The following is a 108,698-nucleotide window of genomic DNA, read 5'->3' as shown; positions in this document are numbered from 1 at the left end:
CGACATACCGCGACGTCACGCGGCGCGACAAAAGTAGTGACGGCGGTCGCCCACGACGGGGCGCGGTGTGACGAGTTAGGGCGACTCGTCTTCGTTTTTCAGTTCTTCGAGTTCGGCTTCGACCTCTTCGTCGGCAACGTCGATATCGGCGTCAACGTCGGATTCGAGGTCGGCGTCAGCGTCCGACTCGTCGGCCGGTGCGGAGGACTTCCCCATCTCGGCTTTCAGCGTCTCTAGCTCGGTGTCTACCTCGGCGCCGGAGCGACCGGCTTCGAGTTCGCGCTCGATGGCGTCTTTGTCCGACAGTTGGTCCTCAAACGCGCCCGAATCCATGAGTTCGTCCATCGCGGCGGAGCGCGCTTCCATATCGTCAGTCTGTTCTTCGGCGCGTTCGAGCGCGCGACCCACGTCGGCCATCTCGTCGCCGACGCCGGACATGGCCTCGGAGACGCGACTCGACGCTTCGGCGGCCTCGTACCGAGCCTTCATCGTCTCCTTTTTCGTGCGGAACTCTTCGATGCGGTTCTGCAGGTCGTTTTTCTTCTCGACGAGCGAGTCTTGTGTGTCCTGCAGGCCCGCAATCTGCGCGTCGAGTTCCTCGATTTGGTTCATCTTGGCCTGCTTTTTTTCGAGGGCCTGCCGGGCGAGGTCTTCGCGGTCCTGTCGGACGGCCTCGCGGGCCTGGTCGTTGTGTTTTTCGACGTTCTCTTCGAGGCGGCGTTTCTGTATCTCCAGTCGCTTCTTTTGGGTCGTCAGGTCGGCGATACCCTGTTTGACTTGCTGGAGTTCGTCACGCATCTTCTCGTACGAGTAGTCGAGTGTCTCGGTCGGGTCCTCCGCACGGTTGAGGAGGGAGTTTATCTTCGACCGAATGACGTACGACGTGCGAGAGAGGATTCCCATATCCATTACCTACGTGACGTTCGGCTTAAAACCTCACCAGTGTAATCGGCCGGTATGACCGACGCGATTCTGGTACCCGGCGGCCGCGACGTGCGCGCGACGCTCGATACCGCCGCTGGCGTCTCGGGTGACGAGTCGGACGCCGACGACATGCGCGCGGCGCACGTGGTCGTCGCCTGCCCCCCGCATCCACAACACACCGGCCACCGCGGCGACTCCCGACTCGTCGCCGTCAGCGACGAGCTAACCGCTCGCGGCATCGACTGCCTGCGATTCGACTACGGCGCGTGGGACGACGGCTACGGTGAGCGCGCCGACACTCTCCGGGCGGTCGAGTGGGCCGGAGAGCGCTACGACCGCGTTGCACTCTTCGGATTCAGTTTTGGCGGCGCGATGGCGCTTCTCGCGGCCGCGGAGGGTGCGGACGTCGAAGCCGTTTCGACGCTCGGTCCCGCCGGGCGACTCGCAGACGACCTGGACGTGACGGCCGTCTTCGACCGAATTCCGGTGCCCGTGCAGGTCGTCTACGGGACCCGCGACGACATTGCCGACTGGGAACCCGTCGTCGAGTGCGCGCGCGAGTATCACCAATCGGTCGTCGAGTTTGCGGCGGACCACTTCTTCGTCGGCCAGCACGGCAAAGTCGCGGCCGCGGTCGCCGACTTCCTCGTCCCGTGGCTTCAGTCCTGAGGCGAACGATAGCCGGCGTAGAACTGGGTTACGACGGCGACCAGACCTGCGGCGATAGCGAACGCCCAGAACGCGCCCCACGCCGCGACGGCGAGTTCGGCGGTGAGTGTCGTGTATACGACCGCACCGACAGCAACGGCGACGGCGAACGGTGTGAGGAGAGGTGTGTCGGTCCACCGACCTCCTGCGTTGTGATATTCGACGACGTAGCCCCAAATACTTCCGACGGTGAACTGGAAGACGATAGCACCGAGTAGGCCACTGGCGACGGCCATGAGTACCGAAAGTGATTCGATCGGCTCCCCACGCAGAGACCACACCGTTCCAACTACGAACACGGTGAAAATCACGGCGTGCCACGGACGAATACGCTCTCGAAGTCGATTTTGGAGGGACATCGGTCGATAATCACGGCCGACTGATAAGTGAGTTCGGGGACGACCAGATTCGGTGACGGCTGTCTCCCAAAAACTACTTAACCGAATGTCATATTTGCACCTGAACAGAACGAGACTGCATGGTCCCACTGAAACGACTCGCCGCCGTCGTCGCTCTCCTCCTCGTTGGCGTGTTGATAACCCAGTCAATCTCGGTCGCTGGTGAACTACAGACGACGTACGTCTCCGAGGAAGTGTCAGCCGAAACCTCGCCCGAACTCGTCGCAGCACACGACTCCGATATCGTCAGTCTCTCCAGATACGTCAACGGAACATCGAAACTCGAAGCGCCAGTCGAGACCGCCGCCGAGACCGGAATATTTGACGGTCAGATTGAATCCGAGGCCTACATGGCTCTCGATGATATAGACGAAGGCGCCGAATTCGCTGTCTACGACGGGCAATACTACCGTCTGTCGCTGAACGTCTCTGGTGACCCTGTTAGCGCGACGATTCGACTCTCGCCGACCGACTGGGAAACTGTCTCCCAAGCCGCCGCAGAACCCGCCGCGAACGCGAGTACCGACGTACAAGAGACAATCGACGAGGATTCGGTTGATGTCGGGTCGTTCGTGGACCAAGGATTGTTCAGTCGTGGCGGGACCTACTATCTCGTGTATCCGGAGAACATCGGTGCGGCCTACGGGAAGCTCTTCTCAGCTATCGGCGCGTTCCTCTTTAACCCGGTTGGATGGGCGTACGTTATCACTGGACTCGGCCTTCTCATCGCATTCCGAAACCGCAGTACTGTCCGCCCTCTCGATAGAAAAATGGCACTTGCAGTAATTCCGGGAACGCTCCTCGCTCTGTGGTTGGAAACGACCTTCGCCGGAAGCGGATCGCTTTCGATGCGATACGTGCTTACGCCCGCTTCCGGCGTGGTTGCCGCCTTCGGACTGTTTGCAGGCTTTTGTCTTCGTAGACGAGCGTGGAAGCCGCTGGTTGCGGGAAGCGTCATCCTTCCAATTGTCGTCATCGGGGTGAACACGCTCCTCCTCGGTGTCTTCGGCGCGATATTTTCGGTCCTGTTCGGTCTCTTCATCGGTTGGTTCGGGAGCCTCCCGCTCGTGCTCTACGGGTACGTATTCGCTACCGAGCCGGACGAGACACCTGTCTGAGACTCGGCCGCCTCCGAGCCGACCCCCCAGCCACGAATATATTCCCTGCCGACGTACTGAGAGCATGAAACTCGCCGTTTTCGGTGCAACCGGTCGAACCGGCCGTCCGCTGATCGAACAGGCGCTCGAACGCGGACACGAAGTCGTCGCATTCGCTCGCAACGCCGACGACATCCCGGCGACGCTCCGCACGCACGACGCGGTAACCGTCGTCGAGGGAGATGCGTACTCCGGCGACGGCGTAGCAGTTGCCGTCTCCGGCGGCGACACCGGTGACGCGGTCGGTGCCGTCGTCAGCGTTCTCGGGCAGACATCAGACGGGCCTGACGATTTGTTGACCGTCGCCGGGCGGCATATCCTCGATTCGATGGACGACGCTGGCGTCACCCGAATCGTGACGCTCGTCGGTGCTGGCGTCCGCGAAGACGGTGAGTCGGTGAGTCTCGGCGGGAAGGTGATGGGGTCGCTGTTGAAGGTTCTTGCCGGGTCAGTCCTCGACGACGCGAAGCGGCACGTCGATGACGTTCGAGCGAGTGATACTCGGTGGACTGTCGTCCGCGCCCCCAGACTGACAGACGGCGACGACCCACGCCAGTTCAGCCACGGGACGGAACTCAAACTTGGAGTCCGCGACTCGGCCAGTCGCGGCACTGTTGCTCAGTTCATCATCGAGTGTCTCGAAGACGACCTGTACGTCGAAGCGATGCCGAAAGTCACAGACAGATGAGACGCGTGCTCGTCACCGGCGCTACGGGGACTGTTGGGAATCACGTCGTCAGTCAGCTCCACGAGGAAGCCGTACACGTTCGGGCGGGCGTCCGAGATGTCAGTCGCGCCCGCGACCGGTTCGAACACGACATCGAATGCGTTCACTTCGATTTCTACAAACCTGAGACGTGGGGGCGAGCGTTCGAGGACGTTGACGCCCTCTTTCTCGTTCGGCCGCCGTCGATGAGCCGAGTCGGTCGCCATCTCGCTCCAGCTATCGACGCCGCGGCGCGGGTCGGCGTCGCCCACGTGGTCTACCTGTCGGTCCTCGGAGCGGAGAAAAACCCACTTCTCCCACACCACCGCGTCGAAGACCACCTTCGGACCGCGGACGTGGCGTACACGTTCCTGCGGGCATCGTTTTTCATGCAGAACCTCGCCGGCGTCCACCGCGCGGACATCGTCGAGCGCGACGAACTATTCGTCCCTGCGGGCGACGGACAGACGAGCTTCGTCGATGCCAGAGACATCGCCGCCGTCGGCGTGGCGGCGCTCGTCGAGTCGGGGCACGAAAACCGCGCGTACGACGTCACCGGCCCGGAAGCGCTCTCGTATCACGAGGTGGCGAACATCTTTTCGGCGGCGCTCGACCGCGACATCGAATACGTTCGACCGGGGGCTATCGAATTCGCCATCCGGATGCGACGACGAGTTCCGATGCCACTCGTCGTCGTGATGCTCGGTATCTATACCACGGCACGGCTTGGGCTGGCGAAGCGAGTCACCACCGACGCCGAACGCGTACTCGGCCGTCCCCCGAGAACGATGCGAGAGTTCGTCGAAGACAACGTAGACGTGTTTAGACGCGATTGAAATATCCTTGTGTTCTCATACGTTCATCAGAATACTGGTGTTGGTCTTCTGGTGACAGACCGTTCTTGATTCCTTGGGCACGGGTTGCGGATGTTCCAGAATCTACCTTATTCCTCTTCCGAAAGTATCTCAAGCAATTCACGACCTTTCTCGGTGATGTGATATTCCGTCCGATTGCGAGTATCGCCTTCGACTGGATTGGATTGAACCATACCCGCTTCTTCAAGTTCGTCAAGATGCTGATAAATGGTTGAGGTAGTAACACCAATCTCTTTGTGCATCTTGTATCCGTGAGATGCAGACTCGTCAAGAAGACGGAGAACCTGCATCTTAGTTTCACCAATGAGAGACACGCTATCTACACGGTTCAGGCGTATCCCATATTTGCATTATATCGGCTAAAGCCGACATATGCTCACTTGATAGATTCAACCATCTCTGTGAACGCGTTCTTATTCGACTGATTAGCCCGCATATCGTTCAGGAACTCGCCTACGGCTTCGAGGAAGAAGACTCGCTCAACGTCGTCAACGAGTTTCAGGGTGCTAATGAGTTCATCGGGAGTGATGAATATGAGTTCGATAGGTGCATCTTCCGCTTCTTGACGTGCATCACCTTCCTCTCCCGGTTTGAATCCCGAACCAAGGACATACAGATATTCTCCGAGTTTGTTTCTACGACCTTTCTCGATAGAGTGTTGAACTGAACTCTGTGTAGCTGGTTTGTCCTTAATTTCCATCGCCTTGTGCAGCTCGCCATCGCAGAAGATTTCAACGTCACCTGCCGCCTTCGAGAACTCGTCAGAGACATTAGCGTGTTCGCAGTCTACTCGCCAATCACCTTCGCCAGCGTGTTCGTAGTAGGTCTGCATAATGCCTGCAACGACGGCAGGTAAACGCTCACCGTTCCCCGAGTCCCTCAGATACTCCCTGATGTTGAGAGCGATGACGTCGTATGGCGCGGCAGAAGGCGACTCAAACTCAACCGTCTTCGATTCCAATTCCGAGACTGCTTGCAGGGTCTGCCGAAGAATGTCGGTTGGGTCAAGTTCCCTCTTTTCGACTTGCTCTTGCATTCGTTGTAACAAATTGTAGAGCCGTTCCTGCTTCTGACTTGAGCGGGCGCGATTGCTGGTATCAACCTCGGGATGACGAGCAGGATTGTTCACGAAGGGTTCAGGGCTTCCCCCAAGACGTTCACCGTGCCCCTTTTCCCAAGGAACCAGAGCACCGTGTGCGACAGAACGTGCATCGTATGCCCCACCGAGTGAAGAGCCTGCCTGCAAAGCCCGATAGTGGATGTTAGGATTCACCGCCTTCGAGAGCGCGGCATTCACCAAGATGTAGCGATACGTCTTGTTCGAGTCGGTGAGAACTTCCTTGGTTTTTGTCCGAACAAGATTATCATCTATATATTCGGTTTGGCCATCCGATTGAACGTGTTTCCATTCCCGATTCAGAACCTTCGAAGCTTCCTCAGAACTGACATTCTCTTCTGCCAAATTAGACACCGAGACGTACTTCTAATATGGCTCATAAATGTCATATATCGCAAAAATGCGATATGAAGGCTAAAACCGATACGTCAACCGTCTGAGGCCTCGAAGAGAGTCTGTTGATTCGCGTCTTTGTCGATGCCGGGATTCACGTCACGGTTCGGAGGCTCGTAATTCAACCAAAGACTCTCCTGCCGCTTGTCTTTCGTTGTGTGCATCGTCTTTTCCTCGGCGTCAACACGGTTCCAACCATAATCCTCGAAGATTTCTTCATACAGGTCACACTTGTAGCCAGAGACAGCAACTTTCCCCTCTGCACTCCGAAGAACCTCGGCTAATTCACGATGTTCCTCGTCGCTCATCTCGTGACCATATGAGTTAGTGTCCCCTCTTGTTCCGTGCGGATATGGTGGGTCGCAGTAGAACAAGGCGTCTTCATCATCGTGACGCTCGATAACCTCGGTGGCAGGTTTGTTCTCGATTTGAACTCGACGGAGTCGGTCTGCAACGTCGTATAGTTGTTCGAGTCTCCCGTGCCACCGTGAAACTGCACCGGACATATCTCGACGCGAAGTTGATTTGCAGTACGCCCACCGTCCGGGTGTGGCTTCTTGGGCCAACCCAGAGCGCGTCTGACCAGCCCTGACGAAGAACAATCGGGCCTGCTCCATATCGCTCAGTTCATCGTTGTTCTTCTGCTCAACAGCGTGAGCGAGTTCTTCACGGCTAAACGGTGTTAGTGCTATCTTTTCGAGAAGTTCATCCCTATTCTCGCGGAGAACCTTGAAGAACGTCACCACGTCCCCATCCAAATCGTTGTACGTCTCAACGGGGCTTGGTTCTCGGTTGATTAGAACTGCGGCACTTCCCCCAAATGGCTCTATGTATCGGTGAGTCTTCGGGAGCTGTGCGAGAATGAAATCAAGATGGCTGTATTTGCCACCGTACCATCGAAATGGAAGCGCCTTACCCATACGTGGTGTAAAGTGGTTCGCTATCGCTTATAAGGATTCACTTCCCCCTGAAAACGGGGACTACGACAAGGGGTTGAGTCTACTCAACCCGGTTTCCGGTTGTCGAACCTCAATCTCGCCTGATTCGAGAGGAACAACTTCGGTATCATTGCAGTATTCGAGATAATTAAGGCCCATATCTACGTTTTAGGAGTTGTATAGTTCACCGATGCAATCCTGCCAGCAAATCCACGGATTCCGACAACCAGATTCCGGCGATAACAGCCTTTTCAGGGGCTGTATCAGTTGTATTCGCGCCACCGATACCCACATTCCTTACATTTAAAGAACCGCGTCGGTGGCTCGTCGGCCGACGCCGTCTGCTTGATGGTGTACCACGCTTCCGTATGGCCGCATTCGTCGCAGTGAACGTCTTTCGCGGTGGGTTTGCCCTCGAACTCTGCTCCTTCTTCGGTCTCGATGAGTTCGTCATCGGACTGGGCTTCCGTCGAGACGAATTCTTTCGCGCGCTCCTCGTCGCGCGCGGCAGTCGTGCCGCACTCGTCGTTCGTGCAGGTCATCACCCCGTCCTGTGACACCATCATCGAACCGCACTCGTCGCAGAACTGCATACTCGTGGCTAGCGGTACGTGGCACCATGAAACTGTCACTCTGTCCCGCCGGCGGGCGGTCGCGTTCGCGGTCCGCGATTCTCGCCGTTAGTCCATGTCTTCGACAACCGGGCAGTTCCGCACTCTGAAGTGATCTTTGTCTGTCACTTCGACGATGGTCGTTCCTTCGTGGGTGCACGCGAGCACCGGCGGTTCACCGAAGAACTCACAGCGCTGGCAGAACTCGGTTTTGGGGACGACGTGGTCCGGAGCACCCGAGACGTCCTCGACGGGTTCCGCTTCGGCACCGAGACCGACAGTCTCGGTCTCGTCTCCGTCCTCGATGAGCGCCGTCCACACGTCTTTGTCGTCGAGTTCGCCGACTTCGATAGACTCGAAGAGGTCGTCTTCGTCCGCCTCGCTGGTGACGTTCGATTGGGAGCGCCGTTCTGCGACGCGTCCGGCGAGGTCCGAAAGGGGGGCGGACTTCGACTCCTCGCCGTCCCGTTCGGGTCCGTCGCGGTCGGAGTCGGTGGCGTCGGCTTCGTCGGCGCTGTCGGACGCGGCCCAGTCGCTCGCGTCGTAGGACGCAGGTTCGCGTTCGGGCTGTCGTCCGTCCATCGCGTCGGGGTCGTCTGGTGTATCGTTTTTGCCTGTATCGTCGGTCATCGTCGGTAGAGTCGTCAGTCGTCGCCGCGGTCACCGCTGGCGGTGGCCTCTTGTTGGGGCGATTCGCGTCTCGGAGTTGGTCGGTCTTCGTCGCTATTCGTCGCGCCCGTCACCGCCTCGTCTAAGCGGTCGGCCACGTCTCCGTCGTCGCCATCGGTCGTTTCGGCGGCTTCGAGCGCGGGCGGTCGGCCGGTGTGAAGCGTCGCCGACCCGAAGAAGCCGGGAGACGGCGAAAGTTCGCGGAACGCCGTCCGACACGCGGGACACCGGGGTTCCGCGAGCAGGTCGAGATGAACCGTCTCGCCGCACTCTTCGCACTTCGCTTTTCGTTCGTTCGCGCCGTTTGCAACCCGGAGCAGGTCAGAAAGCGTCTTGCGTTCGAGTTCCGCGGACTCGATGTCGGTCGCTCTGGACCGGAGGTCTAAGAGCACCTGTGCGACCGTCCGGAGGTTCTTGTCGAGCGAGTGCGTCGTCTCGTCGAGGTACGAGAGTATCTCTTCGAAGTTTTCGAAGCCCGCGCCCATCCGGTCGTCCAACTCCCTGACGTACTCTCGAACCGTCTCTAGCTCTTCGATTCCCCGGTCGATTTGCGCCGCTAAATCCGGGTGCGCGTGGTCCTTGAACGCCTTCTCGTCGGTCTCGCGTTTGACCTGTATGACCCGCGTTCGGACGTCGGAAATCTTCTCGTCGAGGTCGTCTTCGAGGTCGTCAACGCGACCTTCGACGGTGTCGATACGATTCGGAACCGACGCCGCGTCGTCGAGTGATTCGCCCGCGTCGGTCACCGCGAGCCTGTAGGTCCCGACCGCCCGTGCGAGTACCGTCTCGGAATCGACACCCTCCTCTTCGGCGTGGTTGTCGATCCACTCGCGGAGACCCTCCGGGAGCGTCCCTGCGTCATCCCCTTCCATCTCATTTGTCGTTCGTCTACTGTGCCTTAAGAACTATCGCCGCCGTAGACGCTCTGGACGATGGTTGAATCCCTCCGGTTGACACGAAAATGCGGGTGCCGGCGAAGCTGAAGGCACAAGTAAAGACTGCAGATACCAGTGAAATTGAACGCATAGGTAAAGTCAGCAGGGACCCACGAAACTGAACGCGAAGACGAGCGTCGGCTACCGAATCTTCCGAACGTCGCTCACGTCGAGTCCGCTCTCGTTGATATCCGTCTCGAACTGGACGATATTCTCGCTTTCGAGCCGCGAGAGAACGCCGCGGAACTCTTGGACGACCATCGTTCGCGCCCGCTTCGACCCGCCGGACTCCCACTGGAAGAGGAGCGTACCGCCGGTTGCACCCTTGAGAACGCCGAGTTCGGTCTCGGTGAGCGCTTCGGTGCTCACGAGCAGGAGAATCAAGCCCCCCCACTGGTACGACGCCTTTTCGAGTCCCTTGATGACCATCGCGATGTCGGCCCACGTCATCTCGTCGGACTGACTCGCCACGAGGTCGGTCAGCGAGTCGATGACGACGAGGTTCCCCGGTGCGTGCTCGCTCAGCGTACTCCCCAACGCGCCCAAGACGGACTCGCGGTTGTGGCGGTGTCCGAGGTCTTCTAGTTGCGTCGGCTGGCCGAGGTACCACTCGCGCGGAATCGGGCTGAGTTGGAAGTATTCGGGTGAGAGGTCGTGAAACTCGATGTGGGTGCCAGCGGCATCGATGACCTCGTTGTCCATCGTGTACCCCATCTCCCGGCGAAGGTACTCCTCGCCGCCGGTAAAGGAGATGTAGTGTATCTCCGGCGGCGGGGTGGCGTCGTCGTCGAGCGACCCGTAGTGGAGGTTAAATAGCTCTTCGTCGGCGTGCGAGAGGGCGTTCATCGTCGCACTCGTGTAGAGGAACTCCCGAGCGCCCGCCCCGGACTCTCCCGCGAGGAGAACGACGTTTCCCGGCGGTGCACCGCCGCCGATGATGCCGTCGAGGCGGGGAACCCCGAAGGGGATGTAGTCCATGTCAGATTCGACTCGACCGTGGCGGTTAGGCGTTTCGGGGGGTCGTCGGGCCGAGCCGCCTCAATCCAATTGCGAACCGTGGTTCCGACCGCGAGCGACCGTGACGCTCCCGCCGATGTCGGCCTCGGAGAGCGCTGTGCGACCCGCTTCGACCGCCGCATCGACGTGGTCGGCGTCGGTCACGCCGTACACGGTCGGCCCCCACGACGACTGCCCGGCACCGTAGACGGCCGGCGATTCCGCGAGGACCGACACGAGCGCGCCGACCGGCGGCCGGTAGACGCCGCCTTGTGCGTCCGCGTACCACGTCCCGTTGAGGCGACCGACGGACTCGACCGCCTCGCCGAAGCGCTCCGCCGAGCCTTCTGCGAGCGCCGGAAGCAGTCGGCGAGTGACGATGCCCGCGATGCGGTCGCTCGTCTGTGGGTCGGCGCGTTCGACGACAGCGCGCATACTTGATTCTTCCGCCGCGCCGTTTCGACCGGGGTCCGCGTCGGGGACGACCAAGAGAAACCGCCAGTGGTCCGGGACGGAGTGTCGTGCGGCGACCGCCGGAACGGTCCACGACCCGTCTTCGGGACGGTCGATGGTGAACCGGGCGGTCGGATGGCCCGCATCGACGACGGCTCCGCCGTCTTCGAACGTGGCGACACCGATGCCCGAGCGGCCGCCGCGACCCATCTCCGGCGCGAGTTTTCGAACGTCGGCCTCGCGTCCGTTCGCGGTGGCGACCGCGCGCAACACTGCGAGTGCGAGTTGCGTTCCGCTTCCGAGTCCGGCGTGTCGTGGGAGGGTGCGTTCGACCACAACGTCGGCCCCAGGGACGCCGAGTAGTTCGACCGCTCGCTCGGCGTACTCGCGGGCGTCGGGGTGTCGGCACCGGACTTCGCTGTCGGACTCGGCGGTAACGACTACTCGGGGCTCGTCGAGACCGACGCCCAAGCCGCCGTAGAGGCGACTCCGAGCGAGGCTCAGGTTGAGAAACCCAAAGTGAATGCGAGCGCCGGTCGAGACCCGTACCATGCTACCGGACCTCAGTCGGCGCTGATAAAGGCAGTTGCGACCATGGCAACGAAGGCCGCCATTCCCCGACGCTGTCGTGCGATATGGGTTGCCGGAAAAGTGAGCGGGGAGTGGCGAACAGGTCGGTGCGAGGACGTCGTGCGCAGTGTCCCCCCTTTCGGTAGCGGATGCCTCTGAGTCGAGCAGACGGAATCCCCCGCACCGACTGCGTGGCCACGTCGTTGGCCACACTCAGTCAGTGGTGTCCGGTGTATATCAAAATCCAGTAACGTGTGGATAACCCGGGGCGGTTACGACGAGGTAACCGCCGGACGGATACGGCTTACTGGTGAGAAACCGTGAGTTCGATTCGGCCCCGAGCGTCTCAGACGAGTTCTTCGGCGACCACGTCGGCCGCGAGCAGGTCGGGGTCAACCGCGAGGTCGGCCTGACCCTTTGCGAATTCGGGGAGCGAGTCGTGCGCGTAGGTCACGATGCGCACGTCTGGGTTCAGTTCCTTCGCCACCGAGATGGCCGTCGCGTCGTCCATATCGGTGAGGACGAACAGGTCGGCACCGTCGATGCCGGCCTCGTCGAGCGAGTCGGCGGAGGCGACGCCGACGATACGAGCGACGGTCACGCCTTCGGATTCGAGGGCTTCACCGAGTCCGTCGGGGTCGGTCCCCGCGACGATTGCTGTCGTCATTCGTACTCGATGGTCGCCGGCGGTTTGTGGGTCACGTCGTAGACGACGCGGGCGACGTTGTCGTTCGTTCCGGTGATGCGAGATTGGATGCGCTGGAGGGTGTCCCACGGGAGTTCCTGTGCGCGTGCGGTCATGCCGTCGCGCGACTCCACGGAGCGGACAGAGACAATCCAGCCGTGGACGCGGTTGTCACCTTTGACGCCGGTCCCCTTGCCGATGACGGCGGCGAACGCCTGCCACGGGTCGTGCTTTTCGGTCTCGTCTTCGACGATATGGCACGCTTCGCGGGCTACTTCGACCTTCTCGGGCGTCACTTCGCCGAGCACGCGGACTGCGAGTCCCGGGCCGGGGAACGGCATGCGCTCTGCGATGATGGATTCGAGACCGAGCGCGCGGGCGACTTCGCGGACCTCGTCTTTGTAGAGGTCGCGGACGGGTTCGACGATGCCGTCGAAGTCAACGACGTCCGGCAGGCCGCCGACGTTGTGGTGGGATTTGATGTTCCCTTCGGACTCGATGCGGTCGGGGTAGATGGTCCCCTGTACGAGGTACTTCGCGTCGGTGTCTTTCGCCTCGCGTTCGAACTCTCGAATGAACTGCTCGCCGATGACCTTGCGCTTTTCTTCGGGGTCGATAACGCCTTCGAGGGCGTCGAAAAAGCGCGCTTCGGCATCGACGACGCGGAGACTCTCCATGAAAGAGAAGGTGTCCGCAATCTGTTCGGTCTCGCCTTTGCGCATCAAGCCGGTATCGACATAGACCGGGGTGAGTTGCTCACCGACGGCCTCGTAGGCGAGTGTCGCGGCGACAGAAGAGTCAACACCGCCCGAGAGGGCGATGATGGCGTGCTCGTCGCCGATTTGGTCACGAATCGATGCTTTCGCGTCTTCGATGAATTCGTCTACGTCTACCATTATGCGGTTACCTCTTCGTTGTCCAGTTCGCGTGCGTCGAGTTCACCGAGGACGCCGCGGAGGAAGCCGAGGAACGGCGGACTCGCGCGGTCGGGTCGAGAGCGGAACTCGGGGTGGAACTGCGTTCCGAGGAAGAACGGGTGGTCTGTTAGTTCGAGAATTTCCATGCGGTTGTCGGCGCGGCCGGAGAAACAAAGCCCCTCAGATTCGAGTTCGTCGATGAGTTCAGGGTTCACCTCGTAGCGGTGACGGTGGCGCTCCGTACAGGACGTGTCGCCGTAGACGGTCTCGGCGAGCGTCCCGGCCGTGATGTCGGTCTCGTGCGCGCCGAGACGCATCGTCCCGCCCATCGCTTCGACGTCGTACTGCTCTGGGAGCAGGTCGATAGCGCGGTACGACGTGTCCGCGTCGAGCTCGGTCGAGTGAGCGTCTTCGTAGCCGAGGACGTTTCGGGCCTGCTCGACGACGGCCATCTGGAAGCCGAGACAGAGTCCGAGGAACGGAACGTCGTTCTCGCGGGCGTAACGAATTGCCTCGATTTTCCCGTCGGTGCCGCGGGAGCCGAAGCCGCCGGGAACGACGATACCGTCGGCGTTCTTCAAGCGCGCCTCGTGTTTGTCGCACATCTCGTCGGCATCGACCCAGAGGGTGTTCACATCGACGCCGCACTCGATGCCCGCATGCTTGAGCGCCTCGTGGATGGACATGTACGCGTCTTCGAGGGCGTACTTGCCCACGAGCGCGATATCGACCGAGCCGGTCCGCTCGGCGGTGACGAGTTCGCGCCAGCGGTTGTCGCGGTCGGCCTTCGGAAGCGACTCGTCGTCGATTTCGAGCCGTTCCATCACGTACTCGTCCAGTCCCTCTTCTTCGACCATCAGCGGGACGTGGTAGATGTCCGGCACGTCGGGGTTCGAGAACACGGCGGCGTCCGGCACGTCACAGAACTGCGCAATCTTGGTCTTGGTCTCCGGGTCGAGTTTGTTGTCGGCGCGGCCGACGAGAATATCCGGCTGGAGACCGATGCTTCGAAGCTCCTTGACGGAGTGCTGTGTGGGCTTCGTCTTCTGTTCGCCGTTTTTCGAGTACGGGACGAGCGTGACGTGGGTAAAGAGCACGTCCTCGTCGTCTTCTTCGGAGGCGAACTGACGGAGGGCTTCGAGGAACGGCATGGACTCGATGTCCCCGACCGTGCCGCCGACTTCGACGATACACACGTCGGTTCCCTCGGCCGCCTCGCGGATGCGACGCTTGATGTCTTCTGTGACGTGCGGGATGATTTGGACCGTCTTCCCGAGGTAGTCGCCGTCGCGTTCCTTCTGGATGACGTGCTGGTAGGTCTTCCCCGTCGTGATGTTGTGGTCGGCGGTCATGTCGATACCCAGGAACCGCTCGTAGTTCCCGAGGTCCAAATCGACTTCCGCGCCGTCTTTCAGCACGTACACTTCACCGTGCTCGTAGGGGTTCATCGTCCCGGCATCGACGTTCAGATACGGGTCGATTTTGACCGCGGTGACGTCGAACCCGGCGTTCTTCAGGAGCCGGCCGGTGCTCGCGGCCGTGATACCCTTCCCGAGGCCGGACATGACACCCCCGGTTACGAAAATGAACTTGCGCCCCATCTCTGGGTCGTATTCGTCCGTCGGCATACTGACCGTGTGCGAGCGTACTTCAAAACCATTTCGGAGGGAACACTGTGTGCCAGATGACCGCACACGCCTGAATTCCCGAGAATCGACGGACGCGACGCTGGTGCGCTCACCACCGAGACGAGCTACTCGTTCACTACTCGTTCGGTTCACTCCGATTCAACTCCGCGGTCGCGCCGCCACCAGTCACGCCCCACTCAACCGATATCGACTCACGTCGCTCCGATTTCAGTTTGCACTCTGATTACAATCGACAGTCTACGCTCCGGGTTCAATCTAATCGCTTAATGACGCGCGCCGGATTCCCACCGACGACCACCGAGTCAGGCACGTCCTCCGTCACGACGGCCCCGGAGGCAACCACCACGTCGTCGCCGAGCGTGACGCCGGGATTGATGACTGCACGACCGCCGAGCCACGCGTTGTCGCCAATCGCCACCGGTTCGCCCGACTCGGGGCCTTTGATGCGCTCTGCGGCGTCAAGTGGATGCGTCGCGGTGTAGATGTGGACGCCGGGACCGAGTTGAGCGTTGTCGCCGATGGTGATGGGACACACGTCGAGGAAGACGCAATCGAAGTTGGCGAAGAACTCCTCGCCAGCGCGGATGTTGGAGCCGTAATCACACCGAAACGGCGGTTCGATTTCGAACGAATCACCGACTTCACCAAAGAGGTCGCGGACGAGTTCTTCGCGCCGCTCGGTCTCGGTTTCGTCCGTCTCGTTGAACCGGCGCGTGAGTCCGCGCGCACGCTTCCGCTCGGCGACGAGTTTCGGGTCGTTCGCGTCGTACAACTCGCCCGCGAGCATCTTTTCTTTCTCGGAGGGCATCGGTGAGAAGTTCACGTGGCTGTACCATGTATGTTTTCGCGTGAAGGTGGCTGTTCGGCGTGACCCCGTGTGCCACCAGCACAATGATTAATATATTTACGTGATTGACCAACGAATATGTTTCAGAAGCGACGAAACGCCGTCGGCATGTTCGTGCTTCTCTTCTGTGTGACGGTGCTCACGCCGGAGGTCTTCGGAAGTGGCTACTGGTACGGACTCGCCACGTTTCCGGGAGTATTCGTTCTGCCCATCGTCGTCCGTCGGTTCGAACGGCGGTTCGACGCTCCGCTGTTGATGCGGCGGGACCAACCCAACTACTGGGCCGGTGCGGCGAGTGCCTTACTCACGGTTTTCGGGACGTTCCTCGGGATATTTTTCCTCCGGACGGCTCCGCTCTCTCAGCTTCCATCGTTCGTCTTCTGTATCACCGTCTACGGTACTACCCTCGCGTTTTTATTTTACGGGGCGCTCCTGAAAGATGTCGAAGACGGCTACCTCACCGTCGAACCGAGTACGTAGTCGAGACTGTCGTTCTGCCCACGACGATGCATCAGACAGAGACGGGTCATTCGAACAGTATTCGCTCCCCAACTGAATTGGACCCGCGTAGTCTCTGACAAGCCTTCGACGAGAGCACGGAGACGAACCCCACACCGGGTTCCGCAATCGCAGGCTTTGAACCAGTCCCACGAATTTACTCGTCTATGCAGGAGTTCCCGCAACTCGGCTTCGGGACGTACAAACTCGAAGACAGAGACGAGTGCGTCGAGGCCGTCACGACGACGCTCGATGTCGGGTACCGCCACATCGACACGGCCCAGATGTACGACAACGAGGAGTTCATCGGCGACGCGCTCGCCGAATCCGACGTTGACAGAGACGACATCTTCGTGGCGACGAAACTCGACACCGACAACCTCGGTTACGACGACGTGCTGGAGACGGCCCACGAGTCGGCCGACAAACTCGGCGTCGAGATCATCGACCTCTTGTACGTTCACTGGCCGCTCGAAACCTACGACGAAGACGAGACGCTTCGCGCGCTCGACGAAGTATACGAGGACGGACTCGTCGCCAACATCGGCCTGAGCAACTTCCGGCCCGACCAACTCGAAGCGGCTATCGACGGTCTCGCCGCGCCGGTGTTCGCCCACCAAGTCGAGATGCACCCGTTCCTCCAGCAAGACGACCTCCTCGCGGTCGCCGACGAACACGACCACCACCTCGTCGCGTACTCGCCAATCGCGCGCAACGAGGTCGCCGACAACGACACCATCGCCGACATCGCGTCCGAACACGACGTGTCGCCCGCACAGGTCGCGCTCGCGTGGCTGATGGCGAAGGGCGCAACGCCGATTCCCAAGGCCGCCTCGCCCGAACACATCCGCGACAACTTCGCCGCCCAAGACCTCGAACTAACCGACGACGACGTGGCGGCTATCGACGCCATCGACGAATCCCATCGTATCGTCGATTTCGACGAGGCCCCGTGGAACCACGGCTGAGCGGGACGGACGACGAGACGAGAGACCACGCTGAACGAAGACCGATGTAACACGTCGTCTTTCGACCCGTGGGTGGGCCGATTTTTGACCCTCCGGCCTTCGATACCGATTCGACGCTATTTTCGACGCTCCGAACTACGGCGTTGCGTCCGGCCACCCCGAGGCGTCCGACCGCACCCCGAGTGAACATATATGCGCGATACACCCGTAGTTCTGCGTATGGTAACGGTGGTGGTAGTGTGCCCACACTGTGGACAGCGGGTGGAATCGGGGTACGAAGGGAACGCCGAGTTCGACGGTGTTCGCCATCGACTCAAAAGCGAATATCGCGTGGCGCGGGAGACCTGTCCGGTCTGTTCGAACGCGTACGACCTCCGGCGGGCCTGACAGACGGTGTGCGCCGGTCTCGGCGGGTGGCCGAGAGCGTCGCGTTATCCCGTATTTTTCATCCCGGCGGCGATTCCTTTGACGGTGAGCCGCAGGGTTCGTTCTTCTTCATCGGTTCGGTGGGTCTGCGAGAGTAGGTGCGTCTGAAGCAGGTTCAGCGGGTCAACGTAGGGGTTCCGGCGACGTAGACTCTCTTCGAGCCAGTCGCGCTTGAGCAGGCTACTGCGCTCGCTGATGTCGAGCATGAGGTTCGCGGCGTCTTCGTACTCGTCGGTGAGCCGCGTGAAGAACTCCTCGCGGAGGTCTTCGTCCGCGAGACCCGCGTACTCGGACGCGATTTCGAGGTCCGTACGCGCCAGCGCCATCGCGGCGTTGTCGAAAGTGCTCCGGAAGAACGCCCACTCGTCGTACATCTCTCGGAGGTCGTCCATGTCGCCGCCGTCTTCGAGGAAGGCGTTGACGCCGGCGGCCAGCGAGTACCAGCCGGGGAGGATACACCGCGACTGCGTCCACGAGAACACCCACGGGATTGCTCGCAGGTCTTCGACACTGCGCTCGTCCGACCGCGAGGCCGGACGAGAGCCGAGGTTGAGTTCCTCGATGACCGTGATTGGCGTCGCCTGCTCGAAGTAGGAGACGAAGCCGTCGGATTCGAGGAGGTTGCGGTACTCCGAGCGGGCGGCCGCCGCCATCGTGTCCATGGCGTCAACCCAGCGGTCGGGAACCTCCTCTTCGGGCTGTCGAATCGCCTGCAACCGGGCGCGAATCTGGGCGTTGAGCATCTGTTCGAGGTTCCGCTCCGCGACGCGCGGGTTGGCGTACTTCTCGGCGATTGCTTCGCCCTGTTCCGTGAACTTGATTTGACCGGTGATGGTCTCGTTCGGGAGCGCCAGCATCGCCTCGTTCATCGGGCCGCCACCGCGGGAAATCGACCCGCCGCGACCGTGGAACAACCGCATCGTCACGTCGAAGTCGTCGCAGATGTCGGCGAGGCGGCGCTGGTTCTTGTAGAGGTCCCAGTTGGCCGCGAGGAAGCCGTTTTCCTTGTTCGAATCGGAGTAGCCCAGCATAATCTCCTGGACGTTGTTCCGGGCGGTAAGAGCATTCCCGTACGCCTCGTTTTCGAACAGCGTGCCCATGATTCGGCGCGCGCCGTTCAGCGCCGACTCGGTTTCGAGAAGCGGCACCACGTCGAGACCGCAGTGATCCGGAAGCGAGACGACGCCCGCTTGGTCTGCGAGAAAGAGTACTTCGAGAACGTGCGACGGCTCTTCGGTCATCGAGATACAGTAGGTGTCGATGGCGCTGACGCCGTACTCGCGTTGCCATTCACCGAGTTTGCGGAAGCGTCTGAGGACGCGCTCGGCCGTCTCGGACACGCCACCGGGGTCTTCGAGGTCAACGACCGGCTCTTCTTGCAGAATTGCGTCGGTAAGGAGTTCGACGCGCTCGTCCTCGGAACTCCCGTAGTAGTCGAGTCCCTCGTGTGCGAGGGCCTCGTGGACGGCCTCGGTGTGGTTCTCCTGGTGGTCGCGCAGGTCGAGGCTGGCGAGCGTGAACCCGAAAGTATCGACCTGTCGCATCAGGGGTTCGACGTAGACGTCCGCGACCTGTTGTGCGCCGATGCCGCGGAGGCTGGTGTCGATGACCTCCAAGTCCGCCATGAGTTCGTCCGCTTCGGCGTAGCCGTTGGGACGAACGTCCTCGATGCGGCGCAGACGCTCGCGCATCAGTTTCAACTTCTGGCGGTACGGCTCGTCGGGGTACCGCTCGTCCGCCTCCTCGGCTACGACGGGGAGGAGTTCGCGGTCGGCCTTCAGCGACCGTTCGAGTTCGTGACCGGGGTCGGTTCGTGTCGCGTCCTGACTCAGCACACCGGAGAGACGTTTGAGGGCGCTACTGTACTGTTCGAGGGCGACACTGCGCTGGCGGGCAAGCGTGTCTTCTGTGACTTCGGGCGTAACGAAGGGGTTGCCGTCGCGGTCCGAACCGGCCCACGACCGGAATTCGAACAGTTTCGGCACGTCGAGGTCGGGGTACTCCTTATGCAGTTCTTCTTCGAGTTCCTCGTACACTTCTCCGACCACGTCGAAGAGGATGTTTTCGAGGTACCACTGGACGTTTCGGGCTTCGTCGGTCGGTTCCGGACGACGGTTTCTGACCTGCGAAGTCTGCCAGAGGCTCGTCACCTCGGCGACGATGTGTCGCCACTCTTGGTCGTGTTCGAGGTCCGTGAGGCGGCGCTCGTCGAGCGTTTCGAGCCGATTTGCGATGGAGCGAAGCTTCGCTTTCACCGTCTTGCGGCGCGCCTCGGTCGGGTGTGCGGTAAACGTCGGCTCGATGAGCACGTCTTCGAGCACCTGTCCGAGCAAGGCCTCGTCAACGTCCTCGTCTCGGAGCGCGTCGAGCGTGTCGAGGATGCCGTCTTCGAGTGTCCCCTCCTGTGACGCCTCGCGGATGACGCGAACCCGCTCGCGCTCTTCGGCGAGGTTGATGAGTTCGAAGTACGTGGTGAACGCCCGCGCGACGACGCTCTCGCGTTCCGGTTCGAGGTCACCGAGGACCTCGTAGAGCGCCTCGCGGGACCCCGATTCGCCCTTCCGGTAGGCGATAGCGGCCTGTCGAAGCTCTTCGACCGTCTCGAACGACGCCGTGGAGGTCTGTGCCTCCAGGACGTCCCCGAGCAACGTCCCGAGCTCGCGGACGTCCTGTCTGACGTCTCTGGTGTGCAGTTGCATCATACTCGATTACGAGTACCATGTTGTAAAAGTGCACGAGTAGCGCCGAAAAATTGCCCATAATTCAGTTCTGAACGAACGTTATTGACATCTACTTCGTCTTTGTACACCCGACTGGTCGATTTCTCGACGCAGACCGAGAACCGCGTCGTTCGACCCCCCACAGTATCGAGGGCTGGCGTTTCGTGAAGTGGACTACTGTGGGGGATTCGTCACGCTTTTACTGGCTGGGTCGAAGTTCAGGGTATGAGCGATAGCGACAAGTACCCCGCCGACTCGGGTCGCCGTCGGTTCGTCAAAGGCGTCGTCGGGGGCGCGACGCTTGCGGGCGTGGGAACGACAGGTGCGGCCGCAGTCAACACCGCGACTTTCTCCTCCGGGAAGGGTGGCGGTTCGACGCAGGCGTACGCAATCGAAAACACCGCAGGTCCCGCCCCGCGTGGCATGCCCATCATCCCGATAGAAATCGACGGTGACGGGTTCATCAAAGGCATCTGGCCCGAAACCCAGACCCTCTCGCAGGGCGGTGTCGAGGTCCAACTCGCACAGGTCGATGACTTCAAAGGAACTGGAATCACCTACTCCCAAGACTGGTTCCAGTACTGCGGTGTCCAGTCCTACGAGGGTCTACAGCCGGACTTCGACTCTGACAACTACTTCCGTTCCGACGCCGGGAAGTACGATTGGCAACAGGAAACCTACAGCTCTGGAGACAAACTGAACATCGCCGACTTCGACGACTACGCCGAATGGGGCAACGACATCGGGCAAGCGGGTCTCGGTAAGCCTGCAACCGGTACGTGGCGCTCGCAGGACGTCGAAAACGTGATTCCGATTCAGGTGCTCCGGTCGAAGCGCATCGAGAAAGCCGCACAGGACAACGACTTCCTCGCGGCCGCGACCGACCAAGGCGTCCTCGCATGGCTCAACAAGTGTACGCACTTCTGTTGTGTCCCCGGCTACAAGCAGTCGTCTGACGCCGCCAAGTTCAACGCCGAAGACGGCGTTTACTGTCAGTGCCACCAGTCCGTCTACGACCCGTTCTCTATCGTGCAGACGCTCTTTACGGCACTTCCGCGCCCCGAGTAATCGTCTCACTGCGGACCTTTTTCCACGCGACACCGAGTTACTCGCGTTCACTCTCTTCGCTATTCCACGGCAGTTAGTAGCCCCGCGTGTGAGGTGGGTGTATGACCGACGCCCCTGCCCCTCCAGTGACGTTCGCGCAACTGGAATCACTCACGGACCACGTCTCGTCGGCCGGGTCCAGACCGCACCGTCAGATTCGCGCCCCCTACGACGACAGCGTCGTTGGAACCGTCCCGCTGTGTACGCCCGAAGACGTTCGCTCGACGCTCGACGAGGCCCGAGCGGCAAGCGACGAATGGGCCTCGTGGCCCGTCTCGGACCGCGCCGCCGTCTTTCGCCGGTTTCACGATGCGATTCTCGACCGGCGTGAGTCCATCCTCGACGTGATTCAGACTGAGACCGGGAAATCACGACCCGACGCGCTCGAAGAAGTGCTCGACGCCGCGACGACAGCCAGATACTACGCGAACCTCGCGGGGCGCGCGCTCTCGCCGACGCGCCGGTCGGGAGCGGTGCCGTTCGTGACGAAAACCGTCGAGCGGTCCCACCCCGTCGGTGTCGTCGGCATCATCTCGCCGTGGAACTACCCGCTTTCGCTGTCGGTCTCGGAGTCGATTCCCGCCCTACTGGCGGGCAACCCGGTCGTGATAAAACCCGACGAAGGGACACCCTTTACAGCACTGTGGGCACTCGACCTCCTCCGTGAGTGCGGCCTTCCAGAGTCCGTCTTACAGGTCGTCACCGGCGAGGGACCGACGCTCGGCGACCCGCTCATCGAAGGCGTCGATTACGTGAGTTTCACCGGAAGCACCGAAGTCGGCCGTCTCGTCGCCGAAACCGCGGGCAGACATCTCACCGACTGTTCGCTCGAACTCGGCGGCAAAAACCCCCTGTTAGTGCTCGACGACGCGGACGTCGCGGCGGCGGCCCGCGGAGCGGTCCGCGGGTGCTTTGCGAATACGGGGCAACTGTGCATCTCCATCGAGCGAATCTACGTCCACGAGTCGGTCGCCGACGAGTTCCGCGAGGCGCTCGTCCGTGAGACGAAGGCGCTCACGCTCGATGCGGGCTACGACTACGACCACGACGTCGGGTCGCTCTTGGACGGCGAGTTACTGGCGAAAGTCGAAGCCCACGTCGAAGACGCCGTCGAAAAGGGTGCGACGGTCCTGACTGGTGGCCGCGCTCGCCCAGATCTCGGCCCGTATTTCTACGAACCGACGGTGTTGACCGACGTCACGTCCAACATGACGCTCGCCGACGAGGAGACGTTCGGCCCGGTCGTTTCGGTGTACGAGGTCGAAAGCGTCTCCGAGGCCATCGAGCGAGCCAACGACTCCGAGTACGGACTCAACGCGAGCGTCTGGACGGAGAACACCGAACGCGGCGAGCAGGTCGCCGCTCGACTGGCGACCGGAACGGTCAACGTGAACGAAGCGTACGCGGCGGCATGGGGGTCTATCGACGCGCCGATGGGTGGCATGAAAAATTCCGGAATCGGGCGACGTCACGGTCGTCAGGGGCTCATGAAGTACACAGAGTCGCAGACGGTCGCAACACAACGATTCGACCTGCTTTCGCCGCCGGAGCGCGGGCGAGCACTCTGGGCCGACGGCGTGACGCTCGGGCTTCGACTCTGGAAGCGGCTCACCGAACTGGTCCCGTAAACGTCGCCGGGGAGTCGCTTTCTTCCCGCCGTGAGCGTGGGACTCGTGGCCCGACCGCGATTATCCCCCGCTGACTGGTGGGAACAACGCGAGTTCGTCACCGTCTTCCGCGTCGTCTTCGAGCGTCGCCGTCTCGCCGTTTCGGAGCACGTTGATGTGGTCGGAGAGTTCCCCGTCAGTGAACACGCGCGATTCGAGAGCCGGGTGTGCCCCGAGAAGCGCGTCGAGGGCGTCGCCGACGGTCGCGTCATCTTCGACGGTCACGCTGACTGTCCGGGTGCCAGCGGCCTCGGCGAGGTCGGCGAACAGTTTCCACTCCATACTCTCGTCTCCTCTCTCAGCGGTCATGAGAATTGCGTCCCCGACTGCCGAGACGAGTCGTCGTCCGGCCCGTCGGTCGTGCCGTTCGGTTCGTCGGTTGCGCCGGCATCCGTTTTTTCAGTACCACTCTCTGTGCCATCTGTTTCGTCAGCATCCGTTTCGCCAGCATCATCACCGTCCCGAACACCCGTGCTGTCTCCGTCTTCGTCGTCACCGCCGTCGGTCCGGCTCTCGGCGGTCGTCGCCCGACGCTCGACCTTTCGGAGTACTTCCGGTCGACCGACGACGTAGAGTTCGTCACCAGCGCTCAGTTCGCGGGCGCGTCCGGGAATCGCATCGACCGACTCGTTCGGCGACCGAACGGCAACGACCGTCGTCTCCACGTCGGCGACGGTCATCCCGTCGAGGTCGGCGTCGGCGACGATTGTCGTGACGGCCATCGTCTCGTCGGCGTTCCGCAAAAGCGACGCGAACTCGCGGTCAACGTGCGGGTCCGCCGGGAGCGTGACGAGACGATACTGTTCGTCTCCCGACAGCCTGTTCGCGTCTTCGACGTCGAGAGCGACGGTCGCCACGTCGTCCGCGACACCGCGGAGTTCGCCGAACGCGATTCGAGTCGGAACCGACGGGGCGTCGTCGGCCGCCGAGCCACCGTTGTTGACGGCGGTCCCGTCGGGAGCCGGGTCGGCCGTCGCTGTGGTTTCCGCGTCCGCGTTCGGCACCAACCACACCTGCACCGGGTCGCCGGCGGCCGCGCCGGACCCGGGGTCTCCGCGGAGTGCGACCGCGACGGTTCCGGGTGCGAGCGTCGGTCCGAGACCGGCCGCTCGACTGCCGAGTGCGAGATACGACACGTCGCTGTCTTCGAACTCCACGTCCATGTGACCGACGCCGTGGTCGTCTTTGACCCGCGTCACGAGTCGGTCGCGGAGTTCTGCCTCGGTGAGTCGGCGCGGGAACAGGAGCGTCTTTCCGCTCAACTGCTCTTTCACCGCGTCAGAAACCGGGTCGTAGCCCCCGATATCGCTGATGTCCTCGGGGAGCGTCACCGACCTGACGCGGCCGACAGACCGGACGAGTTGGCTCACGTCGCCGGAGAGTTCCCGTGCGCCAGCGACGGCGAACACGTCAGTTGTGAGTCGGTCGCCGACGAGCCGTCCGACCGGCGAGACGAGCGCCCCGCCGACGAGCGATGCCGTGTTGAAAAGGACCGTCTCCAGTTGGAACACCGCCGGTTCGTCACCCGTCAAGAAGTCGCCGAACAGACCGACCGTGTTCAAATAAAGCGCGACGAGCGCCCCGCCGAAGAGGATGGCGAGCGCCCGGGGAATCATCTCCCGCGTGTACCACCGGTAGAGAAGCGAGGCGATTGCCGAGACGACGAAGGCACCGATGACGAGACCGACGAACTGAATCGCTCTGTTGACGAGCGACCCGTCTGCGGTCGGGAGCGTCACCTGCCCGACGAGCGCGAGGTCGGAGGCGACGCCGGTGAGAACGACGGCTATCGACGTCACGCGACGACCTCCTCGAAGGCGGTGAGGTCGTTGCGGGACCCGACGGCGTAGACCGTGTCACCGGCCGCAACGCGCTGGTCGCCGCGGGGGGCAATCGTCCAACTCCCGCCGTGGCGGACAGCGAGGACTGCGACGCCGAAGGTGTCTCGGACGCCGGCGTCTCCGAGCGTCACGTCGTCGAGCGGGCCGTCCGCGCCGACCGAGAGACGGGCGAAGCGCTTGCCCGCGCGGCGGAGCAACGAGACGAGTTCGAACTCGCGGCGCACGCCGCGAGACGTGACGACGAACCGTTCGACGTCATTCTGAAGCAACGGTTCGACAGTGGTTCGAGCGACTGCGAGTGTCACCCGCCCCTCACCACCGACTGCCGTCGGCGCACGGGGTGCGGCCTTTGGCGCGTCGTCGTCCGACTCACCGTCGTTCGATTCGGTCGTAACCGGCGTCTCGGCGACCGATTCCACGCCGACGACGGTTGCTGGGACCGTCTCGCCGGCGGCGACGACCACGACGTCGTCACCCTGTGCGAGTCCGGTCGGCACGAGTGCGGTGACCGAAACGGCGCGTTTGCCGGGCGGCAATCGCTTCGAGAGTCCGCCGACGGGCGCGGCCGCCGCGACGGTCGCGCGAGCGCGCTCGTCCAGCTGGACCTCGACGGCGGCGAGGTCGAACTCGGTCTGGAGGCGGTCTGCGAAGCGCGATTCGAGTTCGACGAGCGGAATGTCGGCGGGGAAGGTCCACTCGCCGTTTCGAATGGCCGTGCGGATGTCGAGCGGAACCGGCGGATAGCCCTCGATGTCGCCGACTTCCCCGGAGACGGCGACCCGGACTTGCCCGCGGCCGCCGACGAGTTCGACCACGTCGGTCGAAAGCGTCCGTTCCGTGAGCTTTCGAAGCGAGACCTTGCGCGGAATGTCGTTGGCGAAGGCGTCACCCCGATTGTGCGCGTACAACGACCCCATCAAAACGACGAGCAGCGCGACCGTCAGGCGGACCTGACTTTCCGACTGCGTAATCGTCGGGTCGGCGAGCGCCATGAGACCACCGCTCGCACCGGCGATAGCGACGCTGAGAACGACGACGGCGAGACCGGGGACAGTAACGCCGGTCACGTACCTGAACCCGAAGCCCAAGAGCCACGCGACGGCGGCGGGAACGAGTCCCGTGAGAATGCCGAAGTAGAGACCGTAGACGACTTCGACGGGGAGTGCAGCCATAGTTCCGTTCACTCAGCGACACGATAAATGCGTGCCGCCGGTGGTCATCGCGGTATCCGTTCCGAGACCCGACGGTTTTTGGCCGCTCACTGCGGATGTGTCAGCGACATGGTCTCGGTACGCGAGTGGCTCGGCGCGCGAACGACGGTCGGGACGGTGTTCGTCGTCGCCGTCCTCTCGGTCGCCGTCGGTCTCGTGAACATCAGTTCACCGCCGAGCGGCGGCATCCTCGGACCGTACATCCCCGAGACGGCGCGCACCACGGCCAGTTACACCGGCGCACTCACCGGCTTCCTGCTTCTCGCAAGCGTCTTCGGGCTTCGCAGTCGTCTCCGTGCGGCGTGGTACTCGACCATCGTTCTCCTGCTGGTGACGGCCGCACAGGGACTCGTCCAATCGCCCGGACGGGCCGCCATCTTGGTCGGACTCTCCGGTGTCAGCCTCGCTCTCACGCTGTTCAATCGGCGCGCGTTCGACCGCGCGCTCGACCTGACGGTGACGCAACTGTCGGCCCTGCTCGCAATCGCCGGCGCACAGACCTACGCGACGGTCGGCGCGTACGCACTCAGAGAGGATTTCAACGGTGTCGAAACGCTCTTCGACGCGTTCTACTTCGCGCTCGTCACCGGCAGCACCGTCGGCTACGGCGACGTGACGCCCAACACGTTCTTCGCCAAACTGTTCGCACTCTCGGCGCTCCTCGTCACCGTATCGAGCTTTGCTGTGGCACTCGGTGTCCTCCTCACGCCCGCAATCGAAGCACGACTCACGAAAGCACTCGGACGCATGACCGAATCACAACTCGACATCCTGGAGAATCACATCCTCGTTCTCGGCTACGGGGAACTGACGGAACCGATACTCGAAGAACTCAGTGGCCGCGCTCGCGTCGTCATCGTCACGCCGGACGAATCACGCGCGAAGCGCCTGGCCGACCGCGGCTACGACGTGGTGACAGACGACCCGAGCGACGAGGAAGCGCTCCAACGGACCCGCGTCGATGCGGCGCGCTCTGTCGTCGTCGCCACTAACAACGACGCCGAAGACGCGCTTGCCATCCTCACGGCCCGGCAACTCAACCCCGACGTGCACATCGTCGCGGCGGCGACACAACGCGAAAACGAGCGAAAACTCCGCCGGGCCGGGGCGAACGCGGTCATCAGTCCGGCCGCACTCGGCGGACACTTCCTCGCGGAGTCCGCTATCGGCGGCAGTGGACTGGAGTCACTCGAAGAGCGACTGCTCAGCGAGCGCCCCGACGAGCCGCCCGCCGACGAGACCGCGGATTCGACCACCGACTCTGAGCGGTAGGACCGCAACAACTGCGCTCGACCGCTAGTGGCCGCGGTCGAAGACGGCCACGTCGCAGTCGATTTCTTTGATTCGTTCAAACGTCGGCGGCGAGATGAACCGCGACGCCGCGGATCGTTCGCCGCTCGACCCGAGGACGACGAGGTCGTAGGTGGGGGCGTTCGACGCGATAAACGCCGTCACGTCGGCGCGAGCGACCCGCGTCTCGATGTTTCCGTCCGCCGTTTCGACGAGATTTGCGAGCTTCGACTCCGCCGGGCGGCGCTCGACTTCCGACGAGATACACGTCGTGACGCTCACGTTTCCGGTCTGGCCCGCCAGTCGGGTTGCGAAGTCGATCATCGCGTGGGCGGTGTCGCCGGGACGCGAGACGAGCACGAGGACGCGCCGCCAACAGACCGCCTCGCCGGTCGAGCGGAACGCGACGGTGTCGTAACTACCGCCGAACAGGCGACGGACGTACTGAGAGAGGTAGCCACGGTCTTCCTCGTAGGGCGTGACGATGAGGTCAGAGTTCGTGTTCGCCGCGGCTTCGACGGTCGCGGTCGGGGGGTCGCCGCGGGCGACGGCGATTTCCACGGGAACGCCCAGTCGCGTCCGAAGCTTGTGTGCGCACGATTCGAGGCGCTCGACCGCGGCGTCGGCGGCGGGACTCCCGGTCGAATCAACGGTTTCGTTCCTCTGTTCTGACTCGCCGTTGCGTTTTCCGACACGGTCAGCGTCAGCATCGTTGCCGACAACAGCCGACGTTGCACTCCCGCTAACACCGCCCGTGTCTGTCGTCGTTGCAGTGGTACCTCCCTCGGTGTCCGCTTCGTCCGGAGAAAGCACGTCGAGAAGCACGACTTTTCCCGCCTCGTGAGCGGCCGCGAGTCGCGCGGCGAAAAAGGCCGTCTGGGTCGCCGTCTCACCGCGCATCGGGACGAGAACGTGGTCGTCGCCGCGGACGGTCCCGTAGAGGTACTCCGCCCGGCGTTCGTAGAACTGCTCGCGCCAGACGAAGAACGCGGCGGCGACGACGAGACTCGCAAAGAAGATGCTCACCACGTACTCTTCGGGATCGACGTTGCCGGTGACGAGCGTCAAGAGCGCCGTCGAGAACGCCGACGGGCTTTCGACGTCCAAGAGCCACGTCGCGCCGCCGGTGAGAAAGATGGCGAGCGCGGCCGCCGACGGGTGGACGGTTGTCGTCGCGGTCGGGCCGTATACCCACCCGGTAAACCCGAGCGCGACGAGTCCGCAGAGCGCGCCGACAGTGAGTGTGACGACGAACTTCATCGGCGAGGCGTAGCGGCCTTCGGGGTCCGAAAACAGCGTGTACGTCCCGGACGCGAGCGGCGGAAACAGAAGAAACGAGAGCGTGTTGACCGCGTTCGAGACGAACGTCACACCCGAGATGAGAAGCGGGATGACGAGCAACACGGTGAGGTGAAGCAGGTTGTTCGTGTTTTCGACCCAGCGCCCGAACGCCACCAGTTCACGCCGCTCTATACGCCGAATGCGCGTGTAGAGTTTGCTGGCGCGTGCGGCCACTCGGGCCGCCAGGCGGCGAACGTTCACGGGTCCCGCTACGCGAGGTTCGTCGCGGCGTCGAGCGTGATGCTGATTGCGCGCTCGACGTTGTTCTTCGCCTTTTCGGGGAGTTCGTCGTCCGAATCGGCACCCTTCTGTGTTCCAGCGACGAGGTTGCCGTCAACCGTACAGATTGCACCCGCGCGGAGACCCTTGCGGCGAGCGAGCGAGAACACTGTCGCGGCTTCCATCTCGATGGCGAGCAGTCCGGCGGCGTTCCAGTTTTTCACGTACTCGTCAGACTCGTTGTAGAACGCGTCGTCGGAGACGATTGGTCCGACGTGAACGTCTTCGTCGTTCGCTTCCGCGGCATCGACGAGCGAGGTGAGTACGTCGTAGTCCGGCACGGCCGGGATGACCTCGGACTCGTAGCGCTTGGAGGTCCCTTCCTCCTTTGCGGCACCCGTGGCGACGATCATGTCGCCGATTTCGATGTCCGCTTGGAGGGCACCGGTGGTACCGACGCGGATGAACGTCTCGACGCCGACGCGGGAGAGTTCCTCGACGGCGATAGCGGCCGAGGGGCATCCGATACCGGTCGAAGAGATGGTAATCGGAACGCCGTCGTACTCCGCGTTGACGATTTTGTACTCGCGGTTCGCGGCGACTTCCTCGACGTTTTCGCACTGCTTTGCGATGCGATCGACGCGGCCCGGGTCGCCCGGAATGAGCGCGATGTCGTTCACGTCGCCTTCCTCGACGAGGAGATGCGGTTGTTTCGCCATATTCGAACGTCTCGGGTCGCGGGCAAAAACGACGCGGTTCGGAGAAACCTCGATTCGACGTCTCGACCGCTCGGAGTCAGCGCGAGCGCCTCGGTCAGTAGGCGACTCGTAACGAATTCGAATTGAAGTGTTTGAACGGCCTAAAACATGCATAGACGGCGTCTATCGAATATAATTGAGCGGCTAACTAATCCACACTGCCGCGTCCAACGAACCGATGGGAACTCGGTCTGGCTCTGCGGTCTCCGCGCCGGCGACACAGAGCGGTGACTTGCGATTTTGGACCGTGGCCGCGGCGAGAAGTCCCCGCGTGCTCGCATTCGTCACGCTCATCGTGGTGAGTCTCGGTCTGCTCCCGCTGTACGAGTCGATTTGGTGGTGGGATATCGCCATGCACTCGTCGTGTAGCGCCGTGCTCGTCGCGTGGTCGTTCCGCTTTCGGTACTCGCCGTCCCCCGCGCTCGTCCTGCTTTTGGGCGTCAGCGTCGGCTGGGAAGTCGTCGAAGCTTCGACGCCGCACTTCGTGCTCATGGCGGGCGACCGCGTAGATACCGCCGGCGACATCGTCTCGAACACGTCCGGGTGGGTCGCCGCGACGCTCCTGCGACGCTGGGTTCGATATCTCGACGCTTGAGTGACGCTCTTCGTCGGCAGGTAGACGTCCTGAAAGTCATATACTCCCGACTGTCTGTGAAACGGTCAGACGTGATTATTGAGTTCCGGGGCGTAGTCTCTCTATGGTCGAACACGTCCTCGTCCCCTTCGACGGGTCGCCACTGTCAGAGAACGCACTCGAATTCGCCTGTGAGGTGTTCGGGTCGCAGACGATTACGGTGCTGTACGTCGTCGATAGCCACACGGACGAGACGGCGGCAAGCGGGTGGGGGGACCATCCAAGCGAGTGGGAAGACTGGCTCGAAGACCGGCGAGACCATGCAGAAGACCTCTTTTCGAGTGCACGGACGATAGCGGACGACCACGACGTCTCGCTTCAGACAGGGGTCGCGGTTGGTCGGGTCGCCGAGATGATTCTAGAAGCGGCGGCCGAATACGGCGCGGACCACATCGTCGTGGGGACTCACGGCCGGTCGCACCTACAGGAGTTCGTCCTCGGGAGCGTCCCCGAGTCGCTCGTCAGGCAGTCAGAGATTCCAGTGACGACGGTTCGATAGGCCGCGCGGTCGGGCGTCAAACTGGCGTCAGATTCAGCTCAGCCGAGTCATCGTGAGGGGGACTCGACGCTCAACGATAGCAGTCCGCCGAGGGAATCACCTAGTAGAGACTCGACGTTTGGCGGTCGCGGCCTCGATTTCGAGGAAGGTGAGACTGATGACGTAGATGGAGCTACCGTAAGTAGGAGGGGAAACACCGGCACTTCCGGCGACTGAAGCGAGACCAACGCCGACGGCCCGCGAGGAGACTGATGAGGAGCGTCCGTCAACGGCTCACCATCTCCATCATGTGACCCCGGTGAACAACGCCGGGCCGAGAAGCAACAGCGTCGCGCCGAAGACGAGCGACGAGCGGAGCCACTGACCGCGGACCGCAGTCGCGCGCTCTTCGTAAATCGTCCGCCCGGCGCGAGGGAGCACAACGTGCGAAAACAGGAGGTAGATACTCGTCACGACCGTGCCGGTCGCAACGAGGTGCGACGGCACGTCGATGCCGAAAAGCGGCATATCCGGGACCACGAAGTCGGTTGCGAGGTAGACGAGCGCGTAGAGGACCCCCGAGAGCGCGCCGGCGACGTGGTGGACGACGTTGGCGTCGAGAAAGCCGACCTCGCCCGGTTTCGTCCGACGAAGCACCGATGCGGCGATGTAGGCCGGGGTGAAGCCCTCGTCTTGCCGCCACATCGGAATATCCATCACAATCGCGGCCGCGACGCCGACGACGGCACCGAGTGCCACTCGCCCGGCGAACTCGCCAGCACCCGGAACGACTCCGAGCGCGGCGACGACGGCCGACACGTGTCTCAGCATTGTACCCACCGATGACCGGTGAGGATAAAATTGGTCGGGTCCTCCTGCCGATTTCGAACCCGCAGATGTAGCCGTCTTTCAGGTGTTTTCGCCGTCGGTGAGGTCGTCTAACCGGTCCCAACTGAGTTGTGTCCGCGCGCCGGGTTCGGCGGCGGTCAACGCGCCACAGGCGTTTGCGACCGCGAGCGCACGTTCGTACGATGCGCCGTCGAGCCGGGCGGCGATGAATCCCGAGGCGAAGGCGTCGCCCGCGCCGGTCGTATCCACGGCGTCGATGGGATAGCCCGGGTGGACGTGTCGTTCGTCTCCGTCTCGAACTTCCGCGCCTTTCGGCCCGTGTTTGAGTACGAGCGTCGTCCGTTCGAGCGCCGTAGCGACGGCACTCCCGTTGGTGGCGGCGTCGCTGTCGTTCGCGCTGGCTTCGCCGAGCGCGGCCGCGGCTTCGCGGTCGTTGAGGAAGACGTAATCGACCGCCGGAAGCGCGTCGGTGTAGCCGCGGTCGCCGATGCGCCGTCCCGGGTCGAAGCTGACGGTCGTTCCGACGGCGTCGGCGCGGCGGGCGAGCGCGGCGGCCGTCGCCGGCGCTTGACTCGTCAGGTGGAGGTGGTCGGCGGCGGCCAGTGGCTCTTCCGGGAGGTCGGCGGCCTCGAACACCTCGTTCACGCCGGGCGACCCGAGAACGAACACTTCGCCCGCGGCATCGACGACGACGTATTTGACGGTCGTCGGCCCGTGTTCGACGTTGACGACGTAGCGGCAATCGACCCCCTTCGAGGCGAGTTCGGCGACGGCGGCGTGACCGTGTTCGTCGTCGCCGACACTGCCGAGAAGCGACGACGAGACGCCCAAACCGACGAGTCCGCTGGCGACGTTGGCGGCGCTTCCACCGCCGGCACCGACGCGAGATTCGACGGTCGCCTCGCCGTCGGGGTCGGGAAGCGCGTCCACGCGAAGGGTGACGTCCCAGTTCACGTGGCCGGCGCAGATGACACGGGACATGCGTCCTCGTGAATCGAGTCGCCTGTCAGATAACTTTCCCGGGTCGGCTGGTCGCTCGACGCCTCGGTCGCCCGCCGACTGTCAGCTATCAAAGTCGCTAAAAACCGGAGTTCGTCCGTTGGTAGCTGTCCGTTAGTCGTCCGTCGATTCCGCCCCGGCAGTCGGCACGTCCATCGATGCGGTCACGATGGTCCCTCATCGGTCGGGCATCATCGACAGCGCGCGCAAGATGCCCGCGAGGGCGATGAACACGCCGGCGAGGATGTGGCCGATACCGCTGAGTTTTCGCCAGAGAAGTGTCGATGGCCACTCGTGCATCTCGGCGATGTAGGCCGCTCGCACAGCACCAAAACGAAAGGATAGTCGAATCCGTCAGGCGCCCGAAATAGCGAACAACAGCAGGTTGTGAACGCCCGGTCCGAGACCGACTGCCGCGACGAAGCCCAACAGGAGCGATCCCTCGGTCGGTTCCTCGCGGACGTAGTCGGCGAGAAGCGTCACGACCAGTCCCGCTACGGCGAGTTTTACGAGGACGAACAGCCAGCCGACGCCGATAACGTCCGCGGTCGGAAGCGCCGCGGCCGCTTCGAGGATAACCTTCGAAAGCGGCGTTCGCTCGCCGAATCCGAGCACGTCGATGCCGACGGCGGTCGAGACGGCGTCGAGGGTGTGCCCGAAGATAGCAAGCCACCCGAGCGTTCCTGCGACGGCCGTCTCCGGCGAGAACCGCTTCAAGGCTGGCCACGCGACCAGGCTGACGACGACGGACGCGACGAGACCGACGCCCGGCCAAAAGAGCGCGAGTGTTCCGGCGGCGACACCGGCTCGAATCGCCGACACGAGCAGGACACCGCCGCCGACGACGCCCGGCCCGGCGAGTGCTCGCGGGGAGGCGGCGTCGGCCGCATCGAGCGCGACCCACGTCGCTCCCGCGACGAGTGCAACCGTGAGGTAGACCGACGGCGTTCCGGCCAGCGGCTCGACCGCCGGCGGGAGCAGTCCGACCACGTACAGGACGTGCAACACGGAGCCGGTCACCATCCACGGGACGAGCGCGATGACGTGCGCCGACGAGACGGTCGGACGCGTGCGGACGAGTCCGACGCCGACACCGACGAGTCCCACGACGAGAACGACGAGATACGGCAGTGGGGGAAGCGCGAATCCTTCGGGGAGGATGGCCATGCAGGAGGCGCGACGGGGCGGCGTGAAAGCCTTACGTTCTTTAGGCCCGCGTCGCCTCCTCCCGATATGAATCGAGACGACCTCGCCGCCCGTATCGACCACACCGTGCTCGGTCCCGAGACGACGATGGCCGACGTGGAAGCCGTCCTCGACGACGCCGACGAGTGGGGGATGAACGCCTGTATCCCACCGTGTTACGTCGCCGAGGCGAGCGAGTACGCCCCCGACGTGCTCCTCGCAACGGTCGTCGGCTTCCCGCACGGCCAGCACACGACGGTCGCAAAGCGCGTGGAGGCCGTCGATGCGTGGGAAGCCGGTGCCGACGAACTGGACATGGTCATCAACGTCGGTCGCCTCAAAGCCGGTGACGACGAGGCCGTCACCGAGGACATCTCGGAGGTCGTCGCCGCCGTCCCCATCCCGGTGAAAGTCATCATCGAGACGGCGCTTCTCACCGACGAGGAGAAACACCGCGCTTGCGAAGCGGCCGCCGAAGCGGACGCCGCGTTCGTCAAGACCTCGACTGGCTTCGCCGACGGTGGCGCGACGGTCGAAGACGTCGAACTCATGGCCGAGTACCTCCCCGTCAAGGCCTCTGGCGGCGTCGGTTCGTACGACGAGGCGCTGGCGATGTTCGAGGCCGGTGCGGAACGAATCGGCGCGTCCTCGGGCGTCGAAATCGTCTCCGGAGCACCGGAAGCATAGGCGTCTCGACCGCTCGTCGCGCTCGCGTTACTGACTCGTCGTTCCGCGCTCGTCGTGTAACCCGCCCGGTCGCAAATAGACCCGCTTCGCCGACTCGTCTCTCTCTCTCTTTCCGAGCGGTCGTCCGTGATGGCCCCACCGGGTCGAATCGAGAGCGCCCTACGGTCGAAATCGAACGTCAGCTCACTACAATCATTATTCGACGTGTTTTGTAGCACGCACCGTCCGAGACCGCGCCTCTTTTGCCCGCGGACCCGATACGTGGAGTAACCGAATGGCCCGATACCACATCGAGACGTACGGCTGTACCTCGAACCGCGGCGAGAGCCGCGCCATCGAGAGTGCGCTCCGTGACGCGGGACACTACCGCGTCGATGGTCCCGAGGAAGCCGACGTCGCCATCATGAACACCTGTACGGTCGTGGAGAAGACGGAGCGGAACATGCTCCGTCGGGCCAAAGAACTCGAACAGGAGACCGCCGACCTCATCGTCACCGGCTGTATGGCGCTCGCACAGGGCGACGACTTCAGAAACGAGGATATCGACGCCCAGATTCTCCACTGGGACGATGTCCCGACCGCCGTCACGAACGGCGAGTGCCCGACACCCGGTCCCGGCGTCGAGCCGGTCTTAGACGGTATCGTTGGCATCCTTCCCATCGCCCGCGGGTGCATGTCGAACTGCTCGTACTGCATCACGAAGTTCGCAACCGGTCGCGTGGACTCGCCGTCGGTCCAAGAGAACGTCGAGAAGGCTCGCGCGCTCGTCCACGCCGGCGCGAAAGAACTCCGAATCACCGGCCAAGACACCGGCGTCTACGGCTGGGACAACGGCGACCGAAAGCTTCCGGAGCTTCTCGACCGCATCTGCTCGGAAATCGAGGGTGAGTTTCGCGTCCGCGTCGGGATGGCGAATCCCGGCGGCGTCCACGGTATCCGGCAGGACCTCGCCGACGTGTTCGCCAAGCACGACACACTCTACAACTTCATCCACGCGCCCGTCCAGTCCGGCTCGGACGAGGTGCTCGAACACATGCGTCGGCAACACCGCGTGGACAAGTTCAAAGAGATCGTCGAGACGTTCGACGAGACGCTCGACTACTGGACGCTCTCGACGGACTTCATCGTCGGCTACCCGACCGAGACCGACGAGGACCACGAGCGGTCGATGGCTCTCCTCCGTGAGATTCGCCCCGAGAAGATCAACGTCACGCGCTTTTCAAAGCGCCCCGGCACCGATGCCGCCGACCTGAAGGGACTCGGCGGGACCATCAAAAAGGAGCGCTCGAAGGAGATGTCCGAAGCGAAGATGGATATCGTCGCCGCCGCCTACGAGGACATGGTCGGCACCGAACACGACGTTCTCGTCGTACAGGACGGCACCGGCGACTCCGTGAAGTGCCGCGACGAAGCGTACCGCCAGATTATCGTCCAGAACGCCTCGGAACACGGACTCGAACCCGGAAATTTCGCCCGCGTTCGGGTGACTGCCCACCAGACCGTCTACGCCTTCGGCGAACCGGTCGAAACGCGCCCCGAACCCGACCGTGAGCGCGTAAGCGCCTAAGCTACCCGTCGCCGACAGAGCGCCCTCTTCTACGGCCGAATCGACCATACGAGTTCGTCTGTGACGTCGGTCGGCGACTCGCCCTCGAAGTTCGTGAGGTCCCACGACGACGCGCCGACGAGTCGCAACAGGAGTTCGAACTCGCGCTTCGAGACCGACTTGACCCGGTAGGTTTCGGAGACGACGACGTCGTCGTCGGCATCGAACAGCACTTTTTCGCCTTTGACGATGCCTTCGAGTTCGTCTTCGAAGTCCGCGCGGTGGAGCACGCGGTACGTCTCGCCGTCGATTTCGACCGGCGACGTTTCTTCGGTGCCGTAATTCTCCGCGACGAACTCGCAGTCGGGCGCATAGAAGTTCAGCACCACCCCGCCGTCGTCGGTCGTCGCGGCGAGTAGCGACCGGAGCGCGGTCAGTTGGTCCTCGACGGTGAGGTTGTGGAGAAACGCCCGGAACGGGACGATAACGAGTTCGAACGGCTCTTCGACGGTGAAGGTCCGCATATCGGCCCGCCGAACGTCGGGCGATAGTCCCGCGTCGGCCGCTTTCTCGCGGAGTCGTCCGAGCATGCCCTCGGAGAGGTCGATACCGACCGCATCGATTCCCGAACGGAGGAGTTCGAGATATATGCGACCGGTCCCGCATCCGACCTCCAGCACCCGCCCGTCGGTCTCACGGGCGCGGTCGAGGTAGTACGCTACGTCTTCGGTCGGCGTCTCTTCTGCGTCGTAGAACGGTGCCCACGTGTCGTAGAAATCGACGACGCCATCCGATTCCATGGGCGTGTTGCGGCCGAGACGCGCTTAAATCTTCGCTCGGTTAGGGGACGTCGCTCACGACTGGGCGTCTGGAGACTCCTCGCGCCCGCGAACGCCATCATCGCCGACGCGGAGAAACATCCCCTTCGACGCCGGCGCTGTCGGTTCGAATCCCCAGCGCTCGTAGTAGCCGTCAACGTCGGCCATGAGGTTCACGAACGCCGACGGCGGGGCCTCGCGGTCGAGGTAGTCGATGAGCGCGTCCATAATTCGGCTTCCGAGACCCCGCCCTTGGTGGTCGGGGTGGACGGCTACGTCTACGACCTGATAGACGGTTCCGCCGTCGCCGACGAGTCTCCCCATTCCGACGACTTCTTCATCGCCGTCGGCGGCATCGTCGCTTCCGTCGGCCGCCGAGTCGAGAACGACGCTGACGCCGAACGTCGTGTTCGGAACGCCCTGTTTCGCGGCGGCGAGCGAACGAGGTGACATCTCGGCGGCCGCGCGGAGTTCGACGTACGTCTCGGGGGCTGGAAACTCGGGGACGAGGGTGTACGTGGCGGTCATCACTCGACAGATTCGGGCTGTGTCCTATAGTAGCGTTTCTGCTGGGGTTGGGTTGCCGCCCGCCGGCTGGTGTGCGGTTGACGGCCGCGTTATCCGGTCTCGGGTCGCGTTCGCGGTTCTCGCACTCTCCGCAGTTCTCGGACGAATCCCTCCGGGTCAACGAGTGCCCTGAGCCGTCTCTCGTCGCCGTCTCGCGGTTCGATTCGAACTGGGTATTTGGTGAATGGGAGCGGGTTGAACAACCCAAAAATCGACCCGAGCGGGTCGTCACCGACTGCGACCGACTCGACATCCTCGATTGGGACGACCCACTGTGGTTCCGCAAGGCGCGTGTCGTACGCGACGAGTTTGTCGTCGTAGATTCGGTACTCCTCGTGCGCGTAGCCCCACGAAAAGACGAGCAGTGCCAGCGAAACGGTTGCGAGCGGCGACACCAAAGTGGCGATTCCGAAACCGACGAATGCGGTTCGTAGCGAGCCGTACACGAAGAGACCGACCAGTGCGAGGAGCGAACCGAGATAAGGAACCACGAGAACCGCGTACGAAAGCCCCTCGTATATCGCCCAGTCACGGACGACGCGCCATTCGTTTCGAAACACACGCCGTGGCTCGGTGACCGTGAGTGACAGTTCGTCGTCTTCGTCGTCGATGGCCGGGTCGAAAGTGAGCGGCCACGGACCGAATCCAGACTCACGACACTCGAACAGGAATTTGGGGAGACACCAGATTGTCGTGCTGGCGGTCACGTGTGCGGGGGATGGCTCGGTCGTGGAGAACCCCCAGACGGCGAAACACGTGATGACCGTGAGATAGAAGAGTTCACGACTTCGACGGATGGTGCGTGCCGACGCGTTCGCGTACGTTCCGTTCGCCTCCCACGTTTGGAGTATCAAGTAGTGTTTGGTCCCGATTAGGACGAGTGCCGGTAGCGCAGTGAATCCCAACCCACCCGCAAATGGCTCCAGTCCCAGCCACGTGATCCCAGCAATCGGGACCAGCCAGAAAAAAATCCCCCACTGGTCGATCACGTACGGGAGGTTCCGTGGGTAGACCGGCGGCAACCAACTTCGAATCTGAAAGCTTCCTCGTTTGTCGAAGACGACATCGTAGAGTGGTTCGAGATATCGAAGATGATGCATTACCGGTTCATCTCTAGACGGACGGCCTGCGGCTACCCGTTCGTAGAGTATGCGAGCGATTCCGAGTAGTGCATCGAGGGTAAACAAAAGCGCGAGCGTGAGCGCACTCTCCGAGAGCAGAGCACCGGTAATCAACACCAGATTCAGAGCTAAAATAACACAGAACAGAGCTATTTTTTGTCTGTTCATATACCTGCATTATTCTCAATCACTCGCACTTGAGACTGCCGACACGCTTCAGCGAGGCGGATAGAGACGTCCAGTCCGGCGCTCGGAGAGTGTTGGCTAGATGCCAAATCGACGCGAGAGAGACAAAATTACCCCGTCCCGGCGGGACAACCGCTCCACCAAATCCATCAAAAAATTGATGTTGTCCCGAGCGGTGACGGATATCTGTGTCAGCAGACAGCCCGTCGTCCACGCGTCTCTTCCTCAACGACGTAGCTCAGACGCTCGTTATACTCGCCGTGATCGCCGCTGTCCTCTTCACGGTCACTGGCGTCTGGCCCCCGATGGTCGCCGTCGAGAGCGGGAGTATGGAGCCGCACCTCGAACGGAGCGACCTTGTGCTCATCACCGACGAGGGCCGCTTTGCCGGTCCCGCCGCCGACACCAACGATGTCGTCACGGCGAACGCGAGCGAGGGATACGGTCGCATCGGCGGACACGGCGACGTTATCGTGTACAAACAGCCCTCCAGAACGGACTCGCCGATTATCCACCGGGCGGTGTTCCACGTCGAGAAAGGCGAAAACTGGTACGGCGAGGCGAACAAGTCCTACGTCCTCGGCGCGGACTCCTGTTCGGAGTTGCGTAACTGTCCCGCCCCGCACGCTGGCTACATCACCCGCGGCGACAACAACGACTACTACGACCAAGCGCACACGATTGCGCCGCCCGTCAAGCCCGACTGGATTCGAGCGAAAGCGCAGTTCCACATCCCGTATCTCGGGTCGGTTCGGCTCGAACTACAAAAATTAGCCGCCGGTCGATAGCCCGTCTGTCTCGCCGGACTGCGGGAGTGACCGTCCTCGCTGACTGCCAGTCGTCTCCGCCGTGTGGCTCTCCGTCCGTCGGTGTTCCTATTTTCTGCCGCCGGGCGAAAACACGGTGTACCGTTCGGTGTCGTCTTCGTCTTTCCACTCGCCGAGTTCTTTTGGGTCCACGTGGACGAACACGTCGTCAACTTCGTCGACTTCGCCGATAGCCCCGACGACCCACGTTTCGATGTCGTGGGCCTCCGTGACCGTCATGTCTCCTTCGACCTCGATGTGCAGGCTTACGTCAACTTCCGGGCCGACGTAGTGAGCGACCACGTCGTGTGCGCCCTGTACGTCGGGGTGCGACAGCGCGGTTTGGACGATGAGCGCGCGGAGGTGCTCCGGCGGGGCGGCCCCGACGAGGTAGTTCACGTTGTCGCGGACGATTTCGTAGCCGGTGTAGATGATGCCGATAGAGACGACCATCGCGGCGAGCGGGTCCAAGACCGGGTAGCCGAACTGTGCGCCGGCGACACCGACGAGCGCCGCACCGGCCGTGAGAATGTCGTTTCGATTGTCGAGTCCGGCGGCAACGAGCGCGGGCGAGTTCTGTTCGCGTCCGACTGTCGAACAGTAGCGGTAAAGAATATACTTGAACACCGCCGCGGCGACGAGCACGCCAGCACCGAAGAGTCCGGCAGAACCCCCGTAGCTTTGGGTCAGAATACTGCTCGTACTCTGCCAGAGTATCGCGCCGCCAGCCGCGAAGATACCAACCGCGACGAAAAGCGAGACGAACGGCTCGATTCGCTCGTGTCCGTGCGGGTGTTCGAAGTCCGGTGGCTTCGTCGTGAGATAGAGTCCGGCGACGATAATCGCGCTGTAGACGGTGTCTGCGAGACTGTTGACGGCCTCCGACCCGAGGGCTAAACTCCCCGTCGTCCACCACACGCCCCCTTTGCCGAGAGCGAGAAGGAGATTCGCCACGAGGACGACGACGCCGACTCGACGGATGGCCCGTTTCCGCTCCATTACCGTGGCTTTCGGGTCACGGGTTCAAAGGCTCTTCGGGCGACAGCGGCCTTTTAGATGCATTTTACAAGAGTTTTAGAGTCAGTCTAATTCGAAGAACACCGCGTCTTCGTCGCCGTCGGCGACGGCTCCGTCGAGTTCCGCAAACGCGTCGAAGAGCTGTCCGTAGCTCTCTTCGAGCCCTTGTACGAGCACCTTCGTATCCGAGATGACCGGCATGAAGTTCGTGTCGCCGTTCCACCGCGGGACGACGTGGGTGTGGAGGTGGTCGTCGATGGACCCACCGGCGGCCGACCCGCCGAGGTTCTCGCCCGCGTTGAAGCCGTGGGGGTCGAACGCCGCGTCGAGCGCATCGAGCGTCCGGGATTTGAGGCGGGCGTGGTCGAGCAGTTCCTCGTCTGTGAGGTCGGCGAAGTCGCCGGTGTGGCGGTACGGAATGACCATGACGTGGCCGGGGGCGTAGGGGTAGTTGTTGAGCAGAACGAACGAGTGCTCGGAGCGGGCGACGATTTTGCTCTCGGCGTCGTCGTCGCGCTCGGGGAGCGCACAGAAGGGACAGCGGTCGTCGTCCGCATCTTCGGTGTCTTGGTCGCCGTCGCGGGCGACCCATTCGATGCGCCACGGGGCGAACAGTTGGTCCATGCCGGGTTGACGAACCGAGAGATGCAAGGCGTTTCGGTTGGCTGAGAGTGATTTCATATCCGATGAAATACCGGACCGTTCAAAGCTCTCACCCCCGGACTATCAGCAGGTATCGAAGTACAATAATGCTGAGTACAACTCCGAATATTCCGTACTCAATGCTGGTCGCATAGAAATAGAACAAGAACCCAATTATCGCGCTGGATACGAGAATGACTATCCAACTTCGTGTCTGGTTCATTTTTCTACTGTTCATTTATTGATTGTAGTTTATATTTCTCATGCCAACTTTATTGAAAATGTTTGGTATTCAGAGCTAAGCCAGAGTTACGTTTTATCTTGTACCTTCATCAACCTTCACCGTCCGATGGCTAGTATTTGCATGGGAACTGCCATCATCTTGAACTTGAACTTCTATTGTATGTTTATAATCACCTGCATTTCCTTGGAAGCCATAGTAGTCACCCTCTGCGTAGACTGTATAATAGCCCTCACCAACTCCACCAGATTCTGTTTCGTAAGTAATTCCATAGAAATCTTCACCTACTCCACCAGCATTTCCAGAAAGTGAGTATCCCGCGTAGGTGAGAATTCCATCCTTGACATCCCATTCCACTCTTGCCTGTAGCTTTGACATCTTGTTGATCCCTGAACCTTTTTGCGATTTATATACAACGTAATATTTGTTTGTACTTGCAGCAGCTGAAGACCCAATCATGCCTATTGAGAGTCCACTGATGCCGACTGTTGCTACTGCGGAGCGCTTCAGGAAGCTACGACGCGAACGTGGACTGTTTATCTTTTCGTTCATTATACTGGAGAAGTTTCTTCAGTAACGGTCCAATCACCGGTCTCGTCTCCTCTAATCTCGATTTTTGCAGTAACTGTGCGCCAATCTGCACCCAGTTCTAATTTGAACTGTCCTGACTCCCATGCTGTGAAATAGTCTGAGTAGATATCTGTTTGACCAGACATCCTAGAGCCTCTCACATAATGCCCCGCTAATGCGTTTGACTGTCCAAAACTGCTGTGGCTCAGCTCAGAGTAGCCATTTCCTTCGCCATGTGCGTACCATTGAAAATTAGCCTCAAAGGTATATTCCACCGTTCCAGCGATAGGAGTTTTTCCTTTGGTTACTACTTCTGCATGTATCGGTTCTGCCGAGGAAGTTGCTGCAGAAGACGTTCCTGTGGATAACTCAGTAGTATCATTTCTCACTGATTTTTCAACTGACCACTCGACATTTTCTGCGTAAAAATCGAGTACTGCAGAAACCTGTTCTGCACTTAAATGGTCGGCAATCTCTGGATTGTTCAATGGATCATTTTCTTTGATAAATGAGCCTACTTCCTGACTGTCGTCTGGGTTGAAATTGTATTCTTGAGAACTTTTTTTCTCTCTTGCTGAGCCTGTTTTTGCAAGACCGACCATCCCAAGTAGGGATGTAGCAGCTATTTTCATCGATTTTCTTCGAGTTGTATTATCTCTCATAATTCAAGATGGCAGATATTCTATAGACATATAATTTTTTGATCAATTCATATCACAAATTATAATATTGAAATTAAATAACCACTATCCCATTGACATACATCTAATTCAGAAACAAGTATTTCAGTGGATTAATCCTTCGAGAATAACGAAGAGTAATTCTCAAGAAAAAGACGGTGCACGCAGGTAGCAGTGGATTAACTGGAATGAAAATCCAATTTCAGGTTCAAAACTTAATGAGTGAAGCCTGTAGTACCTCTTTAGAACCACATGAGACGCGGGTTTCAAATTTTTGCCAGAATAGCACGTACTCTGCGCTCAGCACGACTTCAAAAATCAGTTGAAAGCGCCAATAGCAATAAATGCCCCAAGCTACTCGGTCAGGTTCTCGTAGCCGTCTTCGGTGACGATGACGGTGTGTTCGGCCTGCCCGACCATCGCACCTTCTTCTTCTTTCAGCACGGGGTAGCCGCGAAGGACGCCCTGCTGTTCGAGGCGGCGGATTGCCATCTCGGAGCGCCCGCCGTCGAACCAGCGGGCCGCGAAGGGGAGCAGTTTGTACTTCTCGCGCACTTCGTCGAGGAGTTGGCGCGACATTCGGTCGCGGACCGAGCGGTCGTTGACGAGGCTGTAAATCTCGTTTTTCGAGCCTTCGGTGACCTTTCCGGTTCCGTCGGTGGCGAACGGTTCGATGGCGACGACGTCGCCGACTTCGAGTTCGACGCCGCGGTCTGCGCCGCGGTTCGGGATGGTCGGGTCAGTGTGGGCATCCCACTGTTCGACGCCGTGCCCCGAGAGGTTGAGAACCGGCGTGTAGCCGTAGCCGCGAATCACGTCTTCGATTTCGGCCCCGATTTTGCCGGTGTGCGCGCCCGCCTCGACCATGTCGAGGGCGGCGTCGAGCGCTTCTTCCGCGGATTCGACGAGTTCGGTGTTCCCCGAGAGGTCGATAGTGACCGCGGAGTCGGCGATGTAGCCATCGACGTGGACGCCGAGGTCCAGACAGACCATATCCTCACCGAAGACGGTGTCGTCGTCGCGGCCGGGACTCGCGTGTGACGCCTCCTCGTTGATGCTGATGTTGGCCGGGAACGCACAGCCGTCTGCGAGTTCGCGGATTCGTTCCTCGGCGTGTTCGGCCACTTCGAGATGGGTGACGCCCGGTTCGACCATCTCGGCCGACTCGTCCATCACCGTGCGGAGGACCTCCCCTGCCTTTCGATACTTTTCGATCGTCTCGTCGTCGAGGGGTCCGATGCTCATACCGACGACTTTGCGGTCCCCCCGGAAAGCGATTGCGGGATGCGTGACGGCACAGTGACTGCGACGGCTGGTGATTCCGGCCTTCCATGTTCCACTCTCCCGTGTCTATATAGGTCACGATTCGACAACTAGCAACCCTTTCTAAGCGTCCGGTACAGGAATGGAAAAGAGACAGCCTTCATGAGTGTTCCAACGTTCCATCCCGACGTCGCCGACCAGCACCTTCGAGTCGATATTGACGACTGGGACGACGTGTACGTCGTTGGCGACGTACACGGGTGCCTTCCGGCACTCAAGCGCCTCGTGTCCCGACTCGACCCGTCCGAAGACGACCTCGTCGTCTTCGTCGGCGACCTCGTTCGGAAGGGACCGGACAGTAAGGGCGTCATCGACTACGTTCGGGAGCGCGACAACTTCCTGACCGTCCGCGGCAACAACGAGGAGAAACTCATCCGAGGCACAAAGGAAATCGACGCCCTCACCGACGACGACCTCGAATGGATAGAGAATCTCCCGGTCGCCATCTCGTGGGCGGACGCCATCGTCGTCCACGGCGGCATCCACCCCGAAAAGCCGCTCGCCGAACACACGGTGGACGAACTCGAAAACACCCGCGCGATGAACCCCGGCGACAGTTACGACGGTCCCTTCTGGTTCGAACACTACGAGGGACCGGACCGAGTCTTCTTCGGCCACACCGTGATGGCTCACCCGGCGGTCTTCCAGTACGCGATGGGTCTCGACACCGGCGCAGTCTACGGCGGCGAACTCACCGCGTACGACCTTCACGCGGACGAACTCGTCGCCGTCGATGTCGATGAAACCCACGAGTCGCGGAAGGACTCGAAGATTCTCGAACCGCGGCAACCCGCGTTGGTCTGACGCCGCCGGACGTCAGGTCGGTCGTTTCTCCCGGTCAGAAATTGTAGTCAGAAAATACATGCCGGAGTGGACGCCACGTGTCCGGTGATGCCCACCACCGGTTCCAGACGACAGTTCATACGGCTTGCCGGTTCGATAGCCCTCTTCGGAGGTCGTTTTTGGGGTGCTCGGTGAGACGTCGAATCCGGTGACCGAGCGTCGAATAATTCGTCTTCCGGCGCTCCGGCAGACCTCTCGTCGAACGGAGTCTACCGCCTGAATGAGACGGGCGTCCAGCGAGTCAGCGGCGAGGACGTCTCACCCTGCTACCGAGGTTACGCGCTCGCCTGAATCTGGCCTAAAACCGCCCCGCGGTCGAAATCAGACCCTTCGGCGACGGCTATCTCGGTGACGGTGCCCGCGACCGGTGCGGGAACGTCGATGCTCACTTTCTCGACTTGTATCTCACAGAGCGTCTCGCCCGCATCGACGGCCGCGCCTTCGCGGACGAACCAGTTTGCGAGATAGGCTTCGTCCACGTCGTCGGCGTCCGCGGGCCAGACGGCTTCTGAGTCGATTTCGACGGCGTCGGTCATGCCATCGCTCCGTTCATGTTCGTCCTCCGCTCGGTACGCTCGCGTTTCTCATTCGTGGAGGTCGCGGACGGCCGCCGCGATGTCGTCGGTACCCGGAATGACTTCGTCCTCCAGCGGCCGGGCGTAGGGAATCGGCACGTCGGGGATTGCGAGGCGCTCGACAGCCGAGAGGTCGTCGAGCGCGCCCTCAGCGGCCCGCGCGATAATCTCGCCGGTCACGCCGAACGACTGGTAGTCTTCGTCAACGACGAGGAGCGTGCCGGTCTTGCGGACCGAATCGAGGATGGTGTCGGTGTCGAGCGGGACCAGCGTCCGCAGGTCGATAACTTCGGCGTCGATGCCGTCGTCTTCGAGTTGGCTCGCCGCCTCCATGGCTCGGTGGACGTGCAGGCCGAGCGTGACGACGGTCACGTCGTCTCCGACGCGCTTCACGTCGGCCTCGCCGAACGGAATCGTGTAGTCGTCTTTCGGGACGGCCGTCTTCGGTCCCGACGGCGACGGCATCCACCCGAGACCCATCAGGCGCTTGTGGAACATGTAGACGACCGGGTCGTCGTCGCGGATGGCGCTGTGCATCAGGCCCTTGGCGTCGTAGGCGGTGCTCGGGACGACGACTTTCATCCCCGGCAGGTGTGCGAAGGTCCCGTAGAGCGTCTGGGAGTGTTGTCCGGCGTCGTTGTAGGTGCCGCCGACCGCGGTGGTCAGCACCATCGGCACCGACATGGTCCCGCCGCTCATGTAGGTGTTTTTCGCCATATTGTTGTAGATTTGGTCCATGGCGACGCCGAAGAAATCGACGAACATGAGTTCGGCAATCGGCCGCATTCCGGCCTGTGCCGCGCCGACGGCCGCGCCGAGATACGCCGTCTCGCTGATGGGAACGTCCATTACGCGGTCGCGGCCGAACTCGTCTAAGAGACCGGTCGTACTGGAGAAGATGCCGCCGTAGTCGGCGATGTCTTCGCCCATGATGAACACGTCTTCGTCGTTTCGCATCTCCCACGCGATGGCTTCGACCATCGCCCTACTCATCGTCAGTTCGCGTTCTGTCTCCGCCGCTTCCGTCACGTCGCGTGATTCAGTTGCCATTAGTTTGCACCTCCGTTCTCACCGCCGTCAGTCGCCGCCGTCGCCGGCGGATTCGTGAACACGTTTTCGTACGCCTCCTCCGGGTCCGGTTCGGGTTGCTTTTTCGCCCACGTTATCGCGTCTTCGACTCGTTCGTGCGCGCGCTCGCGTATCTCGTCAATGTCGTCGTCGGTCACGCCGTGCGAGCGCAGGTCGTCCGCGAGTCGGTCAATCGAGTCGCGTTGTTTCGCGCGCTCGATGTCCGCTTCGGGGCGATACGCCTCTGCGTCGCCCATGAAGTGTCCCATCCGGCGGTGGACCTGCACTTCGATGAGCGTCGGGCCGTTGCCGTCGCGGGCGCGCATGACCGCCTCACCGGCGACTTCGGCAACAGCGAGGGCGTCGTCGGAATCGACGCGAACGCCGGGCAGGTCGAATCCCCACGCCCGCTTGGACCCGTCGGCCACGTCGGTCACGCGGTCTTTTGGCATGCTAATCGCCCAGTCGTTGTCCTCGATGACGAAGACGACCGGCAGGTCGTGGACGGCCGCGAGGTTGAGCGACTCCAAAAAGCCGCCTTGGTCGATTGCGCCCTCGCCGAGGAAGGCGACGGCCACGGCGTCCGTGTTGCGCTTTTTTGCGGCCAGCGCCGCGCCGACGGCCGGGGGGCATCCCTGTGCGATGATGCCCGAACACGCAAAGTTCACGTCCGGGTCGAACAGGTGCATGTGACCGCCCTTCCCGCGGCACAACCCCGTTTCACGACCGAATATTTCGGCCGTCATTCGCTTGAGGTCAACGCCTTTTGCGATGGCGATGTGGTGCGGACGGTGCGGTCCGGTTACCGTGTCGTCGTTGCGGAGGTGGATACACACGCCCGCGCCGGACGCCTCGTGACCCGCCGCGAGATGCAGTTCTCCCGGAATCGGCCCGGCCGAGATGTCGAACGCCGGCTCTTTCCCGACTAGGTACTCGTCTACGAGCCGTTCTTCGTAGTGCCGAGCAGTCACCATCTGCTCGTACATCGTTTTGAGTTTGTTAACACCCACCATAGTTGGTGTCTGAACGTACTCCAGACAATCTATTAACATTAATTCTGAAAGTTCTGAACGTCAGGACTCCTGACGCCCGGATTCGCGCGATATGAAGCGCATACACAGTTCTAAGCCGATTCCGCGAGTAGTGTGAGACATGCACGAAACAGGCCCAAACCTCGTCTCGATGCCGGTTGACGGCGTCGAGTTGGAAGGCGACCTCAGGGTGCCCGACGGCGCGTCGGGACTCGTCGTCTTCGCTCACGGAAGCGGAAGTAGCCGAAAGAGTCCGCGAAACAACCACGTCGCCGACGTCATCCGCGACCGCGGTCTCGGAACGTTCCTTTTCGACCTCCTCACCGAGGCAGAAGACCAGTCTTACGAGACTCGATTCGACATTCCGCTGTTGACGACGCGTCTTCTCGGTGCAACCGAGTGGCTCCGAGACCGCGACGAGACCGCCGCCCTCGAATACGGTTACTTCGGTTCCAGCACGGGTGCGGCGGCGGCGCTCCTCGCGGCGGCCGACCTCGGAACACGGGCCGGCGCGGTCGTGTCACGCGGTGGCCGCGTTGACCTCGCCGAATCTCGACTCGACGACGTGTCCGCGCCCACGCTGTTCGTCGTCGGCGGCGCGGACGAGCAGGTACTCGAACGCAACCGCGACGCGTTCGCCCGCCTCGACTGCGAAAAGTCGCTGGAGGTCATTCCGGGTGCCGGGCACCTGTTCGAAGGTCCCGGCGAACTGGACGCGGTGGCCGACCTCGCGGCCGACTGGTTCGAAACGCACCTGTGACGAGGCGGGGTTATCGAGAGAACTCAGCGGTGATGTCGCTTGGACATACGCTACTTCGACGCGAATCGGAATGGTCCTAGCCCGGAGACACGTCGTTGGCGTCCGGGGACCGGTGTTAGAATCCCTCGACGAGCCGTTCTATCTGCTCCGGTGGGACCGCTCCACGAGCGGCATACCCGTCGTAAGCGAACGTCGGCACGCCGGTCACGCCGTGGCGCTGTGCCTCGGCGAACTGCTCGTGGACTTCCGCGAAGAGTGCGTCGTCGTCGAGCGCTGAGCGGATTTCACCACCCTCGACACCGGCGTCTTCGGCGAGTTCGATTAGCAGTGCTTCGTCGTCGATGTTCGCGCCGTTCTGCCAAAGCGCGTCGAAGATTGATACGTCGAACGCCAGCCACGTGTGATTGTCGTAGTGTTGCTTGACGTAGTACGACGCGACCTGCGCGGAAAGCGAGTCGATATCGGTTGCGACGTCCAGCGTCATCTCCACGTCGTATCTCTCCTGTAGCCGTTTGACGCCCGCTTTCGCCTGTTCGAAGTATTCGTCGTCTTTGCCGTCATCGACGGAGAAGTCGATGCTTCCGTCTGGCCGTCGTTTGTGGCTTCGGAGGTCGAACGGATGCCAGTCGATGACGAGGTCATCCTCGCGCGTCTCCTGATACCGACGCAACGACTCTCGGCCAAGATAACAGAACGGACAGACGTAGTCCGAGTAGACGGTGATGTGGTCCGGGTCAGTCTCGGTCTCACTCATACATACTCGTAACTGCTGAGATTACAAAAGCGGCGTGCTTAGCTATGTGCGGGGAATGCGGCACACGCGAGCGCAGGTACGTTTGTTTCTAAAGGGGGGACGAACATGCGAAACGGCTGATTTCGGTCGCAACTGAGCCGGGCCGCGCACTCCGTCGCTACTCGGAATCGTCTTCGGCGAGCATTCGGCGGAGTGCGACTTCCATCTCCTCGAACTCGGTGAGTTCGAGTTCGTCGGTCGTGACGATAACCCCGCGGTCGCCGCCGACGACGCGGCCGACGAACCCCTCGGAGAACACGCGGAGGGTAAACTCGTACTCGCCGAAGTCAGGACCGGCGTTGGCGTCGGCTTCGGGGTCACTCTCGGCGTTGCCGCGACTGTAGGTCTCTTGCGGGCCGAAGCCGACTCGTTCGTTCTCGACGAGTTCGGACTTCGCGGCGCGCATCGTCCCCTCGTCACCGTAGAGGTCCGTTCTGACGTAGAGCACCTCGAAATCGTCGCGGGTGAAGTAGATGACGCTCCGGAGTGAATCGCCGAGCGTCGTCCGGCACGTCGAGACGAGGGCGTCCGCGAACTGTTCGTCGATGTCGAGCACCGGTTCTTCCATGGTATTACATAGCGTGCTTAGTATTTGGTCGTCTCGCTGAGTGCGGTAGTTCGGCGCTCGACGCGGGGATATTGCCCGACCGGCGCGTCAGGCCAGTCGGAACTTCGTCTCGGTGAGTTCCTGTGAGACGGTCCACAGTCGCTTTGCGGTCTCGGGGTCTTTCGCCCGAGTACTCGGCGCTTCGGGGCCGGGGGTGCCACGCATTCCGAAGAGTCCCTGCGGACCCGCGTACGTCCCGCTTTCGACAGACTGCTCGGTGGCGGCGTAGACAAGCGGAAGCGCGCCCTTCGCGGCCGACTGGGCGAAGACGGCGTTAGCGAGTTTACTGAACCAAAGCCGGGCAGTCGAACCCGACGCCTCGGGACCGCGGAACTGGAGGTTCGTGTCCGCGTACCCCGGGTGTGCGCCGACGCTCAACACGTCGTCGATGCCCGCGGCGGTCAGTCGGCGGTCCAACTCGTAGACGAACAGTAAGTTGGCGAGCTTGCTCTGTGCGTAGGCGTCCCACTCGTCGTAGGTTTGCTTGCCCTGGAGGTCGTCGAAGTCCATCCGTCCGCGTTCGTGCAGGCCGCTCGACACCGTGACGAGGCGCGTCTCGCCGGGCGTGTCTCGAAGGTGCGAAAAGAGTCGGGCGCTCAGCGCGAAGTGTCCGAGGTGGTTCACGCCGAACTGCATCTCGAAGCCCTGTTCGGTCTCGCGCCGGGGAATCGCCATCACACCCGCATTGTTGCAGAGGGCGTGCAGTGCGCCGTGGTCCGCGGTGAACGTGTCCGCGAATCGCCGAACCGAATCGAGGTCCGCGAGGTCTAGTTCCGAGAGCGTCAGCGACGCGGCCGGGACAGCCGCTCGAATCCGTTGCATCGCCGTCTCGCCCCGGTCGAGACTTCGACAGGCCATCACGACGTGTGCGCCCTTTTCGGCGAACATCCGGGTCGCCTCGAAGCCGAGTCCGCTGTTCGCGCCGGTGACGACGACGGTCTTCCCCGAGAGGTCGGGGATATCCCCTTCGTGCCAGTCGCTCATGACGGACGCAAGGGGCCGATGCGAGTAAACGATACTGGCGGTCTCCACCCCGAGTTCGGCATCAGCGTACGAACGCGGTGACACTGCCCGAATGTGGGCATCACCACCTGAGTGCGGGCGTCACCACTTGAGTGCGGGAGATACCACCCTGACGCACTGCACAGAGTCCGGCCGTGCGCCGGTGTCGGTACCTACCGAGACGCCGTGCTGGTTTGCATCTCGTCGGCGTTGAACGCCGCGCCGAAGCCCTCGTCGTCGAGGAGAATAACGCCCGCCGAGGAACCGGTGAGTTCACCGAACTCCTGAATGGCGAGGTCGGCCGCGGTCTGTGCGTCACAGCCGCGTTCGACGTGGCGGACTGCTCTGCGAGCGAGCGTCACGCGGGCGATGTCTTCGCCCGCGCCCGTCGTGGACGCGCCGCCAGCGGGGGACGCATAGAAGCCGGAGCCGATTTGCGGGACGTCGCCGACGCGGCCGGCGAGCGCGAACCAGCGGCCGCCGGTCGAGGTTGCGGCGGCGAACGTCTCGCCGTCCGTGGCGACTGCGCCGACCGTGTCGTGACCGGGAAGGTCGGCGTCGCTGGCGGAGCGATGCCCGTCGCTCGCGTTCGCGGTCGGGTCGCTCGTACTGCCGCCGAAGCGGTCGGCGAGCCACGAGAGGTGTTTCGTCGGCGACCCCTCCGGTGGGTCGGCCGCGTCCCAGCGCGCTCGCGTCTCCTCTGTGAACAGGTCAACGTCGGTCTCGACGCCAACGTCGGCCGCGAAATCGACCGCCGGGTCGCCCGACAGAAGGACGTGCGGGGTCTCTTCGAGGACTGCACGAGCGACCGACACCGCGTGTTCGACGCCCGGCATTCCCGACGCCGCGCCGACTTCGCGGTCACTGAGCATGACACCGGCGTCGGTGCGGACGACGCCGTCGGACTGCACCGCGCCGCCCACACCGGCGTTGAACCGGCGGTTCGATTCGAGCACGCGAATCGCGGACTCGACCGCCGAAAGCGGGTCGGACTCGGCGACACCAGTGTTCGCCGCGTCGTCGAGAATCTCCTGTCGTGGTTCCGGTTCGTCGGGTATCTCGCCCGCGCCGCCGTGAACGATAATACGCATACGAGGGAGCAATCGGAGGGTCTGTGTAAACGTATCGACCGAGCCGTGCTTGCGGCGAGATTTGCCTCTCGGGCGGGAGAACGGCAGGACTTTTACACCGCACTCAAAATCCCTCATTGTTCATGAGCTACGACCAGATTGAGGTTCCTGAAGACGGCGAGAAAATCACGGTCGATGAGGAGACAGGTGCGCTTTCTGTCCCCGAGAACCCGATTATCCCGATTATCCACGGTGACGGAATCGGGACGGACGTCGGTCCCGCCGCACAGAAGGTCCTCGACGCCGCCGCAGAGGCGACTGGACGCTCTGTCTCCTGGATGCGAGTCTACGCCGGTTCGTCTGCCCGCGACAAGTACGACGAGAATCTCCCCGCAGACACTGTCAACGCCATCCGCGACCACCGCGTCGCCATCAAGGGTCCGCTGACGACGCCCGTCGGCGCAGGATTCCGCTCGCTCAACGTCGCGCTCCGTAAAAAACTCGACCTCTACGCGAACGTCCGTCCGACCTACCACCTCGACGGCGTTCCGTCGCCCGTCAAGAACCCCGCGGCGATGGACATGGTCACGTTCCGTGAGAACACCGAGGACGTGTACGCTGGCATCGAGTGGGAAGCAGGCACCGACGAAGTCCAGAAGGTAAAGGAGTTCGTCGAAGAGGAGATGGGCCACGACGACGTCATCCACGACGGTCCGGTCGGCATCGGAATCAAGCCCATTACCGAGTTCGGTACGAAGCGTCTCGTCCGTGAGGCAATCGAATACGCCATCGAGAACGACCGTGATTCCGTCACCCTCGTCCACAAGGGTAACATCATGAAGTTCACCGAGGGTGCCTTCCGCGACTGGGGCTACGAACTCGCCGCAGAGGAGTTCGGCGACGTCACCATCACCGAGGACGAACTCTGGGAGGAATACGACGGCGAGAAGCCCGAGGACAAGATTGTCGTCAAGGACCGCATCGCCGACAACATGCTCCAGCAACTCCTCACCCGCACCGCCGACTACGACGTCATCGCCACGATGAACCTCAACGGCGACTATATGTCCGACGCCGCTGGCGCACAGATCGGCGGTCTCGGCATCGCACCCGGTGCGAACTTCGGTGAGGGTCTCTGTCTCGCAGAGCCTGTCCACGGCTCCGCGCCCAAGTACGCGGGCGAAGACAAGGTCAACCCGACCGCGATGATTCTCTCCGGCCGTCTCATGTTCGAGTACATGGGCTGGAAGGACGCCGGCAAGCTCATCCGCGACGCCGTCGAAAAGACCATCTCCGAGGGCGACGTGACCTACGACCTCGAACGCCAGATCGAAGGCGGCAACAAACTCGCAACGAGCGAGTACGCCGACAAGGTCGTCGAAAATATTCACGAACTCGCGTAAGCTAGTTCGTGGGTCTGCCGAGCTTTGCTCGGCATCACCGAGAAACTCTCGTAGAGCGTTTCGCCGACTTGGAACTCGACGATTTCTGAGACTATCGAAGCGTTCGGGTACAATGAGACGACGAAGACCGTTTTCGGTCTCGATTTTTTCGAGCGTTACAGTCCGTGTGGACGCCGAAGCGCCGCCAAGCGGTCCCACAGCGGGCGAACGAGACCGAAGATGACGGCCCCGGCGGTATCGGCGACGATGTCGATGCCGGTGTCTTCGAGGTAAAACGCGAGCGACCAGTTAACCCAAAAGTCGGTGAACAGGCGCTCGTACACCTCGAACCACGTTCCGATGGCGGCGACGGCCATCGGCAAGACAACGAGTAGTGCGAACCGCGACCGGAGCACTCGTGGCTCGAAAAGGTACAACACGGCCGCGACGCCGAACCCGGAAGCGGCGTGGACGAAGATGTCCCACCACCAGATGCGACTGTAGAGAAACAACACCATGCTCGTGAAGTGCGTCGCAGTCACCACCGCACCCCACGCGGCGACGACGGCCATCTCCCGCGGGCGCTCTTCCCACCGCGGAAGCACCATCTCGTCCCACGCGCGCCTCAGCATGCGCACCGAACGCGGCGGTTGACGCCGACTGAACTGTGTCGCCCCTGTTCCCGTTCCCAATCGACAACGACTCGCATGGGCGAGTACTAGGGAATCTATGATATGTACGTTATTTCCGCAGAACGACATGTCCGGGTTGAATTAACGGCATCGCCGACCGAGTCCGACTCACTTCGAAGCGGGCGTCGAATCCGGCCGCGTCGGGTCAGTCCGAATTGCCGTCCGAATCTGTGCCGTCCGTCGAGTCTTCGCCACCGTCCGAACGCAGGCCATCCGGGTAGTCTGCCGAGGTTCCATCCGAGCACGAATCGACGTTCTCTGCGGGGCGTTTGGTGAGACCGTTCACGAAGGCGACGAAGCCGAGCGCGCCGAGTACGTCAACCACGAGGTCGATGAGCGTGTCTTCGGCGTAGTAGGCCATCGACCAGCCGTACCAGAAGTCTTTGAACAGATATTCGTACACTTCGAATCCGGCACCGATGGCGAGGACGATGCCACCGATGACGAGCGGCGCGCGAGCGCCCTCGAACGTCCGCGGGAAGACGAGAAAGAGGACGCCGGCGACACCGAACCCCGAGAGCGTGTGGGTGAGTAGGTCCCACCACCAGATACTCGTGTAGACGTTGTACGCGAGCCCGCCGAAGTGGAGCGCGCTGACGACGACCGCCCAGACGCCGACGAACAACCAAAGCCAAGGCTTCCGCGAGAGGTCGAGGCGATTCATACTCGCACGAGTCTCGTGTGCGGGGCTTGCGTGTTCGGCGTACTGGACGCTGTCCATGGAGGGTATATGCGGGGAGAGGGCATAATTGAGGACGACTGTCACCTGTGTAGTGATACTCGACTGATAAATGCTTTCTCCTAAGAGGTTTGAATCGGCCGGTCCCGAACGTTCAAATCCGACGCGGCGAAATCTACGGCCATGTACGCGGTCGTCGGGTGTACGGACTGTGCGAACATGTGGTTGCTCTCGAATCCCGGTGAGTCGAAGACGGCGACGTGTCCGCGCTGTGGCAGGCGAAACCAGACGAAGAAACTCAGACGCTTTTTCGAGTCCGAGGACCGAGACGCCGCCAGACAGGCGCGCTCGGCGCTCTTGGCGAAGAAACACGGCGACAGCGAGGCGTTCGCGGACGTCGCGCACGTCTCGGAACTCGGCCAGCAGGTCGAAGACGCCGGCATCGACGACCGCGAATATCTCGAAGGGGCGGGTCTCGACGCCGACGAGGTGTTCGAAGCGGGCGCGAAGGCGAAACACGGACAAAACTCGGCGTCCGGTTCGACCGACCGACTGACCATCGTCCGGGAGGTCATCCGGGACAGCGACCGACCGACGGAAGACGAAATCGTCGCGGCCGCGGGCGAACGCGGTGTCCCCGAGGAACGCGCCCGCGACCTACTCGACAAACTCCGGCGGCGCGGTGAGGTGTCGGAATCGCGGGGCCGACACCGGTTGCTCTGACCAGCGGGACGGTGTGATTGGGAGTTCGGCAAGTGGACTCAGAGTACGCCGAGGAGCTTTGCGACTGTCAGACCGGACGCGATGATTCCCAACGTCAGCTTCACCAACTTGAGCGCGAGGGCGAGTCGCCGCACCTCGTCGTGTTCGTCGGACGATTCTGTGCCGGTGCTGAGGCGAGGGACAGACATGAGAGGGGGTGGGATTGTGGATGCGCCCGCGGGGACTCCCCGACGGACGCATCTGCTCGGTTCTGTCGGGACGGGAGTAAAACCGAGCCACGGATGCGGAGTGAAAGTGAAAGTAGTCGAAATCCATCCAATTCGGCTGGATGTACACCCGAGAGGTGTTCTCGGACGTGACTCCGAATAATTCAGTGAGTGAAAGTAAAGACGACTTCGGGTGTCGGCCGACGGCTCAGAACCAGATGCTGTCGTAGGCGGCTGTCGCAACCGCGCCGAGGACGCGCTCGCAGTGTGGACAGACCACCAACTCGGACGAGCCGGTGCTACTTTCGGTCATCTGCAGGAAGCCCATGTCGTCGTCGCTCGTTATCCGACTGTCGCACTCGGGACACCGCGCAGTGTCAACGTAGGTAAATCCCATGGGAACCGTTGGGTTCCGCCCTGCCATTACTGTTTTCTTGCCAACTTGTGGGATGAGAAAATCAGCTGGCTCAGCGGCGAGTTCGGAAGGACGAGAGTTTTTGATTCGCCGAACTGTGTCTAAATCGGCGAACGAGCCGGTTGTGTCGCCTTACCGACCAAGCTCGGCGTGTGCGCTGGAGAGATTCCGAGAGGCGAGCGCCGACAGGAGCGAGAGTTCGCCCGCGAGCGAGCCGACGGCGATTGCTTCGGCGAGGGCGTCGGCGTTCGAGCCTGCGGGGTCGCCGCCGCCGCGGACGCCGAGGATGTCGAGACCTTCGGCTTGGGTCGGGAGTTTCGTTCCGCCGCCGACGGTGCCGACTTCGAGGGACGCGAGCGAGACGGAGACGTAGAGGTCGCCATCCTGCACTTCGGCGGTCGTGATGGCGTTTGCGCCCTCTACGACCTGCGCTTCGTCCTGTCCCGTTGCGAGGAACATCGCGGCGACGACGTTTGCGACGTGGGCGTTGAACCCGAGGCTCGCGGCCTTCGCGGAGCCGACGAGGTTCTTTCGCGTGTTGAGTTCCGCGACGGCCTCGGGCGTGGTGTGTAGGCGTTCTTCGACGACCTTGCGCGGGATGCACACGTCGGCGGTGACGCTCCGTCCCCGGCCTTCGACAGCGTTGATGGCGGCCGGTTTTTTGTCGGTACAGAGGTTCCCCGAGAGGGCGACGAGGGAGGCCGTCGTCTCGTCTTCGACGACGCCGCAGACCGCTTCGGTTGCGATGGTAACCATGTTCATCCCCATCGCGTCTTTCGTGTCGTAGCGGAAGCGCAGATAGACCGAGTTGCCGACGACGTAGGGGGTCACGTCCAGCAGTTCGCCGTGACTCGTGGTCTCCTCGGCGGCCGCTTTCAGCGCCGCGAAGTTGTCGCGGGTCCACGAGACGAGCGCTTCGGCCTCGGCGACGTCGGCGACGCGGAAGACCGGCGCGCGGGTCATGCCGGACTTGAGGACGCGGGCGGTCGCCCCACCGGCGCTGTTGATGACCGAACAGCCGCGGTTGACGGACGCGAGGAGCGCGCCTTCGGTCGTTGCGAGCGGGAGATACGTCTCGTCAGAGACCGCGCCGCCGTCGATAGTGACGGGACCGGCGACGCCCATCGGGACCTGAATCGCGCCGACCATGTTCTCGATGGCCGACTCGGCGGCTTCGGCGGGGAAGCCGTAGTTTCCGACCGAATCGAGCGACGCGCCCGAATACTCTTCGACGAGGCGGCGGCGAGCCTCGGCGGCGGTGTCGGCGTCGGCGTGTGATTCGAGTTCGTGAAGGCGGAGTTCGCCCGCCCGAACGCGGTCGGCGAGAGACGCGGCGTCTGTCATGGGCCGACGTTTCTTGCGCCGGGGCAAACAGGTTCCGGTTCCGCCGACGGGCGGGCCGACTGCGGGACAAAAGCGACACCCCACGCGTCAGCCCGAACGACTTTGCCCTCCCGCGTCGGGGTTGAAGGTATGACTGCGGCGGCGGACCTCGTGGTGACCAACGCGGACGTACACACACTCGAATCGCCGGACGCGACCTACGAAGCGGTCGCCATCCGCGACGGTGAACTCGTCCGCGTTGGTCGCGCCGCTGACGTCGAACACCTCGTCGGCGTCGAAACCCGCGTCATCGACTGCGAGGGTCGGGTCGTCCTCCCCGGTTTCATCGACGCCCACACACACCTCCCGATGGTCGGCCGGTCGCTCGTCCACGCTGACCTCTCGGCGGCGGACTCGGTCGCCGACGCCGTTTCACTCCTCCGTGACCGGGCCGAAGAGACCGACGACGACTGGGTTCTCGGCTTCGGCTACGACGAGAGCACGTGGGACGAATCGCGCTATCTCACCCGCGACGACCTCGATACGGTCTCGGAGACGGCTCCGGTCGTCGCCTTCCGCGAGGACCTTCACACCGCCGGCGTCAACTCGGTCGTACTCGACAGCTACGCCGACGAGATGCCCGCAGACGGTGTCCAAACGGACGCTGGCGAGCCAACGGGTGTGGTCGTCGAAGCGGCAGTCGATGTGCTCTGGAAGGCGACCGAACCGGACCGCGAGGAGATGACGAAGCTCGTTCGCGCCGCACAGGAGTACGCGACTGCCCGCGGCGTCACCGGCGTCCACGACATGGTTCGTGGCTCTCGCGCTCCCGAGGTCTACCGCGACCTCGCCGCCGCGGGCGAACTGGACCTGCGAGTTCGCATCAACTACTGGGCAGACCACCTCGACGCGCTCCGCGAAGTCGGCCTGCGGACGAACCACGGAAGCGAGTTCGTGGCAGTCGGCGCGATAAAGACGTTCACCGACGGGAGCATCGGCGGCCGGACGGCGAAACTCTCGGAACCGTACGCCGACGCCCCCGACGAGACCGGACAGTGGGTCGTCGCGCCCGACGAACTCCGTGCGATAGTCGCCGACGCCGACGACGCGGGCTACCAACTGACCGCCCACGCCATCGGCGACGAGGCTATCGACGCCGTGCTCTCTGCCTACGCGGAAACCGAAAACCCCGATGGGAGCCGTCACCGTGTCGAACACGTCGAACTCGCGTCTGACGACGCCACCGAGCGGTTTTCCGAGTTGGGAGTCGTCGCCTCCGTCCAGCCGAACTTCCTCAAGTGGGCTGATGAAGGCGGTCTCTACGATGCCCGACTCGGGGACAGACGACGCCGAACGAACCGATACCGCGACCTGCTCGACGCCGGGGTCGAACTCGCGTTCGGAAGCGACTGCATGCCGCTCGCTCCGCTTTTCGGAATCGACCTCGCAACCGACCATCCGAACCCCGCCCAATCGCTCACCGTCACCGAAGCCCTCCGCGCGTACACCGCAGGGGCGGCCTACGCCGGGTTCGACGACGACCGACTGGGGACCGTCGCGGTCGGCACCGCCGCGGACCTCGTCGTCCTCGACGAATCGCCGTGGGACGCCGCATCTATCCGAGATATCGACGTCACGATGACTATCGTTGACGGACGTGTCGTTTTCGACGGCCGGGCGTGACAGCCACCCCCACACGACAGTGCGCAGGAGGTCTCACGTCGAACAACCCGCACCAACCGGCGACTCATTTTGAATAAAATCATTCTTCAACGAGTACGCGGGCTTTTGTGCGGTGTATCGCTGATTCGTGACCCATACTACGGACCAATATCTATTCAAGAGAAAAAGTAAGGGCATGTAGGCTACATTGAAGAAAAATATTTTTCAATATGGCCTACTGATGGTGGGATAATCGTGGTGAAAATTCGTGGTTGAATTACAGTCGGTCGGATTCGAGTCGGACCTCAGTCTGTTCAAATACGATACGTTCGAACAGCTACCGGAGAGCCACCGAGACCTCGACGAGGCCGAACGCGCCGAGCGTATCGCCGCCGCCCGCGAGGAACTCGGCGACCGCGTTATCGTCCTCGGACACAACTACCAGCGCCGAGAAATCGTCGAGCACGCGGACTTCATCGGCGACTCATACGAACTCTCGAAGCGCGCCGCCGAGTCAGACGCCGACTACGTCGTCTTCGGCGGCGTGACGTTCATGGCCGAGAGCGCGGACATCATCACCGACGACGACCAGACGGTGATTCTCCCGTCGATGGAGGCGTCGTGTCCGATGGCGGGGATGGCCGAGGCCGTGCAGGTCGATTCCGCGTGGGAAGAACTCATCGAGGGAACCGGCGGCAAGGACATCCTCCCGGTTACGTACATGAACTCCTACGCCGACCTGAAGGCGTTTTGCGCCTCCCACGGCGGCCTCATCTGTACGTCTTCCAACGCCGCCGACGCCTTCGAGTGGGCCTTCGAGCGCGGCGACGCCGTGCTCTTTCTGCCCGACAAACACCTCGGCCGCAACACGGCCAACGACCTCGGCATCGAGAACGTCGTCGAGTGGGACCCGTGGGCGGGCGGCGTCGCAGGTGCCGACGGCAACGCGGACGCCCTGGCCGACGAACATGGCGACCTCCCTGGTCTCGACGATGCCGACCTCGAAGCCGCCGAAGTCATCCTCTGGGACGGCTACTGTCAAGTTCACGAACGCTTCCGCGTCGAACACGTCGAAGACGCCCGCGCCGCGGGCGCGAACGTCGTCGTCCACCCCGAGTGCCGCCCGAGCGTCGTCGCGGCCGCGGACGAAGTCGGCTCGACGAGCCACATCTGCGACGTTATCGCCGACGCTGACCCCGGCGAGACGTGGGCTATCGGCACCGAAGTCCACCTCGCGCGACACCTCGCTCGCTGGCACCCCGAAGTCGATGTGCGTCCGCTCTGCGGCGACGCCTGCATGGACTGCAACGCCATGCGGCAGGTTGACCCCAACTACCTGACGTGGGTGCTCGAAGAACTGGCCGACGGCCGCGAACCGAACGTCGTCGAGGTCGCACCCGAGGAGAAAGAACTCGCCGCGGTCGCACTCGACCGCATGCTCGAACTATGAAGACCGATGTACTCGTCGTCGGGTCGGGCATCGCCGGATGCGCCGCGGCACTCGCCGCCGCCCGCGAGGGCGCGGACGTGCTCGTCGTCACGAAAGCGACCGAACCCGAAGACGCGAACACCGACTGGGCGCAAGGCGGCATCGCCGTCACCCAGTCAGCACCGGACGCGTTCGCAGACGACATCCGCCGCGCGAGCGACGACACCGCCGACCCGGCGGCCGTGGATGTGCTCGTCTCGAACGCCCGTGAGGCAGTCGAAGACGTGCTTTTAGACACCCTCGGCGTCGAGTTCGATACCGCCGGAGACGACTTCGACCTCGCCCGCGAGGCGGGCCACTCGAACCGCCGAATCCTCCACGTCGATGCCAGCACCGGGAAGTACGTGCTCCGGCCGTTCCTCGAACACCTCTCGGAACGCGACGGCGTTCGCATCATCGACGACGCGACGGTGCTCGACCTCGTGACTGACGAAGGCACCGTCCGGGGCGCGACAGTTCTCACCGGCGACGGCGTCGAACCCGTCTTCGCGGGCGCGACCGTCCTCGCAACCGGCGGCATCGGCGCGTGCTACGGCCGGTCAACCAACCCACCGGGCGCGACCGGCGACGGCGTGGCGATGGCCGCGCTCGCGGGTGCGACCATCTCGGACATGCAGTACGTCCAGTTCCACCCGACCGCGTACGACCCCGAGACCGACCCGTCGGCCGACGACGCGGCCCACTCGTTCCTCGTGAGCGAGGCCGTCCGCGGTGAGGGTGCTGTCCTGCGCGACGGCGACGGTCGGCGATTCATGCCCGACGTGCACGAAGACGCCGAACTCGCCCCTCGTGACGTCGTCGCCCGCGCCGTCGCTCGCGCCCGCGACCGAACCGGACGGGTCGTACTCGACGTCTCGGACATCGACTTCCGCGCGGAGTTCCCCGACCTCGCCGACCTGTGTGACGACCGCGGCGTCGAACTCGACGCGGGTATCCCGGTCGCACCGAGCGAGCACTTCCTCTGTGGCGGCATCGCCGTCGATGAACGCGGTCGCTCCTCGCTCGACAGACTGTTCGCCGCGGGCGAGTGCGCCCGAACCGGCGTCCACGGCGCGAACCGCCTCGCTTCGACGAGTCTGCTCGAAGGGCTGGTCTGGGGTACCCGGGCGGGCGAGACCGCGGCGGCGCGAGGCCGCGGCGACGCGACCGCCGTCGAGCACGTTCCGCCGCGGGATTCGGACCCGGCGCTTCCAGACGCGTTCGCCGACGCGAAGTTCGACCGTCTCGGCGAGACCATGGACGAGTTCGCCGGCGTCGAACGAACGCCGGACGGTCTCGAAACCGCTCGGGCGCGACTGCGCCGCCTGAAGGGTGAAGTCGATGCCTACGCTCGAACCCGCGTGTCACGGTCGCTCTACGAACTTCGAAACGCCTGTATCTCGTCGCTTCTCGTCGCGCGAGCGGCCGAATCCGCCCCGCCAGCTGGTTGTCACTCGCTGTCCGAGTCGGAGGTGATCGCCAGTGCTGACGACTGAGACGGTCGAACGCTGGCTGGCCGAAGACGTCGGACACCGGGACGTGACGAATCACGTTCCCGGCGAGACGACCGGCCGACTCGTCGCAAAGGAAAGCGTGGTCGTCGCCGGCTTGGACGCCGCGGTCGCCATCTTCGATTACCTCGGCGTCGAAACCGAGCGCGCGGCCGAAAACGGCGAGTCGGTCGAGGCCGGTGACGTGGTCCTGCAGGTCGCCGGCGATGCGCGGAACGTCCTCCGCGGAGAGCGCGTCGCCGCCAACGTCGTCGGTCACGCCTCGGGCATCGCAACCACGACCAGAGAGGCGGTCGAACTCGCCCGCGACGCGTCCGACTCGGTCCGCGTCGCCGCGACCCGAAAGACGACGCCCGGACTGCGCGGCGTCGAGAAACGGGCGGTCGTCGCCGGCGGCGGCGACACCCATCGGCTCACCCTCTCGGGGATGGTGATGGTAAAGGACAACCACATCGAAGAACTCGGCTTAGAGGCGGCTGTTCACCGGTTCGAAGCGCGAAAATCGTTCGCCACGAAGCTCGAAGTCGAAGTCGAGTCGCCGGAGATGGGCGAGCGCGCCGCGGCCGCCGGTGCCGACATCGTGCTCTTCGACAATCTCTCGCCCGAACGCGTCCGCGAGGGTGTCGAACGGCTCCCCGACGGCGTTCTCTCGGAGGCGAGCGGCGGTATCACACTGGAGACGCTCCAGTCGTACGCGGCGACCGGCGTCGACGTCGTCTCGATGGGCTGGCTCACACACAGTGCGCCGAGTGCGGACGTTTCGTTCCGAACCGGCGAGACGAGAGAAGCGAACGGGACGAGCGAGACGAACGCGCCGCACTGACTCGTCCGCCGTCAGGACCGGTTGACGCACGGCGAGACCACACGTTCATACGCTCGTTTCGTGTGGGTGGGACAACGGTTGACGTCCGTTTCGTCAGCAACTTCCTTCGGTCCCCGGGCGTGAAATAGAACGACCCGTCTGAGTCGCCGTCTTCGTCTTTTCCGGTGTGTCCGGTGTGTCCGTCGTTTCTATCGTTTCTGTCGTTTCCGGTATCTTCGTGCGCTCCCCACCGCCGACGTGCGTCGCGGCCGGGTGCCGACCCGTCGGCGAAGGGAAAACCCCTTACATTCGGTCGTCGCACTCGCGGGCAATGGGTTTCTTCGACGACCTCTCGGACCGCATCGAGAAGGTAGACAGCGTCGTCTCAGTCGGTCTCGACGCCGACATCGACCGTATTCCAGAGCACCTTCTCGACAGAGGCCTCCCACGATGGGCGTTCAATCGCCGCATCATCGACGCGACACACGAACACGCCGCGGCCTACAAGCCGAACGCGGCGTTCTACGAGGACGAAGACGGATGGCGTTCGCTCCGCGAAACCATCGCCTACGCGCACGGAAAAGACGTTCCGGTCCTCCTCGACGCGAAACGCGCCGATATCGGCAACACGACGCGGCAGTACGCGAACCTGCTTGACGACGCCGACGCCATCACCGTCAACCCCTACATGGGCCGCGACTCGATTCAGCCGTTCCTCGCCCGCGAGGACAAGGGCGTGTTCGTCCTCTGCCGCACGTCGAATCCCGGCGGCGCGGACCTCCAATCGCTCGAACTCGAATCCGGCGAACCACTCTACGAGCGCGTTGCCGCGCTCTGTGACCTCTGGAACGAAAACGGAAACGTCGGTCTCGTCGTCGGGGCGACCGGCCCCCAAGAGTTGGAAAACCTCCGCGAGCAGGTCCCCGACCTCCCGTTTCTCGTCCCCGGCGTCGGCGCACAGGGCGGCGACGCGGAGGCGGCGGTCGAGTACGGACTCGCCGACGGCGTCGGTCTCGTGAACTCCTCGCGCGGCATCATCTTCGCCGGCGAAGACCACGGCGAGGACTTCGACAAGGCGGCTGGGCAGGCGGCAAAGCGTCTCAAGAATCGTCTGAACCAGTACCGATAACGCTCCGGACACCGCGGGTTGGTGGCGACTGTCGGTCTCTCGGCGAGACGTTTAGGACCGTGCGCCACCAATTACGCCCGTGGACCGAGACCGACTCGTCATGGGCCTCGCGGCGGTGTTTGCGGGAATCACCATGCTCCTCGTCGTGTTGGCGTTCGCCTCCCAGCAACTGCTGTTGTTGTTCGTCGCCGTACCGTTTGGAGCGACGACGTACTTCATGTACTCTGACGTGAGTGGTCGGTTCGAAGCGCGCTTTCGGCGGCGCGGCGTTCGGGCTAATTCGGGGGGCTTCGGTTTTCAATCGGCACGTCGCGGTGCTCGACAGGACGAAACCGGCGGCTTCGGCGCGGGACCGCGCGGTGGCCCCCGAGAGGGACCCGGTGCCGGGCGGTTCGGACGCGACGGGCGGGGTGGGCGGCGGACCGGTGGTCGAACCAACCGAACTCGCGTTCGCCCGCCCCGCCGAGGGATGAGCCGGCAGAAAGCCCTCAGAACGCTCGGACTCGACGACGACGCGTCGGCCGAAGAGGTAAAAGAGGCGTACCGGGCACGCGTGAAAGAAACGCACCCAGACGCCAAGTCGGGCGACGAAGAGACGTTCAAGCGCGTCAACCGTGCCTACGAACGACTCTCTAACTGACGCCACTGGCCGACACACGGCTTTACGCCTAGTCGGTTCGGAGCAGGCCTGAACTGTACTCGAATCGTACTCAAACGGTACTCGAACTATCGTTCCGTTGAGTTTCTGCACATTGTATCGGGAAGACTGGCAAACGATTGGTACGACGAATACTCTGTTGTGGTATTGTGACACGGCAAATGCTACCGCGGAAAGCGTTTTCACGGTCGGTTTCCTACGGCTTTCCATGAGCGTGGACCGGTCTCTCCTCGAAGAGGCCCTCGAACGCGGTGAGGAAGAAGGTGGGAACGTCGAGTTCAAAGAACGCCTCACCCGCGCCGTTCACCTGTCCGATGGTCGGATGGAGTCGCTCGCGGCCCAACTCCGACACCGAGTGCTCTCCGGCGACGGCGTCGCAACCTACGTGGTCGGCGTCACCGACGACGGCGGTATCGCCGGCATCCCACCGGACGACTTCTCCGAGACGATGGACGTCCTCTCGCTTCTCGCAGAGGAGGCGGGTGCCCACATCGAAGACGTCGAAACGTGGGGCGTCGGCGACGCCGCCGAACGTGGTCTCGTCGGGGTTGCGACCATCCGCGAGGGCGCGATGCTGGACGTGGACGACGACCATATCGTCGTCGGCACCGCGGGCCACGTTGACCACGGCAAATCGACGCTCGTGGGGTCGCTCGTCACCGGACAAGCCGACAACGGGAACGGCGAGACACGCGCGTTCCTCGACGTGCAACCGCACGAGGTCGAACGCGGTCTCTCCGCTGACCTCTCGTACGCCGTCTACGGCTTCGGCGAGGATGGACCGATTCACATGCGGAACCCACACCGGAAATCCGACCGCGCCCAGATCGTCCAAGAGGCGGACCGGCTGGTCTCGTTCGTCGATACCGTCGGCCACGAACCGTGGCTCAGAACGACGATTCGCGGGCTGGTCGGTCAGCGACTCGACTACGGACTGCTCGTCGTCGCCGCCGACGACGGCCCGACACGGACGACCCGCGAACATCTCGGCATCCTCTTGGCGATGGAACTGCCGACGGTGGTCGCCATCACGAAAGTCGATGCCGTCACCGACGACCGCGTCGGCGAGGTCGAACGCGAGGTCGAGCGACTGCTCCGCGACGTGGGCCGAACCCCGCTCAGCGTCGAACGCCACGGCGTCGATGCCGCAGTCGATGAGATTAGCGAATCCGTCGTCCCGCTCGTGTTGACAAGCGCCGTGACGATGGACGGGCTGGACGTGCTCGACCACCTCTTCGAGTCGCTTCCGAAGCGAGTCGCCGCCGAAGGCGACTTCAAGATGTACATCGACCGAACGTACTCGGTCACCGGCGTCGGAGCGGTCGCCTCCGGGACGGTCAACTCCGGCGCGGTCGAGGCGGGCGACACGCTTCTTCTCGGACCCATGTCGGACGGCGACTTCCGCGAGGTCGAAGTCCGTTCCATCGAGATGCACTACCATCGCGTTGACCGAGCGAACGCCGGCCGAATCGTCGGCATCGCGCTCAAGGGAGTCAGCGAATCGGAAATCGAACGCGGGATGGTGTTACTCCCGGCAGACGCCGACCCGACCGCAGTCCGCGAGTTCGAAGCCGAAGTGATGGTGCTCAATCACCCGACGAGAATCCGGGAGGGCTACGAGCCAGTCATCCACATCGAGACCGTCTCAGAAGCCGCTATCTTCCACCCTGAGGGTGGACAACTCCTTCCGGGCGACACCGGAGAAACTCGCGTCGAGTTCAAGTTCCGACCCTACTTCGTCGAAGAGGGCCAGCGATTCGTCTTCCGCGAAGGCCGGTCGAAGGGCGTCGGGACCGTGACGAAAGTCGAGTGACCTCACGAACTGGAGTGACTCATTCCACAGTTTTCGAAAGACGCTCATATCCGTTTTCCAGCGGTGGTCCGTGCCCCGGACAGGCATGGGTGAACCGGTCTCCCCGGCGGAGAAGCGACTGGATGCTTGTTTTGACCTGCTGGGCGTCGTATGAACTCAGGCGACCCGTCGGGCGGAGTGTGTCTCCGAGTCCGTAGGCGAGGTCACCGAGAAACGCGGCGGAGCGGCCTTCGTGGACGTACGTCACGTGACCGGGAGTGTGGCCGGGTGTGTGATACACTCGGAACTCACCTATCGTGTCGCCGTCACCGATGGGACGAATCGGCAGGTCCGGGAGTTCTATTCGACGGTAGTAGAGTCGGTGCATGGCTTCGAGTCCATTCCGGGCGGTCCACGGCGGCAAGCGCTCCCCTGTGACGTAGGGGGCTTCGAACTCGTGGATATAGACCGATGCGTCGAGGTCGGGCGACAATCTCCCGAGGGTGCCGACGTGGTCAGCGTCGTAATGAGTCAGGAGGATGCGGTCGATGTCGGCGAGTTCGAACCCAGCGTCGACGACTCCGTTTCGGACAGTCTCTTCGTCACTGGGCCACCCTGAATCGACGAGCGTGAGTGTCCCGTCGTCGACGAGAAAGACGTTCGGCATGTCGAAGGTCTTGCAGTCGATGTGCCAGAGACCGTCCGAAAGAGGCGTCACCATTGCCGGACGTTACGCCTCAAATGAGATTGTTATTCTGATTCGTTTGGTTCGACCGCGACGTACCCGTCGTCGTTCCGCTCTGCCACCCCGAACAGCACCGCCCAGTCGAGCAACCGCTCGACGCGAGTCTGCCAGCGCGACTCCCACCCGTCGGGGTCGCGGTGGCGTTCCCACCGCGGGACCGTCGGCTCGAACGCCTCGAACACGTCACCCGTCGAACGCGGCTCGTCGCCGAGGGCGTCGAGAACCTCCCGCGCGCCGAAGACGCGTTCGACGAAGGCGTCTTTGAGTTCCTCTTGTTGCCAGTCGTCGCGGACGCGCTCGAAGCCGCGACTCACTTCGCGGGCGAGTCCGAGCGATTGACAGAAGACAAGCCAGTCGCGGCCCTCGTCGGGTGTCACGTCGAGTCGCTCGGCGACGCGGCCGCAACAATCGTCTTCGGACCCCGGAATCAGCGGTACCGCGGCGTGGGCGTTCCACAGTCTGTCGAGGGAGTCCGGCGCTGGCGGGACCGGCTTTCGCCTCACAGCTCGAAGGATTCTGCGAGGATGTCCTCGTCCGTCTCGCCGAGCGTGTACGTCGGCCCGTCGATGACGTCGATAGTGACCTGTGCGGGACCGAATACGTCGGGGTCGACCTCGCCGAAGTCCCAGTCGGCGTCCTCGAAGAGTTGCTCGAACGGGACGCCGTGGTTCGGGCCGGCGGTCGAAATCACGTGTTCGAAGTCGTCGAAATCCTCAGTGACGGTCACGTGAACGCGCCCGCCGTAGGCGACGGCGTCGTTCGTTCGGCCCATCGCAACGCTCTCGTCGTAGCTGACGGGCGCGAGCGGTGCAGACCCGCTGATAGAGACGACGTTCGTCGGCTCATAGCCCGCCTCGAAGAGGTTGAACATCGCCAGCTCGGCGGCGCGAGCCGCGCCCGTGACGCTCCCGACGAGCGACCCGGTGGCGTACGTCGGCAGGAAGACGGCGCTCGGTTCGAGACCGGTCATGTCGGCGACGTGCTCGGCCACCTCGTCGGTCGGCAGTTCGATGCTCTCGACGGCGAGGACCGTCAGGTCGAACTCGTCGTAGTAGCCGAGGTTGTGATATTCTTCTTCTTCGCCGACGAGCGCGCGGGCGGGACCGGAGCCGAGTCCGTCGAAGTCGTCGAAGACGAGTTCCCATCCCGCTTTCTGCGAGCAGAGAAGGGCGAGCGCGGGGCGGTCAGTGGAGAGTTCGACGTAGGGGCGGGGCGTCCCGGCGACATCACCCATTCGGGTCTGTACGGTTGCGAGACCCGCAGTTTGAATCTCCGCGAGGAGCATCCCCGCTTCGACACCGCCGTCGGCATCGACGCCGAAGTCGATGACCGTCGCACCCGAGTCGAGTTCGTAGCCCTCGATGCCGAGTTCACCGGCAAAGTCGAGCGCCTCATCGACCAGTTCGATGGCCATCCGATTGATGCTGTCCATGCGGGTCGATTGCTCGTCTTCAGGTAAAGGGTTTGTCAGTCGGATACCCCCCGATGCGCGTGGACGTGTCTCGGAGCATCCGGTTCCGTCGGCGACCGTCCGGACCGCGTTATTCGCGTTCTCGTTTCGCAGTTCTCCCGAGGTGTGCTTCGACTGCGGCGACCTTGTCGGCGGCGCGCTGATCGGTCGTTCGTTTGTCGTCTACCTTCAGAAACGTGCTCACGCGGTCGCCATCGACGGCTTTGTGGGCCGCGCCGACGGCCGCGAGTAGTTCGTCGATATCTGCCGCCTCGATGACCGTCCCCATCGGATTCGTCTCGTAGGAGACGTCGAAGTCGTCGAGCGCGGCGACCGCCTTCGCAACTTCGCCGGACATGCTATCTTCGATAACCGGTGCGACGCTCAACATGGCGATAACCGTCATGGTCGGTTGCTCGTCGTACTAGTAGGTAAAACGAGGTGTGAGTCATTCACGCACATCGTGTCGGAACCGGCGAGTCTATGACCGCGAATGGCATCGGATACCGGTATGTTCCAAAGCGGACTCATTCGACTGGCGTTCGTCTTCGCGGCGAACGTCGTCGGTGGCGTCACACTTGGGTCGGTCGTCGGGGGACGGGTCGGCTACACTGTCGAGTGGATGATTACCGGGGCCATCTTGGGTATCGCAGTCGCTGTCTTCGCCGCCCAGCGATAACTCACACGAGCAAAAAGCTGGGGTGCGGGCGCTCCGGCGTTCTTTTTCTCCGTCGCCGACGTATTCGAGTCCATGAATCCACGCGCAACCCGAGCGCTCACGCTCGGCCGAGCAATCGCCTACGAGGTGCGCGCCGAGCGACTGACGTTCATGGCGGGAAGTATCGCCTATGGTGCTTTCGTCTCGCTTCTCCCGCTTTTCCTGCTCGTCCTCGCGGCCGTCTCCGCCACCGGTAACGGGTCGCTCAGACAGAGCGTCATAGCCGTTATTCAGTCCGTGTTGACGCCGGGTGCCGGCTCGATTATCGTTGCCGAACTCGAATCCTCGACGCAACTTGCGAGTCTCTCGGTCGTCGGGGTGTTGGTTCTCGTGTGGGGGACGCTCCGAATCTTCCGCGGGCTCGACACCGCCTTCTCCGACATCTACGAATCCGAGGCCGCGAACACGTTCGCCGACCAAGTCACCGACGGACTCCTCGTGTTCGTCACCGTCGCACTCGCCGTCGTCGCTGGCGCGTTCATCGAATCGACCCTGCCGGCGCTCGACGGCGCGCTCGGTTGGGTCGTCTACCGTGGACTCCTCGTCGCCGTTCTCTTCGTGACGTTCTATCCGATGTACTACATCTTCCCCGACGAGGACGTGACATACACCGAAGTCGTCCCCGGGACGCTCGTTGCCGCCGTCGGGCTGACGACCTTCGAGTCGCTATTTCGGCTCTACGTCCAGTTTAGCAGTCGCTCACCGGAATCGAGCGTCGTCGCCGGGATTCTCGTGCTTCTGACGTGGCTCTACTTCAGCGGTCTCGTTATCCTCCTCGGCGCGGCCGTGAACGCCGTCCTCTCGAACCGGTCTCGGGACGTGAACGTCCGCCCGCTCTTCGGCGGCGTGCCTCTCGACTCGAACGACGGTAACACCACGCGTCGAAACGTCGTCACGGCCATCCAGCGTCTCGACCACCTCGTCGCCGACAACCCGACCGAAGACGTCGAAGTCCGCGTCGGCGACGAGACAGTCGTCGTCCCGCGTCCCGAGAAACTCGTCGTCGATACCGATACCAACAGGTTCCTCCCGGAGGGACCGGTCCGATTGGAGTTTCGATGGTCGTCGTGGCCGGACAGTCAAGACGACTGACGGCGACTATTATGCCGTGGGAGAGCATATGTTTGTGTATGGCTATCAAGACACCTGCACAGCCGACACGACCGCTCGAACCGGACCGTCCGCTGTGGGAAGCCGTCGAAACCAGTCCGACAACGGCGTCTCGGGCGGTTTCCCCGCCCACCGTCGTCGAACACCGGCAGTTGAGCCAGAAAGACTTCGGAGAGGCCCGGTTGGTCTGGCGATGCGACGAGTGTGGCGAACTCGGCTCTCTGACCGCATTCCCGACCGCGTGTCCGGGGTGTGACGCCGGACGCGAAGCGCTGTTCTACTGTACCGAAGATTGAGTTCGGTGCGACGCGGCACCACCTCGGTATCGACCGCGACCGTTTTCTTTCCGGCCATCAACCGGCGGGTATGTACCTCTCTCATCCGGTTCGTCGCATGCGCGACGACCCACTCGAAGCCGAAACCGCGGAACTCCGGGTCGAACCCGTTGACGACGACGCGCGAGCGAGACTGTCCGACTACGTCTGCTCACTCGGCGGGTCGGTCGAACGAGAACTGCAGTTCGGCGGCGTCGTCGTCGCGCTCGACGAGACGAACGTCTCCGCACTCTGTGAATTCGATGGTATCGAGCGAATCGAGACTGTCGATACACTCGGTTACTGATTCTCCGCCCACGCGTGCGTAGCGATGATGTCAACCAATTAGTATTGAGCGCCGAACAGTGACGTATGGTCTCTACAGAAACTCGGAGTCTAACGACTCCTCGTTTGGTTCCGTTCAGAAAGTGCGTCGGCTGGGATTTGAACCCAGGTTGTGACCATGGCAAGGTCACGTGATACCACTACACTACCGACGCATGTGGTGGAAGTGCGCTGGCTGGGATTTGAACCCAGGTTGTGACCATGGCAAGGTCACGTGATACCACTACACTACCAGCGCATTCCGCGTGTTCTGTGGCGTACTACTGCGTTACTCGATAGTGTCGGGTTGATAAATAAGACTTGCGAAACGGGGGAGAAATCGGACGACAGCGCGGCACCTGCTACCATGTAAGATTCCGGTTTTGGGACCTGTCCCGAATCGTGTAATTCACTGTCATGCGTTTTTCGCCAATACGCCCACAAACTGGTGCGTGGGACCTTCTATCACCCCAGATTTGATTCGCTACTCTTTTAGGTAGGCCCCCGGTACAAACGCCACAGTCTAGACGAGACGAGGATGAATCCGGCATGAAACTCAGCGTACTCGTGCCGACCTCACTCGTCCGGGAAGCCGAAGATCAACGCGAGGCAACTCGCAAACTCGGCTACGTCGCCCGCGCGGCGGCGGTCTTCCGGGCGGATGAACTCGTCGTCTTCCCCGACGAAGACGGCGAAAACAAGTGGGGCGGTGAGTTCGTCGAAACCGTACTTCGGTACGCCGCAACGCCCCCTTACCTCCGAAAGGAGGCGTGGGGCAAGCGTGACGAACTTCGGTACGCTGGAATTCTGCCACCGGTCCTGGTATCGTCTACGACCGCGGGCGACTCTGACGAGACGCCCGCGTTGCGAGAAGGAATCGTGACCGAGGTCGGACCTGACGACCGCGTTCGGGTCAATTGCGGAATGCAACACCCGGTCTCCCTGTTCACCCCTCCGGGGATGAACGTTTCAAAGGGGGAGCGCGTCGCTGTCAGGATCTCTTCGCGAGAACCGGTCCGTGCGAGGATCGTCGATGAACCCCTTCCGGGGTTCGACGTATCCCGCATGGACCTCACGGAAGCACTCGGCAGGCCAGATGCGGGCGTGCGAATCGCCACGTCTCGCTATGGCGAGTCGCTGTCGGTCCCCCGACTGGGCGACCTGACGGCCCGCATCACCGATGCCGGCGGTATGACCGTCGTCTTCGGTTCTCCCGGCCGTGGGCTTCCGGACATGCTCGGGATGTCTCCCGAGGATGTTGCAGACGTCGAACCTTCCGTTGGTCCGGGGTTCGACCTCTGGCTCAATACGATTCCGCGACAGGGAAGCGACGTGGTGCGAACTGAAGAAGCGATGTTCGCGTCACTCGCCTCCCTGACACTCACGGAGTGAATCCATGCCACAACCAAGCAGACCACGAAAAGGCTCGATGGGCTTTAGCCCGCGCAAGCGAGCGGTCAAGGAGGTCCCACGCATCAAGTCGTGGCCGTCCGACGATGGCTCCCCTGCGCTGCAGGGCTTCGCTGGCTACAAAGCCGGTATGACCCACGTCATGATGGTCAACGACGAGGCCGACTCCCCCCGCGAGGGAATGGAGGAGTCCGTGCCCGTGACCGTCGTCGAGACGCCGCCAATGCGCGCCGTCGCCCTTCGCGCCTACGAGCAGACGCCGTACGGTATGAAGCCGAAGACCGAGGTCTGGGCGAGCGAGTTCCACGACGAACTCGACCGCGTCCTCGATCTTCCGGCGGAAGACACGTTCGAATCGGACGCCGACGCACTTCGAGAGGCCGTCGAGGCCGGCGAAGTCGATGACCTTCGCGTCATCACGCACACGGTCCCGTCCGAACTCAAGAACGTCCCCAAGAAGAAGCCCGACGTGATGGAGACTCGCGTCGGCGGCGGCTCCATGGTGGAGCGCGCCGACTTCGCCCTCGACCTCGTTGCCGAGGGCGGCGAACACGAGATGTCCGACGTGTTCCGTGCTGGCGAGTATCTCGACGCCGCCGGTGTCACGAAGGGTAAGGGTACGCAGGGTCCCGTCAAGCGATGGGGCGTCCAGAAGCGTAAGGGCAAGCACGCCCGCCAGGGCTGGAGACGCCGTATTGGCAACCTCGGCCCCTGGAACCCGTCCCGTGTCCGTTCCACGGTTCCGCAGCTCGGTCAGACTGGCTACCACCAGCGCACCGAACTCAACAAGCGTCTCATCGACCTCGGTGAGGGAGACGAGGCCTCTGTCGAAGGTGGTTTCGTCAACTACGGTGAGGTTGACGGCTCTTACGCGCTCGTCAAGGGCTCGCTTCCGGGCCCCAACAAGCGCCTTCTGCGGTTCCGCCCGGCCATCCGGCCGAACGACCAACCGCGCCTCGACCCCGAGGTGCGCTTCGTCTCTACCGCATCGAACCAGGGTTAAACCATGCAGGCAACTATCCGAGACCTGAACGGCGACGACGCGGGCAGTATCGACCTGCCCGAGGTCTTCGAGACGGCATACCGTCCGGACCTCATCAAGCGTGCTGTCATCGCCGCACAGGCAAACCGAAAACAGCCGTACGGTGCCGACCCCTACGCCGGACTTCGAACCCCGGCAGAGTCCATGGGCAGTGGCCGTGGTATGTCCCACGACCCACGCCAGAATGGCGTCGCCCGACGCGTCCCGCACGCCGTCTCCGGCCGTCGCGCTCACCCGCCGAAGGCCGAGAAGGACCAGGGGAAGGAGATCAACACGAAGGAGCGCAAACTCGCCGTCCGCTCGGCGCTCGCCGCGACGACGGAGCCCGAACTCGTCGCAGAGCGCGGACACCGCTTCGACGACGACCTCGAACTGCCGCTTGTCGTCTCCGACGACTTCGAGGACCTCGTCAAGACCAAGGAGGTCGTTGACCTCCTGCAGACGCTCGGCGTCTACGACGACATCGAGCGCTCCGAGGACAACAAGAAGGTGAAGGGTGGCCAAGGAAAGCTCCGGGGCCGCAAGTACACTCGTCCGAAGTCGATTCTCTTCGTGACGTCCGAAGGGCCTTCGAAGGCCGCTCGTAACCTCGCCGGCGTCGATGTCGCCACCGCGGCGAACGTCTCCGCCGAGGACCTCGCGCCCGGTACGCACGCCGGTCGCCTCACCCTCTTCACCGAGAGTGCTATCGAGGAGGTCGCAGAACGATGAGCATCATCGAGCACCCGCTGGTCACCGAGAAAGCGATGAACCAGATGGACTTCCAGAACAAGCTCCAGTTCATCGTCCACGTTGACTCGACGAAGTCCGACGTGAAGGACGAAGTCGAGTCGCGCTACGACGTGACCGTCGAGAAAGTCAACACGCAGGTCACGATGAAAGGCAAAAAGAAAGCAACAGTTCGTCTCTCTGAAGACGACGACGCGCAGGAAGTCGCGTCGCGTATCGGGGTGTTCTAACGATGGGACGCCGAATTCAGGGCCAGCGTCGTGGTCGCGGTTCGTCCACCTTCCGGGCGCCGTCGCACCGCTACAAGGCCGAACTGTCGCACAAGAAGTCCGAAGAGAAAGACACCATCACGGGCACGGTCGTCGGCATCGAGCACGACCCCGCACGCAGTGCGCCCATCGCCCTCGTCGAATTCGAGGACGAACAGCGCATGATTCTCGCGCCCGAAGGAATTTCTGTCGGCGAAGAGCTTCAGATCGGCGTTTCAGCCGAAATCAAGCCCGGCAACACGCTGCCGCTCGCCGAGATTCCTGAAGGTGTCCCCGTCTGTAACGTCGAGCGTCAGCCCGGCGACGGCGGGAAGTTTGCCCGCGCCTCCGGCGTCAGCGCACAGTTGCTCTCGCACGACCGCGAGGTCGCAATTGTGAAGCTCCCGTCGGGGCAGGTCAAGCGCCTCAACCCCAACTGCCGAGCCACCATCGGCGTCGTCGCCGGTGGCGGCCGCACGGAAAAACCGTTCGTCAAGGCAGGGAAGAAGCACCACAAGATGAAAGCGCGCGGTATCAAGTGGCCGCGCGTGCGTGGTGTTGCTATGAACGCCGTTGACCACCCGTTCGGTGGCGGTGGCCGGCAACACCCCGGTCAGCCGAAGTCCGTCTCGCGGGACGCCCCGCCGGGACGGAAGGTCGGTGACATCGCCTCCAAGCGCACCGGTCGCGGTGGGAAGGGAGGTAACTAATCATGAGCACGCAATACCGTACTGGCCGCGAAGGTGAGTTCACCTACCGTGGCTACACGCTCGAAGAGCTGCAGGATATGGAGCTCGACGAAGTCGCGGAACTGCTCCCCGCTCGTCAGCGGCGAACTATCACCCGTGGCCTGTCGACCGAACACGAGAAGTTGCTCGCGAAGGCAGAGGACAAGACGGAAGAGGAGACGGCAAACGCGCCAATCCGCACGCACCTGCGTGACATGCCGATTCTCCCCGAGTTCGTCGGTCTCACCTTCGCCGTTTACAACGGTCAGGAGTTCGAGCGCGTTGAGGTTGAACCCGAGATGATCGGACACTACCTCGGCGAGTTCCAGCTGACCCGAACGTCGGTCGAGCACGGCCAGGCCGGCATCGGCGCGACCCGGTCTTCGAAGTTCGTGCCGCTCAAGTAAACCATGGGAATCAACTACAGCGTCGAGGCCGACCCGGACACAACGGCCAAGGGTATGCTCCGGGACCGGCCCATCAGCCTCAAGCACAGCAAGGCCATCTCCCGCGCCATCAAGGGGATGCCCGTCGCCGACGCCGAGGAGTACCTCGAAGCCGTCATCGACGGCGAGCGGTCGGTTCCGTTCAAGCAACACAACTCCGGTGTCGGTCACCGAAGCGACATCGAGGGCTGGGACGCAGGACGATACCCTGAGAAAGCGTCCAAGGCGTTCCTCGAACTCCTCGAGAACGTCCGCAACAACGCGACCGAACAGGGATTCGACGGCCCAGCTATGGAAATCAAGCACGTCGCCGCCCACAAGGTCGGCGAACGTCCGGGTCGCAAGCCCCGCGCCTTCGGCCGGGCAGACCCGTGGAACACCCCAATCTGTGACGTCGAACTCATCATCGAAGAGGTCGAGGAATAATGGCTGACGAACACCAATTCATCGAAAACGGACTGCAGCGGTCCCAGATCGACGAGTTCTTCGCAGAGGAACTCGGTCGCGCCGGATACGGCGGCATGGACGTCGCCAAGACGCCGATGGGCACCCAAATCGTGCTCAAGGCCGAAAAGCCCGGAATGGTCATCGGTAAGGGCGGAAAGAACATCCGCAAGGTGACCCGCGAACTCGAAGAGCGGTTCAACCTCGACGACCCGCAGATCGACGTGCAGGAAGTCGATGAGCCGGACCTCAACGCCCGGATCGTCGCCGACCGCCTCGCCAACGCGCTCGAACGCGGCTGGTACTTCCGTAAGGCGGGTCACACGACCATCGACCGTATCATGGACGCCGGTGCCCTCGGTGCCGAAATCGTCCTCTCCGGTAAGGTCACTGGTGCCCGCTCCCGCGTGGAGAAGTTCAACCGCGGCTACATCAAGCACAACGGTGAGCCAGCCCAGGAGATCGTTGACGAAGGCCAGGGCGTCGCCGTCATGAAGCTCGGCACCATCGGTGTCACGGTCAAGATCATCCCGCCGGGTGCCAAGCTCCCCGACGACTTCGAAGTCGAGGAAGACGCGGACCCCGAAGCGGTCGAACAGATAGAAGAGACCGAAAGCGTCGAAGACCTCCTCGAAGAGGAACCGGAAGAGATTCCGGATGTCTCCGAAGACGCAGTCGATGAGACGGACGCACTCGACGAGGAAGTCGTCGAGGAAGCGGCCGTCGAAGCAGTCGAAGAGGAAGTCGTTGACGAAGACGGAGACGAGGAAGTCGTCGAGGAAGAAGTCGTCGAAGACGACGAACTCGACGAAGACGTCGCCGAAGAGGCGGCCGACCTCGTCGCCGAGATGGAAGACGACGAAGAAACGGAGGAAGAATAAATGGCGATCCTCTACACGGAAGAGATTCGCGACATGACGCCCGCAGAGCGGGTTGCCGAGCTCGAAGAGCTTGAGACCGAACTGCTCAACGCGAAGGCCGTTCAGGCCGCGGGTGGCGCGCCGGAAAACCCCGGCCGCGTCTCTGAACTGAAAAAGACCATCGCCCGAATCAAGACGATTCAGGGCGAAGAAGGCGACCTCGACGAAGAATAAAATGCCACTCACACCCGAGACCCTCACGCGACACGAGCTCAACGGCCTCCACGTGGAGGTCGTAGACGCGGCGAACGCCGACTTGGTCGGCATAGCCGGTCGCATCGTCGTCGAGACGATGCACACGCTCATGGTTGACGACGGTTCTCGGGTGCGGCAGGTGCCAAAGCGAGGGGCGACCTTCGAATTTGAGATTCCGCGTACAGATGAAGCCGCCGATGCCACGAAGGCGTCGGGGACCACGTCCAAACTTCGGTCAGATACTACTGGCGGATTTGATGCCAGTCAGTCTGGTCGGCACGCCGACTCATCATCGGCAGCTTCCCATTCTGGGAATTGCGAGGGCGTGGCCTACGTTACGGTGGATGGCGCACAACTGCTCTCACGACCCGCCCTGCGCACCGAAACAATAGGTGACTCGAAATGGCGATAGGACTTGACGTTCCACAGCCCCCGGAACCCGACGACCCGGAGGCATACGACTATGAGAAGTGTCCGTTCTACGGCTCGCTCTCTGTCCGGGGTCAGACCCTGGAAGGGACAGTCGTCTCGACGGACATGGCAAAGACCGTCATCGTCGAGCGGGAGTACGACGTATTCGTTCCGAAGTACGACCGCTACATGAAGCGACGTTCCCGCATCCCGGCACACGTGCCGGGCGTGCTCGACGACGTCGCTGTCGGTGACGAAGTAACGATTGCAGAGACCCGCCCCCTCTCGAAGACGAAATCTCACGTCGTTGTTGAGATTATCGGAGGTGACGAGTGATGGAAGCGCTCAAAGCAGACATCACCAAGGGCGTCGCTCGCGGCTCGCTGGTCACGTGCGCCGACAACACCGGTGCTCGTGAACTCAAGATCATCAGCGTCGCGGGTTACTCCGGCACGAAGAACCGCCACCCCAAGGCAGGCATCGGGGACAAGGTGACCGTTTCCGTCACCAAAGGTACCCCCGAGATGCGCCGCCAGGTGCTCGAAGCCGTCATCGTCCGCCAGCGGAAATCCATCCGCCGGCCGGACGGGACGCGTGTGAAGTTCGAGGACAACGCCGCCGTCATCATCGACGAGATGGAAGAGCCTCGCGGGACCGAAATCAAGGGTCCCGTCGCACGCGAAGTGGCCGAGCGCTTCGGGAGTATCGCATCGACGGCTACGATGATTGTATAGTATGACTCGACAACCGCGCAAACAGCGAACTCAGATTCGCGACGCGCCGCTCCACGAGCGGCAAAAGCAGGTCCGCGCACCGCTGTCGGCCGATCTCCGCGAGGAGTACGGCACCCGTAACGTCCGCGTCAACGCAGGCGACACGGTCGAGGTTCTCCGCGGCGACTTCGCTGGTGAAGAAGGCGAAGTCACCGAGGTTGACCTCACAGATGCCGTCATCTTCGTTGAGGACGTCACCGTGGCGAAAGCAGACGGTGAGGAGGTCGCACGCCCGCTTCAGGCCAGTAACGTCCGCGTGACGGAACTGGACCTCGAAGACGACGTGCGCGAGGCCCGACTCAAGGAGGATAACGAATGACTCGACACCAGAAGCGACTGTCCGTACCGAAGTCCTGGCCGGTCGAGCGCAAGACAGGCACGTTCACGGTCAAAGCCGGAGCGGGTCCGCACGGCGAAGCGGGGGTCCCCCTGCTCATCGTCCTGCGCGACGTGCTCGGCTACGTGGACTCGAAGAAGGAAGCCAAGTACGCCCTGAACCACCAGAGCATTCTGGTCAACGGCGACGCGGCTTCCGACGTTCGCCGTCCCATCGGGATGTTCGACATCCTGGCGTTCGTCCAGCGTGAGGAGTACTACCGCGTCTTCCCCGACGAGGGTGGCCGTCTGGCGCTCACCCCCATCGACACCGACTCGGCATCGAGCCGTCTCGGCAAGATCGTCAACAAGACGCAGGTCTCCGGCGGAAACTTCCAGCTGACACTGCACGACGGTTCCACGCTCGTCGTCGAAGACGCATCGGAGTACAGCGGCAAGGACTCCATCGTCGTTGACAACGAGACGAAGGAAATCGTCGCTCACTTCCCCTACGAGGAAGGCGCACTCGTGACCGCCGTTGACGGCAGTCACGCAGGCGAAATCGGAGAAATCTCCGAAATTATCGTCACGCCTGGAAGCGGAAACAACTCCGTCGTCGTCGAAACCGAGGACGGCGAGTTCGAGACCGTCGAACAGTACGTCGTCGTCAGCGACGAGAACTTCACGGGTGATGACGAATGAGCGAGGCTGAATTCCACGAGATGCGCGACCCGCGCATCGAGAAGGTCGTCGTCCACATGGGCGTCGGCGAAGGTGGTCGAGAACTCGCAAAAGCCGAAGACATCCTCGAAGAGATCACCGGCCAGGAGAGCGTTCGTACGATCTCCGGCCGTGCTTCGCAGGACTTCGGCGTCCGTCGCGGCGAACCCGTCGGCGCGAAGGTCACCCTCCGCGGTGACAATGCCGTCGAGTTCCTCGAAACCGCACTCCCAATCGCGGACCTCTCGCCCTCGTCGTTCGACGAGACTGGTAACTTCGGCTTCGGCGTCGAAGAACACACCGAGTTCCCGAGCCAGGAGTACGACCCGCAGATCGGTATCTACGGACTGGACGTGACGGTCAACCTCGTCCGCCCCGGCTACCGTGTGAAAAAGCGCGACAAGCGTTCCCGACAGATTCCGTCGTCCCACCGGATGACGGTCGAGGACGCCGTCGCGTTCATCGAATCCACGTTCGACGTGGAGGTTGAAGAATGAGCGATAGCGAAACAGAACAGACGGGCGAGCACGCATCCCGCCGCACCGGCCAGGAGAACGAGTGCCGACGCTGCGGTCGGAAACAGGGACTTGTCGGCAAGTACGACATCAACCTGTGCCGCCAGTGCTTCCGAGAGATCGCCCGCGAGATGGGATTCAAGAAGTACCGATAAGAATGGCTGACAACGACCCACTCAGTAGCGCGCTTTCCGGTGTGGATAACGCCGAGAGCGTCGGACACCTGTCCCACGAGATCCAGCCCGCCTCCAACATCATCGGCTCCGTCCTCGAGGTCTTCTACGACCGCGGGTACATCGACGGCTTCGAGTTCGTCGATGACGGTAAAGCCGGTCTGTTCGAGGTTGAACTGAAAGGCGCAATCAACGATTGTGGCGCCGTCAAGCCGCGGTATTCCGCCGGCGCTGACGACTTCGAGAAATGGGAGAAGCGTTTCCTTCCCGCCCGTGACTACGGTGCGCTCATCGTCACAACGAGCCACGGCGTCATGAGCCACTACGAGGCCCGCGAAGAGGGCATCGGTGGCCAGATCATCGCCTACGTCTACTAGAACAATGAGCCGAATAGAAATCGAAATCCCGGACGAGGTATCCGCCGAGGTCAAAAATCTCGAACTTACCATCGAGGGCTCCAGCGGAAGTGTCACCAAGCGCCTCTGGTACCCGAACGTCTCGGTCTCCGTCGAAGACAGCGCTATCGTCATCGAAAGCGATGTCGAAAACGCGAAGACCAACGCGACGATCGGTACCTTCGAGAGCCACGTGAACAACATGCTTCACGGTGTCACTAACGGATGGGAGTACCAGATGGAAGTTCACTACGCTCACTTCCCGATGCAAGTGAACGTCGAAGGCGACGATGTCGTCATCAAGAACTTCCTCGGCGAGAAGTCTCCGCGACGAACGGAAATTCGCGGCGACACAGACGTACAGGTAGACGGCGAATCGGTCACCCTCACGGGTCCCGACAAAGAAGACGTCGGGCAGACCGCCGCCGACATCGAACAACTCACTCGCGTCAAGGACAAGGACACTCGCGTGTTCACAGACGGCGTGTACATCACCCAGAAACCGGAAACCGGTGATGCCTAATGTCGGAAGAAATCAGCGAACTCGAAGACATCAGCGGTGTCGGCCCATCGAAGGCCGACGCGCTCCGTGACGCAGGCTTCGAGAGCGTCGACGACGTGCAGGCCGCGAGCCAGTCCGAACTGGCCGAGGTTGACGGCATCGGCAACGCGCTCGCCGCGCGTATCAAAGCCGACGTCGGTGGTCTCGAAGTCTCCGAAGAGGCTGAGGCCGAAGTCGAAGACGAGTCTGAAGCCCCAGAAGAAGAGCCAGAAGAAGACGTCGAAACGGAGCTTCGACCCCGCGGTCACGCGGACAAGAAGCCCCAGCTCGACGACGAAACTGCGGAAGCCCTGGCGCAGAAGCGCCGCGAAGGCAAGCCGCAATTCAACCGACAGGACTACCACAAGAAAAAGCGCACGCCCACGTCGTGGCGTCGCCCTCGTGGTGGCCTGTCCAAGCAACGTCGCGGTATCAAGGGCAAGGGCCCGAAGGTCGAAGCGGGTTACCGCACGCCGAAGGCCGCCCGAGACCTGCACCCGTCCGGCTTCGAGGAAATCCGCGTGTTCAACACGGACGACCTCGAAGGCATCGACGGTGACACGCAGGCAGTTCGTATCGGCTCCTCGGTCGGCGCGCGCAAGCGCGAGCGCATCGAGGAAGTGTGCGAGGACCGCGAGATTCGCGTTCTCAACCCCACCTACGTCGAAGTCGAGGTGGATAACTGATGACGGACCTGAAAGCACAGAAGCGAATGGCCGCCGACGTCCTCGACGTTGGCAAGAGCCGCGTTTGGTTCGACCCCGACGCACAGTCCGACATCGCGGAGGCCATCACGCGCGAAGACATCCGTGAACTCGTTGACGAGGGCACGATTCGCGCCAAGGACGCAAAGGGCAACTCCAAAGGTCGCGCACGCGAGCGCGCCGCCAAGCGTTCCTACGGTCACCGCAAGGGTGCCGGCTCCCGCAAGGGTCGTTCCGGCGCTCGACAGAACAAGAAAGACGCATGGGTCAGCCGAATCCGCGCCCAGCGCCGTCGCCTGAAGGAGCTTCGGGACGAAGGTACGCTCGACCGTACCCAGTACCGAGCGATCTACAACAAGGCGTCCGGTGGCGAATTCGACAGCGTGGACCGGCTTGAAGCATACATCCAGAACAACTACCAGGTGGAGATTCAATAATGGCGACCGGACCACGATACAAGGTTCCGATGCGGCGTCGCCGCGAAGTCCGGACGGACTACCATCAAAGGTTGCGCCTGCTGAAATCGGGCAAGCCCCGCCTTGTTGCTCGCGTGAGCAACAAGCACGTCAGGGCGCAGCTGGTCACTCCGGGCCCGCAGGGCGACGAGACCCACGCTGCAGCGACCTCTGCCGACCTCGCCGAGTACGGCTGGGAAGCCCCAACGGGCAACCTCCCGAGCGCGTACCTAACGGGGTATCTGGCAGGTATCCGCGCGCTGGCCGCCGGCGTCGAGGAAGCGGTCCTCGACATCGGCCTCAACACGGCCACGCCCGGAAACAAGGTCTTCGCGGTGCAGGAGGGTGCTATCGACGCTGGCCTCGAAATCCCCCACAACGACGCAGTACTCGCTGACTGGGACCGCAACCGCGGTGTCCACATCGCCGAGTACGCAGAGCAGCTCGACGAGCCGCTCTACAGTGGAGACTTCGATGCCACGAACCTCCCCGACCACTTCGATGAAGTGCTCGGGAACCTTCAGGAGGACGAATGAGCAGAGATAACAACGGCTGGGAGCCGCGAACGCGGCTCGGCCGCATGGTGCAGAACGGCGACGTCACGTCGATGGACCACGCGCTCGAGACCGGGCTTCCGCTCAAGGAGCCCCAAATCGTCGACCAACTCCTTCCGGGGATGGACGACGAAGTGCTCGACATCAACATGGTTCAGCGCATGACCGACTCCGGCCGCCGGGTGAAGTTCCGGTGTGTCGTCGCAGTCGGGAACCGTGACGGCTACCTCGGCTACGCTGAGGCCCGCGACGATCAGGTCGGCGGTGCCATCCAGAAAGCCATCGAGGTGGCGAAACTGAACATTATCAAGGTAGACCGCGGCTCGGGTTCGTGGGAAGACCGCGCAGGCGGCCTCAACTCCCTCTCGCGCAAAGCAGAGGGGAAGGCCGGCTCCGTGACGGTCCGTATCATCCCCGCCCCGCAGGGTCTCGGCCTCGCGGCCGCAGAGACCGTTCGCAACATCCTCGAACTCGCCGGTGTCCAGGACGCCTGGACCAAGAGTGACGGGAACACGCGAACGACGGTCAACCTCGCAAAAGCGACCTACAACGCGCTCAAGAACGCGTCGCAGTCCCGGACGCCGCGACGCGCTCGTGAGATTCGACAGGAGGTGCGCGAATAATGCAGGCTATCGTACAGATTCGCGGTGAGGTAAACATCTCACAGGACATCCAGGACACGCTGACGATGCTCAACATCCACCGCGTGAACCACGCGACGTTCGTGCCGGAAACCGACGCCTACCGCGGAATGATCACGAAGGTCAACGACTTCGTCGCACACGGCACGCCGAGTGTCGATGTCGTCGAGACTCTCATCCGCACGCGCGCCGAGCCTGAATCCGGCTCCGGAGACATCACCGACGAGTGGGTCTCCGAGAACACCGACTACGACGACGTTACTGCGCTCGCGCAGGCGCTCGTCGATGAGGAGACGACGCTCCGCGACCAAGGCGTCTCTCCCGTGCTCCGTCTGCACCCGCCGCGTGGCGGTCACCGCGGACAGAAGCACGTCACCAAGGAGGGTGGCCAGCTCGGTAAACACGAGACCGAACAGATCGACGAACTCCTGGAGGCAATGCGATGACGTCTAAGAAGCGACGCCAACGCGGCTCCCGAACGCACAGTGGCGGTACCCACAAGAACCGGCGTGGCGCCGGTCACCGTGGCGGTCGCGGCCGTGCTGGACGCGACAAACACGAGTTCCACAACTACGAGCCACTCGGCAAACACGGCTTCAAGCGACCGGACACCCTGCAGGACACCGTCGCCGAAGTCAAGATTCAGAAGCTCGACGAGGACGCGGCGCTCCTCGCGGCTGACGGAGTCGCCGAGAAAGACGGTGACGCGTACACGATCGACGCCCGTGACGTCGCCGAAGACGGCTGGGAAGCGGACGTCGTGAAGGTACTTGGTGGCGGACAGGTTCGCAACGAACTGAACGTCGTCGCCGACGCGTTCACCGCCGGTGCCGTCGAACTCATCGAAGAGGCAGGCGGCAGTGCCGACCTCTCCGAACGCGCAGAAGAAGCGGCCGAGGCAGAGGCGGAAGCCGAAGCCGACGCTGACGAGGACGACGAGGAATAAATCATGGGATGGAAGGACGCCGCCGAACCAGTGCTGGCGCGGATGCCCGCAGTCGCCCGTCCGGAGGGACACGTACCGTTCCGCCGGAAGCTCGGGTGGACGGGTGGCATCCTCGTTCTGTACTTCTTCCTGACGAACGTGACGCTGTTCGGTCTCGAAACGGGGACCGCGAACGACCTCTTCGGTCAGTTCCGGTCCATCTTGGCCGGACAGCAGGGCTCGGTGCTCCAACTGGGTATCGGCCCAATCGTCACGGCGAGCATCGTCCTACAACTGCTTGGCGGTGCTGACCTGCTCGGGCTCGACACGGACAACAACCCGCGCGATCAGGTCCTCTATCAGGGCCTACAGAAGTTGCTCGTCGGGGTCATGATTGTCCTGACGGGCCTGCCGATGGTGTTCGCTGGCGGTTTCCTGCCGGCCGACCAAGCCGTAGCGTCTTCGCTCGGCATCGGTACGGTCGGCGTGAAGAGTCTCATCTTCGCGCAAATCGCCGTCGGTGGTGTCCTCATCCTGTTCATGGACGAGATCGTCAGCAAGTGGGGCGTCGGCTCCGGTGTTGGACTGTTCATCATCGCCGGTGTCAGCCAGCAGCTCGTCGGTGGGCTGTTCAGCTGGCAGGGACTCGGCGGTGCGTCGGGCCTCTTCCCGACGTGGATCGGCATCGCAACTGGTGCCGTGAGCCTGCCGTCCGCGCCGGACGACCTGCTTTCGACCCTCTTCCTCGGCCAGGGACAACTGCTCGCGCTCGTCACGACGCTACTCATCTTCGGTATCGTCGTGTACGCCGAAAGCGTCCGCGTCGAGATTCCCCTCTCGCACGCTCGTGTGAAGGGGGCTCGCGGTCGCTTCCCGGTCAAACTCATCTACGCGAGTGTCCTGCCGATGATCCTCGTCCGCGCCCTGCAAGCGAACATCCAGTTCCTCGGGCGCATCCTCAACAACCAGTGGGCGGGAATGCCCGCATGGCTCGGCCAGTACGCGAGTGGACAGGTCACAGGTGGCCTGTTCTACTACGTTGCACCCATCCAGTCGCGGTCTGACTGGATGTGGTTCCTCGGTCTCACGTCGGCCGACCCACTCGACATTGCGATTCGCGTGCTCATCGACCTCGGATTCATGATCGTCGGTGGCGCGGTGTTCGCAGTGTTCTGGGTCGAGACGACGGGTATGGGCCCCGAGTCAACTGCACAACAGATTCAGAACTCCGGGATGCAGATTCCTGGGTTCCGACGCAACCCGCAGGTCATCGAGAAGGTCATGGAACGGTACATCCCACAGGTGACCGTTATCGGTGGCGCACTCGTCGGCCTGCTCGCCGTCATGGCGAACATGCTGGGAACCATCGGTGCTGTCTCCGGGACGGGGCTGTTGCTTACGGTCTCCATCACGTACAAACTGTACGAGGAGATCGCAGAGGAACAGCTCATGGAGATGCACCCGATGATGCGCCAGATGTTCGGAAGCGAATAACAGACCTGAGACCTCAGGTCTCGATTCGCTGACTCGACGGCGACTCATTTTTATCGAATTCAAACCGTGAGGGGTGCACCTGGCTGGTTCTGTGGTACGTTCACGCTCTCGTCCATAGACGAGGGAGACGACAATCCGGCCATTTTTCACACTCCATCGAGGAGGAAGACGGGATGCACGACGGGCGACTCGCACTCGACATCGAGACGGCCAGTCCGAACGGAGCGCCGACGGATTTCCGGAACACCGAAGACTTCGAGTTGGTCGCGGTCGGTCTCGGATTCGTCGTCGGCGACGGCGACCCGGAAGTCGAAGTCGTGCTCCGCGAGGGTGATTGGGGCGTCGAGCACACGGCTGACCTCCTCCGGACCGTGGTGAAGTGGTGCGAGACCCGCAGTGGCCCGGTCGTCACCTACAACGGCGAGTACTTCGACGAACACCACCTTCGAGCGTGGGCCGAGCAGGTGGCGCGAGAGGGCGTCTGGACCGACGCGCCGGAGCGCGTGGACTCGCTTTTCTCTGACCACATCGACCTCGGGTCGCTTGCCGCCGACGCGTACCCCCACGCAGTCCGAGAGAACCGCGAGATTCCGGCGCTGTGGAAGGCGTGCAAAGAAGCAGGCATCGACCAACCGACGGTCTGGTACGAAGAGTACGATTTTCCGTCGGGCTACCTCGACCGCCTCGGTATCGAAGACAAACACGTCAAGGGTGCACACGTCGGCGAGGCACTCGGAGAAGCGTACGTCGATGGTGTCGTCGCCGGCATCGACCACACGCACACACACGCTGAACTCACCCGACTACTCGTCGAGTACGCCGCTGGCGACATCGAGCCACTCTTTTCGCTCTACGACGCCCTTCGGCAGGCAGACGCACACGCCTAAGCCGGACACCGACCACCGAGAACAGATACCGCGTTCTTTCTGTCTCGCGGCAAACGTTTAGCCGCCGGGTGTCGTATCACACGCCATGAACGACCTCGAACCGGCGGCCGCCGTCGAGGAAGCGCTTCGCGGCAACGGTATCAGCGTGGAGTCACTCTCCCTCGAAGAGTCCGTGTCGTTGACGTATCTCACGGCGTTCCCGGACGTCGAACCGGACCACGGGGAAGTCGGGCGCGCAGTCACGGCTTTGCTCGAACTCACGGGCGGTGACTGGGAGCCGATAACCGTCGAGGCGACGGTTCTCCGAAGCGAGAGCGACGTGCAGGCGACGTGGCGACTCGAAGCCGACTGGATTCGAGCGTACAACGACGGCGCGCTGAACGACGAGGAACTGTCGCAGCGCGTCCTCGATAGCCTCTACGAGGAGGGTGGCGAATGAGTTCGTGGCGACACCGCGGAAAACAGACCGCCAAGCGCGGGCCGCGGCGGCCGTCGCACTTCGACTACTCACGGGTCACGTTGATGTTCGAGAGCGAAGGAACGGACTGTGTGGGATGGCTCTACCGGCCCGATGGCGTCGATTCACCGCCGGTCGTCGTGATGGCCGGAGAACTCGCCGCAGAGCGCCGGTTCGGTCTCAGGACGTATGCGGAACGGCTGGCCGAAGCGGGTTACGCCGCCTTCCTCTTCGATTATCGGTACACGGGAGATTCCGACGGAAAGCCGAGAAACCTCGTTGACCCCGACTCGCAGGTGGCAGACTGGCATGCCGCCGTCGAGGGGCTACGCGAACGCGACGAGATAGATTCGAACTCGATTATCCTCTGGGGAGCAGGCCTCTCCGGGGGCTACGCGCTCAGAGCGGCCGCAGAAGACGGCCGCCTCGCTGGTGTCGTCGCACAGAACCCCATGCTCGACGGAACGGCTGTGACCGGCAGTCGGGGTCTCACGGGAACTCTCGGCGCGCTCGCGTCCGGCGTCCGCGACAAACTCCAGTCGCGGGTGCTCGGTCCGCACCGAGTGCCGGTTCTCGGCGACGGGTCGTCGATGGCCGTGCTCGAAGCCCCCGGCGCGCGGTCGGCGTACCGGGAACTCGTCACGCCGGGGAGCGCGTGGCGCGACGAGACGCCGGCGCGTCTGTTTCTCTCGTTGTTCCGCTATCAGGCGCTATCGGACCCCGAACGGCTCACCTGTCCGGTGTTACTCGTTTCCGGAACGCGAGACGAGATTGCACCCGCCGACGCGGTTTCCGACCTCGCAGACGAACTTCCGGAGGCGACGCTTGTCGAACTGCCGTTGGGTCACTTCGAACACTACGACCGGGCGTTCGAACAGACGTTCGGACATCTGCTGTCGTTCCTCCGGACGGTTCGGTAGGTGACAATTTGTCAATCGTTTGAACGCTCTCGGGAACGGTTATCTCCTCGGGCGACCTACGTTGGACAGTCATGTCCACAGCGAACCGCCTCGTCTCCCTCTTTTTGGTCGTGGTCCTCGTGGCGTCCTCGGGGACTGTCCTCGGGCAGGAATCGGAGACGCGAAGCGACGAAGAGATGCAAGAACTCCTCGAAGAGGGCGTCGCCCTGTACAACCAGAATGTTGACCAACTCGACGTCTCGTTCGCCCGCGAACTCATCGCCGGGAAAACGGTGAACGTCTACGTCGAAGACGGCGACGAGACGCACGTATTCTCGGCCGTCGTCGAGGACGATATGCGAATCGCCGATGTCGCAGTGGGACCGAACGAGAGCGCCTCGACGCGCGTCACGACAGACCGCGCAACGCTCGAAACGATAGCCGAGTCGTCGGACCCGGTTTCTGCGGTCAAACAGGCGCTCCGGGACGACCGCATCCGCGTCACCGGCGAGAAGGGCCACCCGGTTGACCAAGCGGTGTGGACCGTCGCAAACTTCGTCAAGGGATTCGTCCTCTGAAGGCGTCTGAGCTGTCTGTGGGCCGTTTTTAACCCGCCCTCTGCGACACTATTCGGCGCGACCCGTAACAGCGATATTGCAGAATGCGGTGTCCTGCGTCCGTAACCCACTTTGCCCTCTCCGTTGATTCTTCAGCAATGACGCACACGCGCACGGTCGAACTCGATGGCCACATTATCGACTCCGGGTCGATGCAGCAGGCGATGGGCATCGTGATGGACCTCGGCGGCGATTTCGACATCGAGACGTTCGACGTGGGCCGGAAGAAAGAAGATACCTCGTACTGCCGGATGATGGTCTCGGCGGACGACGAGGCAGACCTCCAAGAGATTCTCCACGAACTCCACCAAATCGGTGCGACCCTCACGGACCCGGTTGACGCGCAGGTCGAAGCGTCGCCCGCAGATCAAGTCGTTCCGGTCGGCTTCTACTCGACAACCAACCATCCGACCGACGTGCGATACGACGGTGAGTGGATTCCGGTCGAGGACATCGAGATGGACTGTGCCATCATCGTCGAGGAGACCGAAGACGGCGTGCGCGCCTACACGAAAGTACTCAACAGCGTCGAGGAAGGCGACCTCGTCGTCACCGACGAGGCCGGAATCCGCGTCAAGCCCCCGGAACGCCCGCGCGACTCCTCCGGTCCGTTCGGCTTCATGCAGGGCGGCATCTCCTCGGAACGCCCGTCCGAATCGCTCATCGGTGAGATCGCGGACGCGCTCCGGCAGACGAAAAAAGAGGGCGGAAACGTGCTTGTCGTCGCCGGACCCGCGCTCATCCACTCCGGTGGCGGCGACGCCCTCGCGCGACTCATCCGTGAAGGCTACATCGACATGATTTCGGCTGGCAACGGCTTTGCGACCCACGATATCGAGCGCGGACTGTACGGCACCTCGCTCGGGATGGACATGGAGACGATGGAACACCCCCGAAAAGGACACAAACACCACATCTACACCATCAGCGAGGTCATCCGCGCCGGCGGCATCGAAAACGCCGTCGAGGAAGGGCTCATCGAAGAGGGCGTGATGTACGAGTGCGTCAAAAACGACGTGTCATACGTTCTCGCCGGGTCTATCCGCGACGACGGACCGCTCCCGGACACCATCACCGACGCCATCGAGGCGCAAAACGCTATCCGCGAGCAGGCACACCGAGCCGACATGGTGCTCATGCTCTCGACGCTTCTCCACTCAGTCGCCGTCGGTAACTGTCTCCCGTCTACGGCGAAGACCGTCTGTGTAGATATCAACCCCGCGACCGTCACCCAACTGCTCGACCGCGGTTCCTCGCAAGCCATTGGGATGGTGACCGATATCGGAACGTTCGTGCCAACGCTCGCCGAGAAAGTACTCGACGAGACCGACGACTAGCTCGGCCGTCGCTTCTCTCACGGGCGCACGGAATCGCCGAACCCGGCGGTCAGTTCAGTAGACTTTCTCCAGCGGAATGACGGCCATCGGAATATTCGAGTTCAACAGGACGTCCTGTGCGGTGCTCCCGAAGACGATTTTCGACGTCGGATTCCGCTTTCGGACCCCGATGACGATTTCGTCTGCGTTCTGTTCTCGTGCGCATCGAAGAATGTCCTCTGCGGGGTCGTTGCCGCGGATGTACTGGTGTGTCTCGATGCTCACGAGGTCGCCGAGACGAGAGGTAACGACGTTCATCGCGTCTTCGCCGTCGCGGGCGTCGTCGCTGTCGGTCTGGTCACCGCCTTGGTGTGAGTTGACGACGTGAACGACATCGCCCGCCTCGATTCGTCGTGCGAGGTAATCGCAAAGCTCGGCACTCGAGTGAACCGAGTTCGTCCCCATAACATACGTTGCCATGCCACATATCCCTACGCCGTCGTATAAAAATCCATGCCCCACTACGGACGGCTACACGTCTTTCATCATCGCTCGAACGTCGTTTCGTGTCATTTCCTTTTTGTGTTCGTCGTGCGCGTGTGTCTGGATGACGGCCACGACTTCGTCTTCGTCACCGGACGTCACACTGAATCCACACGAGCACGTCGCCTGTTGCATCGCTTTCGACATTACACGAATAGTACGCTGTCGAACGGCAAAGCTACCACCTACGCTCGGCGAGACAGTCTCGTACGACGCAGATTCAGCCGAGAGCGACCGGTTGGCGCGAACGAGCCGAGGACAAGACATTTACCGCCCGCAAAATGTCAGTCTCATATGGATAGAAACGCCCTCCTTGCCGGCGGGGCGGTCGGCGTCGTGGTTATCGCCGTCGTCGCCGCCGTCGTCGTTCCCGGCGTCCTCGCGGACCCGACCGACGAGGGACCGGTCCGTCCCGGGCCGGTTGATGTAGCCGACGTCTCTATCGCCGCAGGACCGGCGACAGGAGAGACGGCCACACTGGAGATCGCAACGCGAATCGACCACGGAGGAAACCCCACACAGAACGTGAGCGTTCTCGTCCGCGCCATCGACGCCGAGTCGGGGCTGTTGACGACGACGAAGCAGATCGACGTGGGGACCATCACGCGTGACGGAGAGACCGTGACGACGACGAACCTGACGGTCCCCCGGGAAGGCGGCTACGACGTCGAAGTCGTCCTCTACCGCGACGCAGAGCGGGTCGATGAGACCCGAAAAAGCGTCCGCGGCGTCTCGGCCATCAAACCACCACACCTGCAATCGACCACGTCATTCACGGAAAGCGAGGCTCTCCCGCCGGTCTCGTTTTCAATCGCTGGCACGGATGAGGACCAGACGACGCTCGACCTCTCGGGGACACTCATGAACACCGGCGACGAACCGGCCGACGACCTCTCTGTCACGTTCGTCCTCCGGCAGGCCGAATCGAACATCGTCGCCGCTCGGACCACGGCCGATGCGGGCACGGTCCGGGCCGGACGAACCGAGACGGTCAGCACAACAGCCAGCGTACCGAACGACTACAACTACTACATCGACGCCGTGTTGCTCCGGGACGGAGTCGTCATCGACACCGCCCGCGGCGCGGCGAACCTGAACCCAACGAGGACGATTAGCGTGAACCAGACCACAGAAGACGTAGAACTGCGCGTCGAAGACTTCGAGAACGGCGGAGGCGATAGCCCGACGTACGATTCGGGTGAGGAACCGACACAAACCGAGTCGTCGGCACCCGGCTTCGGAGCCGTCGTCGCACTCGTCGCACTCGTCGCAACTGGGCTCGTCGCTCGGAGGTGGAGCCAATGAGCGACGAGGCACCGACGCAGTCGGGCACAGAAGAGAGACAGCCTGCGATGGAACGAACCGAGCCAACCGAGCCGGCCGAAGACATCGAAGAACAGGACAACCGAGCGTTCGCAGAACGCCTGCGCCGGTACATCGACTACGCCGTCCTCGCCGGACTGCTGTTGCTCGCGCTCATCGCGGCGTTGCAGTTCTATCTCAACGCCAGTCAGGTAATTTCGACGTGGGTGAATCCGGAGTACCGGCCGTTCTTCCACGCCGCGTTCAACCTCGTCTTGTTGTTCGGGGCCGGACTCGGCATTTCCTACCAACTCGTGCGATTGTCGAGAGACTAAGCGAACGCGACCCGGCTCACCCGCCGAGGAGCGCTGAACCGCCGAAGAAAAGCCCCAACCCGACGAAGAACAAGCCCGCCAACTTCGTCAGCATGACGTTCCACTCGGCGGGTTCGACCTCGTCAGCGGGAGTTTTGCTTCCGATTGCATCTATCTGTTCGCTGAATTTCGTGAATCCGTAGGCATGCCGGTAGATGACGACGCCGCCGAAGACCGAAAGCACCCCGAAGAACACCGTTTGAACGTCCATAATCGGCGATGCGGTCGCGGGCATAATTGTTCTTCGGCCGAAATAACTCGAAAGCGTCTGCAAACCACCGGGCGCTGAGAATTAGCCGAGCACCAGCCACGCGCCGAACACGGCCGCTCCGCCGAGAACCGTGCTCAGCGTGGCGTGAACTCGAAGTCGGTCGAGAACCGCGTGAGCGTGTTCGTCTTCGACAGACAACAGGTCGTGAATTTCGCTTCCGATTTCACACCGCGGCAGGAAGTCCATGGCGACGTGGAGGAACACCCCGGACGCGAACCCGAAGACGATACCGCGGAAGGGGCCGGTCTCGGGAAGCGGGACGACACTGGAGATGACGGCGGCGATACCCAGCCCTGCGGCGGGAAGCAAGAGTGGGTAGATGGATTCTCCTCGGCTCGAAAGCCGCCGAGCGGCGGCGTAGCCAGCGGGTCCCTTGTGTGAGACGATAGCTAATCCAAGGCCGGGACCGATGTCGATATTTCCGTAGACGATGCCGATGATTGCCCCCGCCGAGATGGCGTGTGCGGAGAGTTCGGTGACGGTTCGGTCCATCGGAAAGTCCATGTGCGCAAAGCGGTGGCCGACCGTGTGTGCGCCGAATCCGGCGAGGATGCCAAACGCGATACCGAACCCGCCGAACTGGGGGTGGTGGCCGATTGCTTGCGGGACGAGAAAGACGGCCGCGCTCGTTACCATCGCACCGCTCGCAAGCCCGTAGCCCCAAACGAGCCCTTCGGCGTGTTCGGTTCGAGCGCGCGCGCCGAAGGGCGCGGCGAGCGCCATCGCCGCGAAGGCGGCCCACGAGACGATAAACAGGTTTCGTGCGCCTGCGGAAATCGCATAGCCGGAGAGTGCGACGAGTGCCACGACGCTCCCCGCGCCAATGGCTGTCGAACGATTCATGTTGTGAACGAATCGGCTACGGTTAATAAGCGGAGCGGTTCGAACACTCGGCGGTGTGAGCGCTCACCGAGTCGCTTTCTTCCACGCCGCGAGGTCGACAACGCCACCGTCGAAGTCGGTTGGCTCCGCTTCGGTCGCCGCCCAGACGAACATCTCGGAGACGTCGTCGGGGTCACGTCCCTGTCCGCCGGTGACGTCGGTCGCAACGAGACCCGGGTCGATAACGCCGACCGACTGGTCGCAGTCGGCGGCGAACTGTCGAACGAGTCCTTCCGCGGCGGCCTTTGAGACCGCATACGCGCCCATTCCGGGTTTCGCGTCACGGGCGATAGACCCAGACGGCACGAGTACGCGGGCGTCTGCGTTCATGTGTGGAAGCGCTTCTTTGACCGCCGCGAAGACGCCGCGGACGTTGGTCCGGAACGTGTCGTCGAACGCGGCGTACGATTCGCCGGACATCGGCATCTCGCCGGGCGCTCCGTGGTTGATACCCGCGTTGGCGACGAGCACGTCGATATGGCCACCGCGTCGGGCGGCGGTCTCCATCAGCCGTTCCATATCGAGTTCGTCTCGAACGTCGGCCCGAATCCCCTCTGTTGTCCCGCCAAGGTCCTCCACGTCGTCGAGGACGGACCAGAGTTCGTCTTTGTCGCGGGCGCAGGCGACGACTGTCGCACCGGTTCGACCGAAAGCGCGGGCGACGGCGGCACCGATACCCGAACTCGCGCCGGTGACTACCACGGTGGTCTCGTTCATGGAGGCCGTACGGAAGCGGCGGCCCTAAAGATACCTGCCGTGTGACACCGCCTCGGTCAGTCGATTTATGTTCTCAACCTCCTTACAAAGCCCCATGGATTCTGTCTCGGCCCTCGATTCACTCGCTGGCGAATCGGTTGTCGTCGTCGGTGGCGGGTTCGGCGGTCTCTCGACAGCCTGCTATCTCGCCGATGCCGGCGCTGACGTGACGCTGTTAGAGAAAAACGAACAACTCGGCGGCCGAGCGAGCACGCTCGAACGCGACGGATTCAGATTCGACATGGGTCCGTCGTGGTATCTGATGCCCGACGTGTTCGAGCGGTTCTTCGAGTACTTCGGCAAGCACCCCTCCGACTACTACGAACTCACCCGCCTCGACCCCCACTATCGCATCTTCTTCAAAGACGGCGACAAGGTGGACATGGTTCCGGACCTCGAAACGAACAAAGCGGTGTTCGAGTCCTACGAACCCGGCGCGGGCGACAAACTCGACGACTATCTCCGGAAGTCGGAGCGAAACTACCGCATCGGGATGGAGCATTTCGTCTACACCGACCGTCCGAATCTGACGGATTACATCGACGCCGACGTGTTCAAAAATGCGTGGGGGCTGTCGCTCGTCGGGTCGATGCAGGACCACGTCGAGAAGTATTTCGACCACCCCAAGCTCCAGCAAATCATGCAGTACACGCTGGTGTTCCTCGGCGGCGCGCCGAACAACACGCCGGCGCTGTACAACCTCATGAGCCACGTCGATTTCAACATGGGTGTGTACTACCCCGACGGCGGTCTCGCGGGCGTCGTCGATGCGATGGTCTCGCTCGGCGAAGAACTCGGCGTCGAGTTCCACACGAACGCGCCCGTCGCCGAAATCGCCGGTCGTCGCGGCGGATTCGCAGTCAGAACCGAAGACGGCGACGAGTTCCTCTGTGACCAAGTGGTGAGCGACGCCGACTACGCCCACACGGAACAGGAACTACTTCCCGGACGTAAACGCCAGTACGACGCCGACTACTGGGAGTCTCGAACTTACGCGCCCTCGGCGTTCCTCCTCTATCTCGGCGTCGAAGGCGACGTAGACGAACTCGCCCACCACACGCTCGTTCTCCCGACCGAGTGGGACGACCACTTCGAGACGATTTTCGAAGACCCATCGTGGCCCGACGACCCAGCGTACTACCTCTGTGTCCCTTCGAAGACAGACGACGCGGTCGCACCCGAGGGCCACAGCAACCTCTTCGCACTCGTGCCAATCGCCGCCGGGTTGGAGGACACACCCGAACTCCGCGAGTCCTACCGCGACCTCGTGCTCGACGATATCGCCGAGAACACCGGTGTTGACCTTCGAGACCGCATCGTCGTCGAGGAGTCGTTCTGCGTGAGCGACTTCGAGTCGCGGTACAACAGCACCGAGGGGACCGCGCTCGGTCTCGCACACACGCTCTTTCAGACGGCGCTTCTCCGGCCGCCCCACGGGTCGAAGGCGGTTGACGGTCTCTACTTCACTGGGTCGTTCACCACGCCAGGAATCGGCGTGCCGATGTGTCTCATCAGCGGGCAACTCACCGCAGAAGAGATGGCCGAAGACGCGAGGTAACCGCGACGATGGCGACGAATACAGACGGCGCACGCGGCGTTCGAGACCGACTCAACTACCTGTTTGTCCTCTCGCGGCCGCGGTTTTGGCTCTATCTCGCCGGGCCGGTTATCGTCGGCGTGACCGCCGCCGCCAACACGCTTGCGGACCTGTTCACAATCGAGTCGAGTCTGCTGTTCGCGTACTTCCTCGTTCCCGCGAACGTGTTTCTCTACGGCGTCAACGACGTGTTCGACGCCGACATCGACGAATCCAATCCGAAGAAAGACGACCGGGAGGCGCGCTGGCGCGGCGACCCACTGAACCTCGGGGTCGTCGTCGGAAGCGGCGTCCTCGGCGTCGGTCTGTTCGCTTTCACACCGCAGGTCGCGTGGCCGTGGCTCGTCGCGTACGGGTTTCTCGCCGTCGAATACAGCGCACCCCCGTTCCGATTCAAGACCACGCCGCTCCTCGATTCCGTCTCGAACGGCCTGTATATCCTGCCGGGCGTGGCCGCGTACGCGACAGTCGCGGGTGTGTCTCCGCCACCACTCGCCGTCGCGGGTGCGTGGTTCTGGACGATGGGCATGCACACGTTCTCGGCGATTCCGGACATCGACCCCGACCGCGAAGCCGGGATTCGAACGACTGCGACGGCGCTCGGTGAGCGTCGAACCTACGCCTACTGCGCTGTGGCGTGGGGTCTCGCCGCCGCGGCCTTCGCCGCCGTGGATGTTCGACTCGGTGGGGTGCTCGCGGCCTATCCGGTCGTCGTCCTCGGCATCGCGTTTTCCGGTGTCGATGTCGAGCAGGCCTACTGGTGGTATCCGGTTTTGAACACCGTAGTCGGCATGCTAATCACCGTCGGGGCACTTTGGAGTGTCGTGTATGGCTGATTTGCGGATGCGACTCCCGGAACTACCGCAGACGCGCCGAGAGACCGAACTCGCGCTCGACCAACTCGTCCGCGACAATCGGTTCACCATCTCGGTGTTCTTCCCGCTGAACGGCGCGGTGCTCCTCGTCGCCAGTGCCATGGGGTGGCTCCCCGAACCGGTAGCGTTCCACGCGTCTCTCATCCTCTTCGGGACGCTCGTCATGCGGTCGCCGCTTATCGTGGGCGTCTTGCCGCTTGTCACGCGGCGGGCCGCATTCGGTATCGCCGCACTCACCGGGTACGCCTACGCCATCGAATACACCGGCATCACGACCGGACAGCCCTACGGCTGGTTCTACTACGGCGTCGATCTCGGGCCGACAGTCGCGGGCGTCCCCATCGGACTCCCCGTCTTTTTCATCCCGCTCGTGATGAACGCCTATCTCCTGTGTCTGCTCTTGCTCGGCGACCGCGCGAGAAACACGCTCGTCAGGCTCGCGGTCGTCATCGCCGCCGTACTCGCAATGGACGTTGTGCTCGACCCCGGCGCAGTCGCACTCGGTTTTTGGGAGTACTACCGACTGGCCGACGACGCGATACTCTTCTACGACGTTCCGCTGTCGAACTACGCCGGCTGGGTCGTCAGCGCCACCATCGCCGTCGTCACGCTCGACTGGGCGTTCGACCGCGAGGCGCTCCTCGACCGACTCGATGCGACCGAGTTCATGCTCGACGATTTGGTGAGTTTCGTCATCCTCTGGGGCGGTATCAACGCGTGGTTCGGTAACTGGATACCCGTCGCCGTCGCCGGTCTCTTCGGTGTCGGTCTCCTCCGGACCGAGCGATTCGACTCGCAGTTGTTCCGTCTCCCTCGACGCCTTCCGTGGCGGTCATAGGTACTGTTTTCGACTCGTAACCCCCCCCACCACGCGGTGTCGAAATTGTTTGACTGTAATGTAACCGCTCGGGACCGACTCCGTCCCCGCTAGTCCGACCCCCAGCGGCTCAGCGAGCGAATCCAGCCGGTGACGCGACTCCGGTTCCGCGATTTGCCGACCGGCGACGTGCCGGGGCCGACGTCGGCTTCGAAATCGTCGTCTTCCGGGTACGGGACGACGCTCACGGCTTTGAACACGGCCACTGGGTCGCGCCAGACGGCCCAGTAGGCCGCCGTCTTCCCGAGCAAGAAGAGCTTCCGGCTGAAGCTCAGTTCGGGCGTCGTAGAGAGCGTGTCGTAGCCGAAATTCCGAATGGACCGATGGTGGTCGGCGTACAGCACCGCAGACAGGAGCACCGGGAACTGGCAGTCTGCGGGGAGATACTCGATACCCGCGACGCCGTCTCGGTACAGCGACTCCGTCCTGCGGAGTTCGTCGCGCATCACTCCGGCGACGCGACTGTCGAATTCGAGGTCGAGAATCTGTTCGGCACCGACGCCGTGGCGCTCCAGCGTCGTCTCCGGGAGGTAGACGCGGTCGCGTTCGACGACATCCTCGCCGACATCGCGCAGGAAGTTCGACAGCTGGAACGCCTGTCCGAGTGCCGTCGCGTGCGGGAGCGCCCGTTCGGGGTCGTCGGGGCGCATCACGGCCGTCATCATGCGCCCGACGGCCGACGCCGACCCGTCCATGTACGCCGCCAACTCCTCGTACGTCGCGTACCGGTCTTTGTGGATGTCGGACTCCATCGCGTCGATGAAGACGTTCACGTCGTCGGAGTCGATGTCGTATCGCTCCCGCAGGTCGGCGAACGCCGACAACACCGGGTCGTCGGTCTCGATTTCTCCGAGCGCCTCCGCTCGGAGTTGTTCGAGTCGCTCACGTTGTTGTTCCGGTGGGGCGGTCTCTTCGGCATCGACGACCTCGTCGGCGACGCGGAAGAACGCGTAGAGGACGTACGTCGCGTGTCTCACGCGCTCCGGGAGGAGTCGCGTTGCGAAGTAAAACGTCTTTCCCGTCCGTTGTTGTATCTCTTTTCCGGCTTCGACCTGTGATTCGTTGAGCATCGTTTCGTGTACCGCGTGACCGTCCCTCTCTCGGGACTGAGGAAGGTGACCGAACGGGACGTAAGTGGTCTCACCTTCTTAGTTGGGCGCTGACGACATAATATTTCGTGCAGTCGTGAGGTCCACCGATGAATCCACAGACTGCACGGCGATGGTTGTTGTGCTGATTCGTGTCAGGTGTCGTTACCAGAACGTATCGCTACAGTCGTAGACGACACCGTGTTCGGGACAGACGTACTTGCAGTGTCGGTGGTGCATCGACGTCTCGCAGATGGGACACGGTCTGCCCTTCGGCGACTCGACAACGCACGCATCCGAACCGGTGGTGTCGTCCATACGGTGTTTCGTAGGACGCGACCGACATATTGCTTACTGCTATTTGCGGAGTCACCTGCCGGTTTAGCGCCGTCCGTCCGGCGATTGAGAGCCATACCAGACAGATACCAGACACAAGGAAGACACAGGTTCGGTTTCGAGAGCGGCCCGGCGTCTCAGCGTTGAGCTGGAACCCGAGATGCTAAAAATGGAACGACTGAGGGTCGTTCAGTGAAACGATGTCCCGAACCCACGCGGCCACGCGACCGGTGTAGCCACGCGCGTCCGTCGTAACCGCGCCGTTGTCGGAGCACGTTAAACCGCTCTGATGTGATGGTGGGTGGGGAGAGATGCCGGGTGAACAGTTGCCGACACGAACGGGAAGAACCCTGACAACGGCATGTACCAACTTGATACCACATACCAAAACTGTACCGGGAGTCGTGACCAGACTGTCAGTTTGGTCTTGGGTGGGGGGCGAACACTATCCAACTTGACGACTATTTCCGCGTTCTGAGTGCAGGGTACTGGTCTCGCCTCTGCTCGTGGACGTAAGCGTGCGAATGGATTCAGGCCGGTGATGATTCTACGTTTCGCCGACCAATCTTTCGACCAACCCACTCACCGATGATACCGCCTATTGCACCGATTACACCGTATAGTAGGATGAATAGACCCGTTACGAAAGCTAAAAAGAAAACAGCGACGCCTCCACTGAACAGGGTGTGGGTTCCCCCTGCAAGTTCGAGAAGGAAACTAAGCGTCCCGATGACCACTCCGACACTGGCAACAAGTCCCGCTCGCCAGCCAAGACGCCGACTCGGCACAGAGTGATGACGAAATATGACGCTCACGACGATACCACCCACTAAGGGAGGCACCAGGCCGGGTTCGTCGATGAGTGACCACTGGATTAGAAGCGATAGTGGAATTGAAATCAGTCCCGTGGCGATGGGATATCTCCATGTGGGTTCATGGAGAATATGTCTGATATCGTCTCGGATTTGCATAGAATTATTTCTCATCGGCTCACATTAAATGTTATTCATATGACTACTTATGCGGTATTGCGAGAGAATCTGATTTGCTCTCTAAGTGAATAAGCGGTCGCGGTAAGTTGGGTGGCTACACCGGTCGGTGTTCTCCGTCCGGCCACGTTCCCAGATTCCTTCATAACTCGCCACAAATCGCTCGCTGAACAAACATTCTAACCAACTAACCTAAAGACGGTGCGTTCCTCACTCTAGGTTATCTAGACAGTGCCGTTAACACCTCAACGGCGACAGATAGGACTCTGTTGAAACCCACAGTCGCTGATAGTTTGTTGAGACCGTGCTGAATACAGCGCGCGTGTCGGTCACAAAACTCGCTCGGCTTCAGCGTTACGTACTGTTGGCCTACCATTCACTTCAGTCTATTATTGGAACTGTATTGCAGTTCCAGAATTTGCTTCCTCGAAGCCCTTCGTATCAGCAATTACACGCTGAATTGTTGCTGGCGGGACTTCCCCGAAATCGTCCACGACCCGCTCAACTACTTCACGCCCGTTTTTATCAAGATTGCAATCATATTTTTCCTTCACTTTTAGCGTAAGAACCCGGTCCTTGCCAACTTGGACTCTTCGCGTCTCAATTCCGTTAAAATTGTCAAGGGCTTCTGCAATGTCTTCCGAATGGACGCCTTCTAAATACGGCTGATACTCAGCGGTAGTGAGACGGTTCTTACAATCACTCCAGTACTTATACTCCGATAGGTATGAGAGGTTATGAACTCTCTTCACCGAAATATTTGAAAAATCAGAAAGTATACACTCCAAAAGGGACCGGATGTCACTATCAGCATTATGCCTTTTGCCTTCCCCGGCATCCGACGTCCCTGTAGCCATGATGTATATTTGTCGGAGTGGGCTATTAAAATTTCAGGAGTGATGAGAATGAGGGTGGTTCTCCGCCCGTTATAACGACCTTTCGCTCTATTCACATCTTCAGTTGGGCTGAACAGATGATGTCAAGAATCTTCCAAGAATTCTCTTGCAACATATAACTCGGCGACGAGGTACTCTACAAAATACCGCTTGTAAGCGCCTGCTGCCCGTGCAAATATAATCGAAATGATGATAGAGAGAATGCTGATAAAGCCAATTATACTCCCATGATTTGAGCCTTCAGAAAAATATGATAAAAGGTATGGCTCATAATTTAGTGCAGAAGGTATAGGCAGAAAAGTAGGACATTCAATAACAGTGATGTAGGTGACGCCGATCGAGAGTGTAACAAAAGCCATACTGCGACAGAATGCATAACGAGATTGGAACCGAAATGCCCGCTCACATCCAGTATTAGTTAATAAACTAGTCACTACCATGTAGATGTCATCATAGTTATGGGGTGGTGAGTCATCGAGGTCTTTACGTACAAAATCAATTATATGTTCATGTGCAAAAGAAGAAGCCGGTGAGCTGAGTTTCCTAGTGAATTGGGTCCGGTGTCCCCGAGCTACATACGACACTTCGTTTAGCCTGTTCATCCACCAATTGAACTGTCTAGAATAGAACTTCATCGCGAAGTCTCGGAATTCATCTCGGAGGGTTCGCTTAGTGTCGTCATCCTGTTCCTGACGCCGTTGATTTAGAGATTCCTCAGAAGGGAGAGGTAAACGGAACCCTGTTCCATGCGCAACCCAAGTTTTTATATCTTGAGCTAACCGCCTCAAAACCTCTGATACGTCCTCTAAGAAGTTTGCTATACTGTGAATCACCTCTCCCAGTAATGTTCCAAACAATCCAATAATTGCCAATGTTGAAATGAAGATCAAGATATTTTCTGATAAGTTAGGTATTGGAACGGAGTCATGTTTCAACAGGGGGAAAAATCCCATGACGAAGGCAATACCTGGCAAAGTTTTAGCTAGAAAGTCGTAGGAACCGAAGAAAGAGAGCAATCTTGTCGGCATACCAATATAGTATTTTAGTTCCCCACGTATATCAGATTTCTCCCATTTGCTTGTCCTTCGTAACGTACGTTGCATGAGGCTCATACAGAACACCATTAAATGTCTAATACTAAAAATAAATTTAAATATTATAGAATATATTTTAAATATTCAGACAAATAGAGCAATGTTGGTTGGTAGGGTGCCAAAACAGGACTTTTTGACACTTGGATATTATAGAGAGACCCTCATCGTTGTTCCAACTTCTGACGCTCTGTCTGCACACCTACCGAACGGCTGTTTCATAACCAAGGACGTGAAACGAACAGCGGCCACCTGCTGAATACACCCTCTGTCTGTATTACACCGGTTATGTCCGATTCTGAGGGTTTAAACAGAGTCGCAGATAGTACATTCCCACCGAATGTATACACGAAGTGTGTTCTACATTATTCATTGGGATAAAAGGCCAAGCCAACGAGTTGCCGATTGCGTGGAGTACTGAACGACGGTCAGTTCCAAATACGGTGGGGTTGAGGCCAAATTCTTTACTCGATTCGTCTCGAACGATAGGTAATGACAGACACTACTGCGGTCGAGATGGGCGACGAGGAGCGAGACGAATTTCTCGGAGCCGGTAGTACGGGCGTCATCTCGTTTTCGACGCCGGACGGCGACGCTCCCCACTCGATTCCCGTCTCCTACGGGTACGATGCGGTCGAGGAGACGTTCTACCTTCGACTCAACCTCGGTGGCGACAAGAGCGACGTTATCGACCATCCCGTCTCGTTCGTGGTCTACGGGCAGGAAGACGACACGTGGCGGAGCGTCGTCGCCACCGGGCAACTCGAAGAAGTCACCGAAGACGCCATCGCCACCGAAACGCTTCAGGGACTCGAAAGGGTCCACATTCCACTCGTCGATATATTCGGTGTTCCGTCACGAGAGATTTCGTTTGGATTCTATCGCCTCGCGCCTGCGGAACTAACCGGCCGGAAAGAATCGACGACGAGGGCATGAACGGCGTTGTCGGAGTCGAACCATGACTCACGTCGGCCGAGAGATAATGCACCGAGCCTCACCAACGGTCCACTGGTAACATTTTGAATGCGACCCATGTGTGTATGTTTTCATACAGAAAAAGAGAATTACGAGACAAATAAACAGCGTTCGCTCGTCGGGTGATATCCTGTAGAAACCAAGTATGCCCGGGGTGGGTTCCCAACATGCCCTTTACATGCCCACTGATGAACCTCACAGTCAGATGACTGCGAACCCCGCACGCGCCATCGAGCGCCTTCGAGAACGCCTCGACACGAGCGAGGGCATCAGTGACGACGACGCCGCAGTGCTTCGGAAGATGAGCAATCGGATTCGAATCCTCGACCTGGCCGAGTACAGCGGCCATCCCACGAGTTCCTGCTCATGCGCTGTGTCAAACTCGCCGAAGAAGTCGGCGGGTTGGCCACCGACGGCGACGGAAAGCCAGACAGCATCTCGTGGATTCCGGGTGGCTACCCGAAGAACTACCACCCAGCACCGGAGCCCGGCATCTCCCTCGCGTGGGACGCGGGCCCCGCAGTGGTGAGTTGCAAGACCTCTCTATTGGCGACATCACCGACCACGAGTACGGCCTGCAGGCGACGTTCAACGGCAAGACCGGCCGTCGGACGGTGATGCTCATCCCGAGCGTCCCGCACGTCCGCCAGTGGCTGAGGTCCATCCGGGTGCAAACGAGAGGAACGCACCACTCTGGTCGAAGCTCTCCAGCGCGGACGACATCACCGCGAATCGACTGCGAGACATTCTGAAGGACGCAGCACGACGTGCCGGCGTCTCCCGTCCGGTTACCCCCACGAACTTCAGGAAGTCGTCGGCGTCGTACCTCGCCAGTCAGGGTGTCTCGCAGGCGCACCTCGAACAGCACCACGGGTAGAAGCGCGGGTCGAGCATCGCCGGGCGGTACATCGCCGTCTTCGGCGACGCGACCGACCGCGAGATTGCGGCCGCCCGCGGCATCGACGTGGAACCGGACAAACCGGAACCCATCGCCCCGTTGCAGTGTCCGCGCTGTACTCGCGAGACCCGCGCGAGAAGGAACTCTGTGTCTGGGCGGACAGGCGCTCACCCAGCAAGGACTCGAAGGCGTCAAAGAGCAGGAAGAACGACTCTTCCGCTCCTCGGCAGAGGCCGAGGAGTTCGACCTCGAAGACGTCGCCGAGTTGCGTGACCTCGGAATCGAATCCGGTCTTGCGGCGCGTCTTCCTCGGCGACAACTGAGACGCACATCGGTCACTCGTCCTCGCGGTGGTTCTCGTAGTAGTCGAGCGCGGCCTGCGCGTCGACGGCGACCGGTAGGTCTGTGTCTGCGAGGCGCCCGAACAAGTCGAGGTTCTCTTCGATGACCTCGACGGCGCTCTTCGGGTGGCGACGTTGGTCGAGGCTCATGGGTCGACCCTCCGGTTGGTCGGTGCGGACAGTCGCGACGCACCCCGTCCGGGTCTGGCCCGCGATTGGTCGCCCGGCCGTGACCGTACTCCGTGCAGCCCGGGCCGACGGTAATCCAGAACCCGCAGACTGTGTAGTAGGAGGTGTGGTTCGGGTTCGTGACGGGGACAGGTGGTCCGGGAGGTCCGCGTCGGTGTCGACGACGATGTTGGCATCAGCTCCGGAGAACTTGCTGGGGTTCTTGGAGCGGGAGATTCAACGATACGAAACTACTTCCGCGAGATGGATCTCGTTGAGAGCGATAACGGAAGGGGAGGTTACTTCGTACCCGGGTACGCGATTTCTAAAGCCGTCGAATTTGTTGAGTCGACTGGAGGATCAAAGTAATAGATATTCTCTCGACCCATTGGATACGCTAGTTTTTTGAAGATATCATTTGATAACACAGCCATGTCTGACGATGAAGATCCTCTGAAAAAAGTGCTAGTCGACAAGAACAAAATCGACCGACAACAACTCGCAGATGGTATTAATGGAATTATCGGCGTCGACAAAGAAACTGGAGAGCCTGCACCACTTCCTGAATATCATGAAATGAATAACAAGCAACAATTCGTCGCTCAGTTGCTTGCACGACGTGCGTCTGTGGCACTTGACTTGCTCTCTCCTGAGGGGTTGGGAATTACAAGCGCTGAAGCCGAGAATGTTCTACCAATTAGCGAGAGTACGGTTAAAAACTATGGCTCTATCGGTTTCATACAGAACGATAGCGAGCAAGGGGGATACTTCATCCCAGCATATGCGATTGAACAGGCCATCGATTTCATTCGAGCTGAGAATGGAGATGAGTAGTCGTGCCTGAGAAGGAATATGAGACACCTCCCTACAATGTGGCAAAGTTGGGCTATGTCATCGAGGTCTGTGCTTCGGTTCAAAGTAGCGCTAAGCCAAGGGAGTCTATAAAAAACGATACAGATATTTCCAAGATAAACAATACAATCACGTACGCGAACCGCTTGGGGTTTGTTGACGAGAGTGACAATGAGTTCAAAGCAACTGAGTCTGGAATAGAACTCTCTTTTGCTACTAAAGAGAACGCAAGCGGAATATTCTGCGAGGCAATTCCGAGCTATGATTTTTACCGTGATCTATCCGAAGTGATATACCGGCGACACGATGACCTCGTTACCGATAGCTATCTTTCAAGAGATGATGTTGAAAAAGAGATTCAAATCAGATTTGAATTAGAGATTAGTGAATACACCCGTGAGAAAGTTGCAGATCAATATCTACGAACACTAGACTGGGCTGGACTCGGAGACCGGATTCAGGGTTCCAGTAGCAAACCTACGAGATTAGAGTTCAGTGACGACCTTCGTTCAGCTCTGAAAAAACTGAGCTCTGAAGAAGGCACAAATTCTGAAACCCCTTCAGAAGACGACGACAGTTCTGAACCACAAACACCCCCCCCACGTACAGCTCCTGAGAAGCTCTCTGTAACGCCGGCAGAACTCGGACCCATCGAAACTAATCAGGCAAACAACGTTAATCTTGACATTAAGTTTGAGATTGGTGGGTCAGATGATCCGGAGAACGTCCGAATGCTTATGAGAGCAATTCGGGAGGAATTACAAGGCGGAGCAGAGGTGGAGAATGATAGTAGGGAATCTGATTCCACCGAAACGCCTGAAGAACCAGCCCAGGAGCCGACAAACAGCCTTAATGACTCTGAGGAATCGCCTGAAGTAGAGGAAATTGGCAGTGTCCCTGCGGAGGAAAAAGAGGAGCAAGACGGCGTCTTAAACGACTTTATCTGACGTGCCTCTTTGTTTTCATTATGAATCAATTTTGATTATGGTCTAAAAATATCAAATACAAGATATTTTTTAAGGTGCTTGAATACGTACTCTCTTATGAGCCAGGTCTATGTCCGTTGAGTCCCAAAAACAGAATGAGAAACAAAGGATGGAGAATCCAGAAACCATTGTCATCTCAGATGATGGAACACAACTCCCCGTTGTCGAAGTTCTCACCGGGCGTGGTTTCATTACCGGAAAGTCCGGAAGTGGCAAGTCTAACAGCGCAGGTGTCATTGTAGAGGAACTCCTCGATGGTGGCTTCCCCGTCTTGTTGGTCGACACTGACGGTGAATACTGGGGACTAAAAGAAGAGTATGAGATTCTCCACCTCGGGGCCGACGAAGAGTGCGATATACAAGTCGGCGTTGAGCATGCCGAGAAAATAGCTCAGTTGGCGCTCGACCAGAACATTCCCATCATCCTCGACGTATCCGGGTATTTGGATGAGAATGAGGCATCGGATCTAATTAAGGAAGTCGCACGGAGTCTCTTCATCAAAGAGAAGAAGCTCAAAAAGCCGTTCTTGATGCTTCTGGAAGAGGTTCATGAGTACATCCCAGAGGGAGGTGGACTTGATGAATGCGGCCAAATACTCGTTAAAGTCGCAAAGCGAGGGCGAAAACATGGACTTGGACTCTGCGGTATCTCTCAGCGCCCTGCTGACGTCAAAAAGGACTTCATTACGCAATGTGACTGGATCGTTTGGCATCGACTGACCTGGGAGAACGACACTGCGGTCGTGCGCCGCATCCTCGGTTCGACCTACGCCGACCAGATTCAGGACCTCGACGACGGCGAAGCGTTCCTGATGACCGATTGGAACGACGAGATACATCAACTCCAGTTCAAACGTAAGAAGACCTTCGACGCCGGGGCGACACCAGGACTCGACGAGTTCGAACGACCTGATTTGAAATCGGTCAACGGGGACATATTAGACGAACTCAAGGAGATTTCAAAGACGAAACGAAGGGAACGGAGTAGAATCGACGAATTAGAGTCCACAATCCAGCAAAAGAATCAGAAACTCGATGAGCTTCGTGACGAACTTGAGCGGGCAGAGGATGTCAGTAAATTAGCTGAACAGTTTACGAACGTACTGAGCAAAGCGGAAGCTGGTGACTCTGGGCAAATCCAAGCAACCGTCAAAGAGATTCGAGAGGAGAAAAATGAAGAAATCCGTCAGCTCGAAGATGAAAATCAGTCACTAAAAGAAGATAACAAGAAACTACGCGAGAGGCTTGCTGACCTTGAACAGCGGGTCGAAGCAGTTGAGCAGTTTGAAACGTTCGAACAGAATCTTGAGGAGGCCGCAGAGGCCTATGCCCGACTCGGAGACGCACTTAATCTCCACCCTGATGAAGAGCAAACATCGCGATTGAAGAAACGAGTACAGGCCCTCCAAGGGAAAGTAGAACGTCTCAAGTCCGAGGGGACACTCCGAGGTGTCGATTTAGAATACAAAGACTTCGTCCAAGATGGGGCTGTGAAAGAACAGGTCGAGAGAGCAAAAGACGACGCGACATCACCACGGTACGTCAAAGGAGTGATCTCGTGCATCATTGAATCTGGTTCCCCAGTCACCTACGACGAAATCGCTGACCACCTGGGTATCAACACAAACAGCCACGTTGCAACTGCAGTCAACGCACTGGCTAAGCGCGATGTCGTAAAGAAGTCCAAACGAGGTGGAAAGACAACTGTCGACCTCAAAGTAGAAGCAATCAATGATATTCGTGAGACTGCGAAGCGTCGAACTCAGGCAAGTGAGCTGTTGACTGACTTTTAGAGAGCTTGTGACCTACTCGTCAGCTTCAAAATGTTCGTCGATGATTTCCAAGGCCAGCATCTCACCTTTTGTTGTGAGTTTAGCTTTTCCGTCCTCGTAGAACACCTCACGAGCTTGTTTCATCGAACCGATGATACCAGTGATTTGTACTTTTGACTTCCCTGGTATCCATTTTGTGAGACGATCTGCGCTCAGTTCAGATCCATGATAATAGAGGTGGACAAGGATCTCTTGTTTCGTCTCAAGGTCCGCTTTTGTGATGAGCCGTGTTCCGTTGTGCGAGTCGATGTGCGGAACAATTGGCGATGACAAATCGTCAATGATTCCTGCGATTTCGTCGATATCGTCTTCCTGTCCAAACTCACGGAGAAGTTCGCACAACATCCACGTACATTGACGGACCGCTGTTTGAGTATCAGCGTGGTTCACAGGGATGTCCAAATTCGTGTGAACGGTATCTCTTTTGCTGCGGAGTTCGTACGTCGCTTGGACCATCCTTGGTAAAGTCACTCGCACCCAATTACTGACATCCGCGTGGTAACCGTTGCTAATGGACTTTTTGACGAAAGAGTGGACTGAAACGTCTTGCTCTACTTCTTCGCCTACGACGTCGCGAAGAATGTTGACCAAATTTTCACAGAAGTTGCCAACATAGGCTCCTGCTTCTGTGTATTCACCGATACTCAGTTTCTTCCGCATTTGGTCGTAGTCATTGACGAGTCGCTCAACAGAAGCTTCGTGGAGCCCAGCGGCGAGCAGGTCCGATTTAACTCGCTCGTGGCTCATTCAGCGTCGTCCTCAATTCGTTCAAACGCACTCGGCAGATTCTCGGCTACCAAGTGATGGGTCCCTTTGCTGGAGCGTTTCAACAGCCCGTCTTCCCGGAGGTTTTGTAGGTAGTCTCGAACGCTACGGTCACTTCTGTTAATTCGGTCGTAGAAGAACTGTGTATCAATCGTGTCGTCTTCTGCAAGTTCCCCTTCGAAGGCATATCGTTGAGCAATAAAGTAAATGAGAATTCGGTTCTCTGGGTTCAGGTCACGATACTCTTCGTCAATGT

Annotated in this window: 134 protein-coding genes and 2 tRNA genes (1 of these 136 running past the window's edge); 71 read left to right on the top strand and 65 right to left on the bottom strand. The window is 61.4% G+C overall.

Translation table 11 applies throughout. The features are described 5' to 3' along the window. Both C440_RS10480 and C440_RS10475 read right to left on the bottom strand, forming a co-directional pair. Window positions 1–6, bottom strand: partial view of a hypothetical protein gene (locus C440_RS10480; RefSeq protein WP_008320442.1) — the 5' portion only. 1,065 nt of this gene lie to the left of the window's left edge; the window shows 6 of its 1,071 coding nt (coding positions 1–6); it begins with the start codon at window positions 4–6; its stop codon lies beyond the left edge, outside the window. A gap of 69 nt (window positions 7–75) precedes the next feature. Continuing rightward, a complete protein-coding gene (locus C440_RS10475; protein WP_008320440.1) occupies window positions 76–903 on the bottom strand; it encodes a PspA/IM30 family protein in 828 nt (275 codons plus the stop codon). A gap of 54 nt (window positions 904–957) precedes the next feature. On the opposite strand from C440_RS10475, the gene C440_RS10470 reads away from it, so the two are divergent. Beyond that, the gene (locus tag C440_RS10470) at window positions 958–1,593 is read left to right on the top strand and encodes a dienelactone hydrolase family protein (RefSeq protein ID WP_008320439.1); all 636 of its coding nucleotides are present in this window, start codon (window positions 958–960) and stop codon (window positions 1,591–1,593) included. Here C440_RS10470 and C440_RS10465 read toward each other — a convergent pair. Then, window positions 1,584–1,991, bottom strand: coding sequence for a hypothetical protein (locus tag C440_RS10465; protein WP_008320438.1), 408 nt, complete (start codon window positions 1,989–1,991; stop codon window positions 1,584–1,586). The two genes, C440_RS10470 and C440_RS10465, sit on opposite strands and share 10 nt — an antisense overlap. A gap of 119 nt (window positions 1,992–2,110) precedes the next feature. Here C440_RS10465 and C440_RS10460 point away from each other — a divergent pair, with 119 nt between their 5' ends. From C440_RS10460 to C440_RS10450, 3 genes are all read left to right on the top strand, one after another. Then, window positions 2,111–3,148 carry a hypothetical protein gene (locus C440_RS10460; RefSeq protein ID WP_008320437.1) on the top strand — a complete coding sequence of 346 codons (1,038 nt, stop codon included), beginning with the start codon at window positions 2,111–2,113 and terminating at the stop codon, window positions 3,146–3,148. Window positions 3,149–3,212: 64 nt separating this feature from the next. Beyond that, window positions 3,213–3,875: an NAD(P)-dependent oxidoreductase gene (locus C440_RS10455; protein WP_008320436.1), complete on the top strand. Its 663-nt coding sequence runs from the start codon at window positions 3,213–3,215 to the stop codon at window positions 3,873–3,875. Further along, window positions 3,872–4,729, top strand: coding sequence for an SDR family oxidoreductase (locus C440_RS10450; protein ID WP_008320434.1), 858 nt, complete (start codon window positions 3,872–3,874; stop codon window positions 4,727–4,729). The genes C440_RS10455 and C440_RS10450 overlap by 4 nt, the downstream gene beginning before the upstream one ends. Before the next feature lie 107 nt (window positions 4,730–4,836). On the opposite strand, the gene C440_RS17130 is transcribed toward C440_RS10450, so the two are convergent. The 12 genes from C440_RS17130 to C440_RS10395 all read right to left on the bottom strand — a co-directional run bounded on the left by C440_RS17130 (window position 4,837) and on the right by C440_RS10395 (window position 15,509). Beyond that, the gene (locus tag C440_RS17130) at window positions 4,837–5,058 is read right to left on the bottom strand and encodes a PadR family transcriptional regulator (protein WP_008320433.1); all 222 of its coding nucleotides are present in this window, start codon (window positions 5,056–5,058) and stop codon (window positions 4,837–4,839) included. 86 nt (window positions 5,059–5,144) lie between these two features. After that, window positions 5,145–6,239: a restriction endonuclease, SacI family gene (locus C440_RS10445; RefSeq protein ID WP_049915691.1), complete on the bottom strand. Its 1,095-nt coding sequence runs from the start codon at window positions 6,237–6,239 to the stop codon at window positions 5,145–5,147. A 74-nt stretch (window positions 6,240–6,313) separates the two neighbouring features. Further along, a complete protein-coding gene (locus C440_RS10440) occupies window positions 6,314–7,198 on the bottom strand; it encodes a DNA adenine methylase (RefSeq protein ID WP_008320430.1) in 885 nt (294 codons plus the stop codon). Window positions 7,199–7,479: 281 nt separating this feature from the next. After that, window positions 7,480–7,809 (bottom strand): transcription factor S, encoded by a 330-nt coding sequence (locus tag C440_RS10435; protein ID WP_008320429.1) that lies wholly within the window; start codon window positions 7,807–7,809, stop codon window positions 7,480–7,482. Window positions 7,810–7,896: 87 nt separating this feature from the next. Further along, window positions 7,897–8,457 (bottom strand): hypothetical protein, encoded by a 561-nt coding sequence (locus C440_RS10430; protein ID WP_008320428.1) that lies wholly within the window; start codon window positions 8,455–8,457, stop codon window positions 7,897–7,899. A gap of 14 nt (window positions 8,458–8,471) precedes the next feature. Then, window positions 8,472–9,368 carry a hypothetical protein gene (locus C440_RS10425; RefSeq protein WP_008320427.1) on the bottom strand — a complete coding sequence of 299 codons (897 nt, stop codon included), beginning with the start codon at window positions 9,366–9,368 and terminating at the stop codon, window positions 8,472–8,474. A gap of 204 nt (window positions 9,369–9,572) precedes the next feature. Next, the gene (locus tag C440_RS10420; protein WP_008320426.1) at window positions 9,573–10,409 is read right to left on the bottom strand and encodes an RAD55 family ATPase; all 837 of its coding nucleotides are present in this window, start codon (window positions 10,407–10,409) and stop codon (window positions 9,573–9,575) included. Window positions 10,410–10,469: 60 nt separating this feature from the next. After that, window positions 10,470–11,432, bottom strand: coding sequence for a beta-ribofuranosylaminobenzene 5'-phosphate synthase family protein (locus C440_RS10415; protein ID WP_008320425.1), 963 nt, complete (start codon window positions 11,430–11,432; stop codon window positions 10,470–10,472). Between the two features lie 364 nt (window positions 11,433–11,796). Beyond that, window positions 11,797–12,117, bottom strand: a complete 321-nt coding sequence (locus C440_RS10410; RefSeq protein ID WP_008320424.1) for a DUF7126 family protein — start codon at window positions 12,115–12,117, stop codon at window positions 11,797–11,799. Then, a complete protein-coding gene (gene guaA / locus C440_RS10405; RefSeq protein ID WP_008320423.1) occupies window positions 12,114–13,031 on the bottom strand; it encodes a glutamine-hydrolyzing GMP synthase in 918 nt (305 codons plus the stop codon). Before guaA ends, C440_RS10410 begins: the two co-directional genes overlap by 4 nt. Next, window positions 13,031–14,680 carry a glutamine hydrolyzing CTP synthase gene (gene pyrG / locus C440_RS10400; RefSeq protein ID WP_008320422.1) on the bottom strand — a complete coding sequence of 550 codons (1,650 nt, stop codon included), beginning with the start codon at window positions 14,678–14,680 and terminating at the stop codon, window positions 13,031–13,033. Before pyrG ends, guaA begins: the two co-directional genes overlap by 1 nt. Window positions 14,681–14,951: 271 nt before the next feature. Further along, complete coding sequence (locus C440_RS10395; protein ID WP_008320420.1) at window positions 14,952–15,509, bottom strand: maltose acetyltransferase domain-containing protein; 558 nt, start codon at window positions 15,507–15,509, stop codon at window positions 14,952–14,954. A gap of 117 nt (window positions 15,510–15,626) precedes the next feature. On the opposite strand from C440_RS10395, the gene C440_RS10390 reads away from it, so the two are divergent. The 3 genes from C440_RS10390 to C440_RS17795 all read left to right on the top strand — a co-directional run bounded on the left by C440_RS10390 (window position 15,627) and on the right by C440_RS17795 (window position 17,401). Beyond that, window positions 15,627–16,028, top strand: coding sequence for a hypothetical protein (locus C440_RS10390; RefSeq protein ID WP_008320419.1), 402 nt, complete (start codon window positions 15,627–15,629; stop codon window positions 16,026–16,028). 185 nt (window positions 16,029–16,213) lie between these two features. After that, window positions 16,214–17,014, top strand: a complete 801-nt coding sequence (locus tag C440_RS10385) for an aldo/keto reductase (RefSeq protein WP_008320418.1) — start codon at window positions 16,214–16,216, stop codon at window positions 17,012–17,014. A 219-nt stretch (window positions 17,015–17,233) separates the two neighbouring features. After that, on the top strand, window positions 17,234–17,401 hold the full coding sequence (locus tag C440_RS17795; protein WP_169317792.1) for a hypothetical protein: 168 nt from the start codon (window positions 17,234–17,236) through the stop codon (window positions 17,399–17,401). A 44-nt stretch (window positions 17,402–17,445) separates the two neighbouring features. On the opposite strand, the gene ppc is transcribed toward C440_RS17795, so the two are convergent. Next, a complete protein-coding gene (ppc, locus tag C440_RS10380; RefSeq protein ID WP_008320417.1) occupies window positions 17,446–20,139 on the bottom strand; it encodes a phosphoenolpyruvate carboxylase in 2,694 nt (897 codons plus the stop codon). A 246-nt stretch (window positions 20,140–20,385) separates the two neighbouring features. Here ppc and C440_RS10375 point away from each other — a divergent pair, with 246 nt between their 5' ends. Both C440_RS10375 and C440_RS10370 read left to right on the top strand, forming a co-directional pair. Then, entirely contained in the window at window positions 20,386–21,228 is an 843-nt protein-coding gene (locus C440_RS10375) for a menaquinol-cytochrome c reductase (protein ID WP_008320416.1), read from the top strand. A gap of 101 nt (window positions 21,229–21,329) precedes the next feature. Further along, complete coding sequence (locus C440_RS10370; RefSeq protein ID WP_049915689.1) at window positions 21,330–22,895, top strand: succinic semialdehyde dehydrogenase; 1,566 nt, start codon at window positions 21,330–21,332, stop codon at window positions 22,893–22,895. 60 nt (window positions 22,896–22,955) lie between these two features. On the opposite strand, the gene C440_RS10365 is transcribed toward C440_RS10370, so the two are convergent. From C440_RS10365 to C440_RS10355, 3 genes are read right to left on the bottom strand one after another with little or no spacing between them, the layout of a single operon-like run. Beyond that, window positions 22,956–23,216, bottom strand: a complete 261-nt coding sequence (locus C440_RS10365) for a ubiquitin-like small modifier protein 1 (protein WP_008320412.1) — start codon at window positions 23,214–23,216, stop codon at window positions 22,956–22,958. A gap of 23 nt (window positions 23,217–23,239) precedes the next feature. Then, window positions 23,240–24,733, bottom strand: coding sequence for a cation:proton antiporter regulatory subunit (locus C440_RS10360; protein ID WP_008320411.1), 1,494 nt, complete (start codon window positions 24,731–24,733; stop codon window positions 23,240–23,242). Then, complete coding sequence (locus C440_RS10355) at window positions 24,730–25,947, bottom strand: potassium channel family protein (RefSeq protein WP_008320410.1); 1,218 nt, start codon at window positions 25,945–25,947, stop codon at window positions 24,730–24,732. The genes C440_RS10360 and C440_RS10355 overlap by 4 nt, the downstream gene beginning before the upstream one ends. Window positions 25,948–26,055: 108 nt before the next feature. On the opposite strand from C440_RS10355, the gene C440_RS10350 reads away from it, so the two are divergent. After that, window positions 26,056–27,258, top strand: a complete 1,203-nt coding sequence (locus tag C440_RS10350; protein WP_008320409.1) for an NAD-binding protein — start codon at window positions 26,056–26,058, stop codon at window positions 27,256–27,258. 24 nt (window positions 27,259–27,282) lie between these two features. Here the strand turns inward: C440_RS10350 and C440_RS10345 are convergent, their stop codons facing one another. Continuing rightward, window positions 27,283–28,818 carry an HPP family protein gene (locus C440_RS10345; protein ID WP_008320408.1) on the bottom strand — a complete coding sequence of 512 codons (1,536 nt, stop codon included), beginning with the start codon at window positions 28,816–28,818 and terminating at the stop codon, window positions 27,283–27,285. An 8-nt stretch (window positions 28,819–28,826) separates the two neighbouring features. After that, the gene (locus tag C440_RS10340) at window positions 28,827–29,555 is read right to left on the bottom strand and encodes a nucleoside phosphorylase (protein WP_008320407.1); all 729 of its coding nucleotides are present in this window, start codon (window positions 29,553–29,555) and stop codon (window positions 28,827–28,829) included. A 217-nt stretch (window positions 29,556–29,772) separates the two neighbouring features. On the opposite strand from C440_RS10340, the gene C440_RS10335 reads away from it, so the two are divergent. After that, entirely contained in the window at window positions 29,773–30,189 is a 417-nt protein-coding gene (locus C440_RS10335) for a hypothetical protein (RefSeq protein ID WP_008320405.1), read from the top strand. Window positions 30,190–30,292: 103 nt separating this feature from the next. Then, window positions 30,293–30,727: a universal stress protein gene (locus C440_RS10330; protein ID WP_008320404.1), complete on the top strand. Its 435-nt coding sequence runs from the start codon at window positions 30,293–30,295 to the stop codon at window positions 30,725–30,727. Window positions 30,728–31,012: 285 nt separating this feature from the next. Here the strand turns inward: C440_RS10330 and C440_RS10325 are convergent, their stop codons facing one another. From C440_RS10325 to C440_RS10315, 4 genes are all read right to left on the bottom strand, one after another. After that, a complete protein-coding gene (locus C440_RS10325) occupies window positions 31,013–31,537 on the bottom strand; it encodes a hypothetical protein (protein ID WP_008320403.1) in 525 nt (174 codons plus the stop codon). A 78-nt stretch (window positions 31,538–31,615) separates the two neighbouring features. After that, complete coding sequence (locus C440_RS10320; protein WP_008320402.1) at window positions 31,616–32,536, bottom strand: carbohydrate kinase family protein; 921 nt, start codon at window positions 32,534–32,536, stop codon at window positions 31,616–31,618. A gap of 195 nt (window positions 32,537–32,731) precedes the next feature. Next, on the bottom strand, window positions 32,732–32,878 hold the full coding sequence (locus C440_RS17550) for a hypothetical protein (protein ID WP_161605929.1): 147 nt from the start codon (window positions 32,876–32,878) through the stop codon (window positions 32,732–32,734). 30 nt (window positions 32,879–32,908) lie between these two features. Continuing rightward, window positions 32,909–33,721, bottom strand: a complete 813-nt coding sequence (locus C440_RS10315; protein WP_008320401.1) for a DUF63 family protein — start codon at window positions 33,719–33,721, stop codon at window positions 32,909–32,911. Between the two features lie 66 nt (window positions 33,722–33,787). On the opposite strand from C440_RS10315, the gene deoC reads away from it, so the two are divergent. Together deoC and C440_RS10305 are read left to right on the top strand one after the other, a co-directional pair. Then, window positions 33,788–34,426: a deoxyribose-phosphate aldolase gene (deoC, locus tag C440_RS10310; RefSeq protein ID WP_008320400.1), complete on the top strand. Its 639-nt coding sequence runs from the start codon at window positions 33,788–33,790 to the stop codon at window positions 34,424–34,426. Between the two features lie 274 nt (window positions 34,427–34,700). Continuing rightward, window positions 34,701–35,993, top strand: coding sequence for a tRNA (N(6)-L-threonylcarbamoyladenosine(37)-C(2))-methylthiotransferase (locus tag C440_RS10305; RefSeq protein ID WP_008320399.1), 1,293 nt, complete (start codon window positions 34,701–34,703; stop codon window positions 35,991–35,993). Window positions 35,994–36,022: 29 nt separating this feature from the next. On the opposite strand, the gene C440_RS10300 is transcribed toward C440_RS10305, so the two are convergent. The 3 genes from C440_RS10300 to C440_RS10290 all read right to left on the bottom strand — a co-directional run bounded on the left by C440_RS10300 (window position 36,023) and on the right by C440_RS10290 (window position 38,457). Then, complete coding sequence (locus C440_RS10300) at window positions 36,023–36,772, bottom strand: class I SAM-dependent methyltransferase (RefSeq protein WP_008320398.1); 750 nt, start codon at window positions 36,770–36,772, stop codon at window positions 36,023–36,025. Window positions 36,773–36,826: 54 nt separating this feature from the next. Further along, window positions 36,827–37,318: a GNAT family N-acetyltransferase gene (locus C440_RS10295; RefSeq protein ID WP_008320397.1), complete on the bottom strand. Its 492-nt coding sequence runs from the start codon at window positions 37,316–37,318 to the stop codon at window positions 36,827–36,829. Window positions 37,319–37,407: 89 nt separating this feature from the next. Further along, window positions 37,408–38,457, bottom strand: coding sequence for a hypothetical protein (locus C440_RS10290; RefSeq protein WP_008320396.1), 1,050 nt, complete (start codon window positions 38,455–38,457; stop codon window positions 37,408–37,410). Between the two features lie 395 nt (window positions 38,458–38,852). Between C440_RS10290 and C440_RS10285 the strand changes: the two genes are divergently transcribed. Then, a complete protein-coding gene (locus C440_RS10285) occupies window positions 38,853–39,452 on the top strand; it encodes a S26 family signal peptidase (RefSeq protein WP_008320394.1) in 600 nt (199 codons plus the stop codon). A gap of 87 nt (window positions 39,453–39,539) precedes the next feature. On the opposite strand, the gene C440_RS10280 is transcribed toward C440_RS10285, so the two are convergent. From C440_RS10280 to map, 5 genes are all read right to left on the bottom strand, one after another. After that, window positions 39,540–40,469 (bottom strand): cation diffusion facilitator family transporter, encoded by a 930-nt coding sequence (locus C440_RS10280; RefSeq protein ID WP_008320393.1) that lies wholly within the window; start codon window positions 40,467–40,469, stop codon window positions 39,540–39,542. Window positions 40,470–40,550: 81 nt separating this feature from the next. Then, on the bottom strand, window positions 40,551–41,111 hold the full coding sequence (locus C440_RS10275; protein WP_008320392.1) for an HIT family protein: 561 nt from the start codon (window positions 41,109–41,111) through the stop codon (window positions 40,551–40,553). 334 nt (window positions 41,112–41,445) lie between these two features. Continuing rightward, entirely contained in the window at window positions 41,446–41,922 is a 477-nt protein-coding gene (locus tag C440_RS17415) for a twin-arginine translocation signal domain-containing protein (protein ID WP_152417871.1), read from the bottom strand. Next, a complete protein-coding gene (locus C440_RS17410; RefSeq protein ID WP_152417870.1) occupies window positions 41,922–42,602 on the bottom strand; it encodes a hypothetical protein in 681 nt (226 codons plus the stop codon). Before C440_RS17410 ends, C440_RS17415 begins: the two co-directional genes overlap by 1 nt. Window positions 42,603–42,974: 372 nt before the next feature. Beyond that, window positions 42,975–43,865 (bottom strand): type II methionyl aminopeptidase, encoded by an 891-nt coding sequence (gene map / locus C440_RS10265; protein ID WP_008320389.1) that lies wholly within the window; start codon window positions 43,863–43,865, stop codon window positions 42,975–42,977. Window positions 43,866–44,045: 180 nt separating this feature from the next. On the opposite strand from map, the gene C440_RS10260 reads away from it, so the two are divergent. Further along, window positions 44,046–44,747, top strand: coding sequence for a metallophosphoesterase family protein (locus C440_RS10260; RefSeq protein WP_008320388.1), 702 nt, complete (start codon window positions 44,046–44,048; stop codon window positions 44,745–44,747). Window positions 44,748–45,061: 314 nt separating this feature from the next. Here C440_RS10260 and C440_RS10255 read toward each other — a convergent pair whose 3' ends face one another. Genes C440_RS10255 through C440_RS10245 form a run of 3 tightly spaced genes read right to left on the bottom strand, consistent with a single transcriptional unit; the run spans window position 45,062 to window position 47,415 of the window. After that, window positions 45,062–45,322 carry a lipoyl domain-containing protein gene (locus tag C440_RS10255; RefSeq protein WP_008320387.1) on the bottom strand — a complete coding sequence of 87 codons (261 nt, stop codon included), beginning with the start codon at window positions 45,320–45,322 and terminating at the stop codon, window positions 45,062–45,064. Window positions 45,323–45,370: 48 nt separating this feature from the next. Further along, window positions 45,371–46,411 (bottom strand): alpha-ketoacid dehydrogenase subunit beta, encoded by a 1,041-nt coding sequence (locus C440_RS10250; RefSeq protein ID WP_008320386.1) that lies wholly within the window; start codon window positions 46,409–46,411, stop codon window positions 45,371–45,373. Next, window positions 46,411–47,415 carry a thiamine pyrophosphate-dependent enzyme gene (locus C440_RS10245; RefSeq protein ID WP_049915755.1) on the bottom strand — a complete coding sequence of 335 codons (1,005 nt, stop codon included), beginning with the start codon at window positions 47,413–47,415 and terminating at the stop codon, window positions 46,411–46,413. Before C440_RS10245 ends, C440_RS10250 begins: the two co-directional genes overlap by 1 nt. Window positions 47,416–47,581: 166 nt before the next feature. Between C440_RS10245 and C440_RS10240 the strand changes: the two genes are divergently transcribed. Then, entirely contained in the window at window positions 47,582–48,220 is a 639-nt protein-coding gene (locus C440_RS10240; protein WP_049915678.1) for a dienelactone hydrolase family protein, read from the top strand. 115 nt (window positions 48,221–48,335) lie between these two features. Here C440_RS10240 and C440_RS10235 read toward each other — a convergent pair whose 3' ends face one another. From C440_RS10235 to C440_RS10220, 4 genes are all read right to left on the bottom strand, one after another. Continuing rightward, window positions 48,336–48,974 carry a DsbA family oxidoreductase gene (locus tag C440_RS10235; RefSeq protein ID WP_008320383.1) on the bottom strand — a complete coding sequence of 213 codons (639 nt, stop codon included), beginning with the start codon at window positions 48,972–48,974 and terminating at the stop codon, window positions 48,336–48,338. Window positions 48,975–49,131: 157 nt separating this feature from the next. Continuing rightward, on the bottom strand, window positions 49,132–49,581 hold the full coding sequence (locus C440_RS10230; protein WP_008320382.1) for a DUF7522 family protein: 450 nt from the start codon (window positions 49,579–49,581) through the stop codon (window positions 49,132–49,134). Window positions 49,582–49,668: 87 nt separating this feature from the next. Continuing rightward, window positions 49,669–50,604, bottom strand: a complete 936-nt coding sequence (locus tag C440_RS10225) for an oxidoreductase (protein WP_049915675.1) — start codon at window positions 50,602–50,604, stop codon at window positions 49,669–49,671. 191 nt (window positions 50,605–50,795) lie between these two features. Then, entirely contained in the window at window positions 50,796–51,713 is a 918-nt protein-coding gene (locus tag C440_RS10220; RefSeq protein WP_008320380.1) for an isoaspartyl peptidase/L-asparaginase, read from the bottom strand. 122 nt (window positions 51,714–51,835) lie between these two features. On the opposite strand from C440_RS10220, the gene icd reads away from it, so the two are divergent. Further along, window positions 51,836–53,095 (top strand): isocitrate dehydrogenase (NADP(+)), encoded by a 1,260-nt coding sequence (icd, locus tag C440_RS10215; RefSeq protein ID WP_008320379.1) that lies wholly within the window; start codon window positions 51,836–51,838, stop codon window positions 53,093–53,095. Between the two features lie 155 nt (window positions 53,096–53,250). Here the strand turns inward: icd and C440_RS10210 are convergent, their stop codons facing one another. After that, a complete protein-coding gene (locus C440_RS10210) occupies window positions 53,251–53,706 on the bottom strand; it encodes a hypothetical protein (RefSeq protein WP_008320377.1) in 456 nt (151 codons plus the stop codon). Window positions 53,707–53,911: 205 nt separating this feature from the next. Next, window positions 53,912–54,430 carry a hypothetical protein gene (locus C440_RS10205; protein ID WP_193788401.1) on the bottom strand — a complete coding sequence of 173 codons (519 nt, stop codon included), beginning with the start codon at window positions 54,428–54,430 and terminating at the stop codon, window positions 53,912–53,914. Window positions 54,431–54,628: 198 nt separating this feature from the next. Here C440_RS10205 and C440_RS10200 point away from each other — a divergent pair, with 198 nt between their 5' ends. Next, window positions 54,629–55,168 carry a DUF5817 domain-containing protein gene (locus C440_RS10200; RefSeq protein WP_008320374.1) on the top strand — a complete coding sequence of 180 codons (540 nt, stop codon included), beginning with the start codon at window positions 54,629–54,631 and terminating at the stop codon, window positions 55,166–55,168. A 38-nt stretch (window positions 55,169–55,206) separates the two neighbouring features. Here C440_RS10200 and C440_RS17545 read toward each other — a convergent pair whose 3' ends face one another. The 3 genes from C440_RS17545 to hmgA all read right to left on the bottom strand — a co-directional run bounded on the left by C440_RS17545 (window position 55,207) and on the right by hmgA (window position 57,133). Continuing rightward, window positions 55,207–55,356 carry a hypothetical protein gene (locus C440_RS17545; protein ID WP_161605928.1) on the bottom strand — a complete coding sequence of 50 codons (150 nt, stop codon included), beginning with the start codon at window positions 55,354–55,356 and terminating at the stop codon, window positions 55,207–55,209. A gap of 226 nt (window positions 55,357–55,582) precedes the next feature. Next, on the bottom strand, window positions 55,583–55,798 hold the full coding sequence (locus C440_RS10195) for a hypothetical protein (RefSeq protein ID WP_206537080.1): 216 nt from the start codon (window positions 55,796–55,798) through the stop codon (window positions 55,583–55,585). Window positions 55,799–55,921: 123 nt separating this feature from the next. Continuing rightward, on the bottom strand, window positions 55,922–57,133 hold the full coding sequence (gene hmgA / locus C440_RS10190; protein ID WP_008320371.1) for a hydroxymethylglutaryl-CoA reductase (NADPH): 1,212 nt from the start codon (window positions 57,131–57,133) through the stop codon (window positions 55,922–55,924). Window positions 57,134–57,262: 129 nt separating this feature from the next. Here hmgA and C440_RS10185 point away from each other — a divergent pair, with 129 nt between their 5' ends. From C440_RS10185 to C440_RS10155, 7 genes are all read left to right on the top strand, one after another. Continuing rightward, a complete protein-coding gene (locus tag C440_RS10185; protein WP_008320370.1) occupies window positions 57,263–58,795 on the top strand; it encodes an amidohydrolase in 1,533 nt (510 codons plus the stop codon). Between the two features lie 247 nt (window positions 58,796–59,042). Next, on the top strand, window positions 59,043–60,224 hold the full coding sequence (nadA, locus tag C440_RS10180; RefSeq protein ID WP_008320369.1) for a quinolinate synthase NadA: 1,182 nt from the start codon (window positions 59,043–59,045) through the stop codon (window positions 60,222–60,224). Continuing rightward, complete coding sequence (locus tag C440_RS10175; protein WP_008320368.1) at window positions 60,221–61,738, top strand: L-aspartate oxidase; 1,518 nt, start codon at window positions 60,221–60,223, stop codon at window positions 61,736–61,738. Before nadA ends, C440_RS10175 begins: the two co-directional genes overlap by 4 nt. Continuing rightward, window positions 61,725–62,576: a carboxylating nicotinate-nucleotide diphosphorylase gene (gene nadC, locus C440_RS10170; protein WP_008320366.1), complete on the top strand. Its 852-nt coding sequence runs from the start codon at window positions 61,725–61,727 to the stop codon at window positions 62,574–62,576. Before C440_RS10175 ends, nadC begins: the two co-directional genes overlap by 14 nt. Window positions 62,577–62,886: 310 nt before the next feature. After that, window positions 62,887–63,684: an orotidine-5'-phosphate decarboxylase gene (pyrF, locus tag C440_RS10165; RefSeq protein WP_008320365.1), complete on the top strand. Its 798-nt coding sequence runs from the start codon at window positions 62,887–62,889 to the stop codon at window positions 63,682–63,684. A 79-nt stretch (window positions 63,685–63,763) separates the two neighbouring features. Further along, complete coding sequence (locus C440_RS10160; protein ID WP_008320363.1) at window positions 63,764–64,324, top strand: J domain-containing protein; 561 nt, start codon at window positions 63,764–63,766, stop codon at window positions 64,322–64,324. A 226-nt stretch (window positions 64,325–64,550) separates the two neighbouring features. Next, on the top strand, window positions 64,551–66,155 hold the full coding sequence (locus tag C440_RS10155) for a GTPBP1 family GTP-binding protein (protein WP_008320361.1): 1,605 nt from the start codon (window positions 64,551–64,553) through the stop codon (window positions 66,153–66,155). Between the two features lie 19 nt (window positions 66,156–66,174). On the opposite strand, the gene C440_RS10150 is transcribed toward C440_RS10155, so the two are convergent. The 4 genes from C440_RS10150 to C440_RS10135 all read right to left on the bottom strand — a co-directional run bounded on the left by C440_RS10150 (window position 66,175) and on the right by C440_RS10135 (window position 68,735). Then, on the bottom strand, window positions 66,175–66,855 hold the full coding sequence (locus C440_RS10150) for an MBL fold metallo-hydrolase (RefSeq protein ID WP_008320360.1): 681 nt from the start codon (window positions 66,853–66,855) through the stop codon (window positions 66,175–66,177). 29 nt (window positions 66,856–66,884) lie between these two features. Further along, a complete protein-coding gene (locus tag C440_RS10145) occupies window positions 66,885–67,382 on the bottom strand; it encodes a hypothetical protein (RefSeq protein ID WP_008320359.1) in 498 nt (165 codons plus the stop codon). Beyond that, window positions 67,379–68,311, bottom strand: coding sequence for a methenyltetrahydromethanopterin cyclohydrolase (gene mch, locus C440_RS10140; RefSeq protein ID WP_008320358.1), 933 nt, complete (start codon window positions 68,309–68,311; stop codon window positions 67,379–67,381). The genes C440_RS10145 and mch overlap by 4 nt, the downstream gene beginning before the upstream one ends. Window positions 68,312–68,420: 109 nt before the next feature. Continuing rightward, entirely contained in the window at window positions 68,421–68,735 is a 315-nt protein-coding gene (locus C440_RS10135) for an MTH1187 family thiamine-binding protein (protein ID WP_008320357.1), read from the bottom strand. Window positions 68,736–68,822: 87 nt separating this feature from the next. On the opposite strand from C440_RS10135, the gene C440_RS10130 reads away from it, so the two are divergent. From C440_RS10130 to C440_RS10115, 4 genes are all read left to right on the top strand, one after another. Beyond that, entirely contained in the window at window positions 68,823–69,008 is a 186-nt protein-coding gene (locus tag C440_RS10130) for a hypothetical protein (RefSeq protein ID WP_008320356.1), read from the top strand. Window positions 69,009–69,080: 72 nt separating this feature from the next. Next, entirely contained in the window at window positions 69,081–70,139 is a 1,059-nt protein-coding gene (locus C440_RS10125) for a YihY/virulence factor BrkB family protein (RefSeq protein ID WP_008320355.1), read from the top strand. Window positions 70,140–70,177: 38 nt separating this feature from the next. Then, window positions 70,178–70,453, top strand: coding sequence for a DUF7130 family rubredoxin-like protein (locus C440_RS10120; protein WP_008320354.1), 276 nt, complete (start codon window positions 70,178–70,180; stop codon window positions 70,451–70,453). 70 nt (window positions 70,454–70,523) lie between these two features. Next, on the top strand, window positions 70,524–70,778 hold the full coding sequence (locus tag C440_RS10115; protein WP_049915671.1) for a hypothetical protein: 255 nt from the start codon (window positions 70,524–70,526) through the stop codon (window positions 70,776–70,778). A 122-nt stretch (window positions 70,779–70,900) separates the two neighbouring features. Here the strand turns inward: C440_RS10115 and C440_RS10110 are convergent. Together C440_RS10110 and C440_RS10105 are read right to left on the bottom strand one after the other, a co-directional pair. After that, a tRNA-Gly gene (locus C440_RS10110) sits at window positions 70,901–70,971 on the bottom strand. Window positions 70,972–70,983: 12 nt separating this feature from the next. Next, window positions 70,984–71,054, bottom strand: a tRNA-Gly gene (locus tag C440_RS10105). Between the two features lie 290 nt (window positions 71,055–71,344). Here C440_RS10105 and C440_RS10100 point away from each other — a divergent pair. From C440_RS10100 to C440_RS09955, 30 genes are all read left to right on the top strand, one after another. Then, a complete protein-coding gene (locus C440_RS10100) occupies window positions 71,345–72,187 on the top strand; it encodes a putative RNA uridine N3 methyltransferase (RefSeq protein WP_008320351.1) in 843 nt (280 codons plus the stop codon). 4 nt (window positions 72,188–72,191) lie between these two features. Then, entirely contained in the window at window positions 72,192–73,208 is a 1,017-nt protein-coding gene (locus C440_RS10095; RefSeq protein WP_008320350.1) for a 50S ribosomal protein L3, read from the top strand. A gap of 3 nt (window positions 73,209–73,211) precedes the next feature. Then, window positions 73,212–73,958, top strand: a complete 747-nt coding sequence (rpl4p, locus tag C440_RS10090) for a 50S ribosomal protein L4 (protein ID WP_008320349.1) — start codon at window positions 73,212–73,214, stop codon at window positions 73,956–73,958. Then, complete coding sequence (locus C440_RS10085; RefSeq protein WP_008320348.1) at window positions 73,955–74,206, top strand: 50S ribosomal protein L23; 252 nt, start codon at window positions 73,955–73,957, stop codon at window positions 74,204–74,206. Before rpl4p ends, C440_RS10085 begins: the two co-directional genes overlap by 4 nt. A 2-nt stretch (window positions 74,207–74,208) precedes the next feature. Next, window positions 74,209–74,934: a 50S ribosomal protein L2 gene (locus C440_RS10080; protein ID WP_008320347.1), complete on the top strand. Its 726-nt coding sequence runs from the start codon at window positions 74,209–74,211 to the stop codon at window positions 74,932–74,934. A 2-nt stretch (window positions 74,935–74,936) separates the two neighbouring features. After that, on the top strand, window positions 74,937–75,359 hold the full coding sequence (locus C440_RS10075; RefSeq protein ID WP_008320346.1) for a 30S ribosomal protein S19: 423 nt from the start codon (window positions 74,937–74,939) through the stop codon (window positions 75,357–75,359). Between the two features lie 3 nt (window positions 75,360–75,362). Further along, window positions 75,363–75,824 carry a 50S ribosomal protein L22 gene (locus C440_RS10070; RefSeq protein WP_008320345.1) on the top strand — a complete coding sequence of 154 codons (462 nt, stop codon included), beginning with the start codon at window positions 75,363–75,365 and terminating at the stop codon, window positions 75,822–75,824. Beyond that, a complete protein-coding gene (locus C440_RS10065) occupies window positions 75,824–76,723 on the top strand; it encodes a 30S ribosomal protein S3 (RefSeq protein ID WP_008320344.1) in 900 nt (299 codons plus the stop codon). Before C440_RS10070 ends, C440_RS10065 begins: the two co-directional genes overlap by 1 nt. Beyond that, complete coding sequence (gene rpmC, locus C440_RS10060) at window positions 76,724–76,936, top strand: 50S ribosomal protein L29 (RefSeq protein WP_004060028.1); 213 nt, start codon at window positions 76,724–76,726, stop codon at window positions 76,934–76,936. A 1-nt stretch (window position 76,937) separates the two neighbouring features. Beyond that, entirely contained in the window at window positions 76,938–77,369 is a 432-nt protein-coding gene (locus C440_RS10055) for a ribonuclease P protein component 1 (RefSeq protein WP_008320342.1), read from the top strand. Then, window positions 77,360–77,704, top strand: coding sequence for a 30S ribosomal protein S17 (locus C440_RS10050; RefSeq protein WP_004060026.1), 345 nt, complete (start codon window positions 77,360–77,362; stop codon window positions 77,702–77,704). The genes C440_RS10055 and C440_RS10050 overlap by 10 nt, the downstream gene beginning before the upstream one ends. Continuing rightward, the gene (locus C440_RS10045) at window positions 77,704–78,102 is read left to right on the top strand and encodes a 50S ribosomal protein L14 (protein WP_004042597.1); all 399 of its coding nucleotides are present in this window, start codon (window positions 77,704–77,706) and stop codon (window positions 78,100–78,102) included. The genes C440_RS10050 and C440_RS10045 overlap by 1 nt, the downstream gene beginning before the upstream one ends. Window position 78,103: 1 nt before the next feature. Beyond that, entirely contained in the window at window positions 78,104–78,460 is a 357-nt protein-coding gene (gene rplX, locus C440_RS10040) for a 50S ribosomal protein L24 (RefSeq protein ID WP_008320340.1), read from the top strand. After that, entirely contained in the window at window positions 78,457–79,158 is a 702-nt protein-coding gene (locus C440_RS10035) for a 30S ribosomal protein S4e (protein WP_008320339.1), read from the top strand. Before rplX ends, C440_RS10035 begins: the two co-directional genes overlap by 4 nt. Next, window positions 79,155–79,673: a 50S ribosomal protein L5 gene (locus tag C440_RS10030; RefSeq protein WP_008320338.1), complete on the top strand. Its 519-nt coding sequence runs from the start codon at window positions 79,155–79,157 to the stop codon at window positions 79,671–79,673. Before C440_RS10035 ends, C440_RS10030 begins: the two co-directional genes overlap by 4 nt. Next, on the top strand, window positions 79,670–79,846 hold the full coding sequence (locus C440_RS10025; protein ID WP_007543099.1) for a 30S ribosomal protein S14: 177 nt from the start codon (window positions 79,670–79,672) through the stop codon (window positions 79,844–79,846). The genes C440_RS10030 and C440_RS10025 overlap by 4 nt, the downstream gene beginning before the upstream one ends. 2 nt (window positions 79,847–79,848) lie before the next feature. Beyond that, the gene (locus tag C440_RS10020; RefSeq protein WP_008320335.1) at window positions 79,849–80,241 is read left to right on the top strand and encodes a 30S ribosomal protein S8; all 393 of its coding nucleotides are present in this window, start codon (window positions 79,849–79,851) and stop codon (window positions 80,239–80,241) included. A 4-nt stretch (window positions 80,242–80,245) separates the two neighbouring features. Next, window positions 80,246–80,782 (top strand): 50S ribosomal protein L6, encoded by a 537-nt coding sequence (locus tag C440_RS10015; RefSeq protein ID WP_008320334.1) that lies wholly within the window; start codon window positions 80,246–80,248, stop codon window positions 80,780–80,782. Further along, window positions 80,782–81,486, top strand: a complete 705-nt coding sequence (locus C440_RS10010; protein ID WP_008320333.1) for a 50S ribosomal protein L32e — start codon at window positions 80,782–80,784, stop codon at window positions 81,484–81,486. The genes C440_RS10015 and C440_RS10010 overlap by 1 nt, the downstream gene beginning before the upstream one ends. Then, the gene (locus C440_RS10005) at window positions 81,486–81,941 is read left to right on the top strand and encodes a 50S ribosomal protein L19e (protein ID WP_008320331.1); all 456 of its coding nucleotides are present in this window, start codon (window positions 81,486–81,488) and stop codon (window positions 81,939–81,941) included. The genes C440_RS10010 and C440_RS10005 overlap by 1 nt, the downstream gene beginning before the upstream one ends. Further along, window positions 81,941–82,495, top strand: a complete 555-nt coding sequence (locus C440_RS10000; protein ID WP_049915666.1) for a 50S ribosomal protein L18 — start codon at window positions 81,941–81,943, stop codon at window positions 82,493–82,495. The genes C440_RS10005 and C440_RS10000 overlap by 1 nt, the downstream gene beginning before the upstream one ends. Then, a complete protein-coding gene (locus C440_RS09995) occupies window positions 82,492–83,136 on the top strand; it encodes a 30S ribosomal protein S5 (protein ID WP_049915664.1) in 645 nt (214 codons plus the stop codon). Before C440_RS10000 ends, C440_RS09995 begins: the two co-directional genes overlap by 4 nt. Then, on the top strand, window positions 83,136–83,600 hold the full coding sequence (locus tag C440_RS09990; protein WP_008320327.1) for a 50S ribosomal protein L30: 465 nt from the start codon (window positions 83,136–83,138) through the stop codon (window positions 83,598–83,600). Before C440_RS09995 ends, C440_RS09990 begins: the two co-directional genes overlap by 1 nt. Then, entirely contained in the window at window positions 83,597–84,100 is a 504-nt protein-coding gene (locus tag C440_RS09985) for an uL15m family ribosomal protein (protein ID WP_008320326.1), read from the top strand. Before C440_RS09990 ends, C440_RS09985 begins: the two co-directional genes overlap by 4 nt. A 3-nt stretch (window positions 84,101–84,103) precedes the next feature. Then, entirely contained in the window at window positions 84,104–85,573 is a 1,470-nt protein-coding gene (gene secY, locus C440_RS09980) for a preprotein translocase subunit SecY (RefSeq protein WP_008320325.1), read from the top strand. 173 nt (window positions 85,574–85,746) lie between these two features. Continuing rightward, entirely contained in the window at window positions 85,747–86,460 is a 714-nt protein-coding gene (locus tag C440_RS09975) for a 3'-5' exonuclease family protein (RefSeq protein ID WP_008320324.1), read from the top strand. 85 nt (window positions 86,461–86,545) lie between these two features. Continuing rightward, complete coding sequence (locus C440_RS09970; protein WP_008320323.1) at window positions 86,546–86,899, top strand: hypothetical protein; 354 nt, start codon at window positions 86,546–86,548, stop codon at window positions 86,897–86,899. Further along, window positions 86,896–87,837, top strand: coding sequence for an alpha/beta hydrolase (locus tag C440_RS09965; protein ID WP_008320322.1), 942 nt, complete (start codon window positions 86,896–86,898; stop codon window positions 87,835–87,837). Before C440_RS09970 ends, C440_RS09965 begins: the two co-directional genes overlap by 4 nt. Before the next feature lie 71 nt (window positions 87,838–87,908). After that, the gene (locus C440_RS09960) at window positions 87,909–88,394 is read left to right on the top strand and encodes a hypothetical protein (RefSeq protein ID WP_008320320.1); all 486 of its coding nucleotides are present in this window, start codon (window positions 87,909–87,911) and stop codon (window positions 88,392–88,394) included. Window positions 88,395–88,531: 137 nt separating this feature from the next. After that, a complete protein-coding gene (locus C440_RS09955; protein ID WP_008320319.1) occupies window positions 88,532–89,770 on the top strand; it encodes an ornithine cyclodeaminase in 1,239 nt (412 codons plus the stop codon). Window positions 89,771–89,824: 54 nt separating this feature from the next. Here the strand turns inward: C440_RS09955 and C440_RS09950 are convergent, their stop codons facing one another. Both C440_RS09950 and C440_RS17540 read right to left on the bottom strand, forming a co-directional pair. Beyond that, window positions 89,825–90,229 (bottom strand): universal stress protein, encoded by a 405-nt coding sequence (locus tag C440_RS09950; RefSeq protein ID WP_049915662.1) that lies wholly within the window; start codon window positions 90,227–90,229, stop codon window positions 89,825–89,827. Window positions 90,230–90,280: 51 nt separating this feature from the next. Then, window positions 90,281–90,439 (bottom strand): DUF1059 domain-containing protein, encoded by a 159-nt coding sequence (locus C440_RS17540; RefSeq protein WP_161605927.1) that lies wholly within the window; start codon window positions 90,437–90,439, stop codon window positions 90,281–90,283. A 147-nt stretch (window positions 90,440–90,586) separates the two neighbouring features. Here C440_RS17540 and C440_RS09945 point away from each other — a divergent pair, with 147 nt between their 5' ends. Together C440_RS09945 and C440_RS09940 are read left to right on the top strand one after the other, a co-directional pair. Then, window positions 90,587–91,597, top strand: coding sequence for a DUF7490 domain-containing protein (locus C440_RS09945; protein ID WP_008320317.1), 1,011 nt, complete (start codon window positions 90,587–90,589; stop codon window positions 91,595–91,597). After that, window positions 91,594–91,929, top strand: a complete 336-nt coding sequence (locus C440_RS09940) for a hypothetical protein (protein ID WP_008320316.1) — start codon at window positions 91,594–91,596, stop codon at window positions 91,927–91,929. Before C440_RS09945 ends, C440_RS09940 begins: the two co-directional genes overlap by 4 nt. A 16-nt stretch (window positions 91,930–91,945) precedes the next feature. Here C440_RS09940 and C440_RS09935 read toward each other — a convergent pair whose 3' ends face one another. The 3 genes from C440_RS09935 to C440_RS09925 all read right to left on the bottom strand — a co-directional run bounded on the left by C440_RS09935 (window position 91,946) and on the right by C440_RS09925 (window position 93,838). Next, on the bottom strand, window positions 91,946–92,203 hold the full coding sequence (locus tag C440_RS09935) for a hypothetical protein (protein ID WP_008320315.1): 258 nt from the start codon (window positions 92,201–92,203) through the stop codon (window positions 91,946–91,948). 57 nt (window positions 92,204–92,260) lie between these two features. Continuing rightward, entirely contained in the window at window positions 92,261–93,082 is an 822-nt protein-coding gene (locus C440_RS09930; RefSeq protein WP_049915659.1) for a ZIP family metal transporter, read from the bottom strand. A gap of 63 nt (window positions 93,083–93,145) precedes the next feature. Then, window positions 93,146–93,838, bottom strand: a complete 693-nt coding sequence (locus tag C440_RS09925) for an SDR family NAD(P)-dependent oxidoreductase (RefSeq protein ID WP_008320313.1) — start codon at window positions 93,836–93,838, stop codon at window positions 93,146–93,148. A 94-nt stretch (window positions 93,839–93,932) separates the two neighbouring features. Between C440_RS09925 and C440_RS09920 the strand changes: the two genes are divergently transcribed. The 3 genes from C440_RS09920 to cruF are packed head-to-tail and all read left to right on the top strand — an operon-like array spanning window position 93,933 to window position 97,187. Continuing rightward, window positions 93,933–95,435, top strand: coding sequence for a phytoene desaturase family protein (locus tag C440_RS09920; RefSeq protein ID WP_008320312.1), 1,503 nt, complete (start codon window positions 93,933–93,935; stop codon window positions 95,433–95,435). 8 nt (window positions 95,436–95,443) lie between these two features. After that, the gene (locus C440_RS09915) at window positions 95,444–96,310 is read left to right on the top strand and encodes a prenyltransferase (protein WP_008320311.1); all 867 of its coding nucleotides are present in this window, start codon (window positions 95,444–95,446) and stop codon (window positions 96,308–96,310) included. Further along, window positions 96,303–97,187 carry a bisanhydrobacterioruberin hydratase gene (gene cruF / locus C440_RS09910; protein ID WP_049915656.1) on the top strand — a complete coding sequence of 295 codons (885 nt, stop codon included), beginning with the start codon at window positions 96,303–96,305 and terminating at the stop codon, window positions 97,185–97,187. The genes C440_RS09915 and cruF overlap by 8 nt, the downstream gene beginning before the upstream one ends. A gap of 89 nt (window positions 97,188–97,276) precedes the next feature. Here cruF and C440_RS09905 read toward each other — a convergent pair whose 3' ends face one another. The 5 genes from C440_RS09905 to C440_RS17400 form a co-directional block, all read right to left on the bottom strand. Further along, a complete protein-coding gene (locus C440_RS09905) occupies window positions 97,277–98,296 on the bottom strand; it encodes a phytoene/squalene synthase family protein (RefSeq protein ID WP_008320308.1) in 1,020 nt (339 codons plus the stop codon). Between the two features lie 183 nt (window positions 98,297–98,479). Then, on the bottom strand, window positions 98,480–98,632 hold the full coding sequence (locus tag C440_RS17790) for an HVO_2523 family zinc finger protein (protein WP_008320307.1): 153 nt from the start codon (window positions 98,630–98,632) through the stop codon (window positions 98,480–98,482). Window positions 98,633–99,180: 548 nt separating this feature from the next. Then, window positions 99,181–99,621: a DUF5518 domain-containing protein gene (locus C440_RS17405; protein WP_152417869.1), complete on the bottom strand. Its 441-nt coding sequence runs from the start codon at window positions 99,619–99,621 to the stop codon at window positions 99,181–99,183. A gap of 407 nt (window positions 99,622–100,028) precedes the next feature. Beyond that, entirely contained in the window at window positions 100,029–100,496 is a 468-nt protein-coding gene (locus C440_RS09900; RefSeq protein WP_008320306.1) for a hypothetical protein, read from the bottom strand. Window positions 100,497–100,618: 122 nt separating this feature from the next. Next, entirely contained in the window at window positions 100,619–101,647 is a 1,029-nt protein-coding gene (locus C440_RS17400; protein ID WP_152417868.1) for a hypothetical protein, read from the bottom strand. Between the two features lie 471 nt (window positions 101,648–102,118). Here C440_RS17400 and C440_RS09895 point away from each other — a divergent pair, with 471 nt between their 5' ends. Together C440_RS09895 and C440_RS17535 are read left to right on the top strand one after the other, a co-directional pair. Further along, window positions 102,119–102,562, top strand: coding sequence for a pyridoxamine 5'-phosphate oxidase family protein (locus tag C440_RS09895; protein WP_008320305.1), 444 nt, complete (start codon window positions 102,119–102,121; stop codon window positions 102,560–102,562). Between the two features lie 542 nt (window positions 102,563–103,104). Continuing rightward, on the top strand, window positions 103,105–103,353 hold the full coding sequence (locus C440_RS17535) for a hypothetical protein (RefSeq protein WP_161605926.1): 249 nt from the start codon (window positions 103,105–103,107) through the stop codon (window positions 103,351–103,353). Window positions 103,354–103,435: 82 nt separating this feature from the next. Here C440_RS17535 and C440_RS17530 read toward each other — a convergent pair whose 3' ends face one another. Beyond that, entirely contained in the window at window positions 103,436–103,591 is a 156-nt protein-coding gene (locus tag C440_RS17530; protein ID WP_161605925.1) for a hypothetical protein, read from the bottom strand. A gap of 243 nt (window positions 103,592–103,834) precedes the next feature. After that, on the bottom strand, window positions 103,835–103,990 hold the full coding sequence (locus C440_RS17525) for a hypothetical protein (RefSeq protein WP_161605924.1): 156 nt from the start codon (window positions 103,988–103,990) through the stop codon (window positions 103,835–103,837). 171 nt (window positions 103,991–104,161) lie between these two features. Between C440_RS17525 and C440_RS17395 the strand changes: the two genes are divergently transcribed. The 4 genes from C440_RS17395 to C440_RS09870 all read left to right on the top strand — a co-directional run bounded on the left by C440_RS17395 (window position 104,162) and on the right by C440_RS09870 (window position 107,638). Then, window positions 104,162–104,377 carry a hypothetical protein gene (locus tag C440_RS17395; protein ID WP_152417867.1) on the top strand — a complete coding sequence of 72 codons (216 nt, stop codon included), beginning with the start codon at window positions 104,162–104,164 and terminating at the stop codon, window positions 104,375–104,377. Between the two features lie 63 nt (window positions 104,378–104,440). After that, window positions 104,441–104,842, top strand: a complete 402-nt coding sequence (locus C440_RS09880; RefSeq protein WP_008320301.1) for a hypothetical protein — start codon at window positions 104,441–104,443, stop codon at window positions 104,840–104,842. Between the two features lie 2 nt (window positions 104,843–104,844). Next, complete coding sequence (locus C440_RS09875; protein WP_049915652.1) at window positions 104,845–105,807, top strand: hypothetical protein; 963 nt, start codon at window positions 104,845–104,847, stop codon at window positions 105,805–105,807. Between the two features lie 148 nt (window positions 105,808–105,955). Continuing rightward, window positions 105,956–107,638: an ATP-binding protein gene (locus C440_RS09870; protein ID WP_152417873.1), complete on the top strand. Its 1,683-nt coding sequence runs from the start codon at window positions 105,956–105,958 to the stop codon at window positions 107,636–107,638. A 12-nt stretch (window positions 107,639–107,650) separates the two neighbouring features. On the opposite strand, the gene C440_RS09865 is transcribed toward C440_RS09870, so the two are convergent. Together C440_RS09865 and C440_RS17925 are read right to left on the bottom strand one after the other, a co-directional pair. Continuing rightward, window positions 107,651–108,424 carry a hypothetical protein gene (locus tag C440_RS09865; protein WP_008320297.1) on the bottom strand — a complete coding sequence of 258 codons (774 nt, stop codon included), beginning with the start codon at window positions 108,422–108,424 and terminating at the stop codon, window positions 107,651–107,653. Next, window positions 108,421–108,698, bottom strand: a 278-nt coding sequence (locus C440_RS17925) for a hypothetical protein (protein WP_206537079.1), incomplete at its 5' end; no start/stop codon positions are given. The genes C440_RS17925 and C440_RS09865, both read right to left, overlap by 4 nt.

Origin of the sequence: Haloferax mucosum ATCC BAA-1512 (assembly GCF_000337815.1) — an archaeon.
Taxonomy (GTDB): Archaea; Halobacteriota; Halobacteria; order Halobacteriales; family Haloferacaceae; genus Haloferax; species Haloferax mucosum.
Note: the sequence above shows the minus strand (reverse complement) of the source record. Positions and strands in the feature narration are given on the sequence as shown.

Coding starts and splice junctions, on each gene's coding strand:
- C440_RS10210 (WP_008320377.1), bottom strand. CDS start 53,706: ATGCTGAGGCGCGCGTGGGACGAGATGGTGCTTCCGCGGTGGGAAGAG.
- C440_RS10050 (WP_004060026.1), top strand. CDS start 77,360: ATGGCGATAGGACTTGACGTTCCACAGCCCCCGGAACCCGACGACCCG.
- C440_RS10325 (WP_008320403.1), bottom strand. CDS start 31,537: ATGCTGAGACACGTGTCGGCCGTCGTCGCCGCGCTCGGAGTCGTTCCG.
- C440_RS10200 (WP_008320374.1), top strand. CDS start 54,629: ATGTACGCGGTCGTCGGGTGTACGGACTGTGCGAACATGTGGTTGCTC.
- C440_RS17410 (WP_152417870.1), bottom strand. CDS start 42,602: ATGAGAGATAATACAACTCGAAGAAAATCGATGAAAATAGCTGCTACA.
- pyrF (WP_008320365.1), top strand. CDS start 62,887: ATGGGTTTCTTCGACGACCTCTCGGACCGCATCGAGAAGGTAGACAGC.
- C440_RS10235 (WP_008320383.1), bottom strand. CDS start 48,974: ATGAGTGAGACCGAGACTGACCCGGACCACATCACCGTCTACTCGGAC.
- C440_RS10065 (WP_008320344.1), top strand. CDS start 75,824: ATGGCTGACGAACACCAATTCATCGAAAACGGACTGCAGCGGTCCCAG.
- C440_RS10000 (WP_049915666.1), top strand. CDS start 81,941: ATGGCGACCGGACCACGATACAAGGTTCCGATGCGGCGTCGCCGCGAA.
- C440_RS10085 (WP_008320348.1), top strand. CDS start 73,955: ATGAGCATCATCGAGCACCCGCTGGTCACCGAGAAAGCGATGAACCAG.
- C440_RS09900 (WP_008320306.1), bottom strand. CDS start 100,496: ATGGCTACAGGGACGTCGGATGCCGGGGAAGGCAAAAGGCATAATGCT.
- C440_RS10080 (WP_008320347.1), top strand. CDS start 74,209: ATGGGACGCCGAATTCAGGGCCAGCGTCGTGGTCGCGGTTCGTCCACC.
- C440_RS09920 (WP_008320312.1), top strand. CDS start 93,933: ATGGATTCTGTCTCGGCCCTCGATTCACTCGCTGGCGAATCGGTTGTC.
- C440_RS10125 (WP_008320355.1), top strand. CDS start 69,081: ATGAATCCACGCGCAACCCGAGCGCTCACGCTCGGCCGAGCAATCGCC.
- C440_RS10455 (WP_008320436.1), top strand. CDS start 3,213: ATGAAACTCGCCGTTTTCGGTGCAACCGGTCGAACCGGCCGTCCGCTG.
- C440_RS09865 (WP_008320297.1), bottom strand. CDS start 108,424: ATGAGCCACGAGCGAGTTAAATCGGACCTGCTCGCCGCTGGGCTCCAC.
- C440_RS10375 (WP_008320416.1), top strand. CDS start 20,386: ATGAGCGATAGCGACAAGTACCCCGCCGACTCGGGTCGCCGTCGGTTC.
- C440_RS09905 (WP_008320308.1), bottom strand. CDS start 98,296: ATGCTCAACGAATCACAGGTCGAAGCCGGAAAAGAGATACAACAACGG.
- C440_RS09880 (WP_008320301.1), top strand. CDS start 104,441: ATGTCTGACGATGAAGATCCTCTGAAAAAAGTGCTAGTCGACAAGAAC.
- C440_RS09895 (WP_008320305.1), top strand. CDS start 102,119: ATGACAGACACTACTGCGGTCGAGATGGGCGACGAGGAGCGAGACGAA.
- C440_RS17790 (WP_008320307.1), bottom strand. CDS start 98,632: ATGGACGACACCACCGGTTCGGATGCGTGCGTTGTCGAGTCGCCGAAG.
- C440_RS10055 (WP_008320342.1), top strand. CDS start 76,938: ATGCCACTCACACCCGAGACCCTCACGCGACACGAGCTCAACGGCCTC.
- C440_RS10305 (WP_008320399.1), top strand. CDS start 34,701: ATGGCCCGATACCACATCGAGACGTACGGCTGTACCTCGAACCGCGGC.
- C440_RS10175 (WP_008320368.1), top strand. CDS start 60,221: ATGAAGACCGATGTACTCGTCGTCGGGTCGGGCATCGCCGGATGCGCC.
- rpmC (WP_004060028.1), top strand. CDS start 76,724: ATGGCGATCCTCTACACGGAAGAGATTCGCGACATGACGCCCGCAGAG.
- C440_RS10350 (WP_008320409.1), top strand. CDS start 26,056: ATGGTCTCGGTACGCGAGTGGCTCGGCGCGCGAACGACGGTCGGGACG.
- C440_RS10095 (WP_008320350.1), top strand. CDS start 72,192: ATGCCACAACCAAGCAGACCACGAAAAGGCTCGATGGGCTTTAGCCCG.
- C440_RS17130 (WP_008320433.1), bottom strand. CDS start 5,058: ATGCAGGTTCTCCGTCTTCTTGACGAGTCTGCATCTCACGGATACAAG.
- C440_RS17540 (WP_161605927.1), bottom strand. CDS start 90,439: ATGTCGAAAGCGATGCAACAGGCGACGTGCTCGTGTGGATTCAGTGTG.
- C440_RS10260 (WP_008320388.1), top strand. CDS start 44,046: ATGAGTGTTCCAACGTTCCATCCCGACGTCGCCGACCAGCACCTTCGA.
- C440_RS10340 (WP_008320407.1), bottom strand. CDS start 29,555: ATGGCGAAACAACCGCATCTCCTCGTCGAGGAAGGCGACGTGAACGAC.
- C440_RS10100 (WP_008320351.1), top strand. CDS start 71,345: ATGAAACTCAGCGTACTCGTGCCGACCTCACTCGTCCGGGAAGCCGAA.
- C440_RS10295 (WP_008320397.1), bottom strand. CDS start 37,318: ATGACCGCCACGTACACCCTCGTCCCCGAGTTTCCAGCCCCCGAGACG.
- C440_RS10395 (WP_008320420.1), bottom strand. CDS start 15,509: ATGCCCTCCGAGAAAGAAAAGATGCTCGCGGGCGAGTTGTACGACGCG.
- C440_RS10135 (WP_008320357.1), bottom strand. CDS start 68,735: ATGACGGTTATCGCCATGTTGAGCGTCGCACCGGTTATCGAAGATAGC.
- C440_RS09915 (WP_008320311.1), top strand. CDS start 95,444: ATGGCGACGAATACAGACGGCGCACGCGGCGTTCGAGACCGACTCAAC.
- C440_RS10470 (WP_008320439.1), top strand. CDS start 958: ATGACCGACGCGATTCTGGTACCCGGCGGCCGCGACGTGCGCGCGACG.
- guaA (WP_008320423.1), bottom strand. CDS start 13,031: ATGGTAGACGTAGACGAATTCATCGAAGACGCGAAAGCATCGATTCGT.
- C440_RS17795 (WP_169317792.1), top strand. CDS start 17,234: ATGGTAACGGTGGTGGTAGTGTGCCCACACTGTGGACAGCGGGTGGAA.
- C440_RS17400 (WP_152417868.1), bottom strand. CDS start 101,647: ATGAGCCTCATGCAACGTACGTTACGAAGGACAAGCAAATGGGAGAAA.
- C440_RS17415 (WP_152417871.1), bottom strand. CDS start 41,922: ATGAACGAAAAGATAAACAGTCCACGTTCGCGTCGTAGCTTCCTGAAG.
- C440_RS10115 (WP_049915671.1), top strand. CDS start 70,524: ATGTACCTCTCTCATCCGGTTCGTCGCATGCGCGACGACCCACTCGAA.
- C440_RS10005 (WP_008320331.1), top strand. CDS start 81,486: ATGACGGACCTGAAAGCACAGAAGCGAATGGCCGCCGACGTCCTCGAC.
- C440_RS10280 (WP_008320393.1), bottom strand. CDS start 40,469: ATGGAGCGGAAACGGGCCATCCGTCGAGTCGGCGTCGTCGTCCTCGTG.
- C440_RS10120 (WP_008320354.1), top strand. CDS start 70,178: ATGGCTATCAAGACACCTGCACAGCCGACACGACCGCTCGAACCGGAC.
- C440_RS10415 (WP_008320425.1), bottom strand. CDS start 11,432: ATGGTACGGGTCTCGACCGGCGCTCGCATTCACTTTGGGTTTCTCAAC.
- C440_RS10020 (WP_008320335.1), top strand. CDS start 79,849: ATGGCTGACAACGACCCACTCAGTAGCGCGCTTTCCGGTGTGGATAAC.
- C440_RS10475 (WP_008320440.1), bottom strand. CDS start 903: ATGGGAATCCTCTCTCGCACGTCGTACGTCATTCGGTCGAAGATAAAC.
- C440_RS10075 (WP_008320346.1), top strand. CDS start 74,937: ATGAGCACGCAATACCGTACTGGCCGCGAAGGTGAGTTCACCTACCGT.
- C440_RS10045 (WP_004042597.1), top strand. CDS start 77,704: ATGGAAGCGCTCAAAGCAGACATCACCAAGGGCGTCGCTCGCGGCTCG.
- C440_RS10410 (WP_008320424.1), bottom strand. CDS start 12,117: ATGACGACAGCAATCGTCGCGGGGACCGACCCCGACGGACTCGGTGAA.
- C440_RS17545 (WP_161605928.1), bottom strand. CDS start 55,356: ATGTCTGTCCCTCGCCTCAGCACCGGCACAGAATCGTCCGACGAACAC.
- C440_RS10385 (WP_008320418.1), top strand. CDS start 16,214: ATGCAGGAGTTCCCGCAACTCGGCTTCGGGACGTACAAACTCGAAGAC.
- C440_RS09970 (WP_008320323.1), top strand. CDS start 86,546: ATGAACGACCTCGAACCGGCGGCCGCCGTCGAGGAAGCGCTTCGCGGC.
- C440_RS17405 (WP_152417869.1), bottom strand. CDS start 99,621: ATGCAAATCCGAGACGATATCAGACATATTCTCCATGAACCCACATGG.
- C440_RS10460 (WP_008320437.1), top strand. CDS start 2,111: ATGGTCCCACTGAAACGACTCGCCGCCGTCGTCGCTCTCCTCCTCGTT.
- secY (WP_008320325.1), top strand. CDS start 84,104: ATGGGATGGAAGGACGCCGCCGAACCAGTGCTGGCGCGGATGCCCGCA.
- C440_RS10430 (WP_008320428.1), bottom strand. CDS start 8,457: ATGACCGACGATACAGGCAAAAACGATACACCAGACGACCCCGACGCG.
- C440_RS10025 (WP_007543099.1), top strand. CDS start 79,670: ATGAGCGATAGCGAAACAGAACAGACGGGCGAGCACGCATCCCGCCGC.
- C440_RS09925 (WP_008320313.1), bottom strand. CDS start 93,838: ATGAACGAGACCACCGTGGTAGTCACCGGCGCGAGTTCGGGTATCGGT.
- ppc (WP_008320417.1), bottom strand. CDS start 20,139: ATGCAACTGCACACCAGAGACGTCAGACAGGACGTCCGCGAGCTCGGG.
- C440_RS09870 (WP_152417873.1), top strand. CDS start 105,956: ATGGAGAATCCAGAAACCATTGTCATCTCAGATGATGGAACACAACTC.
- rplX (WP_008320340.1), top strand. CDS start 78,104: ATGACTCGACAACCGCGCAAACAGCGAACTCAGATTCGCGACGCGCCG.
- C440_RS10275 (WP_008320392.1), bottom strand. CDS start 41,111: ATGGACCAACTGTTCGCCCCGTGGCGCATCGAATGGGTCGCCCGCGAC.
- C440_RS09940 (WP_008320316.1), top strand. CDS start 91,594: ATGAGCGACGAGGCACCGACGCAGTCGGGCACAGAAGAGAGACAGCCT.
- C440_RS10240 (WP_049915678.1), top strand. CDS start 47,582: ATGCACGAAACAGGCCCAAACCTCGTCTCGATGCCGGTTGACGGCGTC.
- cruF (WP_049915656.1), top strand. CDS start 96,303: ATGGCTGATTTGCGGATGCGACTCCCGGAACTACCGCAGACGCGCCGA.
- C440_RS10315 (WP_008320401.1), bottom strand. CDS start 33,721: ATGGCCATCCTCCCCGAAGGATTCGCGCTTCCCCCACTGCCGTATCTC.
- C440_RS10300 (WP_008320398.1), bottom strand. CDS start 36,772: ATGGAATCGGATGGCGTCGTCGATTTCTACGACACGTGGGCACCGTTC.
- C440_RS09945 (WP_008320317.1), top strand. CDS start 90,587: ATGGATAGAAACGCCCTCCTTGCCGGCGGGGCGGTCGGCGTCGTGGTT.
- C440_RS09990 (WP_008320327.1), top strand. CDS start 83,136: ATGCAGGCTATCGTACAGATTCGCGGTGAGGTAAACATCTCACAGGAC.
- C440_RS10355 (WP_008320410.1), bottom strand. CDS start 25,947: ATGGCTGCACTCCCCGTCGAAGTCGTCTACGGTCTCTACTTCGGCATT.
- C440_RS10030 (WP_008320338.1), top strand. CDS start 79,155: ATGAGCGAGGCTGAATTCCACGAGATGCGCGACCCGCGCATCGAGAAG.
- C440_RS10015 (WP_008320334.1), top strand. CDS start 80,246: ATGAGCCGAATAGAAATCGAAATCCCGGACGAGGTATCCGCCGAGGTC.
- C440_RS10010 (WP_008320333.1), top strand. CDS start 80,782: ATGTCGGAAGAAATCAGCGAACTCGAAGACATCAGCGGTGTCGGCCCA.
- C440_RS09935 (WP_008320315.1), bottom strand. CDS start 92,203: ATGCCCGCGACCGCATCGCCGATTATGGACGTTCAAACGGTGTTCTTC.
- C440_RS10070 (WP_008320345.1), top strand. CDS start 75,363: ATGGGAATCAACTACAGCGTCGAGGCCGACCCGGACACAACGGCCAAG.
- C440_RS10290 (WP_008320396.1), bottom strand. CDS start 38,457: ATGCATCATCTTCGATATCTCGAACCACTCTACGATGTCGTCTTCGAC.
- C440_RS10330 (WP_008320404.1), top strand. CDS start 30,293: ATGGTCGAACACGTCCTCGTCCCCTTCGACGGGTCGCCACTGTCAGAG.
- C440_RS10435 (WP_008320429.1), bottom strand. CDS start 7,809: ATGCAGTTCTGCGACGAGTGCGGTTCGATGATGGTGTCACAGGACGGG.
- C440_RS10420 (WP_008320426.1), bottom strand. CDS start 10,409: ATGGACTACATCCCCTTCGGGGTTCCCCGCCTCGACGGCATCATCGGC.
- C440_RS17525 (WP_161605924.1), bottom strand. CDS start 103,990: ATGAGCCTCGACCAACGTCGCCACCCGAAGAGCGCCGTCGAGGTCATC.
- C440_RS09975 (WP_008320324.1), top strand. CDS start 85,747: ATGCACGACGGGCGACTCGCACTCGACATCGAGACGGCCAGTCCGAAC.
- pyrG (WP_008320422.1), bottom strand. CDS start 14,680: ATGCCGACGGACGAATACGACCCAGAGATGGGGCGCAAGTTCATTTTC.
- map (WP_008320389.1), bottom strand. CDS start 43,865: ATGAGCATCGGACCCCTCGACGACGAGACGATCGAAAAGTATCGAAAG.
- C440_RS10425 (WP_008320427.1), bottom strand. CDS start 9,368: ATGGAAGGGGATGACGCAGGGACGCTCCCGGAGGGTCTCCGCGAGTGG.
- C440_RS10195 (WP_206537080.1), bottom strand. CDS start 55,798: ATGGCAGGGCGGAACCCAACGGTTCCCATGGGATTTACCTACGTTGAC.
- C440_RS10245 (WP_049915755.1), bottom strand. CDS start 47,415: ATGTACGAGCAGATGGTGACTGCTCGGCACTACGAAGAACGGCTCGTA.
- C440_RS10225 (WP_049915675.1), bottom strand. CDS start 50,604: ATGAGCGACTGGCACGAAGGGGATATCCCCGACCTCTCGGGGAAGACC.
- deoC (WP_008320400.1), top strand. CDS start 33,788: ATGAATCGAGACGACCTCGCCGCCCGTATCGACCACACCGTGCTCGGT.
- C440_RS09985 (WP_008320326.1), top strand. CDS start 83,597: ATGACGTCTAAGAAGCGACGCCAACGCGGCTCCCGAACGCACAGTGGC.
- C440_RS10390 (WP_008320419.1), top strand. CDS start 15,627: ATGTTTCAGAAGCGACGAAACGCCGTCGGCATGTTCGTGCTTCTCTTC.
- icd (WP_008320379.1), top strand. CDS start 51,836: ATGAGCTACGACCAGATTGAGGTTCCTGAAGACGGCGAGAAAATCACG.
- C440_RS10155 (WP_008320361.1), top strand. CDS start 64,551: ATGAGCGTGGACCGGTCTCTCCTCGAAGAGGCCCTCGAACGCGGTGAG.
- C440_RS10250 (WP_008320386.1), bottom strand. CDS start 46,411: ATGGCAACTGAATCACGCGACGTGACGGAAGCGGCGGAGACAGAACGC.
- C440_RS10220 (WP_008320380.1), bottom strand. CDS start 51,713: ATGCGTATTATCGTTCACGGCGGCGCGGGCGAGATACCCGACGAACCG.
- C440_RS17530 (WP_161605925.1), bottom strand. CDS start 103,591: ATGGGTTCCGGTTTGTCCGGTTCCACGTCGATGCCGCGGGCGGCCGCA.
- C440_RS10335 (WP_008320405.1), top strand. CDS start 29,773: ATGGGAACTCGGTCTGGCTCTGCGGTCTCCGCGCCGGCGACACAGAGC.
- mch (WP_008320358.1), bottom strand. CDS start 68,311: ATGGACAGCATCAATCGGATGGCCATCGAACTGGTCGATGAGGCGCTC.
- C440_RS09995 (WP_049915664.1), top strand. CDS start 82,492: ATGAGCAGAGATAACAACGGCTGGGAGCCGCGAACGCGGCTCGGCCGC.
- hmgA (WP_008320371.1), bottom strand. CDS start 57,133: ATGACAGACGCCGCGTCTCTCGCCGACCGCGTTCGGGCGGGCGAACTC.
- C440_RS10440 (WP_008320430.1), bottom strand. CDS start 7,198: ATGGGTAAGGCGCTTCCATTTCGATGGTACGGTGGCAAATACAGCCAT.
- C440_RS10365 (WP_008320412.1), bottom strand. CDS start 23,216: ATGGAGTGGAAACTGTTCGCCGACCTCGCCGAGGCCGCTGGCACCCGG.
- C440_RS09950 (WP_049915662.1), bottom strand. CDS start 90,229: ATGGCAACGTATGTTATGGGGACGAACTCGGTTCACTCGAGTGCCGAG.
- C440_RS09930 (WP_049915659.1), bottom strand. CDS start 93,082: ATGAATCGTTCGACAGCCATTGGCGCGGGGAGCGTCGTGGCACTCGTC.
- rpl4p (WP_008320349.1), top strand. CDS start 73,212: ATGCAGGCAACTATCCGAGACCTGAACGGCGACGACGCGGGCAGTATC.
- C440_RS10255 (WP_008320387.1), bottom strand. CDS start 45,322: ATGACCGACGCCGTCGAAATCGACTCAGAAGCCGTCTGGCCCGCGGAC.
- C440_RS10035 (WP_008320339.1), top strand. CDS start 78,457: ATGACTCGACACCAGAAGCGACTGTCCGTACCGAAGTCCTGGCCGGTC.
- C440_RS09955 (WP_008320319.1), top strand. CDS start 88,532: ATGACGCACACGCGCACGGTCGAACTCGATGGCCACATTATCGACTCC.
- C440_RS10320 (WP_008320402.1), bottom strand. CDS start 32,536: ATGTCCCGTGTCATCTGCGCCGGCCACGTGAACTGGGACGTCACCCTT.
- C440_RS09965 (WP_008320322.1), top strand. CDS start 86,896: ATGAGTTCGTGGCGACACCGCGGAAAACAGACCGCCAAGCGCGGGCCG.
- C440_RS10450 (WP_008320434.1), top strand. CDS start 3,872: ATGAGACGCGTGCTCGTCACCGGCGCTACGGGGACTGTTGGGAATCAC.
- C440_RS10150 (WP_008320360.1), bottom strand. CDS start 66,855: ATGGTGACGCCTCTTTCGGACGGTCTCTGGCACATCGACTGCAAGACC.
- C440_RS10205 (WP_193788401.1), bottom strand. CDS start 54,430: ATGAATCGCCTCGACCTCTCGCGGAAGCCTTGGCTTTGGTTGTTCGTC.
- C440_RS10185 (WP_008320370.1), top strand. CDS start 57,263: ATGACTGCGGCGGCGGACCTCGTGGTGACCAACGCGGACGTACACACA.
- C440_RS10465 (WP_008320438.1), bottom strand. CDS start 1,991: ATGTCCCTCCAAAATCGACTTCGAGAGCGTATTCGTCCGTGGCACGCC.
- C440_RS10130 (WP_008320356.1), top strand. CDS start 68,823: ATGGCATCGGATACCGGTATGTTCCAAAGCGGACTCATTCGACTGGCG.
- C440_RS10370 (WP_049915689.1), top strand. CDS start 21,330: ATGACCGACGCCCCTGCCCCTCCAGTGACGTTCGCGCAACTGGAATCA.
- C440_RS10230 (WP_008320382.1), bottom strand. CDS start 49,581: ATGGAAGAACCGGTGCTCGACATCGACGAACAGTTCGCGGACGCCCTC.
- C440_RS09960 (WP_008320320.1), top strand. CDS start 87,909: ATGTCCACAGCGAACCGCCTCGTCTCCCTCTTTTTGGTCGTGGTCCTC.